The organism is Marinobacter sp. MBR-99, from assembly GCF_040547575.1.
Lineage (GTDB): Bacteria > Pseudomonadota > Gammaproteobacteria > Pseudomonadales > Oleiphilaceae > Marinobacter.
The window spans coordinates 56,674-172,016 of the sequence record NZ_JBEPPY010000001.1 but is presented as its reverse complement, the minus strand read 5'-3'; the positions used below and the strand labels follow the sequence as shown (position 1 = coordinate 172,016).

108 protein-coding genes, 3 tRNA genes and 1 other RNA gene (2 of these 112 only partly in view) are annotated in these 115,343 nt (G+C 55.6%); 27 read left to right on the top strand and 85 right to left on the bottom strand.

Translation table 11 applies throughout. The annotated features are described in order from the left end of the window. From recR to ABIE59_RS00820, 5 genes are all read right to left on the bottom strand, one after another. A protein-coding gene (gene recR, locus ABIE59_RS00840; protein ID WP_072677420.1) for a recombination mediator RecR crosses the window boundary here: on the bottom strand, positions 1–453 show its 5' portion. 150 nt of this gene lie to the left of the window's left edge; only the first 453 of its 603 coding nucleotides appear in the window; it begins with the start codon at positions 451–453; its stop codon lies off the left edge, out of view. Between the two features lie 38 nt (positions 454–491). Further along, positions 492–815, bottom strand: a complete 324-nt coding sequence (locus ABIE59_RS00835) for a YbaB/EbfC family nucleoid-associated protein (protein ID WP_152438051.1) — start codon at positions 813–815, stop codon at positions 492–494. A gap of 4 nt (positions 816–819) precedes the next feature. Beyond that, on the bottom strand, positions 820–2,724 hold the full coding sequence (gene dnaX / locus ABIE59_RS00830; RefSeq protein WP_342632387.1) for a DNA polymerase III subunit gamma/tau: 1,905 nt from the start codon (positions 2,722–2,724) through the stop codon (positions 820–822). A gap of 119 nt (positions 2,725–2,843) precedes the next feature. Continuing rightward, an RNA gene (ffs, locus tag ABIE59_RS00825) (signal recognition particle sRNA small type) lies at positions 2,844–2,940 on the bottom strand. Between the two features lie 81 nt (positions 2,941–3,021). Then, on the bottom strand, positions 3,022–3,783 hold the full coding sequence (locus ABIE59_RS00820; protein ID WP_354443393.1) for a 2OG-Fe(II) oxygenase: 762 nt from the start codon (positions 3,781–3,783) through the stop codon (positions 3,022–3,024). 123 nt (positions 3,784–3,906) lie between these two features. Here ABIE59_RS00820 and ABIE59_RS00815 point away from each other — a divergent pair, with 123 nt between their 5' ends. From ABIE59_RS00815 to ABIE59_RS00775, 9 genes are all read left to right on the top strand, one after another. Continuing rightward, positions 3,907–4,827, top strand: a complete 921-nt coding sequence (locus tag ABIE59_RS00815) for a D-hexose-6-phosphate mutarotase (protein ID WP_152438048.1) — start codon at positions 3,907–3,909, stop codon at positions 4,825–4,827. Between the two features lie 39 nt (positions 4,828–4,866). Beyond that, a complete protein-coding gene (locus tag ABIE59_RS00810; protein WP_354443391.1) occupies positions 4,867–5,682 on the top strand; it encodes a lysophospholipid acyltransferase family protein in 816 nt (271 codons plus the stop codon). Then, the gene (locus ABIE59_RS00805) at positions 5,682–6,629 is read left to right on the top strand and encodes an SDR family oxidoreductase (RefSeq protein WP_354443389.1); all 948 of its coding nucleotides are present in this window, start codon (positions 5,682–5,684) and stop codon (positions 6,627–6,629) included. The genes ABIE59_RS00810 and ABIE59_RS00805 overlap by 1 nt, the downstream gene beginning before the upstream one ends. 98 nt (positions 6,630–6,727) lie before the next feature. Further along, positions 6,728–8,863 carry an XrtA/PEP-CTERM system histidine kinase PrsK gene (gene prsK, locus ABIE59_RS00800; protein WP_354443387.1) on the top strand — a complete coding sequence of 712 codons (2,136 nt, stop codon included), beginning with the start codon at positions 6,728–6,730 and terminating at the stop codon, positions 8,861–8,863. Positions 8,864–8,998: 135 nt separating this feature from the next. Further along, complete coding sequence (prsR, locus tag ABIE59_RS00795) at positions 8,999–10,369, top strand: PEP-CTERM-box response regulator transcription factor (RefSeq protein ID WP_354443385.1); 1,371 nt, start codon at positions 8,999–9,001, stop codon at positions 10,367–10,369. Between the two features lie 51 nt (positions 10,370–10,420). Beyond that, a complete protein-coding gene (locus tag ABIE59_RS00790) occupies positions 10,421–13,117 on the top strand; it encodes a tetratricopeptide repeat protein (RefSeq protein WP_354443383.1) in 2,697 nt (898 codons plus the stop codon). 120 nt (positions 13,118–13,237) lie between these two features. Next, a complete protein-coding gene (locus ABIE59_RS00785; protein ID WP_354443381.1) occupies positions 13,238–15,202 on the top strand; it encodes a PA14 domain-containing protein in 1,965 nt (654 codons plus the stop codon). A gap of 145 nt (positions 15,203–15,347) precedes the next feature. Further along, positions 15,348–16,016 carry a PEP-CTERM sorting domain-containing protein gene (locus ABIE59_RS00780; RefSeq protein WP_354443379.1) on the top strand — a complete coding sequence of 223 codons (669 nt, stop codon included), beginning with the start codon at positions 15,348–15,350 and terminating at the stop codon, positions 16,014–16,016. 67 nt (positions 16,017–16,083) lie between these two features. Then, positions 16,084–17,178 carry a glycosyltransferase gene (locus tag ABIE59_RS00775; RefSeq protein WP_354443377.1) on the top strand — a complete coding sequence of 365 codons (1,095 nt, stop codon included), beginning with the start codon at positions 16,084–16,086 and terminating at the stop codon, positions 17,176–17,178. Here the strand turns inward: ABIE59_RS00775 and xrt are convergent. The 35 genes from xrt to ABIE59_RS00600 all read right to left on the bottom strand — a co-directional run bounded on the left by xrt (position 17,163) and on the right by ABIE59_RS00600 (position 57,699). Continuing rightward, positions 17,163–18,722, bottom strand: a complete 1,560-nt coding sequence (gene xrt, locus ABIE59_RS00770) for an exosortase (protein ID WP_354443375.1) — start codon at positions 18,720–18,722, stop codon at positions 17,163–17,165. The genes ABIE59_RS00775 and xrt overlap by 16 nt on opposite strands. A gap of 20 nt (positions 18,723–18,742) precedes the next feature. Further along, positions 18,743–19,381: a GNAT family N-acetyltransferase gene (locus ABIE59_RS00765; protein ID WP_354443373.1), complete on the bottom strand. Its 639-nt coding sequence runs from the start codon at positions 19,379–19,381 to the stop codon at positions 18,743–18,745. Between the two features lie 37 nt (positions 19,382–19,418). Next, the gene (locus ABIE59_RS00760) at positions 19,419–19,865 is read right to left on the bottom strand and encodes a GNAT family N-acetyltransferase (RefSeq protein ID WP_354443371.1); all 447 of its coding nucleotides are present in this window, start codon (positions 19,863–19,865) and stop codon (positions 19,419–19,421) included. A gap of 23 nt (positions 19,866–19,888) precedes the next feature. Next, complete coding sequence (locus ABIE59_RS00755) at positions 19,889–20,779, bottom strand: glycosyltransferase (RefSeq protein WP_354443369.1); 891 nt, start codon at positions 20,777–20,779, stop codon at positions 19,889–19,891. 321 nt (positions 20,780–21,100) lie between these two features. Next, positions 21,101–21,241 carry a hypothetical protein gene (locus ABIE59_RS00750; protein WP_354443367.1) on the bottom strand — a complete coding sequence of 47 codons (141 nt, stop codon included), beginning with the start codon at positions 21,239–21,241 and terminating at the stop codon, positions 21,101–21,103. Positions 21,242–21,381: 140 nt separating this feature from the next. Beyond that, positions 21,382–22,641 carry an ATP-binding protein gene (locus tag ABIE59_RS00745; protein WP_354443365.1) on the bottom strand — a complete coding sequence of 420 codons (1,260 nt, stop codon included), beginning with the start codon at positions 22,639–22,641 and terminating at the stop codon, positions 21,382–21,384. 9 nt (positions 22,642–22,650) lie between these two features. Continuing rightward, entirely contained in the window at positions 22,651–24,579 is a 1,929-nt protein-coding gene (gene asnB, locus ABIE59_RS00740; protein WP_354443363.1) for an asparagine synthase (glutamine-hydrolyzing), read from the bottom strand. Positions 24,580–24,582: 3 nt separating this feature from the next. Beyond that, positions 24,583–26,097, bottom strand: a complete 1,515-nt coding sequence (locus ABIE59_RS00735) for an oligosaccharide flippase family protein (RefSeq protein WP_354443361.1) — start codon at positions 26,095–26,097, stop codon at positions 24,583–24,585. Between the two features lies 1 nt (position 26,098). After that, entirely contained in the window at positions 26,099–27,223 is a 1,125-nt protein-coding gene (locus tag ABIE59_RS00730; protein ID WP_354443359.1) for a glycosyltransferase family 4 protein, read from the bottom strand. Then, positions 27,220–28,602 (bottom strand): O-antigen ligase family protein, encoded by a 1,383-nt coding sequence (locus ABIE59_RS00725; protein WP_354443357.1) that lies wholly within the window; start codon positions 28,600–28,602, stop codon positions 27,220–27,222. The genes ABIE59_RS00730 and ABIE59_RS00725 overlap by 4 nt, the downstream gene beginning before the upstream one ends. Continuing rightward, on the bottom strand, positions 28,595–29,626 hold the full coding sequence (locus ABIE59_RS00720) for a polysaccharide deacetylase family protein (RefSeq protein ID WP_354443355.1): 1,032 nt from the start codon (positions 29,624–29,626) through the stop codon (positions 28,595–28,597). The genes ABIE59_RS00725 and ABIE59_RS00720 overlap by 8 nt, the downstream gene beginning before the upstream one ends. Next, entirely contained in the window at positions 29,623–30,756 is a 1,134-nt protein-coding gene (locus ABIE59_RS00715) for a glycosyltransferase (RefSeq protein ID WP_354443353.1), read from the bottom strand. Before ABIE59_RS00715 ends, ABIE59_RS00720 begins: the two co-directional genes overlap by 4 nt. 26 nt (positions 30,757–30,782) lie before the next feature. Then, entirely contained in the window at positions 30,783–31,676 is an 894-nt protein-coding gene (locus tag ABIE59_RS00710; protein ID WP_354443351.1) for a glycosyltransferase, read from the bottom strand. A gap of 26 nt (positions 31,677–31,702) precedes the next feature. After that, positions 31,703–32,698 (bottom strand): acyltransferase family protein, encoded by a 996-nt coding sequence (locus tag ABIE59_RS00705; protein ID WP_354443349.1) that lies wholly within the window; start codon positions 32,696–32,698, stop codon positions 31,703–31,705. Between the two features lie 73 nt (positions 32,699–32,771). Continuing rightward, on the bottom strand, positions 32,772–34,043 hold the full coding sequence (locus ABIE59_RS00700) for a hypothetical protein (protein ID WP_354443347.1): 1,272 nt from the start codon (positions 34,041–34,043) through the stop codon (positions 32,772–32,774). A 166-nt stretch (positions 34,044–34,209) separates the two neighbouring features. Beyond that, complete coding sequence (locus ABIE59_RS00695; RefSeq protein ID WP_354443345.1) at positions 34,210–35,208, bottom strand: glycosyltransferase; 999 nt, start codon at positions 35,206–35,208, stop codon at positions 34,210–34,212. Further along, a complete protein-coding gene (locus ABIE59_RS00690; protein ID WP_354443343.1) occupies positions 35,205–36,296 on the bottom strand; it encodes a glycosyltransferase in 1,092 nt (363 codons plus the stop codon). The genes ABIE59_RS00695 and ABIE59_RS00690 overlap by 4 nt, the downstream gene beginning before the upstream one ends. Then, entirely contained in the window at positions 36,274–37,413 is a 1,140-nt protein-coding gene (locus tag ABIE59_RS00685; protein ID WP_354443341.1) for an acyltransferase family protein, read from the bottom strand. The genes ABIE59_RS00690 and ABIE59_RS00685 overlap by 23 nt, the downstream gene beginning before the upstream one ends. Before the next feature lie 4 nt (positions 37,414–37,417). Next, positions 37,418–38,572 (bottom strand): glycosyltransferase family 2 protein, encoded by a 1,155-nt coding sequence (locus ABIE59_RS00680; RefSeq protein WP_354443689.1) that lies wholly within the window; start codon positions 38,570–38,572, stop codon positions 37,418–37,420. Beyond that, positions 38,572–39,480: an XrtA system polysaccharide deacetylase gene (locus ABIE59_RS00675; protein WP_354443339.1), complete on the bottom strand. Its 909-nt coding sequence runs from the start codon at positions 39,478–39,480 to the stop codon at positions 38,572–38,574. The genes ABIE59_RS00680 and ABIE59_RS00675 overlap by 1 nt, the downstream gene beginning before the upstream one ends. Beyond that, a complete protein-coding gene (locus ABIE59_RS00670) occupies positions 39,477–40,985 on the bottom strand; it encodes a glycosyltransferase family 39 protein (RefSeq protein WP_354443337.1) in 1,509 nt (502 codons plus the stop codon). Before ABIE59_RS00670 ends, ABIE59_RS00675 begins: the two co-directional genes overlap by 4 nt. Then, complete coding sequence (locus ABIE59_RS00665; RefSeq protein ID WP_354443335.1) at positions 40,982–41,965, bottom strand: glycosyltransferase family 2 protein; 984 nt, start codon at positions 41,963–41,965, stop codon at positions 40,982–40,984. The genes ABIE59_RS00670 and ABIE59_RS00665 overlap by 4 nt, the downstream gene beginning before the upstream one ends. A gap of 13 nt (positions 41,966–41,978) precedes the next feature. Then, entirely contained in the window at positions 41,979–42,374 is a 396-nt protein-coding gene (locus ABIE59_RS00660) for a GtrA family protein (RefSeq protein ID WP_354443333.1), read from the bottom strand. 11 nt (positions 42,375–42,385) lie between these two features. Then, a complete protein-coding gene (locus ABIE59_RS00655; RefSeq protein WP_354443331.1) occupies positions 42,386–43,675 on the bottom strand; it encodes an outer membrane beta-barrel protein in 1,290 nt (429 codons plus the stop codon). After that, on the bottom strand, positions 43,668–44,567 hold the full coding sequence (locus tag ABIE59_RS00650; protein WP_354443329.1) for a P-loop NTPase family protein: 900 nt from the start codon (positions 44,565–44,567) through the stop codon (positions 43,668–43,670). Before ABIE59_RS00650 ends, ABIE59_RS00655 begins: the two co-directional genes overlap by 8 nt. After that, positions 44,567–46,084: an XrtA system polysaccharide chain length determinant gene (locus ABIE59_RS00645; protein WP_354443327.1), complete on the bottom strand. Its 1,518-nt coding sequence runs from the start codon at positions 46,082–46,084 to the stop codon at positions 44,567–44,569. The genes ABIE59_RS00650 and ABIE59_RS00645 overlap by 1 nt, the downstream gene beginning before the upstream one ends. 41 nt (positions 46,085–46,125) lie before the next feature. Continuing rightward, positions 46,126–46,770, bottom strand: coding sequence for an XrtA/PEP-CTERM system exopolysaccharide export protein (locus tag ABIE59_RS00640; RefSeq protein ID WP_354443325.1), 645 nt, complete (start codon positions 46,768–46,770; stop codon positions 46,126–46,128). 64 nt (positions 46,771–46,834) lie between these two features. Next, positions 46,835–48,247: a TIGR03013 family XrtA/PEP-CTERM system glycosyltransferase gene (locus ABIE59_RS00635; RefSeq protein ID WP_354443323.1), complete on the bottom strand. Its 1,413-nt coding sequence runs from the start codon at positions 48,245–48,247 to the stop codon at positions 46,835–46,837. Positions 48,248–48,418: 171 nt separating this feature from the next. Next, on the bottom strand, positions 48,419–49,357 hold the full coding sequence (locus ABIE59_RS00630) for a PEP-CTERM sorting domain-containing protein (RefSeq protein WP_354443321.1): 939 nt from the start codon (positions 49,355–49,357) through the stop codon (positions 48,419–48,421). Positions 49,358–49,562: 205 nt separating this feature from the next. Continuing rightward, positions 49,563–50,741: a 2-methylaconitate cis-trans isomerase PrpF gene (gene prpF / locus ABIE59_RS00625; RefSeq protein WP_354443319.1), complete on the bottom strand. Its 1,179-nt coding sequence runs from the start codon at positions 50,739–50,741 to the stop codon at positions 49,563–49,565. Beyond that, positions 50,738–53,362, bottom strand: a complete 2,625-nt coding sequence (acnD, locus tag ABIE59_RS00620; protein WP_354443317.1) for a Fe/S-dependent 2-methylisocitrate dehydratase AcnD — start codon at positions 53,360–53,362, stop codon at positions 50,738–50,740. The genes prpF and acnD overlap by 4 nt, the downstream gene beginning before the upstream one ends. A gap of 5 nt (positions 53,363–53,367) precedes the next feature. Further along, entirely contained in the window at positions 53,368–54,501 is a 1,134-nt protein-coding gene (gene prpC / locus ABIE59_RS00615; RefSeq protein ID WP_152438009.1) for a bifunctional 2-methylcitrate synthase/citrate synthase, read from the bottom strand. A 296-nt stretch (positions 54,502–54,797) separates the two neighbouring features. Continuing rightward, positions 54,798–55,682 carry a methylisocitrate lyase gene (gene prpB, locus ABIE59_RS00610; protein WP_072677459.1) on the bottom strand — a complete coding sequence of 295 codons (885 nt, stop codon included), beginning with the start codon at positions 55,680–55,682 and terminating at the stop codon, positions 54,798–54,800. Positions 55,683–55,700: 18 nt separating this feature from the next. Next, positions 55,701–56,381 carry a GntR family transcriptional regulator gene (locus tag ABIE59_RS00605; RefSeq protein WP_354443314.1) on the bottom strand — a complete coding sequence of 227 codons (681 nt, stop codon included), beginning with the start codon at positions 56,379–56,381 and terminating at the stop codon, positions 55,701–55,703. Between the two features lie 109 nt (positions 56,382–56,490). Beyond that, entirely contained in the window at positions 56,491–57,699 is a 1,209-nt protein-coding gene (locus tag ABIE59_RS00600; protein WP_354443312.1) for a ShlB/FhaC/HecB family hemolysin secretion/activation protein, read from the bottom strand. A 316-nt stretch (positions 57,700–58,015) separates the two neighbouring features. Here ABIE59_RS00600 and galU point away from each other — a divergent pair, with 316 nt between their 5' ends. Next, positions 58,016–58,852, top strand: coding sequence for a UTP--glucose-1-phosphate uridylyltransferase GalU (gene galU / locus ABIE59_RS00595; RefSeq protein WP_072677462.1), 837 nt, complete (start codon positions 58,016–58,018; stop codon positions 58,850–58,852). Positions 58,853–58,870: 18 nt separating this feature from the next. Here the strand turns inward: galU and ABIE59_RS00590 are convergent, their stop codons facing one another. Next, positions 58,871–59,287 carry a helix-turn-helix domain-containing protein gene (locus ABIE59_RS00590; protein WP_354443310.1) on the bottom strand — a complete coding sequence of 139 codons (417 nt, stop codon included), beginning with the start codon at positions 59,285–59,287 and terminating at the stop codon, positions 58,871–58,873. Between the two features lie 119 nt (positions 59,288–59,406). Here ABIE59_RS00590 and ABIE59_RS00585 point away from each other — a divergent pair, with 119 nt between their 5' ends. Beyond that, a complete protein-coding gene (locus tag ABIE59_RS00585) occupies positions 59,407–60,273 on the top strand; it encodes a RibD family protein (RefSeq protein ID WP_354443308.1) in 867 nt (288 codons plus the stop codon). On the opposite strand, the gene ABIE59_RS00580 is transcribed toward ABIE59_RS00585, so the two are convergent. The 4 genes from ABIE59_RS00580 to ABIE59_RS00565 are packed head-to-tail and all read right to left on the bottom strand — an operon-like array spanning position 60,274 to position 64,542. After that, a complete protein-coding gene (locus tag ABIE59_RS00580; RefSeq protein ID WP_354443306.1) occupies positions 60,274–61,236 on the bottom strand; it encodes a lysylphosphatidylglycerol synthase transmembrane domain-containing protein in 963 nt (320 codons plus the stop codon). Further along, positions 61,233–63,164, bottom strand: a complete 1,932-nt coding sequence (locus ABIE59_RS00575) for a glycosyltransferase family 4 protein (RefSeq protein ID WP_354443304.1) — start codon at positions 63,162–63,164, stop codon at positions 61,233–61,235. The genes ABIE59_RS00580 and ABIE59_RS00575 overlap by 4 nt, the downstream gene beginning before the upstream one ends. After that, on the bottom strand, positions 63,151–63,549 hold the full coding sequence (locus tag ABIE59_RS00570) for a 6-pyruvoyl trahydropterin synthase family protein (protein ID WP_354443302.1): 399 nt from the start codon (positions 63,547–63,549) through the stop codon (positions 63,151–63,153). Before ABIE59_RS00570 ends, ABIE59_RS00575 begins: the two co-directional genes overlap by 14 nt. A 9-nt stretch (positions 63,550–63,558) precedes the next feature. Next, a complete protein-coding gene (locus tag ABIE59_RS00565; protein ID WP_354443300.1) occupies positions 63,559–64,542 on the bottom strand; it encodes a zinc-dependent alcohol dehydrogenase in 984 nt (327 codons plus the stop codon). 111 nt (positions 64,543–64,653) lie between these two features. On the opposite strand from ABIE59_RS00565, the gene ABIE59_RS00560 reads away from it, so the two are divergent. From ABIE59_RS00560 to ABIE59_RS00535, 6 genes are all read left to right on the top strand, one after another. Continuing rightward, positions 64,654–65,388, top strand: coding sequence for a CDP-alcohol phosphatidyltransferase family protein (locus ABIE59_RS00560; RefSeq protein WP_354443298.1), 735 nt, complete (start codon positions 64,654–64,656; stop codon positions 65,386–65,388). After that, entirely contained in the window at positions 65,378–65,968 is a 591-nt protein-coding gene (locus tag ABIE59_RS00555) for a YceI family protein (RefSeq protein WP_354443296.1), read from the top strand. Before ABIE59_RS00560 ends, ABIE59_RS00555 begins: the two co-directional genes overlap by 11 nt. A gap of 137 nt (positions 65,969–66,105) precedes the next feature. Next, entirely contained in the window at positions 66,106–67,182 is a 1,077-nt protein-coding gene (locus ABIE59_RS00550; RefSeq protein ID WP_354443294.1) for a hypothetical protein, read from the top strand. A gap of 35 nt (positions 67,183–67,217) precedes the next feature. After that, a complete protein-coding gene (locus ABIE59_RS00545; RefSeq protein ID WP_354443292.1) occupies positions 67,218–68,306 on the top strand; it encodes a hypothetical protein in 1,089 nt (362 codons plus the stop codon). 137 nt (positions 68,307–68,443) lie between these two features. Beyond that, positions 68,444–69,394, top strand: a complete 951-nt coding sequence (locus ABIE59_RS00540; protein ID WP_354443290.1) for a DMT family transporter — start codon at positions 68,444–68,446, stop codon at positions 69,392–69,394. Between the two features lie 55 nt (positions 69,395–69,449). Next, positions 69,450–69,526: transfer RNA gene (locus ABIE59_RS00535), tRNA-Val, on the top strand. 76 nt (positions 69,527–69,602) lie between these two features. Here ABIE59_RS00535 and ABIE59_RS00530 read toward each other — a convergent pair. Next, positions 69,603–69,776, bottom strand: a complete 174-nt coding sequence (locus ABIE59_RS00530; RefSeq protein ID WP_354443288.1) for a DUF2897 family protein — start codon at positions 69,774–69,776, stop codon at positions 69,603–69,605. A 10-nt stretch (positions 69,777–69,786) separates the two neighbouring features. Further along, positions 69,787–70,713 carry an ROK family protein gene (locus ABIE59_RS00525; RefSeq protein ID WP_354443286.1) on the bottom strand — a complete coding sequence of 309 codons (927 nt, stop codon included), beginning with the start codon at positions 70,711–70,713 and terminating at the stop codon, positions 69,787–69,789. A 103-nt stretch (positions 70,714–70,816) separates the two neighbouring features. Between ABIE59_RS00525 and ABIE59_RS00520 the strand changes: the two genes are divergently transcribed. After that, positions 70,817–71,623: an RluA family pseudouridine synthase gene (locus ABIE59_RS00520; protein ID WP_354443284.1), complete on the top strand. Its 807-nt coding sequence runs from the start codon at positions 70,817–70,819 to the stop codon at positions 71,621–71,623. 252 nt (positions 71,624–71,875) lie between these two features. Further along, positions 71,876–72,709, top strand: coding sequence for a vWA domain-containing protein (locus tag ABIE59_RS00515; protein ID WP_354443282.1), 834 nt, complete (start codon positions 71,876–71,878; stop codon positions 72,707–72,709). A gap of 77 nt (positions 72,710–72,786) precedes the next feature. On the opposite strand, the gene ABIE59_RS00510 is transcribed toward ABIE59_RS00515, so the two are convergent. The 5 genes from ABIE59_RS00510 to dapA are packed head-to-tail and all read right to left on the bottom strand — an operon-like array spanning position 72,787 to position 77,355. Beyond that, positions 72,787–73,794, bottom strand: a complete 1,008-nt coding sequence (locus ABIE59_RS00510; protein WP_354443280.1) for an NAD-dependent epimerase — start codon at positions 73,792–73,794, stop codon at positions 72,787–72,789. A 31-nt stretch (positions 73,795–73,825) separates the two neighbouring features. Further along, positions 73,826–74,560 carry a TIGR04219 family outer membrane beta-barrel protein gene (locus tag ABIE59_RS00505; protein ID WP_354443278.1) on the bottom strand — a complete coding sequence of 245 codons (735 nt, stop codon included), beginning with the start codon at positions 74,558–74,560 and terminating at the stop codon, positions 73,826–73,828. A 29-nt stretch (positions 74,561–74,589) separates the two neighbouring features. Next, positions 74,590–75,303, bottom strand: a complete 714-nt coding sequence (gene purC, locus ABIE59_RS00500; RefSeq protein WP_354443276.1) for a phosphoribosylaminoimidazolesuccinocarboxamide synthase — start codon at positions 75,301–75,303, stop codon at positions 74,590–74,592. A gap of 44 nt (positions 75,304–75,347) precedes the next feature. Next, positions 75,348–76,442 (bottom strand): NlpB/DapX family lipoprotein, encoded by a 1,095-nt coding sequence (locus ABIE59_RS00495; RefSeq protein ID WP_354443274.1) that lies wholly within the window; start codon positions 76,440–76,442, stop codon positions 75,348–75,350. A gap of 34 nt (positions 76,443–76,476) precedes the next feature. Continuing rightward, positions 76,477–77,355, bottom strand: coding sequence for a 4-hydroxy-tetrahydrodipicolinate synthase (gene dapA, locus ABIE59_RS00490; protein ID WP_354443272.1), 879 nt, complete (start codon positions 77,353–77,355; stop codon positions 76,477–76,479). A 74-nt stretch (positions 77,356–77,429) separates the two neighbouring features. Between dapA and ABIE59_RS00485 the strand changes: the two genes are divergently transcribed. After that, positions 77,430–77,897, top strand: a complete 468-nt coding sequence (locus ABIE59_RS00485; RefSeq protein WP_354443270.1) for a peroxiredoxin — start codon at positions 77,430–77,432, stop codon at positions 77,895–77,897. Between the two features lies 1 nt (position 77,898). On the opposite strand, the gene ABIE59_RS00480 is transcribed toward ABIE59_RS00485, so the two are convergent. Together ABIE59_RS00480 and ABIE59_RS00475 are read right to left on the bottom strand one after the other, a co-directional pair. Next, positions 77,899–78,975: an AI-2E family transporter gene (locus tag ABIE59_RS00480; protein WP_354443268.1), complete on the bottom strand. Its 1,077-nt coding sequence runs from the start codon at positions 78,973–78,975 to the stop codon at positions 77,899–77,901. 16 nt (positions 78,976–78,991) lie between these two features. Beyond that, a complete protein-coding gene (locus ABIE59_RS00475; RefSeq protein ID WP_354443266.1) occupies positions 78,992–79,219 on the bottom strand; it encodes a sulfurtransferase TusA family protein in 228 nt (75 codons plus the stop codon). A 147-nt stretch (positions 79,220–79,366) separates the two neighbouring features. On the opposite strand from ABIE59_RS00475, the gene ABIE59_RS00470 reads away from it, so the two are divergent. Further along, positions 79,367–80,845, top strand: coding sequence for a M48 family metalloprotease (locus ABIE59_RS00470; protein WP_502915310.1), 1,479 nt, complete (start codon positions 79,367–79,369; stop codon positions 80,843–80,845). 9 nt (positions 80,846–80,854) lie between these two features. On the opposite strand, the gene nadA is transcribed toward ABIE59_RS00470, so the two are convergent. The 14 genes from nadA to aspS all read right to left on the bottom strand — a co-directional run bounded on the left by nadA (position 80,855) and on the right by aspS (position 92,123). Continuing rightward, on the bottom strand, positions 80,855–81,916 hold the full coding sequence (gene nadA, locus ABIE59_RS00465) for a quinolinate synthase NadA (RefSeq protein WP_354443262.1): 1,062 nt from the start codon (positions 81,914–81,916) through the stop codon (positions 80,855–80,857). A gap of 191 nt (positions 81,917–82,107) precedes the next feature. Beyond that, positions 82,108–82,183 (bottom strand) — tRNA-Lys (locus tag ABIE59_RS00460). Positions 82,184–82,244: 61 nt separating this feature from the next. Continuing rightward, a tRNA-Lys gene (locus ABIE59_RS00455) sits at positions 82,245–82,320 on the bottom strand. A 118-nt stretch (positions 82,321–82,438) separates the two neighbouring features. Then, positions 82,439–83,209, bottom strand: coding sequence for a tol-pal system protein YbgF (gene ybgF / locus ABIE59_RS00450; RefSeq protein ID WP_354443260.1), 771 nt, complete (start codon positions 83,207–83,209; stop codon positions 82,439–82,441). Positions 83,210–83,234: 25 nt separating this feature from the next. Then, positions 83,235–83,804 (bottom strand): peptidoglycan-associated lipoprotein Pal, encoded by a 570-nt coding sequence (gene pal, locus ABIE59_RS00445; protein WP_354443258.1) that lies wholly within the window; start codon positions 83,802–83,804, stop codon positions 83,235–83,237. Between the two features lie 45 nt (positions 83,805–83,849). Then, complete coding sequence (gene tolB / locus ABIE59_RS00440) at positions 83,850–85,103, bottom strand: Tol-Pal system beta propeller repeat protein TolB (protein ID WP_354443687.1); 1,254 nt, start codon at positions 85,101–85,103, stop codon at positions 83,850–83,852. Between the two features lie 80 nt (positions 85,104–85,183). After that, positions 85,184–86,164: a cell envelope integrity protein TolA gene (tolA, locus tag ABIE59_RS00435; RefSeq protein ID WP_354443685.1), complete on the bottom strand. Its 981-nt coding sequence runs from the start codon at positions 86,162–86,164 to the stop codon at positions 85,184–85,186. 75 nt (positions 86,165–86,239) lie between these two features. Continuing rightward, the gene (tolR, locus tag ABIE59_RS00430) at positions 86,240–86,686 is read right to left on the bottom strand and encodes a protein TolR (protein WP_354443683.1); all 447 of its coding nucleotides are present in this window, start codon (positions 86,684–86,686) and stop codon (positions 86,240–86,242) included. A gap of 41 nt (positions 86,687–86,727) precedes the next feature. Further along, complete coding sequence (gene tolQ, locus ABIE59_RS00425; protein WP_354443256.1) at positions 86,728–87,414, bottom strand: protein TolQ; 687 nt, start codon at positions 87,412–87,414, stop codon at positions 86,728–86,730. A gap of 38 nt (positions 87,415–87,452) precedes the next feature. Continuing rightward, positions 87,453–87,878 carry a tol-pal system-associated acyl-CoA thioesterase gene (ybgC, locus tag ABIE59_RS00420; RefSeq protein WP_354443254.1) on the bottom strand — a complete coding sequence of 142 codons (426 nt, stop codon included), beginning with the start codon at positions 87,876–87,878 and terminating at the stop codon, positions 87,453–87,455. Continuing rightward, the gene (gene ruvB / locus ABIE59_RS00415) at positions 87,871–88,902 is read right to left on the bottom strand and encodes a Holliday junction branch migration DNA helicase RuvB (protein WP_354443252.1); all 1,032 of its coding nucleotides are present in this window, start codon (positions 88,900–88,902) and stop codon (positions 87,871–87,873) included. The genes ybgC and ruvB overlap by 8 nt, the downstream gene beginning before the upstream one ends. A gap of 158 nt (positions 88,903–89,060) precedes the next feature. Further along, positions 89,061–89,690, bottom strand: a complete 630-nt coding sequence (gene ruvA / locus ABIE59_RS00410) for a Holliday junction branch migration protein RuvA (protein ID WP_354443250.1) — start codon at positions 89,688–89,690, stop codon at positions 89,061–89,063. Between the two features lie 30 nt (positions 89,691–89,720). Beyond that, positions 89,721–90,248 (bottom strand): crossover junction endodeoxyribonuclease RuvC, encoded by a 528-nt coding sequence (ruvC, locus tag ABIE59_RS00405; RefSeq protein WP_354443248.1) that lies wholly within the window; start codon positions 90,246–90,248, stop codon positions 89,721–89,723. A gap of 75 nt (positions 90,249–90,323) precedes the next feature. After that, positions 90,324–92,123 (bottom strand): aspartate--tRNA ligase, encoded by a 1,800-nt coding sequence (gene aspS, locus ABIE59_RS00400; RefSeq protein WP_354443246.1) that lies wholly within the window; start codon positions 92,121–92,123, stop codon positions 90,324–90,326. A 348-nt stretch (positions 92,124–92,471) separates the two neighbouring features. Between aspS and fabR the strand changes: the two genes are divergently transcribed. Further along, positions 92,472–93,098: an HTH-type transcriptional repressor FabR gene (gene fabR / locus ABIE59_RS00395; RefSeq protein WP_354443244.1), complete on the top strand. Its 627-nt coding sequence runs from the start codon at positions 92,472–92,474 to the stop codon at positions 93,096–93,098. Between the two features lie 12 nt (positions 93,099–93,110). On the opposite strand, the gene ABIE59_RS00390 is transcribed toward fabR, so the two are convergent. From ABIE59_RS00390 to guaB, 6 genes are all read right to left on the bottom strand, one after another. Next, positions 93,111–93,521 (bottom strand): HIT domain-containing protein, encoded by a 411-nt coding sequence (locus ABIE59_RS00390; RefSeq protein WP_354443242.1) that lies wholly within the window; start codon positions 93,519–93,521, stop codon positions 93,111–93,113. A gap of 16 nt (positions 93,522–93,537) precedes the next feature. Then, positions 93,538–94,884 carry a UDP-glucose dehydrogenase family protein gene (locus ABIE59_RS00385; protein WP_354443240.1) on the bottom strand — a complete coding sequence of 449 codons (1,347 nt, stop codon included), beginning with the start codon at positions 94,882–94,884 and terminating at the stop codon, positions 93,538–93,540. Between the two features lie 33 nt (positions 94,885–94,917). Next, complete coding sequence (galE, locus tag ABIE59_RS00380; RefSeq protein WP_354443238.1) at positions 94,918–95,907, bottom strand: UDP-glucose 4-epimerase GalE; 990 nt, start codon at positions 95,905–95,907, stop codon at positions 94,918–94,920. Further along, positions 95,904–96,416, bottom strand: coding sequence for a tRNA adenosine(34) deaminase TadA (gene tadA, locus ABIE59_RS00375; protein WP_354443236.1), 513 nt, complete (start codon positions 96,414–96,416; stop codon positions 95,904–95,906). Before tadA ends, galE begins: the two co-directional genes overlap by 4 nt. 34 nt (positions 96,417–96,450) lie before the next feature. Beyond that, positions 96,451–98,028 carry a glutamine-hydrolyzing GMP synthase gene (gene guaA, locus ABIE59_RS00370; protein WP_354443234.1) on the bottom strand — a complete coding sequence of 526 codons (1,578 nt, stop codon included), beginning with the start codon at positions 98,026–98,028 and terminating at the stop codon, positions 96,451–96,453. A 65-nt stretch (positions 98,029–98,093) separates the two neighbouring features. Further along, positions 98,094–99,557, bottom strand: a complete 1,464-nt coding sequence (gene guaB, locus ABIE59_RS00365; protein ID WP_354443232.1) for an IMP dehydrogenase — start codon at positions 99,555–99,557, stop codon at positions 98,094–98,096. Between the two features lie 213 nt (positions 99,558–99,770). Here guaB and xseA point away from each other — a divergent pair, with 213 nt between their 5' ends. From xseA to ABIE59_RS00350, 3 genes are all read left to right on the top strand, one after another. Continuing rightward, positions 99,771–101,126: an exodeoxyribonuclease VII large subunit gene (gene xseA / locus ABIE59_RS00360; protein WP_354443230.1), complete on the top strand. Its 1,356-nt coding sequence runs from the start codon at positions 99,771–99,773 to the stop codon at positions 101,124–101,126. A gap of 102 nt (positions 101,127–101,228) precedes the next feature. Next, positions 101,229–103,112, top strand: coding sequence for a propionyl-CoA synthetase (locus ABIE59_RS00355; protein ID WP_354443228.1), 1,884 nt, complete (start codon positions 101,229–101,231; stop codon positions 103,110–103,112). A 368-nt stretch (positions 103,113–103,480) separates the two neighbouring features. Then, complete coding sequence (locus tag ABIE59_RS00350) at positions 103,481–103,690, top strand: cold-shock protein (protein ID WP_058089577.1); 210 nt, start codon at positions 103,481–103,483, stop codon at positions 103,688–103,690. A gap of 117 nt (positions 103,691–103,807) precedes the next feature. On the opposite strand, the gene leuA is transcribed toward ABIE59_RS00350, so the two are convergent. Next, positions 103,808–105,502, bottom strand: a complete 1,695-nt coding sequence (gene leuA / locus ABIE59_RS00345) for a 2-isopropylmalate synthase (RefSeq protein ID WP_354443226.1) — start codon at positions 105,500–105,502, stop codon at positions 103,808–103,810. A 133-nt stretch (positions 105,503–105,635) separates the two neighbouring features. Here leuA and ABIE59_RS00340 point away from each other — a divergent pair, with 133 nt between their 5' ends. Beyond that, positions 105,636–106,136, top strand: coding sequence for an Lrp/AsnC family transcriptional regulator (locus ABIE59_RS00340; protein ID WP_502915302.1), 501 nt, complete (start codon positions 105,636–105,638; stop codon positions 106,134–106,136). Here the strand turns inward: ABIE59_RS00340 and ABIE59_RS00335 are convergent. Further along, positions 106,124–106,747, bottom strand: coding sequence for a TetR/AcrR family transcriptional regulator (locus tag ABIE59_RS00335; protein ID WP_354443224.1), 624 nt, complete (start codon positions 106,745–106,747; stop codon positions 106,124–106,126). The genes ABIE59_RS00340 and ABIE59_RS00335 overlap by 13 nt on opposite strands. Positions 106,748–106,872: 125 nt before the next feature. Here ABIE59_RS00335 and ABIE59_RS00330 point away from each other — a divergent pair, with 125 nt between their 5' ends. Then, the gene (locus ABIE59_RS00330; RefSeq protein ID WP_354443222.1) at positions 106,873–108,606 is read left to right on the top strand and encodes a proline--tRNA ligase; all 1,734 of its coding nucleotides are present in this window, start codon (positions 106,873–106,875) and stop codon (positions 108,604–108,606) included. Between the two features lie 63 nt (positions 108,607–108,669). On the opposite strand, the gene murB is transcribed toward ABIE59_RS00330, so the two are convergent. The 9 genes from murB to ABIE59_RS00285 all read right to left on the bottom strand — a co-directional run. Continuing rightward, a complete protein-coding gene (murB, locus tag ABIE59_RS00325; protein WP_354443220.1) occupies positions 108,670–109,701 on the bottom strand; it encodes a UDP-N-acetylmuramate dehydrogenase in 1,032 nt (343 codons plus the stop codon). Then, the gene (locus tag ABIE59_RS00320) at positions 109,698–110,177 is read right to left on the bottom strand and encodes a low molecular weight protein-tyrosine-phosphatase (protein ID WP_354443218.1); all 480 of its coding nucleotides are present in this window, start codon (positions 110,175–110,177) and stop codon (positions 109,698–109,700) included. Before ABIE59_RS00320 ends, murB begins: the two co-directional genes overlap by 4 nt. Next, entirely contained in the window at positions 110,170–110,955 is a 786-nt protein-coding gene (kdsB, locus tag ABIE59_RS00315; RefSeq protein WP_354443216.1) for a 3-deoxy-manno-octulosonate cytidylyltransferase, read from the bottom strand. The genes ABIE59_RS00320 and kdsB overlap by 8 nt, the downstream gene beginning before the upstream one ends. Before the next feature lie 26 nt (positions 110,956–110,981). After that, positions 110,982–111,170 (bottom strand): Trm112 family protein, encoded by a 189-nt coding sequence (locus ABIE59_RS00310; RefSeq protein WP_011785222.1) that lies wholly within the window; start codon positions 111,168–111,170, stop codon positions 110,982–110,984. Continuing rightward, positions 111,163–112,224 (bottom strand): tetraacyldisaccharide 4'-kinase, encoded by a 1,062-nt coding sequence (gene lpxK / locus ABIE59_RS00305; protein WP_354443213.1) that lies wholly within the window; start codon positions 112,222–112,224, stop codon positions 111,163–111,165. Before lpxK ends, ABIE59_RS00310 begins: the two co-directional genes overlap by 8 nt. Further along, positions 112,221–113,993 carry a lipid A export permease/ATP-binding protein MsbA gene (gene msbA / locus ABIE59_RS00300; protein WP_354443211.1) on the bottom strand — a complete coding sequence of 591 codons (1,773 nt, stop codon included), beginning with the start codon at positions 113,991–113,993 and terminating at the stop codon, positions 112,221–112,223. Before msbA ends, lpxK begins: the two co-directional genes overlap by 4 nt. Beyond that, positions 113,990–114,415 carry an ExbD/TolR family protein gene (locus ABIE59_RS00295; RefSeq protein ID WP_058089567.1) on the bottom strand — a complete coding sequence of 142 codons (426 nt, stop codon included), beginning with the start codon at positions 114,413–114,415 and terminating at the stop codon, positions 113,990–113,992. Before ABIE59_RS00295 ends, msbA begins: the two co-directional genes overlap by 4 nt. A gap of 5 nt (positions 114,416–114,420) precedes the next feature. Continuing rightward, positions 114,421–115,047, bottom strand: coding sequence for a flagellar polar localization protein PocA (pocA, locus tag ABIE59_RS00290; protein WP_058089566.1), 627 nt, complete (start codon positions 115,045–115,047; stop codon positions 114,421–114,423). A 72-nt stretch (positions 115,048–115,119) separates the two neighbouring features. Next, a protein-coding gene (locus tag ABIE59_RS00285; RefSeq protein WP_354443208.1) for a DNA internalization-related competence protein ComEC/Rec2 crosses the window boundary here: on the bottom strand, positions 115,120–115,343 show its end. The gene runs 2,233 nt beyond the window's last position; 224 of the gene's 2,457 nt are visible here — the last part of the coding sequence; the start codon falls outside the window, past its right edge; its stop codon occupies positions 115,120–115,122.

Below are 115,343 nucleotides of genomic sequence, written 5' to 3'. Positions count from 1 at the left end.
TGCCTCGCCTTCGACGGTGGGATTGGTCGCCAGGATCAGTTCGGTCACGCCTTCTTCGCGCACCCGCTGTAGCAACCGTTCAATACCTATTTCTTCCGGGCCCACGCCATCAATCGGCGACAAGTGCCCCATCAGCACGAAATAACTGCCCCGATAATCGCCGGCCTGTTCGATGGCAAGCAAGTCAGAAGGACTTTCCACAACGCAAAGGGTGCCGGTGCGCCTTTCAGGCTTCTCGCAGATATGGCAGATTTCGGTGTCGGAGAAATTCTGACAGCTGTTACAACGACGCACACCGTCCATGGCCTGGCTCAGGGCACCGGCTAGCCGGGTGCCGCCGGAGCGGCCCCGCTCCAGCAGATGAAATGCCATGCGCTGTGCTGTTTTCTGACCAACTCCGGGCAAGCACCGGAGAGATTCAACCAATTCATCAACCAGGGGGCTGAATGCCATGAACGCTCCTCAAAGACTATGGCGGGCCGGGGCCAGGTTCAGAACGGCATCTTGAATCCGGGGGGCACACCCATTCCGGACATCATGCCAGACATCTTTTCTTTCTGATTTGCCTCAACACGGCGAACGGCATCGTTAACGGCCGCTGCCAACAGATCTTCAAGAATCTCTTTGTCTTCAGACAGCAGCGACGGATCAATGTCTACCTTGCGAACGTCGTGGCGACCGTTCATGGTCACTTTGACCAGGCCGGCACCGGACTCGCCTGTAACTTCCGCCTTTGCAATCTCTTCCTGGGCCTTCTGCATCTGCTCCTGCATCTGCTGCGCCTTTTTCATCAGGTCGCCCATGTTATTCATCATGTGTTTATCTCCTGCCTGTCTCTATGGGGCGGATACTTTCTTCAACGACCCGCCCTTCAAATCTTTCAACGATACTTTTTACCACCGGGTCCTGACGGATGGCCTGTTCGGCCGCCTTCTGCCTGGCCGCCCGCTGGCGTTCTTCCCAGGCGGCCGGGGTATGAAGCCCCGGTTCGCCCTGCTCTATTTTCAATGAAGTGGCATCACCGAAGCGCGATCTCAAGGCTGCCAGTATTTTTTCTTCGTGGCGCGCATTCAGAAGCCGAGCATGGCCTTCATCCAGAGTTAACACCACGGTTTGCCCATCCATCGCCATGGCGCTGTAACTGGCAAGGTTTCCGGGCATGCCATTAATGTCCAATTGGCGAAAATCCCGTTCCCATACAAATCCGTCAGCGGTTACTGGCTCTTGAGCTTCGACAACCGGCTCAACTTCCGGTTCCACCAGGCCTTGCGGTTGGGTTTGCTCAGGTTCCGGCCGTTGGACGGGCTCAGGTGCAACATCGCCGACCAACGCCGCGGGTTCCTCACGCTCTGCGCTCAGGGCCGGGTCGCCGGGGTCTGGATCCCAGGGCGGAGCGTCCACCATGGGCGGCGCAGTTTCAGGTTCTGCCGTTGTGGACCCGGCATGCATTGGTTCCGGCGCTGATTCAGGTTCCGGCTGAGGTTCTGGCACCGGCTCAGGACTCTGTGCGGGCGCTGGTACCTGCGCAGTTACCGGTGCAGGCTGATGACTCTGGGCTGGGGCAGGGTCGGGGTCCGGTTCGGCTCGCGCCTGGCTTTCATTACCACCGGAGGCTATCGTTGGTGGCTCCCGGCGGTCTGCTCCCGGCCGGAATGCCAACATCCGGAGCAGAGTCATTTCAAACCCCATGCGGGCATCGGGTGTAACCGCCAGATCTTTCCGCCCCATCAACGCCGCCTGATAGAACAGCTGGGCATCTTCGGCGCTCAACTGCTTTGCCAGCGACTGCACCTGGGCAGCATCCCCCAGGGCATTGTCGGCACTGCCCGGCACCACCTGTTCCATGGTAACCCGGTGAAAGAGTGATAGCAGATCAGCCAGAATGACTGCGTAATCGGGTGCAAAATCTGAAATGCGGCTGATCTCTGCCAGCAGACCGGGGCCATCCCGCTCAACCAGCGTTGCGACGATGCGTTCGATGTCGCGCTGGTCAATGGTGCCCAGCATGTTGCTGACATCACTGGCAGCTAGGTTCTGGTTACCGAATGCAATGGCCTGGTCTGTAAGACTCAGAGCATCACGCATACTGCCGTCCGCGGCCCGGGCCAGCAGCCAGAGTGCGGGTTCCTCAAAGGGAATCTGTTCCTCGGTCAACACATGCTTGAGGTGGCCAACAATGTGCTCCGGCGTCATACGCTTGAGGTTAAATTGCAGACAGCGGGACAGCACGGTAACCGGCAGTTTCTGGGGATCGGTCGTAGCCAGAAGGAATTTTACGTGCTCGGGCGGCTCTTCCAGGGTCTTCAGGAAGGCATTGAAGGACTGGTTGGTGAGCATGTGTACCTCATCGATGAGGTATACCTTGTAGCGGCCGCGACTGGGAGCGTACTGAACGTTGTCTGTCAGTTCACGCATATCGTCAACACCGGTGCGGGAGGCCGCATCGATCTCGATCAGGTCAACAAACCGCCCTTCCAGGATTTCCTGGCAACTGCCACACTTACCACACGGATTGGCGGTAATGCCCGTTTCGCAGTTAAGGCAACGGGCCAGCAATCGACCGATGGTGGTTTTACCCACGCCCCGGGTGCCGGTAAACAGGTAGGCGTGATGCAGCCTCTGGTGCTCAAGCGCATGCACCAGTGCCTGAAGCACATGCTCCTGCCCCACCATGTCCTCAAAGGTTCGGGGGCGCCATTTTCGGGCTAAAACCTGATAGCTCATGATCCTTCAACTACTCAGAAAATCGAGCCTAACCTTAGCATGGACCGTGATTCTAAAGAAGAAAAGTTGTTTCAGGGAACGCTGTTTCAAGGACAAAGGGGAGGGAAATCTGGGGGTGACCCCATCAGCAATCCCCCGGCACACACATCCACCGCTTCGGCTGCTCCCTTCCGGGCCTGACCGGGTTCACGGTTTCATGTTGCGGGGGCACCAATGGGGCCACCATAACGGCGTTCCGGGACTTTTACCCCGAAAGCGGCGCGCATATTATCAGAAGGATATAAGGACTACAACGGCCTAGAGCGGCAAGAGCACTTCATCCTGCCGAAACCAGCAAGCAATGCTATAACGGGTTCGCCTTGCCGGCAGCACCTCATGGGGCACTTCCTCGCTCAGGAAGAGTACGGCACGGCCAGCTTCCGGGCGCACAAGGCCAATCGCCCTATCCTCTTCCCGTGGGCTGAACACCTGCAATTCGCCGCCGTCTTCCAGGCCCCAGTCGTCATTCAGGTAAAGCACCAGGCTGATCATCCGGGACGCTCGCCCGCGAAAGCTGTCGAGGTGGCACTTGTAAAAGTCGCCGGCCTGATAGGTCGCATAATGCGCTTCATACCGTTTAAGCCCGAGAAACAGCCTTTGATTGAGGCCAGCCATCAACTGGTCCAGAAACCTGAAAAGACTTGCCTGCGGTTCGGTGAACCCTTCCAGCCAGGCAATACTGTCTCGCCGAACGCTGCGATCCTTCACCAGATCCGCTCCACGCCCGATACCAGCCCGGCTCATCGCTTCGGTGCGTTCGAGAATCTTCACCTCATTGAGCAGGGCCGGCACCAAGCCCTCCGGCAGGCGATCAGCAAGATCCAGCTCAAGCCAGGCGTGCTCGCTCAAGCCATCCGCCAATTGATCCAGCCACCTTGCGTCAACGCGATCAACATCGTGCGCGCCCGCAGTGCCCGCCAGCGAGCCCTCGCCCACTACCTGATCGAAATGCCCCTGGCCATGTTCGAGCCGAGGCTCCGGCAGTGGAACAATAACCGCGCTCTGGCTATCAGAATCCATCAATACACCCCCTGAATTTTAGGCTATTGTATGATCAAACTCGCCGGCGCGGCGGATTTAATTTACTCTCTTGGTAAGCAGATACCCTTAAGGAAGTCATCGCAAAGGAAGTCGTCGCACGCCATGTCTGAAAGCAGTAACAAACCACCGGTCTCGGTTACACCGGGACAATGGTCGTTCACCCGCTGGCAAACCATCGGCCAGCTTGAGGCCCTGGAGGTGCACCATCCTCTGTTTCAGGCCACTATTTTCCTCCAAGGCGCACACCTGACTCACTTTTCCCCACGGGACCAGAACAATTGGCTGTGGCTGAGTGAGCTGGCCAAATTCCAACCGGGCCGGCCAATCCGGGGCGGCATTCCAATTTGCTGGCCCTGGTTTGGCGACCCAGCCAAAAACCCGCCGGAAATCCGTAAGCGGGTTCATGAACCGACTGCTCACGGTTTCGTCCGCACCGCCCTGTGGCGCCTGGAAGATGTGCGCGAGAGTGCCCATGAAGTGGAGATCAGCCTGTCCCTGAATGCCAACGAGGATTTCGCCGAGCAATGGGATGGCCACGCCCTGGTGCTGGCCACGTTCAGTTTCTCGGTCAGGGGTTGCCAGGTTGCACTGACCACCACCAACCTCTCACGCCAGCCACTGGCGTTCAGCCAGGCGCTGCACACCTATTTACCAACCGCTGACATCAGCCGCACCCGCGTGCTTGGCCTGGGCAACAGTCAGTACATAGACACCCTGAAAGACTGGGAGTATTGCACTCAGGAAGGCCCGGTCTATTTCGAGGGTGAAACCGACAGAATCTACGAATCCGGCGAGCCCCTTACAGTGGTGACACCGCTTGGCAAACGCAAGCTGACCTCGGTGGGCAGTGATTCGACCGTGGTGTGGAATCCCGGCCCGGACAAATCTGCCCGGCTTTCGGACTTCCCCGGCAATGGCTGGCAAAAAATGCTGTGTGTCGAAACAGCCAATGCCGCGGGCGATTATCGGGTGTTGAATGAGGGCCAGAGCCACACTCTGGGTGTACTGATCGGCCGCATCTAACGGCGCCGAAAATCCAAATCCATCAGACAGGGAGCAGGCATGGGCCTGGCATCGTTTCTCAAATCCAGGCTGGTACCAGCCGAACTGGACCAGCAGATAGAGCGAATCCGCAAGCCAATCGGCTCCCTCGGCTACGACCCCTGGGGTTATAACAACGAGGCCATCAAGTACGGCTTCTCCCTTACCCGGCAGATCTACGAGAAGTATTTCCGTGTTCAGGCCTCTGGCGTTGACAATGTGCCCGCCGAAGGCCCGGTTCTGATCATTGCCAACCATTCCGGCCAGCTCCCCCTGGATGGCCTCCTTATCGGCTATGCTTTGGCATCACGAAAAGACAACCCCCGCATTCCCCGGGCCATGATCGAGCGGTTCTTTCCCACCGTGCCCTGGCTGGGGAACCTGCTCAATGAGATGGGCGCCGTGCTTGGGGACCCGGTCAATTGCGCCAAGATGCTGGAGAACAATGAAGCGGTGATCGTCTTCCCCGAAGGCGTTCGCGGCTCCGGCAAACTGTACCGTGACCGTTATCAGCTCAAGCGCTTCGGTAACGGCTTCATGCATTTGGCCATGAAATACAACGCGCCGATTGTTCCGGTAGGCGTGGTGGGTTGCGAGGAAACCATCCCTGCCATTGCCAATATAAAGCCACTGGCCAACGCACTGGGCGTGCCCTACGTTCCGGTGGCACTGCCCGTGATTCTTCCGGCTAAGGTACACCTGAACTTCGGCCCACCCATGCATTTCGACAATACCGAAATCCCGGAAGAACAGGTGACCGAGCGGGTGGAAGCCGTCAAGGCTGAAATCAGCCGATTGATCGACAAAGGGCTTAGTGAAAGGAAAAGGCTGTTCTGATGACCACCAAACGAAGACCCCACATCCTCGTGACTGGTGCTGCCGGCGCCCTGGCTCAACAGGTCATCAGCCGCCTCAAGGAAACCTGCGACCTGGTCGCCGTCGATTTCCGTGAGCAGGTGTACCTCGGAGATGACATCCCCAGCTATTGCATCGACTTCAACAAGCGGGTTTTCGAGGACCTGTTCAGGCGATATCAGTTTGACGGCGTGATCCACCTGGGCCGGATACTGTCCAGCCAGCTCACCCGCATGCGCCGCTACAACGCCAACGTGCTGGGCACCCAGAAGTTGCTGGATCTTTCCCAGAAGTACGGTATTCGCCGGGTGATTGTTCTCTCCACTTACCACGTATACGGCGCCGTCGCCTACAACCCGGCCCTGATTGATGAATCCGCCCCCCTCAAAAGCGCGGGCCTGAGCGCGGATCTTGTGGATTCCGTGGAACTGGAGAACCTGGCCAACATTTACCTCTGGCGCTATCCAGAGCTGAACATCACCATTCTTCGGCCATGCAACATCGTGGGCCCCGGTGTGCGAAATTCCATGAGCTCACTGCTGGGCAGCTCCCGGGCTCCGGTGCTGGCCGGCTTCTCGCCGATGATGCAATTCATCCACATAGACGACATGGCAGATGCCATCGTACTGGCCTGGAACAAACCCGTAAAAGGCGTGTTCAACGTCGCCCCCCAGGATTGGGTAGCCTATCAACAGGCCCTGAAACTTTGCGGATGCCAGCGCATTCCACTGCCATCCATTCCACCCGTCGTTCCCAAGGCGATTTCAAGAATTCTGAACATCAGGAGCTTCCCGACTTACCTGATGGCGTTCTTCAAGTACCCAGTGGTGATTGATGGCCGGGCCTTTGCCCGGGAGTTCGGATTTACCCCCAAACGTCAGTTGACAGATATTTTCCGTTACTATCGGGACAACAAACGGCCAGTGTGAACCAGGCCGGGAAAACATCGATACCCATAGACGGAACCGGGAATTCAGAGCTACCCTGTACAGAATAAGTACAGAATCCAGGTTCAAGGAAAGACCGAATGCTCAGGGACATCAGCGTGATCAGCTACGGTGCGGCGGCAGCCTTGTTCGCGGTGCTGTCTGTGTTGATCGCTACACGTTATCTGCGAAGGGATCTTGATCGCGCCCTCTTTCTTGCGGCGTTGGTCACCACCTTGTGGGCAAGCACCCTGGTCTCCCAGAGCCTTTGGGGGCACCCCGGCTTTTTCGTACGTTACCTGCTTGAACTGCTCAGAGATACGGCCTGGATCCTGCTACTGTTCGCCATGCTGCGGGATGCTTTTCGCCAGGGCAAGCTCGCCAGCCAGCTCAAAAAAGTGCTTGGCGCCTCCCTCTTCATTCTGATCGCAACCCTACTGACCCTTGGCAGCCTTGAATTTATCCTTGGCGTCGCCCTGCTGGATGGCAAAACCAAAGTCATCGGGCAGATCGCCCTGGCCCTGCTCGGGCTGTCACTGGTGGAACAGATCTGGCGCAACGCCCCGGGCTTTGGCCGGTCCTCCATGAAGTACCTCTGCATTGGTGTTGCCACCATCTTCACCTTTGACTTCTTCATGTACGCCGATGCCCTGCTGTTCGGCAAAGTCGCCGATTCGTTCTGGAATGCCAGGGGCTTCGTCAACGCTGCGTTAATGCCGCTGTTTGCCGTCAACATTATCAATACCCGCAAACAACCGGTGGATTTCCAGCTTTCGCGGTCCGCGGTCTTCCACGTGGGCACATTCCTGTTCGCCGGCGGATACCTGTTATTCCTTGCTGTTGGGGGCTACTACGTTCGTGCCCTGGGGGGAGCATGGGGTGAGGCCATGCAGGTGTTGTTCATCAGCGTTTCCCTGGCGTTTCTGGTCACCCTGTTATTGTCGAGGCGAATCCGGGCCAAGCTGATGGTGTTCATCAGCCAGAATTTTTTCGACTACAAGTACGATTACCGGAACGAATGGCTGAGAATGACCCGTGAACTGGCCGATTTGAGCAATGCCCCTCCCCTGCCCGAGCGCGTGATCCGAATTCTCGCTGGCCTGGTGGAGAGCAACGCTGGCGCCATCTGGCTTCGCAGCGACCAGGGCGACTACCTGCTGAATGCGAGCGTGAACCTCGCCACACCCAAATACACCATTATCGATAGTGATTCGGAACTGGTCCGTTTTTTCACGGATCGGGAGTGGATTATTGATCTGAACGAATACCGGTCCGACCCGATACGCTACAACCTGCTCGAGATTCCTGACCCCATCACCAACACCCCAGACGCCTGGCTGATTATTCCCCTGTACCTTGGCAACGAGCTTTACGGCGTTGCCATGGTGGGGCGCCCCTATTCGAAGGTTGAGTTGAACTGGGAAAACTTCGACCTGATCAAAGTGGTAGCCCGACAGACCTGTAATCTGCTCGCCCAGATGGATGCCCAGAACCGCCTCTCACGAGCCATGCAGTTCGAGGCCGTGAGCAAGGCCTCAGCATTTATGGTGCACGACCTGAAAACCCTGATTGCGCAGCTGTCGCTGCTGGTTAAAAACGCCCCCAAGCATCGGGACAACCCGGCGTTTATTGACGATATGATCGCGACCACTGACCACGCCGTGCGCAAAATGTCCAATCTGGTGGACCACATTCGCAAGCCTTCCAGCCCGGCAGAGGAAAACCGAAGCCCGATAAACCTGACCGAACTGGTCCAGGAGTTGATCGCCCATCACAGCCATCGGGCTCCTGCACCTTCACTGCAGGGCAGCCCAGACAACATCTTTGTGTCTGCGGATAAAGAACAGCTGCGGAGCGTGCTCGGCCACCTGTTACAGAATGCCCAGGATGCAACCCCGGCAGACGGCGACATATCCATCAACCTTAAAACCGCCAAAGGCAATGTTGTGATCTTCATTCAGGACACCGGCACCGGCATGACCGACGACTTCATCCGCAGCCAGCTGTTCAAGCCGTTCGAGAGCACCAAGGGCCTTACCGGCATGGGAATTGGCGCCTACCAGGCCCGAGAATACATTCAGGAATTAGGCGGCAATATTGATGTCACCAGTGAGCCGGGCGTTGGGTCTTGCTTCTCTGTCAGGATTCCTCTGCTCACGTCTGAAGCCGAAATACGGGCTGCGGCCCCGAGTGCGCCAATTCAGGAAACCGTACAATCACAGAAAACCGTCAACTAATCGTCACCCGAAGGTATTTTTCCGAATCAGCATTGCAAAGTGTCAATGTTCAGTTAAGAATCATAACCATGGAAATGCCGGTTCAGCCAATGGTGGCAGCCGTGCCGTACACAGACCAAAGGATTGAGTGTTGTTGTGAAGCAGCTACTGATTGTAGAAGACGACCCCGGCCTGCAGAGCCAGATGCGCTGGTGTTTCAGCGACGACATTGACGTATCTGTTGCCTCAGATCGTGAGGCCGCGCTCACGGCCCTCCGGCGCCTTGAACCCCAAGTGGTCACCCTGGACCTTGGCCTGCCACCGGACCCAGGCGGAGCCTCCGAAGGCTTTGCCCTGCTGGAAGACATTTTACGCCTGGCACCCATGACCAAAGTGATTGTGGTGACCGGCCGGGAAGACAAAGAAAACGCGGTCAAAGCCATTGGCATGGGCGCGTCTGATTTCTACCAGAAGCCGCTGGACGCCGACATCCTTACGTTCGTGGTCAACCGCGCGTTCCGACTCGCAGAGCTCGAGAAAGAGAACCGTGAACTGGCCGGCCAGGGCAACGGCACCAGTATCAAAGGGATTGTTGCCGCCAGCCCTGAAATGCTCGCTATCTGCCGTACGGTTGAGAAAGTCGCCCCTGCAGACGTTACTACTCTGATTACCGGAGAAACCGGCACTGGCAAGGAACTGCTGGCCAGGGCACTGCACGATCTCAGCCACCGGGCTGACAAACCTTTTGCCGCCATCAACTGCGCCGCCATTCCGGAAAACCTTCTGGAAAGTGAGCTGTTTGGTTTTGAAAAGGGCTCGTTTACCGGCGCGACGCAATCGAAGAAAGGCAAGATTGAAAGTGCCAACGGCGGAACCCTGTTCCTCGATGAGATTGGTGACATGCCCATGGCCCTGCAAGCAAAACTGTTGCGGTTCCTGCAGGAACGAGTAGTAGACCGTGTCGGCTCGGTCAAACCGATACCAGTTGACGTGAGGGTGGTCTGCGCGACCCACAGGAATGTTCAGGACCTGATCAGCCAGGGAGATTTTCGGGAAGACCTTTATTACCGGATCAGTGAAATCACACTGGATGTCCCCGCACTGCGAGAACGTGAAGGTGATGCGCTGGTGATTGCCCAATCATTACTGAAAACCCTGGGCAAACAGCTCGACCGCCCCAACCTGTGCTTCTCCGAAGACGCCGTACAGGCCATCAACACCTACGGCTGGCCGGGGAACGTGCGGGAGATGATCAACAAGGTGAAACGGGCCATCATTATGGCTGACGGCAAACGGATTACCGCAGAAGATCTGGTGCTCCCCGTCGATAACTGTGAGGCGGATTACCAGCTCAACCTTCGCCAGGTTCGTGAAGCGGCGGAACGTAAAGCCATCATGCAGGCACTGACCACCAGCAACTTCAATATGGCGCAGGCGTCGAGACTGCTGGGCGTCACCCGCCCAACGCTCTATAACCTCACAGACAAGTACCGAATTGAAACCTCCACCGCGCCAAGCGGTGTGTGACCAACCCCAACGGATTCAGAACAAGACCCCGATAAAAGGAAGGAACAGGGCATGAATATCAGTTACGTTGTAAAAGTGTCGCTGCTTTCAGCTGCCATCTCGTTGAGCCTAGCTGGCTGCAACAGCGAGCCGGACATGTCACAGGATGACATCCAGTACATCAGCCACCTTGACCAGGCCCGGTTCTTCCAACGCCAGGGGGAGTTAAGAGCGAGCACCATTGAGGCTCGCAGTGCCATTCAGATGCAGCCTGAGCGCATTGATCCCTATTTCGTCATTATCAACAACCTGCTGACCGCAGGAGACGCGGTAAACGCCGAGCGCCAGCTTGACCAGTTCCTGGAGAACCAGCCTGAAGATGCCCTCACTCAGTCCCAGGTAAACCAGGCCGCTCTAATCCGTGCTGAATCCAGAATATTGCAGGGGAAAACCTCAGAGGCTATCCAGGCTCTGGATCAGATCACCTCCCCCTCTCGGGACCAGGAACTGAAGGCGGATAACCTGAGGGGCCAGGCCTGGTTATCGGCCGGGGATTTTGATCGGGCCGAGACAGCCTATATTGACGCCCTTCAACGCAACGATCAGAATGTCACCGCCGCGGTCGGATTATCCAGAATCGCCGCCGCCCGGGGCGACATTGCCAAAGCCCGCGAACTGCTCAGCCAGGCAGAAACCATCGATTCTGACCATGAAGACATCTGGCTATGGAAAGCACAACTCGCCCACTCACAGGAACAATGGGCCGAGGCAGAGCAAAACTATATCCGCGCACTGGAAACGATTGGCCAGTACGACGTGATGACTTACCGAAAGTACCAGACCATCTCAGCTCTGGTAACGGTTCTTCGCCAGCAAGGCAAATCAGCAGAAGCCTTTGTTTATGAAGAAATCCTTGCCAAGTCCGGGCCCGGAACCATCAAGAGCAACCTTGAAGCTGCAGCCGCCGCCTATAACGATGGAGATCTCGATACCGCTGCTCGCTTTTTACAGGAAGTGCTGAACCAGGCGCCCGGGCACCAGCAAAGTGCGCTGATGCTGGGCGTTATCCGTTTCCGGCAGGGCCGCACTGAAGAAGCAGCCAGCCTGCTGGAACCCCTCGCGGAGATGAACGACACCGACGGTGTTCGCAAGCTTCTGGCCGCAACCAGAATCTCCATGCGAGACCCCCAGGGCGCCAAAACACTGCTTGACGACCTCAAGGATCGCGACAGCGACCCGCAAACTCTGGCCCTGGTTGGCATCGCTTCTCTCGCCAGCGGTGACGACCAGAGTGGCCGCCAGCTCATCAACAGGGCCCTCGAACTGCAACCGGACAACCACAATCTTCGGCTGCGCTACGCCACCTACCTTGCCCAACGCGAGGACTATGAGGCCGCCATCAGCCAGGCTCGCCAGATTCCAGCAGAGGCTCCTGAATCGACCCAGGCCACGATACTCGTGAGCCAGGCGCAGATGGCCTCAGGCAATCCCGACGCCGCACATAAGGCCTTGGACGACCTGCTACGAAAAGAGCCGGCAAACGTGGCCGCTTTGATTGCAAAAGGCAACCTGGCCGGCAACACCGGCAACATGGACAACGCCCGGAAATTTTTTGAGATGGCACACAAAGCGGCACCCGACAACCCGACGCCTCTGGTAGGGCTCGGTAACCTGGCCCGGTTGCGCGATGATAATGACACCGCCCGAGAACTCTATACTCAGGCCGTAAGGCTGGCGCCCGACAACCGCGGAGCACTGCAAGCAATTGCCAACCTCCTGCCCAGAGACGACCTAACCGAGTTGATGCGAAGCATACGCGAGGACAACCCGGAAGCGGCAGGGCCGCGCCTGATTCTTCTTGAGACAGCACTCATTGAGAACAACACCTCCGAAGCCGACGAACTCACTGCCCAGCTGATGGAGCGGCAGCAAGCGGATGCGCCAGCTCCCACCGAGCCACTGGTCGCCACAGTGTACGACGGTATCGCAACGCAAATGGTACAGCGTGGACAAACCGAACGGGCGCTAAAGATACTCAACCGGGGCCGCACCTTGTTCCCGGATAACGAAGACATGGCCCTGAAAGTGGCCTCTATCGAATTCCGTAATGGCAATACCGCTGCCGCCAGAGACGCTCTGAGGGACGCAAAACAACACAACCCCGAATCCCCAGGCCCATATCAGCTGGAAGCCAGCTATTACGAGAGCCAAGGTGAACACCAACAAGCCGCTGAGCTCTATCAGCTCGCACTCACCAAACGAAACACCCCAGAGCTGCAAGTTGCCCGAGCCAGAGCACTCAGTAGTGCAGGCCAACCCACCGCGGCACTGGAATCTCTTGAACGCGCCTTGGAGCAGTTCCCGAACAACACCAGAATCATGCTCAGCCTGGCCATGGCACATCAGCAGACGGGCCAACAAGACAAAGCCAAGGCGAGTTACGAACAGCTGGTATCGCTCAGCCCGACCAATGCGGTAGCCCTTAACAACCTGGCATGGTTGTATTACGAAACGGGTGATAATCGGGCCTTGGACACCGCCAGGAAAGCCTACGAATTGGTCCCCGACACCGCAGCGGTGGTGGATACCTATGGCTGGATACTGTTTGAATCCGGTGAGCACCAACAAAGCCTTGTCGTACTTGAGAAAGCGCACGAGCTGGACCCAGGCTCCCGCGAAATTGCCATGCATCTGGTGGAGGCCTACAGGGCAGTCGGCAGGGATGACGACGCCAGGCGGATTCTGACCAAGCTGGATAACGAAGCCTGACAGAGGTTAACGCTATAAGCGCGGTAGGCAGATAGCGAAACGTTCCTAAGACTCGGTGGCAGCCCTAACGCACTGCAACAATACTTTACACAATGTATCGTTGCGCAAGGAAGGTGAGTTATGGCTGCCAAGAAGATTCTCGGCCTCGGCGTGGTGGTGGTTTTTCTCGGTGGTTGCCAGAGTTGGCAGTACCGGGACATTGAAAAGTTACCACCCACTGCTGCCATTCCCGAAGTCAGCGAAGCGGGAAAAGTCGACGCCTGGTACTTTGATGGCATATCAGGCAACAACGTTCAAAGCATGATAGACGCCGAGAAATTCCCGGACTCACCTGACGAAATTACAGAACTCAACCAGTTAAGGCGCGCAGCCAACCGGGCCAATAATTACGGCACCTTGATTCGTGGCTATTTAGAACCCCCCGCAACGGGTGAATACACCTTCTACATTGCAGGTGACGACGAAACTCAACTCTGGCTCTCCCCTTCACAGTCTCCGGAAGATATCGTTCGAATCGCCTCAACCATGGCGACCCCGCTCGATAATTTCACCCGCTACAGCTCGCAAACCTCAGGCATTCATTACCTTGAAGCCGGACAAAAATACTATTTCGAGCTGAGGCACAAAGAAGGCGGCTGGGATGACCACTTTACCGTGGCCTGGTCCGGGCCCGGGCTGAATCAACAGGTGATCGATGGCCCTTTCCTGCACAGTTTTGCGCAGACAACCCCAGGCACCCAACCGGAACTGACCACCGAAGAAGCCTATGAACTCGGCTACCGTATCGGATTTTTCGATGGTGAGAAAGGCTTGTCATATAACGCCCAATATCCACCGCTGGATGAAGATGGTGACGGCCTCTACGACAACTGGGAAATCTATTACGGCCTGGACCCGACAGACCCAACGGATGCAATGTCAGACACCGACGGAGACCTGCTTACAGCACTGGATGAATTCTGGGCGCGCACAGACCCCAACCTTGCAGATACCGACGGAGATGGTATTCCCGACGGATACGAATACGCCTATGGCCTTGATCCCACAGACCCAACCGATGCCTCGCGAGACCTGGATGGAGACGGATACTCCGTACTTGAGGAATACCTTGCGGGCACAAACCCACTGGACCCTGAAGATTTCCCTGCACCTGAGGCAACCTATCAGCCAGGATTCGTTGGCCAGTATTTCACAGGCGTGAACTTTGACAGCTTTGTTTACACTCAGCGAGACACCGCCATTAATTTCAACTGGGGAAGCGGCAGTCCGTCTGCCAATATGCCCAATAATAATTTCAGTATTCGGTGGCAGGGCTGGTTTACTCCGCCGCATGCGGAAGGCACGCGTGAATACACGTTTGCCACAAGAACAGATGACGGTGTTCGCCTTTTCCTTGATGGCAATCTGGTTATCAATCAGTGGAAAAACCAATCCGCCACCACCTATACCAGTACAGCCAGCCTTCCGGCCGAGATACCCGTAGCGGTTACTATGGAATATTTCGAATCAGGATGGGACGCCTCTGCGAGCCTGGTGATATCCGATACAGCCACCGGGCAAAGTCTTAACCCGGAAAACGTGGTACAAACTCTATCTCTTGATAGCCCGACCAGCGACAGTTCACTCAACGACAGCATAGACGACCTATACAAGCTCCGATACGGTTTACCGCTGCTGCAACCTGTCGCCGAACAAGTCTTTAATGACAGCGGTATTACCGTGTTGCAGGCTTACCGGTCAGGACTTCACCCGTACACACTTGAGACCGTATCTGAACCGGATGCGCCGGTAACCAGCGAACCATCGGACAACGGCGCCAGCGCGGGCAGCGTCACGCTATCCTGGACTCCGCCCCTTACACGCGTAGACGGCAGCAGTATCTCACTCAGCGAAATCTCCGGGTATGTGATCAACTACGGCCAAGCGCCAGCAAATATGCCCCAGATCCTGGAGGTTCCAGCGGGCACAACTGAAGCAAGGATAGAAGGGCTCTCCTCGGGAGATTGGTACTTCACTATAAGGGTAATTGACACCAACGGACTGAGTAGCGAACCGTCAGATCCGGTTCAGTACAGTGTGCAGTAAAAGAGAGATCGTCGAATTAATTTACATTGCCCAGACTGAAGAAATAATTAACACTTTAAAATCAATTACTTAAAATTTGGCACGCTATCTGCTTTGGTTAAAGGGTGTTGTAAAAATTCGACCACTCACTGGAGGAGTGACTCAAATGAACAAACTCACACAAGGCATCGCACTGGCAGCCGCCATAGGTGTTTCAGGACTGGCACAGGCGGCTTACATTGATACAGTGGCTAATACTGCCCCCGCTGAAGCCCCTGTTGGCGTTCCAGGAAACAACGATTACGCGAATGGAACAGGCATTCCCGGTGGGCTGTTTACTGGCCCCCAGTATTACGACACTACTGATACTGTATTGCTCTCACACTCACTGGCATCCGTATCAGAAGATCCGTTCAAGCTGACTTTCACCTATTTGGGCAAGGAAGCAGGTTATACTGGTTCATTCCTCTACGAGGGTTCAGAAGTCTTCAATACCGCGACCAGCCCACTTGGAGACACTTTCAGTGTTATCTACAGTGGCGGTCTCGGCAAGCTTGACTTTGGCTTCTCCTCAGACGCCTGGGGATCATTCGCAGGCTCGGTGTCGAACCAAGGTACAGGGAACCTGGCAGGTGGCTACAACTTCTCGATCTTTGAAGTGGGAGAAGATTGGTTCATCCTGAGTCTGGACGACAACAACCAGGTGGATGATAACCACGATGATATGCTGGTTATGGTAAAAGCATCCAAAGTCCCTGAGCCTGGCACCCTGGCTCTGTTGGGCCTCGGCCTTGCCGGTATCGCAGTGCGTATGAAGGGCCGTAAAAAAGCCTGACATGCAACTCTGTGCTACGCTTTAAAGCCCTGCCTTTGCAGGGCTTTTCTCTTTCTGGTGGTGACCCATGGACATCCTCATCGTATACGCTAGTAGTGGGCGCGGGTTAAGAAAAGATGCTCTTATCCTTGAGTCTGCACTTAATTCTCTTGGGCATAATTGCCAAGTAGAGCCATTACCACCAACATCAGAATGGCAAAACCAACTATCACACTATCGGTACCAATTACTTAGTAAATATCTGCCTGAACCCTTTGGGCGCCTTTACTATGCTCTAATGAACGGTATCGCCAGATCGATATCAGGACGATCAAAATCAGACTTGGTGATCCACCTCCAAAACCCTCGAGTATCTCAACTACGCCGAGGTAAGAGGCATTGGCTGATTCCAAATCAGGAGTGGTTTATTGAATCCCTTCTACCATACCTCCCAAGTATTGACCGAATTCTTTGCAAGACGCAACACGCTGCCGAGATCTTTTCGCGCTACCATTCGGACGTGATGTACCTTGGCTTTACTGGCGGATCCGATATATCCAAACCTTGTACTTCCGGCAAAAATTATCGCCTTGCACTGCATGTAGCCGGTAACAGTCAATTCAAGGGAACCTCAGCAGTATTGGCTTGCTGGTCGCGACATCCTGAGTGGCCAAAGCTAGTAGTGGTTTCACAACATATAGATAGTTCTGATTACCCCAACCAGAACATCGAGATCCTGAGCAATCTGACAGACAAGGAAATGAAAGAACTTTGGAGGGAAGCAGGATTTGCAATTCTACCGTCTGAGGTAGAGGGTTACGGACAGGTATTAGCGGAAGCACTCGAAAACGGTTGTGTGACAATCACCACAAACGCACCACCAATGAACGAACTGATTGAGAAAAGCCGAGGCTACCTGGCAGAGCCGAACAACAGTCGAACCTTCCGGCTGGGAACCAGGTATATGGTTTCAGAACAAAGCCTTGATGCAACAATTAACACCGCCATAAACGCAATGCCGGCAACGCTTGAGGAGACGTCAGCCAATGCCGAGCAATGGTATTCCTCAAACCACAAAGCCTTTACTGAAAACCTTCGAGCCGCTATCAGCGAGTTAGTTGCCCCTCTTCCCCATGGGCCAGTCCGCAAGTCTCAGACCTCAACTGGTCAGTGGGGAGCGTAATGTTGATCAATGGATTCGACGATACGACTGAATGTACCCAAGATCAATTCTTCCAGTCGCTCTAATCCGTTACAGTCTTCGCAAGAAACCCCATAGATTATCAAGGAGGCATCCTCTCGCGGATTAACGAATCCCCGAATCTGGGCCAACTTGGCCTTAAGGTCATCAGTTTCCCAAAGCCCTTCGACATAGTATGTATAGGCGAGGTGTAGCCGTTCACCGGAAACTCTGTCGCGTAACGTAACGCCTCGCAAGGATACCGACCCAGGGGCGCCCACTGTAAAGACGTTTTCAGGATGCCACCTCTCACGATCATATAAGCGATTAGAATACTGAACCAACTCCGCTGAGTGCCTTTGGAAATCATAGCTGTAGATACTCACTAAAAGCCGCTCTGCCAAGCCTTGATCCGGCTCAACCCTCCCTCGGTCAAATAGCGTCTGCACGTATAGTCTATCGGGATTGCGAACCTGCGGTCGCCACCCTTCAAGATTACTGGAAAACAACGAACCAAACTGCTCACCATCAAGCCGGAGATTAATTTGGGCTGGCTCAGAGCGTATCTTATGTTCACCGGAGGGCAGTGCGACCCAAAAAATTAACGGAAGCGCTACCATAACGACGGCACCTACAGCCACTCGGGTGCGACCAGACCGATCCGCGACAGGTTGGTCCTCGTCCCGATCGCCCAGGCCCATCATTTGTTCTCTCGAGGATGTCTCCAGCATCCGTCCTATCAGGAATAACGGCACCAGCGTCGCTGCAAATACCCACCAGCCGAAATTGTCGTGGTCATCAATAAGGCTGGTCTCCATGTTCGTTTCGTAACCCATATAGATGATCACGAATACCCGTATCCAGTTAGCGATCAAAGCGAACAGGACGCCACAACAAAACATAATGACCCTGGAGCGTAATCGCCGGAGGTTCAGCTCTCCATAGATAACTGACAATGACTGCCCCACCAGCAGATAACGCAATCCAGAACAGCCGTGAGCCACTTCAAAGGTACCTACCCCAATCAGGTAAACGAACACCCCCTCCACGCGGAACTCTATATCCATAAGCCCCAGCAGTACCCGGTTGATCTCCACCGTTATGACCTGAAGTGTCCAGGAAAGAAAATCCCAAACCGGCACGGTAAATATCAGAAGGCCAACAGGCACAATGAAATGTCTAACCTGGCGCCACCCCATGAAAACTGCAAGCACGCCAAGTAACAAAGGCACCACAACAATCTGTTGGACGGCCTGAATACGCAGTATATCGCCGAGCCCATAACCGATAAGGGCGAGCAGGAACGGAATCAGCCAAAGAGGATAGAAACCGGGCTGGACCCGATATCTCCGGCAGGTCCGGCCTGTCAGAAAGAGGGACACCGCAAGCAGCAGGAGCCCATGGGAATACGATTCATCAAACTTGAACCAGCGGCTAACAATACCCTGCACCGTGGGGAAGATCAGCCAGCCAAGCGCCAGAAGGCTTAGAGCAAATGGAATTGTGCGATGCAACACATGGATTGATTGAGTCCTTTCGTTCGGCATTACTGTCTTCCTTAGAACCTCTACAGCCTGAACACAAGATTAATACGAGAAACCAGCCCTCCAGGCAACCAGGACCGGAGCCGGTAAGCCGTGCGCAACACCGGAGACCGCACAAGGTCAACCGTTGGGAAACTCACCTGTCGACCTTTAAACCTTGCCTTATAGAAAGTATTTTTACCGGAACCTGCCAACAAATCATACTTATTAATTTCAGGATCCTGAAAAGCTTGCTCAATAGCATACCCCAAGTGCAAAGTGCCTAAAGATAACTTGGCATTTAAGTTTTCATCATAACCAGATTGCAAGTTGTAAACTCTGGCTCCCGCCTGTATGTCATAGAGCACCGAGACCACCTGTCCATTGACCACGAGCCTAGACATTAACGCGTGTTGTTTATCAGACAACCTTGAAAGCAGCTTTAAATGAAACTGGCATGCTTTTTCATCAAAACAGGGCTTTTCCCATCGCTTTACGTGAAATCGGTTGAGCTGGTCGAGAAACGCCGTCTGAGAACCTCCATTATTTTCACAGAACTGCCAGTTCCCACCTAATTGCTTCTCGAACAAGCATCGTCGGTTAAACGCTTTACGGCGGGTGTTGGGACCAAGACTGGCCAGCCACGGTTCAATGGGAAAGGCCGTATCAATACACACCCCCATGGATTCACTCCTCACCACCGGGGTCGCTCTGCAAGCTTCAGCCAAAGCGCGCCCCAGCGCTCCCCCCCCCTTCCTCTTGGCTATCGGGAATCACCAACTCATCCCAGGTCAACGTTTTCAGATACGCTGCAACAGCCAAAGCAACGTCAGATTCAAGCTCAGACTTAGCCACCAGCCCTACATACTCGGTACGCACCGTAGGGCTCACCCTCCACGCATTACCCAGAAAATGCACTCGAGTTACTGTCATTCCGACGCTGAGCGGAATCTTGTGTCGATACATCGGTGCAATCCCGACGAGCTGATCATTTGCCTGGTAAACCCCTAACAACATCAGTTCAAGGCCAAGGCTTTCGCCCCAGGTTTCCCACCAGCTATAGAGCCAGGGCCAGCTCATAAACAATGGGTCGGCATTACTCTTTGCCAACAATTCCACCCAGTCAAAGTGCAAAGCTGCGAATGCATGTTCATCCAGCAGTTCCACCCGTAAGGCGGCGCTACCGCAAATCACAGTTTCACCGCCCTTGAAGTAACCTTCGCAGCACCCCGCCATGGCCCTTGCCAGAACGGATCCTGTTTTGCGGCTCTGAGGATATCTTTGTAGGCATTTGCGAATTGCTTTTCTGTCGCAAGCAGTCTGGCCCGCCTCAGGTAAAAGTGGCTCAGGCCACGCCTTCTTTGTTTCGATGTCACACAGCCTGTGTAGGTATCCAGAAAGGAGAGCAGCAGCCTTTCGTTTGCATCCAACCGGCGTACTTTGTCAGAAGAAATCTGATCCTCCATTACACGGTAGTAGCCAAGTACTTCGGGCAAATAATAGAACCGGTAACGGGTGGAAAATCGCAACCACAAACCATAGTCCTCTGCCAGGCGATCAGCGGCGTCGAAGCCGCCCATCTCTGAAAAGCACTGACGGCGAGTCATGGTGGTATTCATGCTGACAAAGTTATCTTTGAGTAGCTCGAAAGTTATGTGGCCGGTATGTCGCTTCATCTTGTTAGTGCCAAGCTCAGCGCCAGTCTCATCAATCTCAACGAAATCCCCATAGATCACGTCAACGTCGGGATGTGCCCGGAACGCATCCAGTGATTTTTGCAGCTTATCCGGCAACCAGGCATTATCCGAGTCAAGAAAACAGATAAACTCACCGCGGGCCTCTTCAAGCCCCCTGTTTCTTGCCACGCTCTGCCCCTGGTTGGGCTGGTAGAAATATCTGACTCTCAAATCCTTGGTATAGCTTTCCATCAGATGCCGTGTGCTGTCGGTAGACCCGTCATCGATAACCAGAAGCTCAAAATCACGGAACGTCTGTGCCAACACGCTTTCAACTGCATAGGGCAAGAAGTCGGCGCGGTTATATGTAGGTGTAATTATGGTTACAAGCGGATTCTCGTCCATGGTTCCATCCTTCGTCATTCTTGAATGTCCTCAGGCATTTCAGTAGTTAAATCTCAAACGCAGCCCAATTACTTCGAAGCACACAAAGATCCTGTCCAGCATAAATCCAGCCTTTCCTAATCCTCGGATAGAGCCAGTGTTGTTCCATCGGCACGCCACATCAACCGGATGTTCCCTGGCAACCTTTGCTAACGACGTCAAGACAACCTGGTAGACTCCCTTGCCACGATGCTCAGCCATCGTGCAACAGTCATAGATATAGAAAATGTCCTGAGACATGCCCAGGCAGGAATCCACATAAGTGAACCCCAATTCACGCTGTCACCGCCCCCAACCAAACCCCGCCATACGCTCTTCATCCACCACGCATATCAGGAAGTTTCCCTGGCGAAGACGATCACGCCAATCCGGGCAATATTCATCCAGCGTAGCCTGATCCTTGGCTTCGGACTCGCAGCGCACCAGCAGGCTCCTCAAAGCATATGGAGCCCCCTAACCTGCCTGGTCTCCCTGTAGACCAACTGGATCTTGAGGACACGCGAGAAAGCCTCTCTTCCGATATGGGAAGTCCACCCAGAATCCCATAACGCAGAATTGGTCGCTCAAGCTTTCCTGGCAAAGTCATGCTTCAACATCCGCCTGCGAATAAAACTGATAGCCTTCTCAATAAATGTCCTGACATTGAACAAAACAAGACCAAACGTGAGCCCAAGATCCTTACGGTTAAAATAGTCAATAACGACCTGATCACGACTGAAAATCGCTCGCCAGTAACTTGAAAGCAACTTGGAAATATCGAGATTTCCACGAACGGCATTCACAACGCCATCAGTCAGGTCGCCCGGATACCGCAAAGACTCAAAATAAACGACGCCGGAATCCTTACCCTGGCTGGCATAATCTACCCCAATCAGATCGGCTACGTAGTACCACCCTTGCTCATGGCCTGTGGCACTGAGCAGATAGGAGTACCCAGGCAGGCGAGGATTCACCTCCGTCAGATAGAACTCCTCATCTCGACTGCAGTATATGAACTCTACATGAGCGAACCCCTTCCAGCGATGCGCTTTCAACAACTGTTCAGTACGCTCAAGGAGCCTTGGCTCCGGACGGAATATGCCACAGTACATGCGGCTAGTCGGTGTCCCCTTTTCATTGAGCGATGTCCTGACCCGTTGAATGGTCACATGATCGACAACCCGACCCTGACTGTCACAAAACACGTCACAACTCCAGTTGTCTGTCATTCCTGAGTCAATCCACTCCTGAATCACAACACCGGATTCATTCAGTCTTACTGATTCCTTTTGGACAATACCGGAAATACAGTCAATTGCCTGCTCCAACTCCCCCGGCCCTTCAACCTTGCGGTAATTGCCTCCGGCAAGAGCTGTAGGTTTAACAATAACCGGCCAGCGCAATCTTTCGATAATCGTGGGATCGTCTTCCAGTTCAGACAAAGACCAGGTCTTCGCGACCGGAATTCCGGCATTTGCACATGCCCGGTTGCAGCTGAGCTTGTCAAACAAGGTTTCGAGATCACCGGTCCTGGGAACACTCAGCATAAAACCAGCATCAGTCAGCTCCCGGAAATAGCGGGCAAGAAATTTCACACTCAAGTCACCAGAAGGCAGGATAACGCCGGCTTCAGGAAGGCTTTTAAGAAACTGGAGATATTCTTCGAACCCTTCACTTAACGTTGGGGAGGAATACCAGGAAGCCAGGTGCCTGGAGAATCGCATCGGGAAGAAAGAGACTGAGGTAAGTCCAATTACCCGGCAGCCATTACGCGCAAGCGAATACAATACGCCCTCGGCGCAACGCTGTTCGCAATCCATCAGATAAACTGGCGGGCTATTCAAAGCAACTCCTCATGATTGGTTGTGGTCAAACCAGGACTGGAACATCAAAATTCCCCAAAGTTCAAAGCTGTAGTCTTCTCTCCCAGAAAGATGCTCTTCCCACAACCAGCGAATTCTCTTTGTGTGCCAGTAACCCTGATCATTTAGCCGGTGTTCCGCCAACAGTTCCTCGGCCCACTCCCGTAGCCCCCCTCTTAACCAGGCGGCAACCGGCACTGCAAATCCCTGTTTTGGTCGGTCGATCAGCTGTCTGGGTACATAACGGTACAGCACAGCACGCAGAACTTGCTTGCCAACACCTCCCTGCAGGTTGAGACCTTCAGGAAGCCCCAATGCAAACGACACAATCGCCGGATCCAGCATCGGGATCCGTGTTTCCAGGCTGCAGGCCATGGCGGCCCGGTCCACTTTGGTGAGGATATCATCCGGCAGGTACCAGTTAAGATCCCGCCACATCAGTGTCTTAAGGCTGTTACCCGGGATTCCCTCGGCGAGCGTCCTGTTCAATCCATAAATGTACTCGCCAGCATCCTTCAGCGCCATTGCAGGATCTGGCCACAGGGAAACAGACCGCCTATAAAAGTCCGAAAGGTCGCGGGCGCCAGCGATCGATTGAATTCTGCGCAACTGATACCGGATTCCCTCCAGGCTTCGGCTCTTCTGGGAAGATACTATTGCACGGATAAACCTGGCGGAAAGCCCGGGCGGTAAACTGCCAGCAATTCGCTTGAGGTGGCTGATAATCGATGAACGTTTGTTCCAGGCGCTCAGCATGCCCGGGTACCGGGTATAGCCACAAAACAGCTCGTCCCCCCCATCTCCCGAAAGTGCCACAGTTACATGCTTTCGCGTCATCTGACTAACCAGATACGTTGGTATCTGCGATGAATCTGCAAAGGGTTCATCGTAAATGCCGGGGATTTCTGGAACCAGGTTCTTTGCTTCTCTTTCCGTCACATAGAGCTCGGTATGCTCCGTGCCCAGATGTTTAGCAACGGCCGCTGCATGCTCCGCTTCATTGAAACCTTTCTCATGAAAACCAATACTGAAGGTACGCACCGGCTGGCTGGCCAGGCTCTGCATAATCCCGACGATTGTAGAAGAGTCGATGCCACCAGACAGGAAGGCACCTAAAGGTACATCAGACACCATTTGGTCACTGATTGACTGCTTCAGGAGCCGTTCGAGCTCATCTGCAGCACTATCTAACGTGAACCCAGACCGCTCCTCAAAGCAGGTTTCCAGCTTCCAATAACGCTTGGTCTCGGCCAGCTGACCGGACTGAGGGTGATCCAGATCGAGACACACATAGGAGGCCGGCGGTAGCTTGCATATACTCTGGTGTATCGTGCGAGGTGCCGGAATCACATTGTGGCGCAGAAGTGCAGGCAGGACGGATGTATCAATTGCCCCCTGCCAATCGGGGTGTTGGCGTAATGCCCGAAGCTCTGAACCAAAAAGCAGGCTTTCACCCTGCCAGCCATAGTACAGGGGCTTCTCCCCCATTCGGTCCCTTGCCAGATAAAGCTTACGGAACCGCTTGTCCACTAACGCAAAAGCGAACATCCCTGAAAGTCGCTGGAGGGCCGCTTCGACCCCCCAGGCCTCGAATGCTGCAAGCATGACTTCAGTATCTGAATGCCCTCGAAATATCGCACCTTTGGATTCCAACTCTTTGCGCAGCAGGCGAAAGTTATATATTTCACCATTGAATGCAATAACAAAACGGCCAGACTCCGACGCCATCGGCTGGGCGCCAAACTCCGAAAGATCAATAATCGACAGGCGACGATGACTCAGACCGAGGGACAAACTGTGGTCAAACCATATCCCCGCACCATCGGGGCCCCTATGCTCGATAGCACGACCCATCTGCTCTAGAACATGTTCCGCGTCAGAAAACGGTTTTGTACTAACAAATCCGGCAAAACCACACATCCCTTATTTCCTTCCCGCCATACGAGCAATACGGTCACCCAGATACTTTCGCTCTTCTCTGTTTAATACCAGCAACCAAAACGCCACAAGCCAGGCAAGACTGCTCAGAAGTGCGCCGGCTACAATATCAGCGTAGGAGTCGTAGACCAGATACTCCCCCATACCCAACAGAACCAATGCCATGACGCCTGCAGGTACAAATGCAGGCAGCACAGCCCCACGGAGATAATCCCAAACCGGAAGCTCCAAATGTCTACAGGTATAGCGGAGATACAAAGGTACAAAGATCAGCGCCGGTACCACAGAGGCAAAGGCCACGCCTTCCAAACCAAAAGGGTGCACCAGAACCAAGCTGAGCCCGATGTTTATACTGGCAGCGATGGGTGTAAGCCTGGCAAAAATACCATGCTTGTTAATCGCCGTGAGGTAACGGCTAGCAAACGGATTGATAAACGGAAGAATGGTAAAAATTACCAGAAAAACAATCAGGTATTTGGCCTTCTCACCAAATTCCGGACCCAGCCAAACATTGATAAAAGGAACGCCCAATAGCAATGCGCCTGTACCCATTGCCATCAAAATACTGACCACATAGCGCGATGACACCAGGAATACCCGCCGGATCATCGCATCCTCCGCTTTGGCACTTAACCCACTGAACAGAGGCATAAAGGCATGAGTCAACGTCCAGCCCAGTCCGCGAATATGTTGCGTCAGGTTTGCGGGTATGCTGTAAAACGGCACCATAGCGGGCCCCAAAATCAAGCCAATAACCAGAACGTCTGTAGCATTCTCAACACGGGTCGCGATGCCCTGAACAAACGACTTGAATCCGAATACGATAAGCTCCCGAAGCCTCACTCGGGAAAACATCTCCCGTTGGGCGCGAATGGCACCGTAGGCCGGGCGCGAGAGAATCCACATGAACAGCAGATACTTAACCGTGAGCCCAATCGCATTAATGCCCGCGAGAAGCACCAATCCGTTCTCCGGTGTAATCAGGCTATATAGCAGTACAGATCCCACCACCGAGTTCACAATGGTGATGTTGTTTTTCAGGTAATACTTCTGAAAGCCTTCAAGGTAACTTTCGGCCACATATCCAGGAAAAGAAATCAGAAGATAGGCGCCGATAATAATCAGGAACAACGTGTACTTTTGATGGGGCTCACCCTCCGGGGCTAGTGCACCGCCAAACCAAAATCCCCATGCGAAAAAGAACACAAACAGCAGTAGGCCGACCACCGCCATGAAGGCGAGCGCAGACATATAGACAGACTGAAGTGCGGTTTCATCCTTCTCTGCCAGATGCCTGGCGGCATAACGGCTTATAGCGGGGCGAAGGCCAAGATCGAGTATGCCCATGTAGCCGATAACCGCACCAATCATCTCCCACAGGCCGTAATCGTATTTGCCAAGGTTATGAATAAAAACCGGCGTCATGAAAAAAGTGATCACCAGCTTTACGAACATCACCAGCACATTAGAGCCAGTGTTTACCATTAGCATGCGAACCATATCAGAATGCCCGAGTGCCTAGTTGCCGGTAAAGATCCGCAAGCGCCCGTGCCGGACGATCAATAGCGAACCGTTCCACGGCTTCGGACTGATATGCCTGAAAGGCATCCCGCCTTTGTTCCAGATTGTTTATTTCGTCCAAAAGCGCATCAGCCAGGGCCCGGGCGTTGCCAACGGGTACCTGTCGGGCTGGCGAACCATCCAGCACCTCCCTCAGGCCTGCGCAATCACTGCCAACGATAGGCACGCCCGCAGCGAGCGCCTCCATGGCAAGCAATCCACAGGCTTCCCAGCGTGAAGGCATGGCCACCACGTCCACACCTTTCAATGCACCGGCCATATTATTGGTCTGGGGCATCTGGTGGAAATAGTCTTTAAGCCCGAGCTCTTCCAGGTAAGCGTAATCTTCCCGAATAAAACCACCCCAGCCAAAGGTGGCAACATGTGGAGTCTGCTCGGTTATTAAATTCCGGTTAATATGATCGATAGCATCTACAAGCACCTTAAAACCTTTTGGGCTCATAAACCGCCCGAAGAATCCGACCAATGGTACATCTGGCGAAAGCCCAATATCCGCCCTCACATCATGAGCAAGACCTGCTTGAAACTTTTCAGTTTCAATACCATGTAGAATGTCATGCACACGCCTCTCGGGAATAGAAGGAAAAAACTCAAGAATATTATTCTTCGCATCAGCCGTAACGGCATGAATAGCAGTAATTCGCTGTAAAAAAAAACCAATCATTAGTCGTTTTATTTGCCCCTTCAAACCTGAAAATAAGGGGGCAGTAAACATATCGTGCCCCGTCATCAAATGAGGAGTTTTAATTCCAGTCATTGCAATCTGCAACAAGATTCCTGCAGAAAACCCATGGGAGTGAACCAGATCAAACGACCCGCCTCTGGCAAATCCTCTTAATTGCTTTATGTATCCACACTTACCGCGACTGGCTGGTACCAGCTCTATTCGACCAGGAGGAAGAAATTCAGATAAGTAATCACCTAAACCTTGGTCCGGTGCCACAAGAGTAAAAACACAATCATTAAACGCTGGGTGACCATATACATAGCGGAAAAAAGTTCGAATACCACCGCCTGGCTGAAGTGCTGTCATCAAAATATTCATCTTTGCGCCATCCCATTGGCAACTTCATTATGTTTTTGCCACACCCGTCCAAACCGTTGCTGGATTAACTTCCCACCTTTATCCACATCTGTTCCGGTAACGGCCAGTTTTCCTGTCAGCAGCTTTGAAAACACAATCAGCATTCCTGCAAAAAGATACCAGTAATATTGGGACAGACCCCAATAGTTGGTGCTGTAAACCACGTACATCCAGAAAACGGCGATCAATGCCTTGTTTAGGTTATTGTAGAAAGGCGGCGACCGACCGGGAATTGAGCTACCTAAATGTCGGTTGTTTTCCCGGAACTTGCCATAAATTTTAAAAAGGAAACGCATGAACAGCACAAAACCAAGAATACCAGTTTCAATCAGAATTTCTGCATAAAAGTTATGGGCGGCCTGGCCTCTTGTCCCTGCAATATTTACCTTTGCCTCAGGCGTTGTGCCCAGACCATGACCAACAACAGGCCGACTAAAGCCAAGAGCGAACTCATTCATCATGCCGCGCATTCTCCCTTCTGCGCTGGCAACGTTCCCCGATTCAGACATGCCTACCAAAGAAAGATACCGGTCTTTCTGATCTGCAGACATCACACTCCAACCAGCAATACCAATCGCAACCGCAATGACAATCAGCATTACTTTCCGGTTGGACTCTCTGAAAATCATCCAGGCCACAACGAGCAGTGCCAGAAACGCGCCTCGAGACTGGGTGAGAATCAGGGCATAAAGTAGCGGAGGCATCGTGGCAAGGTAGAACAGCTTTGCGGTAAATCGCCCGGACCATACAAGGTAATGCAGAAACGGAATCGCCGTTGCGATTACAAACCCCAGTTCGTTAGGGTTAATCACATCCGAAGGTGCACCTGAAAGCCGTTGGGAGAATTCTCCACCACCCAAGTGTGTCCTGCTGCCCCAATACCCTTGGGTAATATTCAGAAACAGCGGTTCAAATACCCGAATCAACTGACAACCCACAAACACCATCAGAAAAATTTTCAGGCGCTTTTCGCTGTCTACAATCAGCACCGTGAAGAAAAGAAACACAATGGCTTTTACAAATTCCGCCAGATTGTTGCGGATAACGCTGCCCGGCCATTCCACGAGTGGCAGTGACAGCACCAGATAGCCCAGAAAAACCAACATGGCCTGCACAACGGGATCTTCTGTCCAGCCTTTGAGCTTTTCCTTCTGTAACACCAACAGCACGGTGATCAGCACTACAAGCAGTAAAGTCGGGCGCAGGGCACCGTAGGCGGGCACGCGGGCAGACAGATGCAGAAAGAAGTCCACCAGAAAATACATGAACAGAAAAAACGTAAACCCGCTGACGGCAATATCCTTCCGGAGACCGGCCAGCCCGGGCCGCGCATTATTCATAGGCTGTACTCCGGCGGGTATTTCTTAGCCTGTAACCAAGGTATTCCACCCCAGATACGGCCTTGTGGAATTGAAACAAGCTGTCTGAGCCTGAATGTCGCCGCATGGCGAAGCGCTGGCACTGGCCCTGGGCATCCGCAAAAGCGACTACGGCCCCGGTAAATCCGGCCTGTTTTATCAGCGGCACCTGCGAGCCAACAAAATCCTCCTGTGTACCATTGGGGTAACAGAAAGACCTTGGCGCATCGCCAAGGTTTGCCACCAGAGCGTCCCGTGTACCCATAATTTCTTCCCGGGCCTGTTCCAGGCTCACCTGGCTCAGACTGGGATGAGTAACGGTGTGCCCCCCCACTTCCAACCCTTCAGCCTGCATTTCCCCAAGCTGGTCCCAGCTTGCAGCCCGGGCCCAGGCTGGTGCTTTTTCAGGGATGGAAAGCTGCCAGTGCCGGGCAAGGGCCTTCAGAAACTCATGCTTTTTGCCATCGGGAATCCGGAGCAGGTAGGCGACAAGGCGTCCAAACAACCTAATTTGATCATCAGGCCCAGAGGGCGGCAACACATTTTCCGTGCCATCGGTAAACGGGGCTGGGGGATGGCCCGGAGCAGGCGCATGCTCCAAAATCCAGGTTAACTGGTCAGGCCAAAGCCAAAGCCGGCCATCCACAAACCCGGTGGTGACATAAAAAGTGGCTGGTACTCTGTAGCGCTTCAGAATTGGCCAGGCGATGTGGTAGAAATCTTCATAACCATCATCCACCGTAACCGCAATGGCGTGTTTTGGTAACGGCTCGCCCTCAAAGCAGCCCCGTACCATGTCACTGACTGTCATTGGATGGTAATAGCGGGCAATGTGGGCAACCTGCTGCTCAAAACTTTCGGAACTTACCCCTGCCACACGTGGGTCGGAATCCGCCATTATAAAACGATGGTACATCAGCATTCTTGGCTGACGGACCGTGAGGTTTCGGGCCAGGCTGTAACCACCCCATTTTCCGAGCAAACGTACCATCGGTGAAAGGTTCATAGGGCCCTCTTTTCACGCTGGCTGATCAGGCGTGCGTACACCCTGGCATGGGCGTTGATCATGGCCTGTAAATCGTGCCTTTGGCGGGCTAGGGCCCTGCCCGCCTGCCCCATATTGCGGGCTGTGTTTCCATCGGCAAGCAGGGTTTCCAGGCGATCGGCCAGGGATCTAACATTCCCGGCCGGGTATCGCCAGCCGGTTTCGCCGTCTACAACGGCTTCACGGTTGCCACCCACATCCGATGCCACCACTGGCAAACCTGCCTGCATATATTCAACCACCGCGTTTGAATAACCCTCTGATTCCGAGCAGGAAAGGCCAACCACGCCATAGGCCAGGCAACGGGTTACATCAGGCCGGCGACCCATAAATAAAACCCGGTCGCCAATGCCAAGTTGACTGGCCTGCTGTTGAAGGGCTTCCGTATCACCCCCACCAATCAACGCCAGCGCCAGATAATGGCCCCGTTCTGCCAGCACCGAAACCGCAGCCAGCGCATCTTCAATGCGCTTTATTGGCCTAATATTCGCCACCAGCAAGGCAACGGGCCCCTTTTCCGACAGTGCTTGAAGCTCAGGTACCGATGCAGGTTCGGACTCTGAAGGTGCCTCTGCATCGTAACCATTGTAAATAACATGGATCTGTTCCGGCCTGTAGCCTTCCATAGCTGCAGTAACCTCGCCCACCGCCTGACTGTTTACCACTACCCCGGACACACAGCGGCCGGTAAACCTGAGTAAGCGCACAATAGCCGGTGTGTACCAGTAGCCCATATCTCGACGGGAAATCAGGGTTTGAATGCCGCAGGCTCTAAAAACAGGGGGGCAAATCAGGGAAGCATCGTTGAAAAAAACGTGGGCCAGCCGAACGCCCTGCCGGCGAAGACGCCGCCCGTAGCGCCACAGCGCCCACCAGGTACGGGGCGAAGACAAGCGATAATGGCCCAGAACATCCACCGGGCACGGCATGGGATTGGTATCTGTATAGGCAGACCCTCTAAACACCAACAACCGGGGCTCAAAACCGACCGAGGATACCCGCTCCAGCAATTTGAAAAACTGGCTTTCGGTTCCGGCATAGGGGTTAAGAAACTGGTCTATAACGAAAACTATTGGTTCCCTGGGCTGCATTCCCTCGCCTCGACCTGCTGGTGGCTCTACCTTATCTGCTCCCTGCACGTTATAACCTTTAACGCCCGTACAGGGTCAAGAAGGCCGGATTTTAACAGATAACCGAGCGCACCAATATATCGATTCTCCTGCCAGCAGACCTGGGCCATGCGAAAGTTAAGCAGTGCATTGCGTTTGCGGATAGTGGATGCTCGGTAGGGGTACCGCGCTTTGGCGCGGCGGACAATTTCAAAGCCATTGGTCCAGCGCCGTCTCAGACCGTTATTACTAATCGAATCACCGTGACGACGATACTGAAACACCTTGATTGGAATAAAACCAAAACGGGTTTTCTCTGCAATGCGAACCAGCATGTCGTGGTCCTGAGCGGCCCGAAAGTCCTCCTCGAAGCAACCTACCTGATCATAAACAGATCGTCGAACAAGCGAATTCTGTGGCAGAAGAACGTAACAATCCAACAAAACAGCATTGGGATCATTAGGTTCAACATGATCGGGCGAATGGATATCGTAAAGCCACTGGCCGCTGCCATCGATCCCCTCACCCATTCCATACACGAGTCCCACGTCCGGGTGCTGGTTCAAATACTCCACTTGGGCGCTGAGTTTGCCGGGCAAAAACAGATCGTCGCTGTCGAGGATAGCGATAAAGTCACCAGATGCCGCCTCCAGCGCGAGGTTCAGAGCCGCAGACTGCCCTTTATTTACCCGGCCCGGATGCGTCTGCAGCTTCAATTTGCCCTGCCCGGCGTATTCAGAGAGAATTTCAAAAGTGCCGTCGGTGGAGCCGTCGTCCACGACAATCAACTCAACGTTCGAGTAGTCCTGAGTCAGGACAGAGTTCACGGTTTCTCTTATGTATTCTGCCCGATTGAAGGATGGGACGAGGACTGAAACGAGGCCTTCTAACCTGTCTTCCATTTAAACTTAATTCCTTTTGGCAATGATCATTTCTTAATGCCCAACAATGCCATTCTAAGGTAGGGTATTCGCTTTCCAATTTTCTCAACTAAAATCCCGAAAATCACTGCTGTGGCGATTAAACCAATAAAGTAAATGTGAGGATTGATTTCTGGAAGAACCGACATTATTCGCCTTCCCAGGGACAGCCCAAACCCCTGATAGAGATAGATAACATATGCGTAACTCCCGACAGTAGCCAAGCCCCAAACCGGAACCCGAAAACGCAGCAACAGGCACCCTGACGAAAGTGCAACCACAAGCCCTGTTAATGACCGCTTTGAAGCCTCACCCGGAGCACCGGCAAACCACAGGTATTGCTGGTAGCTGAAAGTAACCGTAAAAACAACTAACCATATCAAAATCATACGATTGTGCATCAAGCGTTCACCATGCTGGGCAATACCAAAACCTAACACAAAGAACGGCACCAAGTACGTTGTTGCACCCAGGGAAAAAACGCTCAAAGAGAGACCTGTATACCCAAAGCCTAAATATAACAGAAGACTCAATGCAGCAATGACCAACCAATTACGCCAGGACGGCAGAAGGTCTACGGAATGCAGAAAGCCAAAAAGCAGGAACAGGAGAAAAATGACCTGCAAAAACCAATAATGCTCATAAGGAAAAAGAAACGCTTTCCAGATATCACCCAATGATTCCGGATTGTTAACGCCCGGCAAGGTACTTTTCGCAATAAACTCCAGTGAAGCCACTACGATTAACGGAATTAGAATACGACGAACCTTTCCCCCAAGGAATTGACCAAAACAACCCCTACCGACCGGGCGAAGCCCAAAAAGATAACCCGAAAGAATGGTAAATAGCGGAATACGAATATTCTGAAACGAGTAAGCTAGATAATCGTAAAACGCCTGCGCGGGCACAATAGCACCATCATTCGTCGAGTGCAGACCAAGCACCAGTAGAATAGCGAACCCGCGCAACGACTCGACCGATTGATCCTTTCCTTGGTTCAGCAACCATCAAACTCCCTGACCCAATCGGTCGATGCATGAAAAAACACAACCAAACAGCAGCATCGTGCATTAGCTCCTATTTGACATCAATATTGATCGGTGTTGGGCACTCCGGACAAAATCTGTATCCCTTGGAGTTTGCTACACCATCTTTATCAACGACATAAAAGAACAATTCAACAGCGTTGTCGAAAACACCCAGATTGACAACCGCTTCAATACGATCATTCTTCCAAGACACAGGTATCTGAACTTCTTTTTTGGTGCACTTGCTCCATTCGCTTTCAGCACAAATAGCGATATGATGCCATGACTCATCAATGTATAAAGAGTCATAATATACCCATGATCCTGATTGGGCGCCATTTGAAACCTCGCTCTGTGCAATCGTACTATAAGGCGAGGGTCGACTGGAATCTCTTGTCATGATCGGCAGATCGTGGTGAATTCGTCCATTTACCGCAGTTTGCCAAACGCCGTTTTGTTCACCTATATCAGATGCTTTATATAAGACCTGCTCGTGCCGCCACTGCCCCTTCTTCTGGGTGTAATCAAACTCCATATCGTCACCCCCTCTCGTTCTGTCTGTGTACTCCGGAGTGACTTTGTATACATTATTATGGCGCCCCTGAGCACCTAGCCAAACATTGTTCTGATCAGCGCCGGCGAATCTTATAATTTTGTAATTAAAAGTCCTCAAAAGGCCTGTTGGAAATTGTTCACTACCCTCAGAATTTTTGGCTGAGCCTGTCGGCGAGGTCATATCTTCACCGAAAATGAAATCTATCGGGTCAGTTTGGCTCACAGTCCCAAAGTCGGACTGGAAAAACAAAGATGGGCGGTCTGAGTCTTCATCAATACTTAAAATTCTTGCTGTAGCACCAGACATCGCACCTTCAACGATCTGCCCTACTTCAAAATTTCCAACTACATCAGTAACACGAGCACGAAGTGCAAAATCCTTGGTTATGTCAAAATCATCCATAACCTTTCTGTGGACGAAAGCGCGATTAGAATCAAATGACTGTTTATCTATCGACGCACCGGCGTTACCATGATCAAAACGATACGACTGAAATGACCCTGGGCTAACATGTTTACGCGATATTTCGCCTTTAAGTGGCTGGTCAAAAGATTTCTTTCGTCCCAAGGCACTAGGCGTCATCCCATCGTCTGCCTTCCACCATAGAAGAGGACGCTCACGCTCCTTATCAGTGAAGCCCTGCCCGTTCAAGACGATCGTTTCGCCGTCGATCAACACTCCCTGGATGGAATCAATAGAGGGTGCCGCCATAACAACCTGCATGACACTAAAGGTTCCAAACAAAAGCCCTGTCAGCCGCCACATAAATATTCTCCCGAAATGTTCAACGTTGCGCCCCTAGAGAGAACGCACCTAGCGGAAATTTAACTGTTTTTCCTAACAAACGCTTCAGTAACTTTGGCGAACACCCCGCCAGTGTCTGTTATCTCCTGCAACGATACTCACTACTTTGCCTGTCTTAAGAATAACTCTAAACCAGTTTTTCAAGAAACTCTCTTATTTTACTATAGTTGGCAATATCGTTGTTCTCACATGCTTTTTTAAGATCTCTGACGCCTGCACGGAGCGAGCGGGCTTGCTCCATCAGCAATTTAATGCATTCTACCAAGTTTTCAGCACTATTATCGGTAAACACGAATCCACTGGCAAAATACCCCCTCAGCGCAGAGGTGTCGCTGAGAATACCGGGTTTAAGCAATGAAACAGCCTCATAGGCGCCGCAATTCAGACAATCCTGCCGGGTTGTCAGGACAAGAACACCATCTGCCTTGGCCAGATGATTCACATAATCCGACTTACTGAGGAATCCGGTGAGATGAACATTGTCGGGAACAGCGAGTGGGTCGATTTTATTCCTGTGATTCCCCGTGATTGTTATTCTCAGAGCATCCTTGGAAAAGCTCTTAGCAGCCTGAAGCACGTTCATATAGGGCTCATCCGGTGCCCAGGTACATATAAACAATAGCTCAAACGGTCTACCGGCACACACCACCATATTTTTCTTAACTTTCTGAGTAATCGCATATTCTTCCTTAAAATCCGGCAGCGGATCTTCCATTACTATTGGCCGTCCTGACCAATCGCTGCAAATTTCAGCAAGCGAATCGTTGGTAACGATAACGGCATCCGCCTTGCGAACAATATAACGGGCGATCCAGTTCAAGAGTTTTTTTTGACCATCAAGGGGAAACAAACCAGCATTGTGCTCATCTACGACGACTGCGTAAGACAGAAAGTTCTTGAAAAGAACACAGAACAAACTCAGAACGATTGAGGGGTTCTGACAGAAAACCACCTGGGGTTTTTCGGAGCGAATCAGGCGAAAAGTTCTCAGCAAGGATTCAGCGTAGCGTCTCAACCCAGTCTTCTCCGAGACAATTTCGTATAGCGGGACTTTCAGGAGCCTGGACAGGCTCCCATTGCGGGTCTGGTACTCCCAGGTCACCCAGATGGCAGACTTTTCATTCATGGTGATAAAACTTCCTGGTAGAGTTCGAGATAACGCTCATTCATCTTTTCGGATGTGTATTCTTCCAAAAACCTGTTACGTGCACGGTCGGCTTTTTCCGATGCCAGGCCCGGATTATTAAAAAGTTGCATCAGTGCTTCGGCAAGGGACTTTTCTGTTGTGTCTGATGACAAATATCCGTATTCCCCGCCACCTAAAACCCTGGAAATTCCTCCAACCGGCGTGCTTACCACTGGTGTCCGCACCCGCATGGCTTCCAACAGCGTTAACGGAAGGCCCTCACTTTCTGAGGAAATTATCAGAGCTTCAGCCCTCTCTATATACGTAACGGCATTATCCTTATATCCAGTAAAAATAATTCGATCCGATTCTCCAGAGTTTTGTGCAAGCCTCTCAAGTTCCTTACGCTCAGGGCCTTCGCCGATAATCAGTAACCTCAAATTTGGATATTTACACGATATACTCGTAAATGCGGAGATTGCCCTTTCAACAGCCTTTTCCCTCGATAGCCTGCCAACTACAACGATGAACTGACTATCAGGGATATCGACAGGAGTGGATGAAAAAACCGGATCATCAGCGTCGATACCATTAGGAATAAAGCGAACATTATTTTTGGACCAAAGCGTTTTCCGTAAACCGTCGTTTACAACGACGACCCTGTCAGGTCTGAAACTTAATGCGCAATCGAGTAATTTATAGATGAACAGCTTGGAAAATATTCTGCTTGCAGTGTAGCCATGTATGGTAGTTACCAAAGCAATCCGACGGTGTTTTTTTCGCAATAGCCCCATCAGGATATTAAACTTGTATCCGTGTGAATGCAGCACGGTATAGCCGTTTGCTGTTGCCCAATCGGCTATTTCAACAGCTGCCTTGAAATTAAACCCCGTCTTCATGCGCCATGGGATGCACCTCAGCGACTCCTGTTCGCAAACTAACTCTATGGCTTTGGCAGCATCATCTGGGGTCCCGGCACTTAAAATCGAGACATCAATTCCGCTATCGACCTGTCTACGAGCAAGAGTCATCAACATCTTCTCCGCACCATAGAAGCCGCTGCTATCAATCAGGTGTAGAACTTTCATTAAATATATTACTTTTAACAAATGAACTTTTTAGACTAAAAATAAAATCTTGAATATTTTTAACAATTAATTTACATGCTCGCGTTATCGGAGCAGAAATCAGACAGCTTACAAAAACCACAATTATAATCTTAGCAATCGCAAAAATTGGCCGACCAGCAACATCCACTAAATTCAGATATTTTTCAGATAGCATTATTATCAGAGAATGGATCATGAAAATTGCGTAAGCATTATCACTCAGAAATATAACGAATTTGTTTAGCAATGCATTATTATTTAGAATTTTAGTAATGAAAGATTTTAAAGTTACGACCAAAAATATCGAGAAAAACCCACCAGAGACATAATAAAAGGTAGGCGCATAGCTATGTTTCGCCATGTTAATATCGACGTCAATAACAAGAATACTAAAAATAAGCAAAAACAAACAAAAAGAGAGAAACAAAAAATTCACTTTTGCGGTGAAGAATTCTTTTAGGCAGAAAAAAAATGCTCCGAAGAAAAAGAAACTTATGTTACTGAGCGCCTGATAAAAATTGTGATCCAGCAGGTAAAAATAATGACTTACGTCAAAAATCTGATGTACAACCGTTAAGAGCACAGAACAGAAGGTGCCCAAAAGAAGGGGCCAAGGCAGTTTCCGGGAAACGGCAAAAACCGGAAGCGAGACAACCACCATAATAGCCATCGCATGGATGAACCATACTTGTCCCATTGGAAAAGGCATATGATCCCGCTCTGGGTCTATGAACAACCAGTCCAGAATTTCCCTTCCGTGAAATTGAGGAACTCGAAGCTCAATAAGCCAGATAAAGATGAAGGCAGCAATGACAATCACATAGTATGGCATGACAACCGACAGAAGACGCCGCAGGCTGTAGTTACCGAGGCTCGGTGCTCTCTTGAAGCTGTAGAATGACACTGCGCCGGCAACGAAGAACAATAGCGGCAAGAACATATGAACGAATTGGGAATATGGAGTAAAAAACCAGGACAACCCAAGATGAACGAGCATCACCCGAAGAATCGACAGGCCTCTGAGCCGGTCAAGGAATAGAGAATCACTCTGAGAAATTCTGTCTTGGCTACTTACGCGACTTCCCTGACTGGTCAAAATCTCATCCCTTTCTTGGATTCCAAATCACTTTCTTCTCCCCCCTCAAAAACGCAAAAACCGCTTTGTAAGAGGCCAGATTGAGCAACATGAAGTAATAAGGTATCGAATATACCGCTGAGAGCGATTGCCCGCCTCCTTCTTTCTTTCGGCCCAGCCAGGCCAGTGCCAAGAATGCGATGTACCCCAGTGCTGCGAGCAGGTAGATGCCACCTTTGGGTGCCAGCAGGAGTGTGGCGATGGCCAGGGTGATCATCGGGACAAATGCGGCATAGCGAAGCATTTTGTGGGATATAAGCTGCAAGGCGAAGATTGGGTCTCTTGCCGGATTCATCAGGTGCTTCATATCTTTCAGCGCCCATAACGCCCGCAGGCTTACGCGCACCCGCATGCTGAACTCGCTACTTCCATCACTCAGTGCTTCTTCCTTGAGCAGTGCCTCTGGCTCATAGACTACGCGGTAGCCCTGCTCAACAACTTTTAACGGCTGAACAAAGTCCGGTAACTGGTCCGCTCTGAGTGGTTTGTACAGCGCCCTGCGCATTGCATCAATACCGCCGTCTACGCCAACAACAGAGCCAATTTTTGTTTCCTGCTCCCGTAGCCAGTTTTCATACTTCATGTAGGCGCTGCAGCCATCCCCCACGAGGGAGCCATCTTTATTTACATAAACCATTTTTCCGGTGACATAGCCTACGGCCGGGTCCGCAAAGTTGCTACACAGCTGTTTGAGGGCCTGAGTATCCCAATGAGAATTCGCATCAGAGAACAGGATGATCTCACCGTTTGCTTCCGGCACTAGCGTGTTGAGGCCCGAAGTTTTGCCCTGCCGGGGTACTTGCCGGAACAAGCGGACGGGAAAAGCAGCATCTTCCGCCACTTCGTGGACGATATCGTCCGTGCCGTCATCGGATTCGTCAGAAATCACCAAAACTTCAATTTTGTCTGTGGGATAGTCCAGAGCCAGTTTGTTTCTGAGTGTGGCCCCAATATCGTTTGCCTCGTTATAGGCTGCGATGAGGATGGAGACCGTGGGCTCATAGCTCCCGCTTTTTTGTACTTCGCGATCGGCAATCTTCGCAATCACTTTGGCTAGCAGTGGGTAACCAAAATAGATATAAAACAGCAACGCCAGGGATAGCCAGAACAGAAACTGCATCACACAGTTGCTCCTGATACGGCTGTTATTGAGAGCTTGTTGTCGCGTGACGAGTCCAACACGCCCTGACTGCGCAGCACATCACTCATAGTCGTGAAGTTGAAATGGCGTAACAGCCTGGTTAAGCGTTGTTCGCAAACATCCAGATTGTTGTAATGACGGAAGCGGGAGAACCATTTTACCTCTAGCCTGGGTTGCCCCGGGTCGATTTCCCAGGGGTGCAGGTAAAACACAAATGGCTGGCCCTGGCGATTGATGCTGCCCAGGCCCCAGCGACTGAACCAGTAGGGGAACAGTCGGAAGTACCCGCCACCCGCTATGGGTAATGTGTAACCGGGGAACTTCAGGGTACTCAAGGGGAATTCAGCAAGCTCATAGCCTTTATCGGTTGTCAGCTTGTGGGGCCAGCGGGGTGTGCCGGGCATGCCATATCGGTCGTGGTGCACCGGGAATATGGAGGAGTCCCAGGTAAAACCTTCTTCCGCCAGAATATCCAGTGCCCAGCGGGACTGGTTGGTGATGGAATAGCTCGCCGCTCGATAACCAGTAATTGCTTCACCGGTGATATCTTCAAGGGTCTGCTTAGACCTACGAGTTTCTTCTCGAAAAACCTCTGGCGTTTGGTTGTAGATCAACTGGTGGCTGTAACCATGGCTTGCTACTTCATGGCCAGCTCTCTGAATAGCCTTTACCAGGTTTGGTGATTTATCAGCTACCCACCCCAGGGTAAAAAAGGTGGCCTTGCACTGCGCTTCGTCCAGCAAGGTCAGGAGCCGGTTTACATTGGCTTCCACCCGGTATTCCATGGCGTGCCAACGATTACGATCAACGGCCTCTGCCAGAGCGGCTACCTGGAAATAGTCTTCCACGTCGATGGTTAAAGCGTTGGAAATGGGTTGTTTGTTCATGGCGTTTTCGTCACCTCCCGGATGCCAACCTGTGAGCACCTGTGTATTTCTACCGCAACATTACTGTATGCGGGCTCGCACGGGCCTGCAGTAGATTCAACTTGCTCCAGGTAACGATCCAGCTTGTCTCTTTCAGGGTTTGAGAGATGGGTCATTACTAGCCATACCGTCCGGTATTGATTGAGTCCCTCCAGTTGATCTGGATACTCATCCGGCCCCTTAAAATAGTTTTCCGGAACCAATTCAAAAGGCAATGGATCCAGATCACAGCCGGTGGGATCGTGCTTCTCGTAGTAGTTAATGGCAGCCTGCCCCCGTGGGGTCATGTAAAGAACAGCCTGATTATTGCCACAGTGATCAGCCAGAAAACCAAAAGCCTCTGCCCAACGGTTAGGTTCCCGATGGGTGTAGGCGTGGGCAGACAATGCCAGGAGCAGCATGGCCAGCGCCACGGGTGCCATGGCCCAGGTGCGGAACGCCAGCGTCACCCCGATCGCCGCCAGCATCAGATAAAAAGGCATGAACGGTGTAAAAAAGCGTGTGGAGAAAACAGGCTCAAACTGAGAAACCAGAAATACAATCCCAACAGGCACCACAGCGATGACAAGCGCACTAATCCAGAGCTGAAGCAGCCTGTTACCTCGCACCTTGATTCCACCCTCGGAATACAACACCCGCAGCAAGCCAATTACTACCAAGATGCCAACTGCAAACAGCAATCCAAAGCGCACCGGTCTACTGGCTTCAGGAGCGGCTCCGGAATAATCAAAACCGAGATAGATGAGAGATTTTAGGTCAGGCGCAGTCAGCCAGGCCAGTTGTCCACTTTCCTTGAACACCACGAAAGCAAGAATGGGTAGAAAGCTCACACCAATAACCAAATGAGCACCAAGCCATCTGCCGAAGTCTCCACGGCTCTTCAATGCCGGCAACGCCATCAAACCAAGGCAAAAAATTCCAAGCGCAATGTAGAAATGAGTATGCACCGCAAACAAGCCCGCCAATACATACCAAAGCCAGTAACGACGTTCGCCGTCGAGAACAATGCGCGTCCAGCAGAACCACATCAGGGCCATGAATAGCAGCGCAAGGGCATAACCCCGGATTTCCACGCTGTAGCGAGCAAGATAGAAATGACAGAGGGTTAAGATCAGAAAAGTAAACGCAGCTCGTATCCCTAAGTGCTTATTAATCGGTAGGAACATAAACCAGAGTGCGCCAGCATAACAAAGCAAGGAAAACACCCGCAGGGCAAATTCGGAGCCTGCCGCCATGCTCCAGAATTTGAGCACGATGTAATATAACGCCATGTTGGCTTCATACCGGGCAATGAAGTGAAACAGATCGGCCCAGCCCAAGCCGATAAAGTAAGTGGTCAGTGCCTCGTCAAACCAGACCCCTTCACTGAGACTGTACCGAAGCCCGTAAAACAGACATAAGCCAATAGATACAAGCAGGGCAACAAACCATAGATTGCGTTCTGTAGACGATAACTGCAGGGTCATTTGACATCTTCCCTGGCATACTCTGCCGTACTAACCGAGCCCCTGAAATCAGAACCACGCACATGCTCCTGAATCAGATAAAGAGGACGGCGTTTGGTCTCGTCGAACATTCGCCCGAGGTATTCCCCCAGCACACCAAGGAACATGAGTTGGATACCGCCAATGAAAAGAATTACGGTCATCAATGACGGATAACCGGGAACGGGATCCCCCCAGATCAGGGTTTTTACAATAACGTAGGCGCCGTATAAGAAGGAGCCAAAGGCCAGAAAAACCCCGATGTAAGATGCCAGCTTCAGGGGGATTGTGGTGAACGATGTAATACCATCAAGCGCAAAGTTCCACAGCTTCCAGTAATTGAATTTGGTTTCGCCCGCATGGCGGGGATCGCGGGAATACTGGAGCGCGATTTGAGGGTAGCCAATCCAGGAGAATAGCCCTTTCATAAAGCGGTTGGACTCCGGCAGGCACCGCAGCGCATTCACCGCACGCCGGCTTAGCAGGCGAAAATCTCCTGTATCGCGGGGAATCGAGAATCGTCCGACATGGGCCATCAAACGGTAAAAAGCACTGGCAGTTAACTTTTTAACGAAAGACTCACCGTGCCGCTCGGTTCTCTGGCCGTATACTGTGTCGTACCCTTTTTTCCAGAGAGCGAGCATATCCGGGATAAGTTCCGGGGGGTCCTGGAGATCTGCATCGATGATAACGATGGCATCCGCGTCTACATGATCAAGCCCAGCCGTTAGCGCGGCTTCTTTTCCAAAGTTCCTTGAGAGTCGGAGCAATGAAAGGCGCGGATCCTTCGCAATAAGACCACTGATAATGTCGCACGACCCGTCTGAGCTTCCATCATCTACAAAAAGGATCTCGAACTGCGTTCTGTCGAGGCTTTCGCACACAGCAACCGTACGACGATAGAACTCATCGATTACAGCTTCCTCGTTATAGACCGGCACCAGTACCGTCAAAGAATCCATTCGGCCCGCCATCCTATGCCCTGAACGTCCAAGACTTGTTTAAAACGAAAGTAACCAGGAACACCCCGGCTGTCGCTATCAGTTGCGCCAACAAGTAATAGACATGTATCAGCGAATGCAAAAGGTACATCGCCAGCATGTTTATACAAAAACCAAGCACCGCTATGGCAAAAAATCTGACTGCAGTCTCGGCGTATCGCCCACCTGCACCCCTGAACACATAACGCCGGTTAAGTTCGTGGTTGATTATCGCACCAACCACAAACCCAATACCGGTTGCGGCAAGAACGCCAACACCCGCAAATTCCACAAAGCTGTATAGGGTAAGATAGTGAAAAAATGTGCCAACGATGCCTGCCAACCCATAGGCGGCGAGCTTATTCACTATTCCTTCAGCATTCGTCAGCATTTTCCACTCACCTACCTAAACCGGTACTCCACCCCAACCAACACCCAGTTCTCGTCGTACTCCCGGGTAGGCACATCACTTACTTTTCTTTCGTGCCCGACTTTCGCCACCAGGTTGAAGTCCCGGGTTGCCTGGTACTCGGTACCGGCTTCCAGCCTGAGTGTGCGGTCATCTGCCTGGTCGCTCTGGAACTTGGTGTAGTCATAGCCGATGCCGGCGTAACCACTGGCCAATTCCGTCAGAGGTCTTGAATAGCGCGCGTTAAGCCCGGACTTGTCCTCTCGCTCCGGTGACTCCAGATAATCCGCCTGGCTGGCATACACATCAACAGTCAGGGATGACCGGTCTGAATAGCGCTGGTTAATACCGGTAGAGAGCGTGGTAGTTTCAACCGAGATGCTGTCACGCAGGTTGAACTCGAACTCACCAAACCGGATGTCAAAGCTGGAGGTGCGGTCGGTTAGCTCCCGGGCACCGCGCAGGTACCAATCCAGGCTTGGGGTAATGGTGCGTGTGAGGTCCAGCTCGCCGATCAGGCCGTCGCTGCTTTGGGTGGTTGAACCAAAGCGGGTTTCTATTTCGCTCACCCCGATGGCACCAGACAATCTTGTGGTCGCCCATACATTGGAAAACGTCAGTCTGGCGCTCTTTACATCAACCTCTGCATCGGTGTCGTACTCGGTACGGCTGTATGAGGTGCTCACACCTGCAGTCAGTGTCTGGCTTACGATGTGGTTCCACGCCACGGAGCCGATGTAGCGTTCGCTGTCCGATTCTTCCGGCTCACTGAACTCGACGTTTTCATATCGGGCAGACAAGTTCAGCCAGTTGGTGTCGTTCAGGCGTAAAAGGTAGCGGGGGCCGGTGCTGAAAACGTTTTTGCGAGTTCGGTTGTCAGGGGTGTTGCTCTGAGTTGCGTCCTGGTTCACTTCACGCAGGTTGTTGCTGACATCCCAGTAAAAACGGTTCGCCAGTTCGCAATCACCGGTGAAGTCCATCTCTCCAAAGGCTTCGTCATCAAAAGAGTTGTCGTGCCACAAGGAATAGCCCAGGGTACCGGTAAAGTCTGCATTACAGCGGCCGGGGTCAGTGCGATAGCCAGCTCTGATGTAGGCCCGGGTTTCCATATCACTGGTTTCACCGCTACTGGCTTTGCGGGCATTATCGGTGAAGCGGGTGTCCAGGCCCCCGGTGACCTCGGAATTACCTTGGGCAGTGGTTGCAGCACCGGCACACGCCAGCAAGAGCCCGATCGCCAGTATTCTGCTGAGGGGCATCCCTGCGCCCTGCTTGCTATCCATTGATCACCGCTCCCACAAATTTATCCGGGTTGAAAGCGGTGGCAGCATGCTCAGCGGTAGTTGCTGTGATCTTGCCGTGAGGAACCACCAGCATGGCGTAGTCACACAATTCGGTCAGAATCCTAGCATCAGGTGATTCAGAAATGGGCGCAGTATCCAAAACAATGAAGCGATCTGGGTAGCGGCGGCGAACGGCTTGCAGGAACTGCTTCATTCGGAACGATGTAAAGAATTCCGACGGCGTTTCACGGCGGCTGCCAGCCGGGATAAGTCTCAACCGTGGGATACCGGTCGGATACAGGATTCTGGAAATGTCGTAGTCCGGGTCGTCGAGAAAGTCGGTCAGGCCCGTTTCCGGCATCACATCAAGCGTGGTGTGCAGGGATGGTTCCCGGAGGTTGCAGTCGATAATCAGCGCGGTTTTTGCCTGGTCGAAAGCAAAGGCTGCGGCCAGGTTGAGCGCTACGAAGGATGACCCAGCCCCAGAGGAGGCTCCGCTCACCACGAGGGTGAAATTGTTGCCGCCGGAAAGCTCCAGAAGCTTGGTCCGCAGATCCCGAAACCGGTTAACGAGGGTCCGGTTGCGGGATTCAGGATAGATAATGCGGCGTTCGTCCAGATCATCAGGTGTCAGCCGCCTTGGCTCCTGCATCCGTACAATTTGCTTGCTGATGACGTACTTATCGACAGCGCCCGGCCCAAGTTCAAGGGAACTGGGTACCAGCATCCTCGAGTCGTCTTCGTCAAAGTGTCCGAGTTCTTGCTTGAGACGTTCTTTGCGCTTCAACCAGAAAGACTGCTCATCCGCACTGCGAGCGCCTTGCTCCTCTGATTGTCCAGAGCGTTGCTCTGTTGGATCCAGTTCGGGCTGATCATTTCGTTGTTCTGGCATCAGATCACTCCCAGTTGGGCGAGCACAACGATGGTGATATACACCGCTGCAGTTAACACGACAAAAATGCCGACCATCATGGTGACCCGCCGGTCCCGGCGTTTCTCAAAGGGGGTGCGCACTTCCGGAATTTCGATCAGGACCGGTAAACCGATGCCGTCTTCAAGCTGCTTACGGGCACGAATTCGGGGATCTACCTGGAGCAACCCGGCAACCGCCCCAAAAGGCGCTGCCAACCCAAGGAAAATCCCGGCCATGGCGAACATGGAAAACTGGGGGCCAGAGGGGGTTCTGGGGAACTGGGCTGCTTCGTTAATTCGGTAATTCAATCCCTGCCCTTCTATATCTAGATGCATGGACACCCGCGCTTTTTCCCTGCGCTTGAGCAGGTCGTCATAGATTTCGCGGTTTACTTCCATGTCTCGGGTGAGTTCCGAATACTGGGCTTTATTTGCCTGTATGCGCTCCATGCGCTGTGTTTGCTGTTCCATAAGGCGCTGTAACGAGTTGATACGGGTATCAATGGTCGCCATATCCGCTCGGGTTTTGGAGAGTGCAGCGCTGAGTTCCTGGTAAAGCGGGTTCACTGCCTCTTCGCCATCAAGGGAGGTGGTGCCGCCTTGCTGTGCCGCAGCCAGATCCCGTTGGCGTTTGAGCTCGGCCAGCTGTTCCTGGGTGATCACAATATCCGGATAGGTGTCGTGGTATTGGAGCCTCAAGGCATCCAATCGCTCTTCCAGTGTCCGAATCCGCTCCCGGAACGCATCCTCGGTTCTGCCCTGGCGAATGGTTGGCCGGATGTTGTTGAGTTGTCCTTGCAAAGAAGCAATACGTGTTCTCAGCTCTTCCTTTTCTAGCTGAGCCAACTCCAGCTGGTTACGCAGCTGAGCCATTCTGGAGTTTGCCTCCTGCTCCGTGCCGTCGGTGTTTTCGGAGAGAAACTGTTTCAGGCGATTTTCGGCCTGGGTCAGTTGTTGCTCGTAACTTTTCACCTGCTTGTCGATGAAGTCATAGGCGTTGCGGCTTTCTGACCGTTTCCGGTCTTTGGTCTCTTCTATGAACACCTGGCCAAGCTTTTGGGCTACACGGAAGGCTTCCATTTGGGAAGTCGAAGAAAAGCCAATACTGAAGTAGCTGTCGCCCCGGGGGCGCACCGATAGCCCACTTCGGATTTTAGCGATGCGCCCTTCCAAAGCATCCGGGTCCATAGAAGCGTTGCGGTAGATCTCCGGGTCTGAAGCCACCCGCTCAATTAAGGTTCGGCTCATCAGAAGCTCTCGGGCCGCCGATGTTCGATCATTAATCTTGGTGGTAACCGCACGCCCTTCCATCAAGGGCGCAATAATATTCCGGTCATCCACGAAGATAATGGTGTCTGCCTGGTACTTGTAAGGCCATATAAACCCGGCACCCAGCACCGCAAAACTGACAACCACAAACAACAAGAACGCCAGGCCCTTGCGCTGGCGCACTTCGCGAATAATCTCTTGCGGTAACTGCGATAACGGTAATGCCATAGCTACACTCGATTCGAGACCAAAGGTTCAGACAACGTCTGTCAGAAACTGCGTTCCGGGATGGTCAGGATGTCGCCCGGGCGCATGGAGTAATTGGTTTCAACCTGCCCCTTGCGCAGGATGTCGTCCAGTTTCACAGGGATAGCGACTACCTCGTTGCCCACCTTGCGGTAAAGCATGGACCTGTTGAGGGCAGCAAACTCGTTGGCGCCGCCAGCATTGAGAAACATATCCAGTACCGTCATGCCACTGCGATGGGGAATAGACACAGGCTGGCGCACAGCGCCAGTCACACGCACCCGGTCAGTGAACTCATGGCTGCCCATGGAGGTCACCACCACGCTTACCTGCGGTTCGCGTATGTACTCGGCCAGGGATGCCCGGATTGAGCCGGCAAGTTCTTCAGGCGTTCTACCACTGGCCTGAACATCGCCAACCAGCGGTACGGATATCTTGCCGTCCGGGCGTACCGGCACGGAGATGCTCAAGTCCTCGTTGCGCCACACAGATACCCGGACAACGTCTGTCGCACCGAGTATGTACTGGTCCACACTGTCGCGGGTATCCAGTGCGAGTGCTCGCTGAATCTTGTCAGGAGAAGATGCGGACGGCCCTGCACAACCTGTTGCCAAAGCTACCGCCATGAAGGACACAAACAGCCCTTGGGTGAGATACTTCCGTGACATCGTATACCCTCTCTTGTGAGGTCCGTGCTGCATTCCATGTTTCGGGAACAGCTTACTCCCGAAACTACCTTGATCCTTTTTTGAACAATACCACTTCTACTGTCTGAATTATAACCAACAGATCAAGAAGCAAACTCTGATTCTTGATGTAGTAAAGGTCGTAACGAAGCTTTTCCCGCGTGTCTTCTTCGTTGTCTGCGTAGGCAAAGCATAGCTGCGCCCAGCCGGTCAGTCCTGGTTTTACCCGGTGGCGTTCAGAGTAAAACGGGATCTTCTCTGATAACTGCGCCACAAATACCGGGCGTTCCGGCCTTGGCCCTACAAACGCCATGGTGCCGTTAAGAACGTTAAAGATCTGTGGCAACTCATCAATTCTGACTTTCCGGATAAACTCGCCAACCCGAGTTACCCGGGTATCGTTCTTTTTTGCCCAGACCGCTCCGTCCTTTTCGGCATCGGTGATCATCGAGCGGAACTTATGAACTTTGAAGACTTTGTTATTCAGCCCTACCCGCTCCTGGCTATAGATCACCGGCGCTTTGAAGCCGTCTTCCAGTTTGATGGCAAGTGCGGTGAGGATCATGATGGGAAACGTCGCCAGCAGCAGTGTGCCTGCCGCGAGAATATCGAGCGTTCGCTTGCCCGCACCGTAGACAGACGACACGGAGAAACCATCCGAGAACACCAGCCAACCGTGACTGATCATTTCCAGGGCCACTTTCCTCGATTCCCGCTCATAGAAATTGGCACCGTCAATAATACTGACACCTTCCATTTTGCATTCCAGAAGGTCTTCCATCGGCAAGCCGCGCCGGCGGTCGTCTACGGCCACCACGATTTCCCGAACGGGATGGCGCAATACGTAGTCATGTAACGAGGTAGGCAGGTTGATCAGGTGCTGATCGCCCACTTCGATGGGTTCGTCCGGTAGCGGGACAAATCCATCAAGCGTGAAGCCTTTGCGGTTGAATGGGGTGGTGAGATCTTCCAGTAGCTGCCTGGCACGGTGGCCTGCACCAAGAACCAATACCCGGCGTTTGAAAGCCTCTTTGCCAACCAGGGCAAAAAACAGCACGCGCACTATGCCTAACGAAAAAATGGCCAGGACTGTGGCGGAGGTAAGCAGGCCGAAGCTGCCCAGATACCAAAGCCAGTCATCCGCGATGAAGTAAGCGAAACCGTGAACCGGTATGGCGAGAATCATGGCCATGATGGTACGCAGCATCATGCCGGACATGCCCTCTTCCACACGGGACTGATGCACGCCCAGGGCGATCATGACCACCAGGTTAAACAGGGCAAACGCAATGATGGAGGGAAAAACAAAATAGAGGTGTTCAAAGAAGAAACCGACTTCACCAAAAAAACGGAAGAACACCGCCAAACCAAAGGCAAAGCCCATCACGACCAGATCAATCAGGCCTAGGATAACAAAAGGTAAGTGAATATAGTGTCTGAACAACCTGACGTGGGCCACGTCGACTCCTTGTGCGGTTCTCACTGCACTGTACTGCCAGCATCCTTTGCTACACACCGTAACAAACCGTAACAGAATTGTACTTCAATCTCCTGAAACTTCAATGAGTCCTTTAAAAACAAAGAACGGGATCTCAAGAATGAGATCCCGATCGGATGCCATATGGCGAGTTTACAGAGTGCGGCGACGCAGCCCCAGCAACCCTGCTAACCCAAGCCCAAGAAGGCCAAGAGTCCCTGGCTCCGGCACACTGGCCACCGGCTCGTCAGGAATGTCTACGTTGTCGAGGGTTTCGCCCATCACGTAGGAGTAGGTCAGTCTGATCAGATCGCCCTGGAACAGGCTGCCGATATTGAAGGCCAGGCCAATCACGTTATCGCCGTTGCCATCGTTCTGGCCACTCAGATAGACATCCGGATTCTCACTCCACGAGGATGTAATACCGGTGTTATGTTCGATGGTTGAGTTGGTGTAGAGGCCAAGCGTGAGGCCAGTCTGAGCGCCCTGGGAATTCACGAAGTCTTCCTCGGCAATGCCGGCTCCGCCACGCGTGTTAATGGTGTCAAAGCTTCCGTAGGTATTTACGTCCGGGTCGGGATCGATGGCCCGAAGGAACTTGAGGTTCGTCAGGTCCGTCAGGGCTTCAATGGACGTCAATACATCGATACGCTCGTAGTTGTCATTGAAAACGTATTCATGGCTGATATTGAACAGCCCGCCATAGGTGCCGCTCCACAGTACGTGGTTATCGAATGAGGAGGTACCGCTGAGGTCTGTCAGGCTGCTTGTGGCGATGTTGGTCGGCCAACCTGCATTGTTATTGGCCACAGTACCGAACTGATCGGCCTTAACCCCGAACATCTCCCACGGGCTGCCCGGGGTCAGGTAGTCTTCTGCTCCCCAGTTCTGCGTACCACTGGGATCGTGCAACAGGCCGGGTGACATACTGCCGCCGTAACCCAGGGTGCCGTTGTCACTGATAGCAGTACGAACATAATCACCTTCCATGGTGATTGGGGCAGCCACGGAGGCGCCCGAGAACGCCAAGGCCAGAGTGGTGCAACTCGCCAGCACGGCCGGTTTACCGAATGGTTTCAAGATACTTATCACTGTCTAATCTCCCTTTAGAAAAAAATCCGCATTTTTAACCGGCGCTTATAACCACCGGCCGAGCGGATCGAACAGCAATTTTCTGTCCAGTTTCAGGTCAGGGTTTAAATATCAGGGAGATAGAGGAACTTCGGAAAGGAAAAGCCGGAGGTGTATCCAGAATGTGTAAAATCCTTCAACACCTCACAGGCCTGACTGTAACAGATCAGAAACAGTCGCCGGGCACCCTCACCCAGCCTTCCATGATTATCCGCGCGCTGCGGCTCATGATGGCTTTGGTGGCGGTCCACTGGCCGTTTACTTCTTTGGCTTCAGCACCCACGCCCAGGGTTCCGGAGGGGTGACCAAAGGTGACTTCGGTGCGGTCTCCGCCGCCGGCCGCCAGGTTTACCAGGGTTCCCGGAATGGCGGACGCGGTGGCGATGGCCACGGCTGCGGTGCCCATCATGGCGTGGTGCAGTTTGCCCATAGACAAAGCCCGCACCAACACATCAATGTCTGCAGCATTGATCTGCTTGCCACTGGACGACACGTAGTCCACCGGTTTGGCCACAAAGGCCACTTTCGGCGTGTGTTGGCGGTTGGCGGCTTCGGCAACGTCCTTGATCAGGCCCATTTTTACCGCGCCGTGGGCCCGGATGGTCTCGAACATCGCCAACGCTTTGGGATTGCTGTTGATGTCGTTCTGTAGCTCGGTGCCTTTGTAGCCGATGTCTTCCGCGTTAATGAAGATGGTCGGTATACCGGCGTTAATCATGGTGGCTTTCAGGGTGCCGACGCCCGGTACGTCCAGGTCATCCACCAGGTTGCCGGTGGGGAACATGGCACCTTCGCCATCGGCCGGGTCCATGAACTCGATTTTCACTTCCGCGGCCGGGAAGGTTACGCCATCCAGTTCGAAGTCACCGGTTTCCTGCACCTCACCGTTGGTGATGGGCACATGGGCCACGATGGTTTTCCGGATGTTGGCCTGCCAGATGCGCACGGTGCAGATGCCGTTGTCCGGAATGCGGTCTTTAGCGACAAAACCGCCGTTGATGGCGAAGGCGCCAACCGCAGCTGTCAGGTTGCCGCAGTTGCCGCTCCAGTCCACGAAGGGTTTGTCGATGGAGACCTGACCGAACAGGTAATCCACGTCGTGGTCCGGCTGGGTGGGCGCCGCCAGGATGACCGTTTTACTGGTACTGGAAGTGGCGTTGCCCAGGCCGTCGATCTGCTTTTCGTAGGGATCGGGGCTGCCGATCACCCTTTGCAGCAACTTGTCCCGTGCTTCGCCGGGCACCTGGCAGGGCTCCGGCAGGTCTTGGAGGCGGAAGAACACGCCTTTGCTGGTGCCGCCACGCATGTAGGTGGCGGGGACTTTTATTTGTGGGGGGAAGCTCATGCCGCCCCCTCAGAAGCCAGGAAGTCCTGCGCGAAGCGCTGCAGTACGCCGCCGGCGGTGTACACAGTCACTTCTTCCGCAGTATCCAAGCGGCAGATCACCGGGACGCGGTCCACTTCGCCGGTCTTGCGGTGAATCACCAGCTCAAGTTTGGCACCCGGTGCAGCCTTGCCTTCCACATCGTAGGTTTCGGTGCCGTCCAGATGCAGGGTGTGGCGGGTGGTGCCTTCTTCAAACTGCAGGGGCATTACGCCCATGCCGATCAGGTTGGTGCGGTGAATGCGCTCGAAGCCTTCGGCTACAATCGCTTCCACGCCCGCCAGAGCAACGCCCTTCGCCGCCCAGTCACGGGAAGAACCCTGGCCATAGTCGGCGCCGGCCACGATGATCAGCGGCTGCTTGCGCTCCATGTAGGTTTCGATGGCTTCCCACATGCGCATGGTTTTGCCTTCCGGCTCAACCCGGGCCAGGGAGCCCTGCACCACGTCACCGTTTTCATCCCGCACCATTTCGTTGAATAGTTTCGGGTTGGCCAGTGTCGCACGCTGGGCGGTCAGGTGGTCACCACGGTGGGTGGCGTAGGAGTTAAAGTCTTCCTCCGGCAGGCCCATCTTGTGCAGATACTCACCGGCTGCCGAGTCCATCATGATGGCGTTGGACGGCGACAGGTGGTCGGTGGTGATGTTGTCCGGCAAGATAGCCAGCGGGCGCATGCCCTTGAGTTCCCGCTCGGCGGCCATGGTGCCTTCCCAGTACGGCGGGCGGCGGATGTAGGTGGACTGCGGGCGCCAGTCATACAGCGGGCTTTCGGCCTGTTCAGCCGCATCCAGGTTGAACATCGGAATGTACACCTGCTTGAACTGCTCCGGCTTCACGAATTCACCAACGATACGGTCGATTTCTTCGTCCGACGGCCACAGGTCTTTCAGGGTGACCGGCTTGCCATCCTTGTCGTAGCCCAGGGCATCCTGCTCGATGTCGAAACGCACGGTACCGGCGATGGCGTAGGCCACAACCAGCGGTGGGGACGCCAGAAACGCCTGCTTGGCGTACGGGTGAATCCGGCCGTCGAAGTTGCGGTTACCGGAGAGCACAGCTGTGGAGTACAGGTCGCGGTCGATGATTTCCTGCTGGATTTTCGGGTCCAGGGCACCAGACATGCCGTTACAGGTGGTGCAGGCGTAGGCCACGATACCAAAGCCCAACTTTTCCAGCTCCGGCAGCAGACCGGCTTCTTCCAGGTACAGACGGGCAACCTTGGAGCCCGGCGCGAAGGAAGATTTCACCCACGGCTTACGCACCAGCCCCAGCTCGTTGGCTTTCTTGGCCAGCAGGCCGGCCGCCACCACGTTGCGGGGGTTGGAGGTGTTGGTGCAGGAGGTAATGGCTGCGATGATCACTGCGCCATCGGGCATCAGGCCCTTCTTCTCTTCTTCCAGAGCCTTGTCCAGGTTCACGGCAATGCCGCGGTCGTGCAGATCAGAAGTGGCTACACGACGATGCGGGTTGGAAGGGCCAGCCACGTTACGCACCACGGTAGACAAATCAAACTCCAGCACACGCTCGTACTGGGCTTCGGTCATTTCCGTGGCCCACAGGCCGGTTTCCCTGGCGTATTTCTCCACCAGATCCACCTGCTCCGGCTCACGGCCGGTGAGCTTGAGGTAATCGGTGGTCTGCTCATCGATGTAGAACATCGCGGCGGTGGCGCCGTATTCCGGCGTCATGTTGGAAATGGTGGCACGGTCACCGATGGTGAGGCTGGACGCACCTTCCCCGAAGAATTCCAGGTAGGCGCCAACCACGCGCTCCTTACGCAGGAATTCGGTAATGGCCAGCACGATATCGGTGGCGGTAATGCCCGGCTGGCGTTTGCCAGTCAGCTTCACACCCACGATGTCCGGCAGGCGCATCATTGACGGACGGCCCAGCATCACGGTTTCCGCTTCCAGACCACCCACGCCCACCGCGATAACACCCAGGGCATCAATGTGTGGGGTGTGGCTGTCGGTGCCCACGCAGGTGTCCGGGAAGGCGATGGGGTGACCATCTTCGTCCGGGCGGTTCTGGATCACCGGCGACATTTTTTCCAGGTTGATCTGGTGCATGATGCCGTTACCGGCTGGAATCACGTCTACGTTCTTGAACGCGGTGCGGGTCCAGTTGATGAAGTGGAAACGGTCTTCATTGCGGCGATCTTCGATGGCGCGGTTCTTCTCGAACGCATCCGGGTCAAAGCCCGGCGCTTCAACGGCCAGGGAGTGATCCACGATCAGTTGGGTTTGCACCACCGGGTTCACTTTGGCAGGGTCTCCGCCCTTCTCCGCGATGGCATCACGAAGACCGGCCAGGTCTACCAGGGCGGTCTGGCCGAGGATGTCGTGGCACACAACCCTCGCCGGGTACCAGGGGAAGTCCAGGTCGCGGCGGCGTTCAATCAGCTGCTTCAGGGAGTCGGTGAGGGATTCCTTGTCACAGCGGCGCACCAGTTGCTCAGCCAGGATCTTTGAGGTGTACGGCAGCTTGGCGTAGGAGCCGGGCTGGATAGCCTCCACTGCCTGGCGGGTGTCGTAGTATTCCAGGTCGGTGCCCGGAAGGGGTTTTCTGAATTCGGTATTCATAATAATCAGCTCCGCTCTTCAATCGGCAACCAATCCTGATGCTCAGGACCAGTGTAGTCCGCGCTCGGGCGGATGATGCGGTTGTTGGCGCGTTGTTCTTTCACGTGGGCGGTCCAGCCGGATACCCGAGACATCACGAAGATGGGGGTGAACAGTTCGGTGGGGATGCCCATGAAGTGGTAAGCAGACGCATGGAAGAAGTCCGCGTTACAGAACAGCTTCTTTTCACGCCACATGACTTCTTCACAGCGGACGGAAACCGGGTACAGCACGGTGTCGCCCACTTCTTTGGCCAGCTTCTCGGACCACTGCTTGATGATGGCGTTGCGCGGGTCAGACTCTTTGTAGATGGCATGCCCGAAGCCCATGATTTTCTCTTTGCGCTCCAGCATGCCCATCAGGCCGGCTTCGGCTTCTTCCGGCGTCTGGAAGCGCTGGATCAGTTCCATGGCCGCCTCGTTGGCACCGCCATGCAGCGGTCCGCGCAGGGAGCCGATGGCGCCGGTTACGCAGCTGTGGATGTCAGACAGCGTGGAGGCGCAGACGCGGGCAGTAAAGGTTGAGGCGTTGAACTCGTGCTCCGCGTACAGAATCAGGGAAACGTTCATCACCCGCTCGTGCAGCTCGCTGGGCTTCTTGCCATGCAGCAGTTCCAGGAACAGTCCGCCAATGGAGTCGCATTCGCTGTTGGCGGTGTCGATGCGCACGCCTTCATGGGCGAAGCGGTACCAATACGTGATGATGGCCGGGAAGGTAGCCAGCATGCGGTCGATCTTGTCGTCCTGCTCGCTGAAATCGTTCTCGGTTTCCAGGTTGCCCAGCATGGAGCAGCCGGTGCGCATCACGTCCATGGGGTGAGCGTTTTTGGGGATTTGCTCCAGCACCAGCTTCAGGGCGTCTGGCAGGTTGCGCAGGCTTTTGAGCTTGGCTTTGTAGGCGTCCAGCTCGGCCTGGTTCGGCAGTTTACCGCGTAGTAGCAGGTAGGCCACTTCTTCAAACTGGGCATTGGCTGCCAGGTCGGTTACGTCGTAGCCGCGGTAGGTCAGGCCGGTGCCGGTTTTACCGACGGTGCACAGCGCGGTTTCGCCAGCTACCTGGCCTCGCAGGCCCGCGCCACTCAGTTTCTTTGCTTCAGCCATGTTGGTCTCCCGTTGTTTCTGATTTTTCTGTTATCGGGTCTGTCCCCTGGGTCTGACCCCGGATGGGGTCTGACCCACTTTTGCCCGTTGATGCAGGGACTAGAACCCATTGAGTCTATCGGGTCTGACCCCGCATGGGGTCTGACCCACTTTTGCCCGTTGGTGCAGGGACTATAACCCATTGCGCTTGGTGCTGTGATTCTGGTCGGGGCTGTCTCAGCCTCGGTTACTTTTGAGTCCGCTGTTCCAAGATGGGTCAGTCCCCGTTCGGGGACTGACCCCGTAGGACAGACCCCTCACTTCTTCTGAGCAAACAACTGGTCCAGCTTCTGTTCGAAGTCGTGGTAGTTGAGGAAATCGTACAGTTCCATTCGGGTTTGCATCAGGTCTACCACGTCTTTCTGGTCGCCCTTCTCCAGGATGTTCTGGTACACGGCCAGGGCGGCTTTGTTCATGGCGCGGAAGGCGCTCAGGGGGTACAGAACCATGGCGGCACCGGCTTCGGCGAGTTCGGAGCGGTTGTACAGCGGGGTGGCGCCGAATTCGGTAATATTGGCCAGGATCGGGGCGTCGATGGCTTCGGCGAAGGCTTTGTAGTCGCTCAGTTCGTGAACGGCTTCGGCGAAGATGCCGTCGGCACCGGCTTCGATGCAGGCTTTGGCACGATCAATGGCAGCTTCCAGGCCTTCTTTCTGGAAGGCATCGGTGCGGGCCATGATGAAGAAGTCTTTGTCCTGGCGGGCATCGGCAGCGGCCTTGATGCGGTCGACCATCTCTTCTTTGGACACAATCTCTTTGTTCGGACGGTGGCCACAGCGCTTCTGGGCCACCTGGTCTTCAATATGCACAGCCGCAGCGCCGGCACGTTCCATTTCGCGAATGGTGCGGCCGATGTTGAACGCGCCACCCCAGCCGGTGTCGATATCAACCAGCAGCGGCACTTCTGTGGCGGCAGTGATGCGGCGCACGTCTTCCACCACGTCGTTCATGGTGGTCATGCCCAGGTCCGGCAGGCCATAGGAGGCGTTGGCGACGCCACCACCCGACAAATAAATGGCCTGGTGCCCTACCCGCTCCGCCATCATGGCGGTGTAGGCGTTGATGGTACCAACGATCTGCAGTGGTTGGTTTTCTTTCAGGGCCTTGCGGAAACGAGCGCCCGGGGAGAGTTGGTTAGCCATGGGACATTACCTCTTGGATCAGATTGTTAACACGCCTTGCTGAATCTTTTGTTCGATATTCTGGCGTGCGGCATTGATGTGTCTTTTCATAAGGAATTCGGCGAGTTCGCCATCGCGCTGGGCAATGGCTTCGACGATACGGCGGTGTTCACCCAGCGCCATATGCGGGCGCCCGGCGGAGGTGCTCAACCGGTAACGGTACATGCGCACCATGTAATACAGATCGCCCAACAGCATCTGGGCCAGCTTGGTGTTGCGGCTGCCGGTGGCAATCCGGTGGTGGAAATCGTAGTCACCCTCAGCCTGGTAATAGGCCTGGCCCTGGGCTTCTTCAATCATTTTCTCGTGACTATCCAGTGTAGCTTTCAGGTCGCGGATTTCCTCATCGGTCATCCGTTCGGCAGCCTGGCGGGCAGCCAACCCTTCCATAACTTCACGAATCCGGTACAGCTCCAGCAGCTCTTCAGCACTGACAGATACCACTTTCACACCAGCATGGGGCCGGCGCACCAGCAAACCACGGGACTCAAGGCGACCAAGCGCCTCTCTCAGGGGACCACGGGTAAGATTAAAGCGGGAGCAGAGTTCGACTTCGCCAATCTTTTCACCGGGCGCAAGGTCGCCCATCACGATGGCGGTTTGCAGACAATCAAAGGCTTCATCTGCACGGGTATGTATTTGGGCTGGAGCTTGAACCATACTTTGTTAACAATCCACTGGGTGATGTTGGTGAAATTACGCCCAACAAGCCGGATTGTCAACAAAATGAGGTAAGCCAAAAGTATTATTGTTTACAGAAAGGTGCGAATCAGATCTGCAAGCTCATAGAAAGCCGCACATCCGGGTGGTCTGGAACAGCAATGGCTTCAGTGGTTGTTCCCAGTACACGGCCAACACTGACATCAGCGCTGAACTTGCGAGCACTGAGACCGAGGGACAACTCCCCGGAGGTGACGTGGCCGGACTGCTCCTGCTGGAACGATGCGTCGGGCACCCAGCCCCGGAGCACAGACAGCCTGACACTGGACAACATTTGGGGGAAAAATGGCAGGTTAAACGTGGGGCTACGGCTACCGAGGCGCAGCCACCCACCCTCCGCCACGCTCAGGGATTGGCCGCTATAGCCTGTCGACAACGCTGAGCCAGCAACCTGCAGACGGTGAGAGCCCGGGATGTCCGGAGAAGCGATTTGATACTGCCCTTCAAGATCCCATTGCCAGTCCAGCAGTTCACGGTCCAAGGCTGCGGTTACCAGCATTCGCCCGAATTGATCGTCCCGGGCATCCTGGTACCCTCCCGCCGTGCGCTCGGCCTCTGTTTCAATACCAGTGACAGCCCTGAACCCGCTGGAGAGAGTAAAGCCGCCCATCAGGTCATGGCGACCCAGGGCTTCAAAGCCCAACGTGGATACCTCGTAGTGATTCCTGTGGGCTTCGTCGCTCTGCCTGGTCCATGAGCGAGTGACAGAGTTATACCCTGCCCGGCCGCGAATACTGTAACCACTAAGGGAGAGCAGCGGCCTGCTGCCGGTTATCGCCAGGTTTCGAGTTCGGCCGGCTTTCTGGTAGCGGGCGCCCTCAACTCGCGACACTTCATCATAGGCTGTGTTGGTCAGCTCCATGCGCAGCTGGTTACGCCCTACCGGCAAGCCATAGCCAAACCCAAGAACCTTGCGCTCGTTACTGACTCGATAAGCAGTGGAATCGGTGTATCGCAGATCAGCCCGATGACTTTCACCGAACAGGTTCTTCAACCCAACATTGAGCGTGCCATCGAGACGCTCTGAATCGTCGTTGGTACGCCCTGAAAACTCGAATTTCGACCGCAGCCAATGCTCGCGCGCGGCTTTCAGGCGGTCTTCAGCAAACAGGGCCTCCTGAGTGCTAAGTGAATCGCGCTCCGAAAGCGATAGTTCGCTGGCAACCCCCTGCACCGAAAATACCGCCAGGGCGCACAATAACAGTGCATGCAAGCTCAATTGAGGGCCGTGCCGTGTTGCGGCCAGGGGATGTGCCATTCAATACCTGGAAAGTGTCAAGATCGTGTAAATGGGCTTTGGTCTTGTCACTTTAAGATATGGAGCGCACAACAACCACTCTTTTCATCATAAGTTTACAATTTTAATGTTGTATAAATTCATAGATTTAGGGAACTAACCGGAACTATTTTCGAGATATTTCAGTAGCTCAGCAGAAGCAGGAAGCAGGTCACAGAATTACCAACAATCAACATTCAGAAATGAAATCCTCCAACTCGCCAAACAACTTGGTTACACTTGGCACACTTTGTGGGACGGCTCCCAGCATGCAAGATTCAAACTAAGGATGAAGACCATGATCAAAAAGTGCCTTTTCCCGGTAGCTGGCTACGGCACCCGCTTTCTCCCGGCCACCAAGGCCATGCCTAAAGAGATCCTGCCAATCGTTAATAAGCCGCTGGTTCAGTATGGCGTAGAGGAAGCTGCCGAGGCCGGGATCCACGAATTCGGCTTCGTGACGGGCCGTGGCAAACGTGCAATCGAAGACCACTTCGACATCAGCTACGAGCTGGAGCACCAGATTGCAGGCACTGGAAAAGAAGGTCTGCTGACGTCGATACGCGACCTGATCATCAACAACACCTTTGCCTTCACCCGTCAGAATGAGATGAAAGGCCTTGGCCACGCCATCCTGACCGGCCGTAACCTTGTGGGTGACAACCCGTTTGCAGTGGTGCTGGCAGATGACTTCTGCGTGGGGCCGGAGGGAGAAGACGGCGTTCTGGCGCAAATGGTGAAACTGTACAACCAGTTCCGTTGTTCCATTGTGGCCATCGAAGAAGTGCCGCAGGATGAAACCCACAAATACGGCGTTATTGCCGGCGAGTCCATGAAAGACGGCCTGTACCGCATCACCGATATGGTGGAGAAGCCCGCTCCGGAGGACGCACCCAGCAACCTCGCCATCATTGGCCGGTACATACTGACACCAGATATTTTCGACATCATCGAGCGCACGCCTCCCGGCAAGAACGGCGAGGTTCAGATTACCGATGCTCTGTTGGAACAGGCGAAGAATGGTTGTGTGCTGGCGTATCAGTTCAAGGGGCAGCGTTTTGACTGCGGCAGCATCGACGGCTTTGTGGAAGCCACCAACTACGTTTACGAGAATATCTACAAAAAAGGCAAGTAATCTGGCTGACTGGGGCGGTTAACGCCCCAGCAGCTGAAGGACCATGCGCCGGTTTTCCGCGGTTGCCTTGCGGAACCGGCGCAGCAGTTCCACCTCTTCCTCTGATAGCTGCAACCGATTGAGCTCCCGTTCCAGCTCTTTCAACGCTACAGACAAATCATCGCTGTTGCTGAACGCCAATCCCGGTAACTCCAGCTGACCGCTGTCTCCGCCGTCACCCATATCCAGTAACTGGTCCAACGGCGTTTCGGTTTTCAGGCACAGATCCAGCAGTTCACTGACCCCCGGATAGCTCCGTTGCTTGGGATCCGTGGCTTCCCAGTTGCCTACCCTGGCCTCATCGACACCGCACATATTGGCCACGTCAGCCATGGATAGCTGCCCGGCCTGCCGGAGTTGCCGCAAGCGGCGATGAAAGGACTGCAGGTACCGCATAGCTCAGTGTCCCTGAAAAATTGGCTGGAAAAGTGAATCAATCCGGAAATGTATCGTACATATAGCTTTGCACACAATCTGCCTATACTGAAACCACAAAACCAACAAACGGGAACGCCATGGCCACCCTGGATACAGACACTGCCTGGACGCTCATACTGAATGCCAGCAACCGCAGCAATGTCACCCTTCCCCTGCCGGGAACCAGCCAACCAGCGCTGCGGATTAACGGCAAAAGCTGGGAGTTGGTACACCAGGCCACAGACGAAGCCAGGAACCTTATCTCGCTGTTCCTGCCCCTTTGCCAGCCCATCAAACTCCCGGCAGGTAACCATGTGATTGGTCAGCTTGGTCAGAGCCTCGATGGCCGCATTGCCACAGTGACCGGGTGCTCCCGGTTCATCAACGGCGACGACGGAATCACCCATCTCCATCGTATTCGTGCCCTTTGCGATGCGGTAGTGGTCGGTGCAGGCACCGCTGCCACCGACAACCCAAGGCTGACGGTTCGCCGTGCCAACGGGCCCAACCCGGTGCGGGTGGTGATTGATCGCCATAACCGGGTACCCCGCAGCCACCACCTGTTTACCGATAACGCAGCACCCACGCTGCACCTTATTGCCGGGCAATATGACCCCGCCCGAAAACCCGCCAGCATTGGCCAGGTAACAACCATTCCCTGCCTCGGTGCCGACAACGACCCCACACCAGTGCCACCCGAGCGTATTCTCCAGGTATTACAGGACCACGGGCTGCGTAAGATTTTTATTGAAGGTGGCGGCGTAACCGTTTCCTCCTTCCTCAAAGCCGGCCTGTTGGACAGATTGCACGTGATGGTAGCGCCGATGATTATCGGCAGTGGCCGGCCAGCATTCTCGCTGCCGGAGATCGACCAACTGGATGAGGCCCTGCGCCCGCGGGCCCAGCTGGTCAATCTTGGGAGTGACATGTTATTCGACCTGGCCTTCGAGCGCAGCTGGAACTAATCAGGCTCTTTTGAGAAACACCAATGCCCCCGGCCAACTGGCCAGGAATATCAACGCACCGTAGCCAATACTGATGGCCACTCCCTGCTCTGCCGGCAACCCCGCCGCCGGCCAAAGCAGGGCCGCCGCACCTTCACGAACCCCCCAGCCAGACACCGTAATCGGCACCACCATCGCCAGAAGCAGCAACAGGCATAGGGCCGCCGTCAGTAACAGGCTGGTGCCGTCGGTAGCCAACCCCATACCCAGCGCCAACAATACGAATACCGTCAGGTAGGTGCCAAGAACCGCAAGGGAGGTAAGCAATTGCACCGTACCATTTCGCCAACCGGCAAATGCCCGTTGGAGATCGCCCCCCAGTCGCCCAAGGTAGCGCCGCAGTGACGTTAGCCGGCCGCTGACCCACAACAACCAGATTCCAACGCCCGCGAGTAATGGAGGCAACAGCCAGTAAACCGGGCTGAGGGATAATTCGGCCGCCAACGGCTGCCCACTGAAAGCACCGGAGCTCCAAAGCACAACAACGGCGAGCACGACCACCGGAAGCAACACCAACTGCCCGGACAATCGCTCAAGGACAACCGCATGCACCGCCGATAGCTGTTCCGAACGCTCAGCAGCGCCCTGACCTTGTGCACGGCTGTGCCGCCATGCCCGATTCACATCAACCATAACACCACCCGGCAACACCTGATTCAGAAAGGTGGCCAGGTAATACTCCCGAACGGCAAAGGTCATCGGCACCGAAACACCCAACCTGCCGGCGGTGTAACGCCAACGCCAGGCGGACAGCACCACCTGAATAACTGAAACCACGATGGCCAGGACAACCAGAGAGGGCGGGATCGTCCTCAGCCGGGCCAGAATCCCTGACACGTCCACATACCGGATCACCAACGCCAGGATAATAATGGTCGCGGCCCACCGAAGCAGCAGCTTAAACCATGGCCGCTGGCGCATCATCCAGGCAAACCTGATTCGGGCAACCCGAGTATGTCCAGGTGACCAACCATCACCTGCAATTCGTGACGGGCTAACTGTCTCTGCCTGTCTGCCAGCCAGGCCCTGATCTCGGCTTCGGCAGCCGGGCTCTGCTGACAGGCAGCATCGGCCCAGCCGGCCATCAGCATGGTGGTCAATTGTGAGTCATCGCCGTCTTGCCCTCCGCCAAGCTGCCATCGGGTCTGCTTTGCAGTAACGGTGTACCCGGCCTCCTGCAGCAGCTGCTTCAACACCGCCGTTGCTTCCGGGCCCAATGCGGCCCCGCTGCCTTTATCGCCATGCTGATGCTGATTAACCAGTTCCTTTATCAGGGCGTCCGACCCATGCGGTGGCGCCAGTTCAAAGTGCCCGCTGTAACTCAGCACCACAAGAACACCGGCTTGCCGGCGTATAACCGCCTGCGCAAAAGAGCGGAGCCATTCCTGGGAGACCAGGTCAATCAGGGCAGATGCCGTGACCAGGGCAGCATCCTCTGGCAGTGACTCTTCCAGGTTCTGCTGAGTCAATTCCAGCATCACTGGAACCGCAGGTGCATCCAGAGCTTCCACTCGCTGGCAGGCGACATCTAACAGATTTTGATCCGGTTCAATCAAAGTCCAGCGCTGGGGCACCGGCAAACGGGGAATCAGATAACCGGGGTTTGAGCCGCGTCCACTGCCGATGTCCACCAGGTGCAACGGGTCAACGGTCGGCTTGCCAGCGGCTTTTGTGTTGTATTCCGTGGTTAGCCATCCAGCCAGGGCAGCGGTTAACGCCTCGCTTCTGGCAGCGTGATCGGCCGGTTCCCGAAGTTCCAGCCAGTGGCCGGAGAATCTTGCGGGGTCGGTCTCCTCACTGAGCCCAAGACCGCCCAGAAACTCCCTGGCGGTATCTGGCCACTGGCGAATGCCTGCCCGGGCGGCCTGCGCACGTCTTGCCAGCGCCGGGAAATCCGCGCTATCCGTTATAAGCGATCGAAGTTCTGACGTAAGGGCCTTCAAATTGCCTGCTGGAAAGCTTCGGGCTCCAGGTTTACCGGTCGTCAAAGCCAGCGCACCACCATCAGAAGACAACACCGGTAAACCCGCGGCCAGAGCTTCGTCGATGACCATGCCGTAGCCTTCATAAAGCGACGGAAAGACAAACAGATCCGCCTGACGGTAGGCATCTGCCAGCGCGGCCTCGGAGAGTTCACCAAGAAGCTGAATGCGATCAGTCAGGCCGTAGCGGACTATGGCATCGTGAACAGCCCCCGCGTAATCCGGGTCGCGGTCTTCCGCCCCCACCAGGGCGCACTGCCATGGCAAATGCTGCATCGTAGCGAGGGCATCCACCAATTGGTGCTGTGCCTTGCGGCGCGACAAGTGCCCCACACACAGTAGATTCAGTGGCTTGCCCGCATCATGTCGTTCAATCGCGAAAAATAGATCGTCTACCGCCGGCTGTGCCGTCACCAGCTTTCCGGGCGGCACACCATAGTCCTGCGCTACCCGGTTTGCGGTATAACCACTGGTGGTTACAACCCTACCCACGCAAGCCAGGGAGCGTTTTTCGGCTTCCCGAAACCAGGCCTTTTGCCCGGGAGACAGGCCGGTTTCATCCGCCAGCGGGTGGTGCACCAACCCGACCAGTCGTAAACGGTTGCAATGACGCTCCAAAACCTCTGGCATGCCCCCCATGGCAAGACCGTCGAGCACCACCCAGGTATTGTCGGCTAACGATGACAGGAAGCCGTGCATGGCGCTGGTCGCGGTTTGATCCGGCTTTGGAAAGTGCCCGGCCAGCCCCTGAACCCGAGCGTTTACCCCGGCATCCCGCAATGCCGACACCAGGCGCTGCACATAGCGATAACCACCGGTGTTCTGATCAGGGTTACCGGGAACCGCAAACCACAGATCAGATACCGGCATGGTAACTGGCCCAGGCCAGGTGCGACTCGCCCAAGGTGACTTTGATGCCGGCAATCCCCTTGCCTTCTGCACCCAAGCGGCCAGTATGTATGGCATCAGCCATTCGATCGAATACCACTTTTGCCATGAACTCCGTCGTGGTATTCCGGCCATGGAATTCCGGCAGGTCATCCAGATTTTTCATGTTGAACTCCGAAAGTACGTCTTTCAGCACATCCGAAGCCAGGCCAATATCTACAATCAGGTCGTTTTCATCCAGCTCATGCCGTTCAAACGTCACGTCCACCACATAGGTGGCGCCGTGAAGACCCTGGGCTGGCCCAAAAATGTCTCCGTTAAAGCTGTGAGCAATCATCATGTGGTCGCGAACGGTCAAACTGAACATGGTATTTCCTCAGGAATAGGCAATTCGATGGCAGAGGGCATCCCCTGCTGGCGATAGTAATGTGCTAGCGATGGTGGGAAGCTCCTCAAACCGGGATTCGCCGCTGATCAGGTTGTCCAGCTCAGGCGCTCTGAGCAACTGCAGAGCAAGCTCAAGCCGCCGTGCATAGCTCCACCGGGGCTGCCTGCGCGGTGGAATCTGCCCCACCTGGCTGGACTTCAGCTCAAGCCGGTTTGGGTGGAAAGCATGGCCAAGGGGAACCGTTACCGGCTTGTCGCCATACCAGCTGAGCTCCACGATCCGCGCTTCTGGCCCGGCCATGGAAAGCGCAGATGCCAAACCCTCACTGCGCCCGGATGCGTGAATCACCAGGTCGCAATCCCGGGCTGAGGCCCGGGTTGTGAATGGAAGCCCCAACGCCTCGGCAATCTCAGCGCGGGACTCATTGGTATCCACCGCCAGCAACTGGGTTCCGGGAATCTGTTTGACCAGCCAGGCAACCAGTAACCCGACCACACCCAGGCCGACCACCGCAACCCGGTCGCCCACGGCGGGCTGGGCATCCCAAAGACCGTTAATGGCCGTTTCCATATTGGCGGCGAGAACCGCTCGCCCCGGTGGCAGGCCCTCCGGCAGCACAGTGACGGCACTGGCTGGCACGCGATAGTGTTGCTGGTGTGGGTAAAGGCAGAACACGGGCTTGCCCAGAAGGTGCCCCGGCCCGTCTTGCACTTCGCCCACATTGGCGTAGCCATACTTCACCGGGTACGGGAACTGGCCCTCCTGATAGGGCGCGCGCATTCGTTGATACTCTGCCGCTGGCACCTGGTTATTAAAAACCAGGGATTCGGTGCCCCGGCTGACTCCGGAAAACAGCGTGCGTACGGTCACGACGCTTTCACGAGCACTGCCCGGGCAATCCAGCGTCGCTGGCCGAAGCTCTCCTTCACCAGGTCCAGTCACCCAGAACGCCTGATTGCCTGCTTGCGTCATAAACAGTCCATTCCCGTGTTATCTCCGTAAGCAAAAAACACTACCCCAAACTATAGTCATAGAACGGGGCCTAACACACGCACCAGTCAGGCTATACGGAAACGCTCGGATATGGATTCGATTCGCCCGGCATCATTTCAGATTCCCGTCCCCGCCAGGGAGCTTGGCTGGGCAACGGTGCTGTTGTTCTGCGTGATTCTGTCTCTGCACCAATGGTTCAACCCTGTCGGCTGGTTCGGCCTGCTGGCGATACTGATCTTTACTGTTCAGGGTGCCTTGATCTTCGCCTATTGGCCCGCCGGGAAAGGCTTTGGCTGGGCCAATCGAACAACGATGCTGCGGTCGGTTTTGGTGATTCCCCTGGTGGCCTGGTCACCCTTCCTGGCCGAAGCCGATTCCACCGCGTTATGGTTCTACGGTGCGGCTTGCCTCGTGGCGCTGATCCTGGACGGCGCGGATGGCAAAGTAGCCCGGGCCACCAACAGCGATAGTGAGTTCGGGGCCCGCTTCGATATGGAACTGGATGCGCTTTTCATCCTGGGCTTGTGCACTGCCGCGATGGCCACCGGCAAAGCGGGGCTATGGGTTCTGGCACTTGGCCTGATGCGCTATGCCTTTGTCGCCGCCAGCTACCCTCTTCCCTGGCTCAATCAATCATTGCCGGACAGTCTCCGGCGCAAAACGGTATGCGTATGGCAGGTTGTCACACTGATGATCGCCATACTTCCCCTCACCCCAGCCTGGTTCGCTGGCACCACTCTCGCCATAGCCCTGGTTCTGTTGACCTGGTCTTTCGCGCAGGATGTGTGCTGGCTCTACCAAAGGAGACACTATCATGAAAACTGAACTTGCCACCGCCACTCTGGCGGCCTCCCTGCTTGCCACTGCTCCGCTACTGCAGGCCGAACCCACCAGGTTCCAGGTGGACGACGAGCACTTCTCCATGGTCTTTGAGGTCATGCACATCGGCTATGCCCCGGTAATGGGTATGTTTCGCGAAGTAGAGGGCGAATTCGTCTATGACGAACAGACTGGAGAGCTGTCATCCGGTGAACTGGTTTTCAAGGCTAACAGTGTATTCAGTAACCACAAAAAACGTGATGATCACCTGCGCAACAAAGATTTCCTCGATACCAGAAGGCACAAAGACATCACCTTCTCGGTAACGGGCTTTGAGCGTACCGGCGACAACACCGGTATCGTCACCGGCGATCTCACACTTCTGGGCAGGACCAACCCGGTGGATGTGGATGTCACTCTCAACAAGGCGGATGTTTATCCTTTTGGGCACAAAGAATACACCCTTGGCCTCAGTGCAGCAGCCGTGATCAAGCGGAGTGATTGGGGAATGACTTACGGAATCGACGAAGGCATGGTGGGCGACGAAGTCGTACTGCGTTTTGCCTTTGAGGCGATCAAGGATTAATCGAAACGTGACAGCAGTCACACTTTAGAGTGAAAGTGGCGCATTGTCGGACAAGTTTTATGCCGGTTATGACAATATCCGGCTATGGTCACTATTTGATCAGAACAAACCCAATAACAATAACAAGGTGAATGTTAATGCCTTACAAGGCACTGATGGCTATCGCCTTAGTGGTGGCCGGCATTTCAGGCACAGCCTGGTTGTTATCCGCGGACAACGACGGTGAATTCGGCTGGCTGCCCTCTGGCGGTCAGCCAAACCTGCAGGAAACAAGCGCCATTACTGGAGCAGACCGTGGATCGGCAGCAGGCAAAGCGGTAACTCAGCGCCCCACCGAACCCTCGGACAACGCTCTGGGGTTCATGCTTGCCAGTGTCGCAGCCGACTACCAGCGAAGCGCCCGCTATCCTGACTACTCTATTCCTTTGACGGCTGACCAGGCCGAAGCCTATCAAGGCAACCAGTATCATCCGGTCGCCTTGCCCCTCGAAGGCGATGGCCGCTTTATCGTCACCCTCGACAAATTCCGCTTTACCCGGGGTGAGCCCATTCTTGTGGTGGCGTCCCTGAGTGGCCGGCAGGTGTTCGGCGACACCCTGTCTGCGACTCTGGAATCCGCCACCGAACGCGACAAGGCCGATTCGGCAGACCTGCACGCCACCGAAGACAGTGGCTATTACCAGGGTTCCATCAGCTCCGATCACGAGCCAGGCGAATACCGCCTGATTGTGGAGGCCAGGGTTGACGGAAGACCGGTCCGGCATGTGTCTTCTCTCTCCATTGAACCTGATCTCGGCAACTTCGGTGGTATCGACTCACCCTATGTGTCCGGCAATGACCTGGTAATCCCGGTAAGGTTTGATCCAGACCATGCCGGCTACTACGCGCTTTCCGCTCAGTTGTTCAACGGCCAGCGTGCGCTGGCCCAGCTCAGCGCCGAAGATTCTATGGGAACCGGCAGCGGCACGCTTGTTCTCAAGGCCCACGGCAGTGTTTTGGCAAACCAGGACATTCAGGGCCAACTGCAACTCCGGAACCTGCAGCTACGCCAGATGCCGGAACGCCCTGGCGACCGCACTCACTATGCCTTCGGCCCGGACGATGGCTATGAATTTTCACCGCCGGATCTCGGCGACCTGCGTGATGAACCGGCGGTGAACACAGAATCAGAGCAACGGGCAGCGTTGTTGAGGCAACTGGCCGACAAGTTCTGATACACAACAATAAAACCGGAAGAACGGAGCAAGCAATGATCAACAAAAACAAAAGATGCCTGAGTAAAACCGCACTATCGATAGCGTTGGCAGGCGGCTTGTTTGCCACAACAGCGCAGGCCCAACTCGCTGGCCACAATGTGATTCTGGTGCACGGTTTTATGATGGAAAACCTGTCCCAGGCCCCTGCGAACATGCAGGAGGTAAAACAGGCCGGAGAGGACTACTGGAGGGACTACTGGCTGAACAGGGCCGAGGCCCGCATTGACTGGGCCAGTAACGGCCGTGTAGAGGGCACGATCGCGCAACAGGCCTACCAGCAACTGCGGCAAATCAGCCAGCAGGGGTTGTGTAACAACTACTGCATTGTCGTTACTCATTCCACCGGCGATCTGGTGACCCGTCACCTCCTTGAAAACCAGGCCCGCTGGCTGCAATCCGAAGGCCTCCAACCGCTGAAGATCCTTGCGGTGATGGACCTTGCCGGTGCCGGCGGCGGAACTGAACTGGCAAACCTGGCAGTCAGCGTTGCCTATAATGACAGCTGGTATAACTGGCCGGTAAAACAAGCGGTACGGGCATTCACCGGCATTGATCCACAACCGGATAATCTGGGCGTGGTCAACGACCTGCAAACCAATACCGCCCGCAACCTGTCGGTAGGCCCCACGGGTATTCCTCGGCTGCGCTTTGTCGGCGGCGGCTCGTCCTACGGTGGCATTACCAAGCCCTTCATTGCCGGCACCGACGATGGCGTGGTACCCACCCATTCTGCCTGCGGCGCCACCACCGCCAGTGGCATAGACTCCTGCTCCAACAGTATCAGCCTGGCGGGCAAGGTAACCGGCCAGAATGGCCCCTCCGGCCTCTATTACAATCACTACCCGATTCTGATGAGCGAAGGCGCCAACCACAGTGCCGTGAAGGACACCCAGACCGGCAACATCTCCGTGCCGGTGGTGAACAACACTGTGCTCAATGGCTTACAGATCGACTTTGCCAGCCGCACTTACAACCAGCGGGCCTGGTGGCAGCTTTGGGGCTCCGGTGACCAGTATGTCGAGGTACCCAACTCCAACCAGACCAGTATGTCCAACCTGCTGTATACCACGCTCAACAACTGACACCACGGTTGTTGGCAGGGCTCAGGGATGAGCCACCTTCCTTCCCCCCTCGGTTTTCGCTGCTTTCTTTTTTAATTCGCAAACTATAGATTTACCGTCCTAGCACTTCACTCTGCCTGACCGGAGCCAGTTCCTTGATGTCTGACGCTCACAAATCCGATCTGTTGCTGGTCGTAGTTACCCTGCTGGCCGCAATCAGCTGGATGTTTTCCAAAGAAGCGGTACTGATGATGCCACCGCTGATGTTCATGGCGGCCCGGTTTCTGATTGCCGGTAGCGTATTGGCGCTGATTGCTCTGCCGGCCCTGCGCCGATTGAACGCTGACCAGGTGAAACGGAGCATGGGTGTTGGGCTGGTATTCGGCATTGCCATGAGCTGCTGGATACTGGGCCTGTTCCACGGTGACAGCATGGGTGAAGGCGCATTTCTCACCAGTCTTGGGGTCGTGATTGTGCCAATCATTGCCCGTGTTGTGTTCGGGGAATCTCAACCTCTGAGTACCTGGCTTGCCATACCAATTGCGGTGGCAGGCCTGGCGTTACTGTCTCTTGAGAACGGCTTTCGGCCGGAGCCCGGACAGTTATATTTTGTGGTGGCCGCGTTTATCTTCGCCCTCTACTTCACGCTTAATACCCGGGCCGCCAATCAGCGCACTGTGACCAACAAACAGGGCGAGACCATCGAGAAGCGCAAGGTGCCGGCGCTGCCCCTCACCGCCCTGGCCCTGCTCACAGTGGGCCTGGTAACCCTGGTGGAGTCTGCCATCAGCGAGCCCTGGGCGCCGACCCTGAACAACCCGCCGCCCATTCTGTTGGTGTGGGTTGTGGCCAGTGCCATCGTTGGCACAGCCGGGCGGTTTCTTCTGCAGACCTATGCACAGAGCCTCTCCGTGAATAGCCATGGTGTGGTGATTCTGGTGCTGGAACCGGTGTGGGTGGCCCTGTTCGCTGCAGCCTGGTTTGGCGAGACGATGTCAGCCCTGCAACTGGCGGGCTGCGGCCTGATTTTCACGGCACTGCTGGTAAACCGCTGGAGCGCCCTGCGCCGCGCCATCAAAGGCTTTCTGAAACCGGCAAAAACTGCCTGAAAGAGGTTGACCACGAGGAACGAAATCCGTATATTTCCACCCCGTTGCAGGACACAGGACCATAGCTCAGTTGGTTAGAGCGCTACCTTGACATGGTAGAGGTCCCCAGTTCGAATCTGGGTGGTCCTACCAATTCTGCAAAGAAAGTCAGTTACTTACGGGCAGCGTGAGAACTGGCTTTTTTTATGCCTGCGCAAACCACCTCCGATTACCAGTCGTCCTTTTCCTCTTTTTCCTTCTCATCCAGCTCTGCTTTGCGTTTACGGATCTTTTCGAGTTTGTGTTCGGGAATCTTCATGTTGCTGCTGTCTCTTAACAGCAGAAGACTGCCAATAACCAGGCCAAAGGCGAGCAGAATAAATATCCAACCTATTGCGGGCATCGTGTTCTCCTTATGCCGGTTCTGTTTTCTGGGCCGCCAACCAGGCGGCTCCGCGCACGCCACTGGAATCTCCATGCACCGCTGGCCGGACCGGAGTTGAGCATTCACCGCCAAACACATACTCCGGCAGCCGGCCAGGTAACGATTGGTAGAGTTCCGGCACTTTACTCATACCACCGCCTAGCACGATCATGTCTGGATCCAGAACATTGATAACCGCTGCCAAGCCCTTGGCCAGATGCTCAATATAGAGGCCCAGCGTTATACCGCACTCGCGATCTCCGTTCCGTGCGCCGGCAACTATTTCCTGTGCCGAAGCCCCACTGCCCCATGATAGCCGATGGGTCAGGCTGAAGCCGGTACCAGACAGAAAGGTCTCATTACAGCCGCGCTGGCCACAAAAGCAGGGCCTGTCATCCAGTTCTACCTGTGGTGTCCAGGGCAACGGGTTATGGCCCCACTCGCCGGCCACCCCATTGGGGCCAGTCAACAGTCGCCTATCCACACTGATACCGGCGCCGCAACCGGTTCCCAGAATGGCAGCAAACACAACACCGGCACCCTTCCCTGCACCGTCGGTCGCTTCTGATAATGCCAGACAGTTGGCATCGTTGGTCAGTGCAACCGGTCGGCCGAGTAGCTGGCTAAGGTCTTCCGCCATGGGCTTGCCATTGAGCCAGGTGGAATTGGCGTTCTTGATGCGACCGGTCACACCCGACACCGTTCCTGGAATACCAATGCCTACCGGTAAGCCGCGTTGGCTGGCATGTTGTTCGGCTCGTTCGATCAGCGATCTGATGGTGACCAGGGTGGCCTGGTAGTCGCCGGCAGGCGTCGGCACCCGGTGCCGAAAGTGTTCCTGGTGGTTCTCGTCCAGCAGGATCACTTCCGTTTTGGTGCCTCCCAGATCAATACCGGTTAACCAGCGTTTGGACATTCGTAAAGATCGCCTTTGGTATCGGATTGCTGCATAAACTGACTGCGCTTTTGGCTATAATCCCAGACTTTACCCATCCTAACCAGAGCGACCATCCCCGGCCATGAGACGTACCCTGGACCTGACCGTTTCGGAATCACAACTTGCCGTCGATGCGCTAGCCGAGTCGTCAGGGCTCCCCAAGCAGCGAATCAAGGATGCCATGGCCAAAGGTGCCTGCTGGTGGACCCAGAAGGGCAAGCAGGTTCGGCTGCGAAAAGCCAAACGGGAGTTAAAGCCAGGCACCCGCATTCAACTGTTCTACGATGACCAGGTACTGGGCCTCAAACCGGAACAACCTGATCTGCTAGAAGACCTGGGGCGCTACAGCCTCTGGTACAAACCCCACGGTTTGTTAGCCCAGGGCTCGCAATGGGGCGACCACTGCAGCCTGCTGCGATTGGCAGAGGTTGCCCTGAACCGGCCCTGTTTTCTGGTACACCGGCTGGACGCCGATGCAGCCGGGCTGATGCTGGTAGCCCACGACAGCAAAGCGGCGGGCGCCCTGTCGCAACTGTTCTCCGGCCGTACGGTCAGCAAAACTTACCAGGCTACAGTGACCGGTCAACTGACCGCAGATGACCTGATCATCGACGCGCCTCTCGAAGGCAAGGAATCTGTGAGCCGGGTCACGACCCTGGCAACTCATCCTGAAGAGAACACTACCGAGGTGAAGGTGCTTATAGAAACCGGGCGCAAGCATCAGATTCGCCGGCATCTTGCAGGTATTGACCACGCCATCGTCGGTGACAGGCTCTATGGCAGCCCGCACCCCTCCGGGCTTTGCCTGAGGGCCATCGAGCTTGAGTTTGTTTGCCCGCTTACCGGGGCAACAAGAAAGTTCAGCGCACCGCCCCAGGAGAATCGCTAAATCGACCCGTTACAGCTTCCGAAAAACAATGTCAGGTTTCTATACATACCGATTGCGTCTTAGCTGACAGTATCCTCCTAGTTTCGGTTTATAGCCATATAATACAGCACGTTAGATTTTCTCGGGGCCTGCTGGCACATCCTATGCTGTTTTTACTGATGCCTGCATAGGTGAGCCACTCGGGGGTCAGCCGATAAAGCAGTACGGTATGGATGCCCGTCCACAATACTCAATCTGGATGAGGTAACGATAATGAAACTCAAGCGATTTTTATCAGGTTTGATACTTTCGACGGCAGCGGCGATCGCTCCGGTTCATGCCGCACCAATACTCAGCGACATCGTCTTTGTTGTTGACGAATCTGGTTCAATGGGAACTGTCCAGGCAAATCTGCGGGACAACATCGGGCTGTTTGCCAGCATCCTCACCGGCACCGGGCAAGTAGACGCCCGTTATGGTCTGGTGGGTTACGGTGATAGAGCTATTGTTCCGAGGATGGTGACGGACTTGACCGACCCAACCTCGTTTGCCACAGCCGCCCAGGGGTTGAAAATTAATGGAGGCACAGAACCCGGCTATACCGCCACCGCCTTTGCATTGAACGCACTGGATGGCCAGAGTGATCTGTTTTCCTTCCGGAGCAATGCCGTCAAGAACATCATCATTCTGACAGATGAGCCATCCAACGGAGATGCCGTGTCTCGCGGTTCTGTCGGTGGTTCAGCGGTTAGCAGTTCTGTGCTTGATGGTGTCCTGACATCCAATAACGCGTTGTATAACGGTGTGCTCAGGGGTAGCTCCACTGACAATTCTTACAGGTCTTTGATCGAAAGCCACGGCGGAACCGTGTTCGACCTGAACCAGTTCAACACTTCGGATCAAACGATCGTTCAGCAGTTCGTGACCGAGTTTGCGAACAAGAAACTTCAGGAAACCCTGGACTTCTGCCAATTGAACCCCACTAACCCGGCCTGTCAGCCGTCCGCATCAGTACCGGAGCCATCTTCCCTGGCGCTGATTGGTCTGGGACTGTTGGGAATTTTTACACGTTATCGCAGGCGCCCCGTGGCGTCAGTGGCGGTGTAAGTGCCTGAATAGCCGTGTACCAACGAGAAAAGCCAGCGTATTGCGCTGGCTTTTTTGTTCTGACGCTAACCCGGCTTTTACACCTTGTAGAAATCCCGATACCAGTCCACAAAGTTGGCAATGCCCTCTTCTACTGTGGTGTCGGGTTTGTAGCCCACGTCTGTGATCAGGTCATCTACATTGGCGTAGGTTGCCGGCACATCACCCGGCTGCAGTGGCAGCAGGTTCTTCTCCGCTTTTTTGCCAACCCGCTCTTCGATGATTTCGATAAAGCGGGACAGCTCCACCGGGTTATTACTGCCAATGTTGTAAATGCGATACGGGCCTTTGCCGGTGCCTGGGTCCGGCTTCTCACCAGACCACTTCGGGTTAGGTTCGGCCACATGGTCCAGCGTGCGAATAACACCCTCAACGATGTCGTCGATGTAGGTGAAATCGCGCCGGTGATGGCCATGGTTGAACACATCAATGGGCTCACCAGCCAGGATCTTTTTGGTGAAGATAAACAGCGCCATGTCTGGCCGGCCCCACGGGCCGTAAACGGTGAAGAACCGCAGGCCGGTGGTGGGCAGGTTGTACAGGTGGCTGTAGGTATGGGCCATCAGCTCGTTAGCTTTCTTGGAAGCCGCGTACAGGCTGAGCGGGTGGTCCACGTTGTCATGCACGGAGAACGGCATGGTTTCGTTGGCGCCGTATACCGAACTGCTGGACGCATACACCAGGTGTTTTACAGCGTTGTGGCGACAGCCTTCGAGAATGTTCATAAAGCCAACCAGGTTGGCGTCCACGTAGGCGTGGGGATTTTCAAGGGAGTAACGGACGCCGGCCTGGGCCGCCAGGTGCACTACCCTCTCGGGCTTGTGCTCTCGGAACAAGGCTTCCATGGCGGCACGGTCGGCCACATCCTGGCGAATTTCCGTGAAACCGGGCTTGTTCACCAGCCGGGCCAGGCGCGCCTCTTTGAGGTTTACATCGTAGTAGTCGTTGACGTTGTCGACACCAATGACTTCGTCACCACGATCCAGCAAGCGATGCGCCAGGTGTGAGCCAATGAAACCGGCGGTGCCGGTAACCAGGATTTTCAAGAGTCCATCTCCCTGATCGGTTGGTTATTACTCAGAACCTCAGACCGGCACTGATAAACGGGCCGCTAAGTTCGATGTCCAGGTTGTCGTCGCCGTCATCGTAATCGAGAGAAATCTGGCGATAGCCTGCTCGCAACTGCAGCAGCGACATTTCATACTGACCGTACACGTTGAAGTCGTAGACCGAGTCGCCATCATAAGAAATGGCGTTGGCGTCACCACCAACAGAAACGCCGGTGAATGGCAGGTCAAAACGGGCGGCGGCGTATACCAGGGGTAACACGGCGTCGGCCTTGGTTTCAGAGGACTGGCTGGGAATATCGCGATTCTGAACAAGCAGTTCACCAGAGAAATCGCGAACAGTCAGGCCAAGATCCAGATTCACCCAGTTATCCAGGATTTCGTAATACAGGGTGACGTCCAGCTGTTCCAGCTCGAGCTCAGAGCGAACATTCGCGCCGGCAGTAATACCATCATAAGTTACATCCAGCTGGCCATTACCGCTCTGCTTCGTACGGGTATAAGCCAGCCGTACGTTTGGCAGCACCGGAACCGGGTGTTCGAAATACGCGGTGAGATTGGCATTGGAATCGCTGCTGAGGTTGAGGTCCCGCTCCAGATCTACCCGGTCGTTGCCCTTGGACGCCTCGCCGGAATAGTCGGCATCCCAGTAGCCAACCGTGGCGCCTACGCCCAGAATATCCGCGGAGACCACCGGAGCGGCAGCCAGCATGCTCGCGCCCATTACCATCATCAATTTACGCATATCACACCCGTTGTTGTCGGTTTTTATATTCAGTCGAACTGGATACCCAGACGACGCCCTACTTCTTCGTAGGTTTCGATCACTTCACCCAGGCCCTGGCGGAAGCGGTCTTTATCCATCTTTTTACGGGTTTCCTTATCCCAGATACGACAGCCATCCGGGCTGAATTCGTCACCCAGAACGATCTGGCCTTCGCTGCGGCCAAACTCGAGCTTGTAGTCCACCAGCAGCATGCCGGCGTCATCAAACAGGGCTTTGAGTACGTCATTTACCTTGTAGGTGAGTTCTTTCATCCGCGCCAGTTCTTCAGCACTGGCCCAGCCAAAGCTTACCGCCAGCGACTCATTCACCATGGGATCGTGCAGCGCGTCGTTCTTCAGGAACAGCTCGAAAGTGGGAGGGTTCAGCTCCTGCCCCTCTTCCACGCCCAGTCGGCGGCACAGACTGCCGGCGGAGATATTACGAACCACGCACTCTACCGGAATCATATCCAGCTTTTTCACCAGGGATTCGGTACCTGACAGCAGGCCTTCAAAGTGGGTGGGAATACCCGCCGCTTCCAGCTTTTCCATAATGAAGGCATTGAACTTGTTGTTCACCATGCCCTTGCGGTTGAGCTGTTCTTTCTTCTCGCCATCAAAGGCTGAGGTGTCGTCCCGGAACACCAGTACAAAAAGGTTCGGGTCATCAGTGCGGTATACCGATTTGGCTTTGCCCGCGTATAACTCTTCGCGTTTTTCCATTTAGATCTCCAAAAACCGGCAGCGGCCTTACCGGCCGCCCCGAATCAATACAGGTATTCGAATAGTTGTGTAAGCAGGTCTGAAGCGCTGTACTCACCAGTATAGCTTTCCAGCCGCTGCGCCGTGACAAACAGGGCATCTTCGCGCTGTTCAATGTTCACGGTATGGGTGTGGCGGGGTTCAGCCTTATTGCTGAACCAGGAGAACCAGCCCGGGGTGCGTTCGTCTTCGGTACGGAAGTCCACATGGAACCAACGCTCACTCCGGTTCAGGTCCTGAATGTCCGCGCCGATTTCTTCCAGGGAGCGGTTCACTTCCGCCCAGGTGCGGCCGAAATCAAGCTCTACCCGCACGGCAACCGCCTGGTCATCTTCAGACAGTAGCCTCACCAATGGCTGGGCGACCATACCGGATGCCGCCCGAGAGAACGATTTGCTGTCTTCGCGCTGCTTCATGAATTCGCCGAGTTCGGACAACAGAGACTCTTTCCTGCTCTGGGCACGGGCGTCAGTTTCCTGATCCGGTTGCCAGGCCACAAGCCCTTCCGGCGCCTCTTCAAGCTCCAGGATCCGTAGCCGGATTTCGGTGGTCTTTCGCCGAATGCCCGGGGCCAGTCGCATCTGCAGGAACACACGCGGCTCCTGAGCGACCGGGGCATCGTCAAGGCCCAGCATGTCTCGGCTGCGCTTGCTAAAGTTCGCCAGCTCGCTCTGGAGTATACCCAACTGGGGATTATCGTAGGCCACGCCAAGGCCAACGTCATTCATCCAGGCACTGGCGACCGGCCACAGCCGGCCCGGTACTTCATTAACCAGCAGCCAGACACGACCATCCAGCTCTTCAATCACGTAGTTCTGATCCAGAATTTCGGAAGTCATGTCGGGCGGGCGCGGGATGGAAGACGGAAACAACCGGCGTGAATCATCCGTTCTGATGCTCCTGACCGGCATGATCTGGCTCAACCGGGAGTCATCTGCACCTTCAGGCACTCTTATCTGCTCGCCTTCCGGCGCGTGAACGTACCGCTGGGAGCGGTCTTCCAGGATGCCGCACCCAACCAGGGTACTGGCCAACAGGAGCCCGGCTATCGGCCGGAACAGGCATATCTTGGTGTTACGGGCTCTTCCAGGAACCTGCATCGGGTTACTCCGGTAAAACGGGAATCGGTTGGCCTCAGAGAACACCTGAGGCCTTGAGTGCGTCTTCCACCTCGGCGTGGAACTTCTCGCTCAGCGGTGTCAGCGGCAGGCGAATGCCTTCCCCGATCATCCCCATGCGATGCAGTGCCCATTTAACCGGAATCGGATTGGCTTCCAGGAACAGCTTGCGGTTCAGAGGCATCAACAGGTCATTCAAACGACGCGTCTCATCTTCATCACCTTTGATCGCCGCCTCGCACAACTGCGACATGGCTTTGGGCGCCACGTTGGCGGTGACAGACACGTTGCCCTTGGCACCAGCCAGCATCAGGTCTGCTGCGGTGGCGTCGTCCCCGGAGTATACCGCCAGGCGGCCGTCCAGAGCTTCGATCAGTTCGGCACCGCGAGGGATGTTGCCGGTAGCGTCTTTGATGGCCACGATATTGGGGATGTCCGCCAGGCGCAGTACGGTTTCATTCAGCATGTCGCACGCCGTGCGGCCAGGCACGTTGTAAAGCATCTGACTCATGCCCGGCACGGCTTCGGCGATGGCCTTGAAGTGCTGGTACAGGCCTTCCTGGGTCGGCTTGTTGTAGTATGGAACTACCAGCAGACAGGCATCAGCACCAAGTTTGTGGGCTTCGGACGTCAGTTCAATGGCTTCCCGAGTACTGTTACCACCGGTGCCGGCGATCACAGGAATCCGGCCATCAACCCGTTTTATGATATGACCGATAACCCGACAATGCTCCTCCGGGTCCAGCGTTGCGGATTCGCCGGTGGTACCCACAGCCACGATGCCGTGCGTGCCGTTTTCGATATGAAAGTCCACCAGTTTGTCCAGATCCTCCCAGTGAATGTCACCGTTTGGATGCATGGGCGTGACCAGTGCGACGAGGCTACCCGTAATCATAAAAACTCCGTCCGAATAAAAGCGATATGGTAATGTTGGGCTCGAACTGACACAAGGGAATTAAAGGAGATGTCATGTCATCCGTATCATTGAACCATCCCGTGCCCGATTTTGAAGCTGAGGCGACAGGCAACCAGATTATCAGACTGGCCGACCTCCGGGGTAAAAACGTCGTCATCTACTTCTATCCGAAGGACAACACGCCCGGTTGTACCACCGAAGGCCAGGATTTTCGGGACAGGATGCCGCAGTTCAGCGAACTTGATACCGAAATCTTTGGTGTATCCAGAGACGGGCTCAAGGCTCACGATAATTTCAGAAGCAAGCATCAGTTTCCGTTCCATCTGATCTCAGATAAAGACGAGGCCCTTTGCAAACTGTTTGATGTGATCAAACTGAAAAAACTGTACGGCAAGGAGCACCTCGGTATCGAACGCAGTACGTTCCTTATCGACAAGGAGGGTACCCTGAAACGAGAATGGCGTGGCGTTAAAGTAAGTGGCCACGCCGACGAGGTTCTGGAAGCCGTCAAGGCACTCTGACCTACTCTGATACCGCCGGTGAGGGTTCGGATTCCTTCACCGGCCAGGCGGCAAACACCGCCTTGAGCATGGTGGCCAGCGGAATGGCAAAAAACACGCCCCACAAGCCCCATATACCACCGAAGAACAGAACCGCCACAATAATCGCGACCGGGTGCAGGTTGTTCACCTCCGAGAACAGAATGGGCACCAACACGTTGCCGTCCAACGCCTGGATAATGCCATACGCCACCATCACCCAGATGAAATGGGTACCCCAACCGAACGCAAACAGGGCGATTACTGCGACCGGAATGGTGACCACCGCCGCGCCGATGTAGGGAATCACCACACTCAAGCCCACCAGCAACGACAGCAAAGCGGCATAGGGCATGCCCAGGAGTTTAAAAGCAGCATAGGTGACCACGCCAACGATCAGGATCTCAACCGCCTTGCCCCGAACGTAATTCGCGCACTGAAGGTTCACTTCCTGCCAGATGCGGACCATCATCGGGCGCTGAGGTGGCAGCATCCGACCAATAGAGGCCACCAGTACCCTGCGATCTTTGAGAAAAAAGAACACAAGGATCGGCACCAGCACCATGTAGATCAACAAGGCCACGAGGTCGGGAATGCTCGATAGGGAAAACGACACCAGCCACTGAGTAAGATGGGCCACCTCCGCCGACACTTGACGGTAAACTGTGTCTACCGCCTCCATGGAAATCAGGTGTGGATATTCCTCCGGCAGGAGCTCCAGATAAGACTGCAGTTCGCGAATGATACGGGGCGCTTCTCCGGCAAGATTACTGACCTGCGTCCAGATCAGTGGCAACAGCCCGAAAATGAAACCGACCAAAACCCCGAGAAACACAACAAACACGCCGATGATCGCCACCAGTTCCGGCACACCCATCTTGTGGAGTTTGGCAACCAGGCCCTGAAGGATAAACGCGATAATCAACGACGCGATCGCCGGTGCCAGCATGGCGCCGAAAAGGATGACAAAAACCGTACCGGTGACCAGAAGCAGAAACAGAATCACTGCTTCTTCATCAGAAAAATACTTGTGGGCTAGACCGCGCAGAATTCTGACCATGAACAACTCCGGAAGATTAACCGCCGCACTTTATCACGAAACGGAATTCGCCGTGATGCTCTGACTGGCTGACCAAAGTATGAGAAGACATTCCCAGCCAGGCCGGGATATCCCTGGCAGAACCCGAATCCGTTGCAATTACTTCAAGCTCTTGCCCGGCAGTCATGGTATTGAGTTCCAGCTTGGTTTTGAGAAGTGGCATCGGGCAACGCAGCCCTGAGGCATTCAGAATTCGATCAGCCATATTAAGCGAACACCATTACCATTTATCCAATAATCGAGCAGGCATTATGCCGGGGGTGTTAACCTATTGCATCTCAAGTCTTCGTAATACAGACAAGAACTTTCCGGGCTATGCTGATGTCAAAGTGGCAAATCCCCACGGGTGTGACTGATATACATGAATCGAACTGACCGCCAGAACCCTCTTTGCCGTTTCCTGACCCTGTTCGCTTTGGCGGTTTGCCTGCTGGTCACGGCCGGCTTGAGCCATGCCCAGGAGTCAAGTCTACCCAGCATAGGGGGTAGCGCTGGCCTCATTTCCGGCCAGCAGGAAGCGGAGATCGGCCAGCAGGTGATGGCATCTATCCGGCGTTCCGCGCCCCAGATACAAGACCCGCTGGTATACGACTACCTTCAGGCTATTACTTATAAACTGGTGCCCTCTGCCCCACTGGATAACCGGGAGCTGAAGCTGGTACTCATCGACAGCCCAGCCCTCAACGCTTTTGCCGTGCCAGGCGGTATCGTGGGGGTGAACGGCGGGCTGTTCCTGAACGCAGCGACGGAACAGCAGTTTGCCTCAGTCATGGCCCACGAACTCGCGCATTTGAGCCAGCGGCACTTTGCCCGCCGCATGGAACAACAGGAAACCAGCGCGCCACTGACCCTGGCCGGGATGATCGCCGGTATCGTGCTCTCAGCGGTGACCCAATCTGATATTGGCATCGCCGCCATCGCTGGCACACAGGCCCTGTCCATCCAGAATATGCTGGCCTACAGCCGCGCCCACGAGCAGGAAGCCGACCGGGTAGGCATGGAGATTCTGGCCAATGCCGGCCTCGACCCGCGCGGCATGCCAGAAATGTTCGAAATCATGATGAGACAGAACCGATTGCAGGGCAGCCAGATGCCCGAATACCTCTCGACCCACCCTCTAACCCAGAACCGGGTAGCCGACAGCCGAAACCGAGCGGAACAGTATCCCGACGAGCGCATTCGGGATGGCCAGGAATATCACCTGGTACGCAGCCGACTGCAGGTGCGCTACGCCTCGTCAGCGGAACTGGCGGTCGAGACTTTTGAAGATTATCTGGCACGGGATGACGCCAAACGCAACGATGCCATTCGCTACGGCCTTGCCGTGGCCTATCAGCGCAACCAGCAATACGACAAGGCCGAGCGCATATTGCGCGAACTTCTGGATAGCAGCCCGGGGAGGATCACCTTTCAGGTGACTCTGGCAGAGGTTATGCTGGACCAGAAACGCTACGAGGAAGGCCGGACGTTGCTGAAGCAGGCGCTGTCGAGAAACCCGCGCAACTACCCCATCACCTGGACACTCGCCGAAATTGAGATTGCTGATGGCAATGGGGATACAGCCGCCGGATTGTTGCGGGACCTGGCCCGGCGCTTGCCGGAACGGGAACAGATCTGGCTGAGGCTGGCCGAAGCAGAAGGTATGGCCAGAAACATTGTGGGCGTGCACCGCGCCCGGGCAGAGTACTACGCTTTGGCGGGAGACCTGCAATCAGCGCAGCGCCAGCTGCGCCAGGCCCAGGAAAAGCTGCCCGCCGGGTCTGCCGAGCGGCAGGTAGTCAACGAACGCCTGAATGACATTGCTGACAGGCTGCAGGCTCGCCGAGGCTGACAGAGATGCTCAGGCGTTGCCAGCCGCCTTCAGGTTCATATTGGCCGTGAAATCCAGCATTCGGCGCAATGGGCGCAACGCGTCTTCGCGCAGGGTCGAATCGACCAGCACTTCCTGATCGCCCCGCTCCAGCACGGCAAGCAGGTTCTCCAGACCGTTCATGGCCATCCAGGGGCAATGCGCGCAACTGCGACAGGTAGCACCGTTACCCGCCGTGGGAGCTTCAATCAGCGTCTTGTTCGGCGCCAGTTGCTGCATCTTGTAGAAAATACCGTTATCCGTGGCCACGATAAATTCTTCATTGGGCAGCGTCTGCACCGCATGAATCAACTGGGACGTTGAACCAACCACGTCGGCCATCTCCACCACAGCATCGGGAGATTCCGGATGCACCAGTACGGCCGCCTCAGGATAAAGCGCCTTGAGATCCTCAAGCCCCCGATGCTTGAACTCTTCATGCACGATGCAGGATCCATCCCACAACAATACATCAGCCCCCGTTGTCTTCTGCACGTAATGGCCCAGATGTTTGTCCGGGGCCCACAGGATTTTCTCGCCCCTGGCATCCAGGTGTTCAACAATGGCCTGGGCGCAGCTTGAAGTCACCACCCAGTCCGCCCTGGCTTTTACGGCAGCCGAGGTATTGGCGTAAACCACTACGGTTCGGTCCGGATGCTGATCACAGAATTGCGAGAACTCATCCGCGGGACAACCGATGTCGAGAGAGCAGGTCGCCTCCAGCGTGGGCATCAGCACCCGTTTCTCGGGGTTCAGGATCTTGGCAGTTTCACCCATAAAGCGAACCCCAGCCACCACCACCGTTGACGCAGGATGCTGGTTGCCAAAGCGGGCCATTTCCAGCGAGTCGGCAACACAACCCCCGGTTTCCTCGGCAAGACGCTGGATGTCTGGATCTGTGTAGTAATGGGCTACGAGCACAGCGTCCTTCTCTTTGAGGGCTGCCTTGATGCGTGCCTCAAGCTCAGCTTTCTCACTGGCACTCAGGGCCTTCGGCTCTGCTTCATGTGCCAGATGTTCCTGAACAAGGATACGGTCTTGCGCTCGTGTCATTTCTGGATCTCTGAGTTACTGTTACCGCGAGAGTATATCACTTCCGGGCGTGATTTCATGGGGCTGTAACATAGCCTCCGAGACACTCGAAAAATGAGTACGCCCATAGTCACTAGATGGGTTCCTGAAGCCAAAAAAAAAGAGCCCGAGGGCTCTTTTCTCTACAAAACCCGATGCTGGGCCTTGTTATTTGGTGGGTCGTGAAGGATTCGAACCTTCGACCAATTGGTTAAAAGCCAACTGCTCTACCAACTGAGCTAACGACCCATAACTGGTTGCCGGCCATGCTTCCGGCGAGTAACGGCGCTCAGGACCACTACTCTGAATTTGGTGGGTCGTGAAGGATTCGAACCTTCGACCAATTGGTTAAAAGCCAACTGCTCTACCAACTGAGCTAACGACCCAAACGAGGCGCACATATTACTGATATTTTTTTGCTGATCAACCCCTTTTTACGGGAATTCCCAACTTTTTTCCGAGACAGATCAACAAGCAGACAACCGGTTCAATCTGTGATCAGAGTCACGCCTTCTCGAGGTATTTCCGGGCCAGATCCGCTGCCCCCGTATTCGGATAATTCTCCAAAACACTCTGCATGCGGCGTTTTGCTTCGTCTTTTTCACCCATCCGGTCGAGTGTAACACCGAGCTTGTAGACCGCGTCTGGCGCTTTACGGTGGTCACTGAAACGGGTAGCAACAATCGTGAAGGCTTGCTTGGCCTGCTCAAGGCGGGGTTCCGCCAGGTACACCTCACCCAGCCAATAATAGGCATTAACGGTCAGATCCCCTTCCGGATACTCGTCGATAAACTCGTACAGCCGGCTGATAGCGGCATCAAAGTCTTTCTTGTTCCGGATCAGATCAATGATTCCGCTATAGGTTTTCTGCTCATCCGCACCGGGGGATCGATAAACCCTGGCTGGCGATAGCTGCCCACCCTGCCCGGCACTGGCCGAGCTGCCTGTGCCACCGGGCTCTTCAGCCTTGCGCTCAACCGCCTTGGACAGGTCCAGTATCCGCTGGTCCAGATCCACATAGCGATCCCGGCTTTGCTGTTGCAGGCGGCTGATCTGATGTTTCTGTTCTTCCACCTGCCCCTGCAGCCTGCGCACATCGCTCTGGAGCTGCTGGATCATGTAGAACAGTTCAGCCGTAGCCTGGTTGTTACCCGACTGACGCTGAGCCTCAGAGGCGTTGTTCTGGAATGCGGGTGCAGACGACTGTGCCTGACTGACCCCCGCCAGGCCGAGGCCCAGCGGGAGCAGCACTGTCGCCATGAGCAATTTTCTCATGGGACCTTCCGATCATTGACGTCGATTACTTGAACACCAGCTCAACGCGACGGTTCTGTGCCCAGGCACTTTCGGACGAACCGCGAACAGCCGGCTTTTCTTCACCATAGCTTACGGTTTCAATCTGGCCACGGGAAGCACCGTTAACGATCAGGAAACGCTGAACCGCGTTGGCACGGCGCTCACCCAGAGCCAGGTTATATTCCTTTGTACCGCGCTCATCAGCGTGACCTTCAAGGCGCACGTTCTGGCGCGGGTTGTTGGCGAGGAACTGGGCATGGGCAACCAGAACATCGCGGGCTTCCTGCTTGATCTCGGAAGTATCAAAATCAAAGTAGAAGGTCGTGATGTTGCGCAGCGCTTGCTGCTCAGCCTGCTGGCGGGCAGCCTGACGCTCTTCTTCGCTCAGCCGCGAGGACGAAACGCCATCGCCATCGGCACCGCCATAAACAGTGGAGCCGCCGTCCTGATCAATAGCGGCGACATCGGAGCCATAGGTTCCGTCTTCCATGGTGTCACCGGTGGAGCTACAACCGGCCACCAGGCCCACGGACAACAGCATCGCAAACGCTTTGGTCTGTACTGACAGTTTCATTTATGCACTTCCTTATCGTGATGGGTTTATTGGACAACAACGTGTTCAGCGAACGATAGGGCCCCAGGCGGGCTCACGGACATCGCCGTCTGACGCCGGCAGGCTGTATGCCGCGCCGCCGTTAGCCGAGACCACCGTAAGCACGCTGGTACCGTTTTGCTGTGTGGCATAAATCAGCAAGCGCCCGTTTGGCGAAACGCTCGGCGATTCATCCGATTCGGTTCGGGTAATGACTGATTCCTCTCCGTTTTTCAGATTCGTGCGGGCTATGTGGAACGCCCTGTCTCTTTGATGCACGTAATACACATACTCGCCTTTTCCATCAGGCCGTGGCCGGGCGTTATATCGGCTGCCAAAGGTAATACGCCTTGGTTCAGCTCCCGCTCGTTCCATGTGGTAAATCTGAGGGCCGCCAGAACGGTCTGACGTGAAATAGATTCCCCTGCCGGTGTGATCCCAGGCACCCTCGGTGTCGATGGCCCAGTGGTTGGTCATTCGGGTAAGGTTGCCGGAGGCGATATCAAGCCGGTAGATCTCTGCGTTACCGTCTTTGGACAGGGTCAGCAGCATGGATTTGCCGTCAGGCGACCAGGCCGGCGCCGAGTTCAGGCCCGGGAAATCCGCCACTTTTTTGCGCTCTCCGCTTGCGAGCTCATGGGTAAACACCACTGGCTTGCCGGTTTCAAACGAGACATAGGCCAGTTGCTTACCGTCCGGTGACCAGGCAGGAGACAGAATGGGCTCACGGCTTTCGAGGCGAATTCTGGAGCGCTTCCCGTCTACATCGCTGACATGCAGGCGATACCGGGCGTTATCGCCGTCCCCGGTCACCGTGACATAGGCCAGTTTGGTAGAGAACACGCCGGGATCACCGGTGATCGCCTCGTAAACCCGGTCACTGATGTGATGGGCAAGGGTCCGAACGTTGCTGGCCGGGGCACCAGCGGTTTCGCCGAGGATGCGCTCCTCCCGGTTAACATCAAACAATTCGTACCTTGCTTCGATACGATCACCTGAACGGGTCAACTGCCCCACCAGAACATAGCGCTGCCCGAGCAGACGCCAGTCCCGGAAATACACCTCCGAGCGCTGTGACGGCAGGCTCAGCATTCGGGAGGGCTCAAGCGGACGAAACTCGCCGCTCATGGTCAGGTCTGCCTGCACAATACTGCTTACTCGGTCGCCAGCAGGCATGGCACCGCTCTCAGCAAATGGCACCACCGCGATGGGGATGGCGGAATCAGCACCTTCGGTGATGCGGATCAGCAGCTCTGCCCTCGCCTGACTGGCAAGCAGCATGAGAACAACCAATGCTGCCAGCGCCGTGGTAAAGGAAAATCCCTGACGATGTGAGTCATGTGCGTTCAATGTCATAGGCCTCACCGCAACCGTTGCGGATTGAATTCAATAGTAAACTGACGGAAATAGCGTTCAAACGTATCCCGATCTGACGGAATCGGGTATCGGCTCAAAGACCGTACTGCGCCCAAAGCCGAGTTATCAAACGCCGTGTTCCCGCTACTGCTGACCAGACGAGCGTTAACCAGTTCCCCGGTTGGCAACAGGGTTATCTGAACCCTGGCCGACATATCTTCCGTCGCGGACGACGGCGGGTACCAGGCTTGGCTCAAACGCTCTCGTATAAGCGCCTGGTACTTCTCACTTTCCGACAGCATCTGGGCTTCGCGGGCGCGGGCCGCGGCCGCTTCCTGCTGACGTCGGGCTTCCGCTTCCCGCTCACGACGGGATTCTTCGGCCAGGGCCTCAAGCTGCTGCTCTCTCAATCGGCGCTCGGCTTCCTGGCGCTTACGCTCCGCCTCCTGGCGGGCAGCCTCTTCCTGACGTTTACGCTCCGCTTCTTCCTGCCGGCGACGCTCTTCCTGGCGACGCTTCTCTTCCTCGGCTTTGCGCTTTGCCTCTTCCTGGCGCCTGCGTTCCTCTTCAGCACGCTGGCGCTCACGCTCCTTGGCCTCCGCCTCGGCTCTCTGCCGGGCAGCCTCCTGTTCCCTTGCCTGCTGCTCGGCCCGCTCACGGGCCTGAGCTTCCTGGCGCTTGCGCTCTTCTTCCCGCTGCCGCGCCTGTTCCTGAGCCTGCCGTTCGGCTTCCCGCCGGGCCTGCTCTTCCTGCTGACGACGGCGTTCTGCCTCCTGCTGCTGATGCTCACGCTCCTGCTGTTGGCGGCGCTCCTGTTCACGATCCCGCTGATCCTGCTCATCCACCACCGGGCTTGGCCGGGGTTCCGGGCTGACCAGCCGTGCCGAAATGGTTCTGGGCTCCGGCTCAGATATCGGCGATGTCCAGGACCAGCCCGCCAGCGCAATCCCGACAATCAACAGGTGTAATGCCACAGACATGACCACTGGTGATTTCAAGGGAGCCGTATCGGTGCTGATGGTTTCCCGCTCATGACCCTTCACAACAATATTGCCACCCTGTTAGCGCCGTTCCTGAGGTGCGTCGGTTATCAAGCCAACACCTGTTGCACCTGCGGCCTGCAGCTCTGCCATCAGCCGCACGACCACGCCGTATTCCACGAACTCGTCGCCGCGCACCAGCACTTCACCATTGGATCGCTGCGACAGGATATTAGCCACCTGTTGTCGCACCTCGGCCAGCGTCATCGGATCGCTGCTGCGGTCGCCAATATCCATGTAGTAGGCGCCGTTGGCGTCTACCGAAACGGTAATGGACTCAACGTCCTTGTCCTGATGGATCGGATCAGATGTGGTTTGGGGCAAATCAACCTTTACACCCTGGGTCAACATCGGAGCCGTCACCATGAAAATGATCAGCAGCACCAGCATCACGTCGATGTAGGGCACTACGTTGATTTCCGACATCGGCTTGCGCTTTTGCTGGGGCATCAAGCCCATACCTTTCATGCCGCTCATGCCAGTCTCCTCCCTTATATCGACGAGTGCCATCAGGCTGCCTGGTCACTGTTGTGGACACGACGATGCAGAATGCTGGAAAACTCCTCGGCAAACGTTTCATAGTTCTTCAGCAGCGCGTCCGACATGGCAGAGAACCGGTTATAAGCAATAACCGCCGGGATCGCTGCAAACAACCCCATGGCGGTTGCTATCAATGCTTCCGAGATACCCGGAGCCACCGTGGCAAGCGTTGCCTGCTGCACCTGAGCCAGCCCCCGGAAGGAGTTCATGATGCCCCACACTGTCCCGAACAAACCCACATAGGGGCTGGTTGAGCCCACGGTCGCCAGGAACGGAAGGTGGGTTTCGAGACGCTCCTGTTCCCGGGAAAAGGCCACCCGCATGGCGCGCTGGGTGCCTTCCATAACGGCGTCCGCATCGCGACTTTGCTGGCGCAGACGAGAAAATTCCTTGAAGCCGGCCCGAAATACGGACTCCATACCGGAGAATGGAGTCGGGTCCGCATTTACCTCTTTGTAGAGCTGCCCCAGGTCCATGCCGGACCAAAACCGCTCCTCAAAGGCCAATTGCGCCTGCTTCGCTTTCCGGAACACCTGAATGCGTTGAAAAATCAAAGCCCAGGACACCACCGATGCCAACACCAGCAACAGCATGACCAACTGCACCAGAATCCCGGCATTGGCAATCAGATACCAGACTGAAAGTTCCGCTTCCACTGTGTACTCCCAACTAAGTTTGTATGCTTTTCAATAAATTAAATGGAATTCTTCAGAATCTCTTGCATATTCTCAGGCAGCCTCTTGGGCTTGCCGGTGTCCAGGGCGATACAGGCAACCCGTACTTCGGCCTCGCACAATAACTGCCGGTCTTCGGCTCGCAGCACCTGCTGCCGAAAGTTCATCCAAACCCGGGATGAAGCCGTTGGCTCCGCCGTGACCAGCAGTTGGTCGTCCAGTTTGGCGGGTACCTGATAGTGCAGGTTCATGCGCTGAACAACGTAACTTGTGTTGTCTTCCAGCCCCGCTCTCAAGCCAACGCCGTGACTACGCACCCACTCGGTTCTGGCCCGCTCCATGTAGTGAAGATATTTGGCATGGAAGACAATGCCACCGGCGTCTGTATCTTCTATATACACCCGGACGGGTAGTTCAAAGCGTTCTTTCGTAGCGTTGTTACTCAAAAAGGTCGTCCTCAGCGCCGGATTTCGGAGCCACCACACCAAAATGACGGTAGGCACTGGAGGTTACCATCCGCCCCCGGGGCGTTCGTACCATAAAGCCCTGCTGAATAAGAAACGGCTCCAGCACATCCTCAATGGTACCCCGCTCTTCACTGATGGCCGCAGCCAGACTTTCCACACCCACCGGGCCTCCATCGAACTTTTCGATCATGGCCAGCAACAGGCGGCGGTCCATGTGGTCAAAACCCTGGTCGTCCACTTTCAGCATGTTCAGAGCCTGGTCGGCAATGTCGGCAGTGATGTGGCCGTCTGAGCGAACCTCGGCAAAATCCCGCACCCGCCGCAGCAGCCGGTTGGCAATACGTGGCGTGCCCCGGGAACGGCGGGCTATCTCAAACGCCCCCTGCTCATCGATGGTGACCGAAGACAGCCGTGCCGAGCGGAGGATGATGCGAGTGAGATCCTGAGTGTTGTAGAACTCCAGACGCTGAACAATGCCAAAGCGGTCCCGCAGTGGAGATGTCAGCAAACCGGCCCTGGTTGTGGCACCCACCAGGGTGAACGGGGGCAAATCCAGTTTAATGGATCGGGCCGCCGGCCCTTCGCCGATCATGATATCCAGCTGATAATCTTCCATCGCCGGATACAATACTTCTTCAACCGCAGCGCTCAGGCGATGAATCTCATCGATAAAGAGCACATCGCCTTCTTCGAGATTGGTCAGCATGGCGGCCAGGTCGCCGGCTTTTTCCAGTACCGGGCCCGAAGTGGTCTTGATCGACACACCCATTTCATTGGCAATAATGTTTGCCAGCGTGGTTTTACCAAGGCCCGGCGGGCCGAAGATCAGCACATGGTCCAGCGCTTCCTGACGGCCTCGGGCGGCAGAGATAAAGATTTCCATCTGCTCACGAACCGTCGGCTGGCCAACATACTCAGACAGCAACGTCGGGCGAATGGCCCGATCATGTACCTCTTCGTATTCACCGGCCTTCGCCGAGATCAGTCGGTCAGATTCAATCATGGCATTATCCGCTTGCTGGGAATAAACAACGTGCCCAAAGGTTTGGCCTGACGTTCAAGTTGTCCCAATTGTACAAAGGGCATTGTTGGAGTCACGTTACGCTCTATACACATTGGTGTCATGGGGCGACACAAAAAAAAGGCCGGGCAGTGAATCCACTACCCGGCCGGGATCATATTACGCAAGGCCAGACGAATCAGCGCTTCGCTGGTCATGTCTGGCTCGGCCACCTTGCTGATGGCCTTCGCGGCCTCCTGGGGCTTATAGCCCAGGGCAATCAGTGCAGCCTCTGCCTCGCCTCTCGCGTCATGGCTGGCCACCGGCGGCGCCGCCGAACCGCCCGGCGCTGCTGAACCCGCTACCGTCGGCGTGAACTGCCCTTCAAGTTGGCCAATGCGGTCTGCCATTTCAATCAGTAGCCGTTCGGCAGTCTTCTTGCCAACCCCGGGCAGCTTGACCAGTGCATTGATATCCCGGGCCTCAACACAGCGGATAAACTGCTGGGCATCCAGGCCGGACAGTATGCCAACCGCCAGCTTGGGGCCAACGCCATTGACCTTGATGAGCAGCCGGAACAGGTTACGATCCAGCCGGGAGGCGAAGCCATACAGGCTCTGGGCGTCTTCTCTGACCGCAAAATGGGTATGTAGGGTAACTTCCTGCCCGATTTCCGGCAGGTGGAAGAAGGTGGTGTAGGGAATGTCGACTTCGTAACCCAAACCAGAGCACTCCACCAGTGCGTGGCCGGGGGCCTTCTCTAACAATGTGCCTCGGATTCTACCGATCAATGCAGGCCTCCTGTGGCTTGTCTGACCCTGTTATTGTTGCCGAACCCGCCCGCTTCGTGCTTTGCCACCGGTGCCGGCGAGCTTCAGTATGCTCTGATTCATGTGGGCATGGCACAGGGCGATGGCAAGGGCATCGGCGGCATCGGCCTGTGGCTTTCGGGACAAGCCCAGCAGAGCCTGGACCATATGCTGAACCTGGGATTTATCGGCACCGCCCGAGCCAACCACCGCCTGCTTGACCTGGCGTGCGGAGTATTCATGGACTGCCAGGCCGCTGTTGGCGGCACTGACAATCGCCGCCCCCCTGGCCTGCCCCAGCTTGAGGGCAGAATCCGGATTGCGGGCCATGAACACCTGCTCGATAGCGAACTCTTCCGGGCGGTACTCACCAATCAACACAGCAAGGCTGTGGAAAATGGTTTGCAGGCGTTCCGCCATGGGCTTTTCACCCACTCGGATACAACCGCTGTCCAGATACTCGATCTGGCGGCCTTCCACACGAATGATGCCGTAGCCGGTGATTCGTGAGCCGGGGTCTACACCCAGGATGATGGCCATCCGCGCCCCCTCAGAGGTAGCTTGAGCAAAAACACTTGGCGCGGAGGCCGCATGGGCAACCTCCGGGCTTACGCATCACTCTTTGTCTTCGGCTTTGTTGCCTTCAACCGCTTTTGCTGAGCGACGCAGGCGAATGTGCAGTTCTTTCAGCTGCTTTTCGTCTACCGCACCCGGCGCCTGGGTCATCAGACAGGTGGCGCTCTGGGTTTTCGGGAAGGCGATCACATCCCGGATGGACGACGAACCGGTCATCAGCATCACCAGACGGTCCAGACCGAAGGCCAGGCCGCCGTGTGGCGGGCAACCGAACTTCAAAGCGTCCAGCAGGAAGCCAAACTTGGCGCGGGCTTCCTCTTCTTCGATACCCAGGATGCGGAACACGGTTTCCTGCATCTTGCCATCGTGGATACGGATAGACCCGCCGCCCAGCTCGGTGCCGTTCAGCACCATGTCGTAGGCGCGGGACAACGCATTGGCCGGATCGGCCGCCAGCTCGTCAGGGCTGCAGGACGGCGCAGTGAACGGGTGGTGAATAGCGGTGAGGCTACCATCTGGAAGTTCCTCAAACATCGGGAAGTCAACCACCCACATCGGCGCCCACTCACAGGTAAGCATGTCGAGGTCATGGCCAACTTTGATGCGTAGAGCGCCCAGCGCTTCGTTAACCACAGTGGTTTTATCAGCGCCAAAGAACACGATGTCGCCGTCTTCTGCTGCAACGCGCTCCATGATCGCCATGGCCACGTCGTCACCCAGGAACTTGATGATCGGCGACTGCAGGCCTTCGACACCCTTGGCAAGCTCATTGACCTTGATATAGGCCAGGCCCTTGGCACCGTAAATGCCGACAAACTTGGTGTAATCGTCAATCTGCTTACGGGTCAGCGCGCCGCCCTTGGGCACACGCAAGGCTGCAACACGGCCTTTAGGATCTTTCGCGGGGCCGGCAAAGACTTTGAAGTCCACGCCTTCCACCAGGTCGTTCACGTCTTGCAGTTCCAGCGGAATACGCAGATCCGGCTTATCGCTACCGTAACGCTGCATGGCCTCGGAATACGGCATGCGCGGGAATTCCGGCAACTCGACATCCAGCACGTCTTTGAACAGCGCCCGGATCATGTCTTCGTTCAGCTTCATCAGGGTCTCTTCATCAATGAAAGAGGCCTCGATATCAACCTGCGTGAACTCCGGCTGACGGTCCGCCCGCAGGTCTTCGTCGCGGAAGCACTTGGCGATCTGATAGTAGCGGTCAACGCCCGACACCATCAGCATTTGCTTGAACAGCTGCGGCGACTGGGGCAGCGCGAAGAAGGAACCTTCGTGGGTACGGCTGGGCACCAGGTAATCACGGGCGCCTTCCGGGGTGGCGCGGGTCAGGATCGGTGTTTCCACATCCATGAAACCGCGGCTATCCAGGAAGTTGCGGATGTAACTGGTTACCCGGGAACGGAAACGCAGACGGTTGATCATCTCCGGGCGGCGCAAATCGATGAAGCGATAGCGCAGACGAACGTCTTCACCCACATCTACGTGCTCGTCCAGCGGGAACGGCGGCGTGGCAGCGGCGTTCAGGATCACGACTTCCTTACCCAGCAGCTCCACCTGGCCGGTCGGCATGTTGCTGTTCTCGGTGCCCGCCGGACGGCGACGCACGCGGCCGGTGACTTTAACAACAAACTCGCTGCGAACCTTCTCCGCCAAGGCAAAGCTCTCAGGGGTGTCAGGATCGACAACCACCTGGGACATGCCATCCCGATCTCGCAGATCCAGGAAGATAACCCCACCGTGGTCACGGCGGCGGTGTACCCATCCGCAGAGAGTGACTTCCTGATCGATGTGGGATTCGTTGATCCCACCGCAATAATGACTGCGCATATCGGTTCCCGTTGTATCTGAATGTGTTCGCGTTTAATAAAAGCGTCTGGGCAAGCTGATGGGGATGGCTTTCCGAAACCGTGCGGAGCCATGGATGGCGGAGCCGAGCGTACATGGATGTATTCACAGCGTGTTTTGGAAAGCCATCCCCATCAGCTTGCTTGCAGCATTTTTGAGGCCGCCCGCAAATGTCAGCGACCATAGCCGAAAAGCCGCCCATTATAAACACAATGACATTGAAAATCAGGCGTCCCGGAAGAGAATTGGGACAGGATATTGAACGCCGGGATGACTATCAAAAAACCGGGGGCTAGAATGCATGGTTTGACCGGACCATGGAGTAAGACGTTGGCCACCAGAGCAGAACAAAAACTGAAAACCCGACGGGCTTTGATGGATGCCGCCCTGGCACAACTGAGTGCGGACCGGGGCTTTGGCAGCTTGAGTTTGCGCGAGGTTGCCCGGGAAGCCGGCATTGCTCCCACCTCCTTCTACCGGCACTTTTCCGAACTGGATGAACTGGGTCTGGCACTGGTCGATGAAGGCGGTGTTGCACTGCGGCAGTTGATGCGACAGGCGCGTAAGCGAATAGCCCGGGACGGCAGCGCCATCTCGACATCTGTCGACACGTTTATGGAATATCTGGGCAACAACTCCAATCTGTTTCGCCTGATGCTACGGGAACGCACCGGGGTATCGAAGCCATTCCGGACCGCCGTTAAGGCTGAAATTGATCATTTCGTGACAGAACTGGCAGACGACCTTGGGCGATTTGCGGAAGAGCAGAACAAGCCTCTGGCGGATGCCAGGCTGGTGGCCGAGTCCATGGTCACGCTGGTGTTCAATCAAGGTGCGGAAGCGCTGGACGCCACGCCGAAGGAACGGGACGAGCTGAAAGCCAAGCTGAAAACGGAATTGCGCATGATTCTGGTGGGCTCCCAGACCCTGGCGCAGTGGCAGCAGGGCCGGGAATAACCGAGGCCCGATTCAGGCCAGGGATTGCAGCAAGGGCTTCAACCTGGCGTGAATGTCTGCCAGCTCGTCATCCGTGTACGGCACATGAGCCTGCTTGCCCCACACAGGACCCGGCCACGCCGGGTCACCTTCGAAGCGCACGATGTGGTGCAAATGAAGCTGCGGCACCATGTTACCCAGTGCCGCCACATTCATCTTGTCGCCGCTGAAAAGCTCCATCATGCCTTGGCTAAGCGTAGACGACTCTTCCAGCAACCGCACCTGCTGCTTATGGTCCAGCTGGTAGATCTCCCGGATGTCCGGCACCGCCGGTACCAGAATAAGCCAGGGCCAGGTGCTGTCGTTCATCAGCAGGATTTCGCAGAGACGGCTGTAGCCCAGGTGGTGGGTATCTGCCGCCAGTCGCTCGTGAAGCTGAAACATCACCCACCTCTCTCGATCAGACCGCAGAATGGAACTGATTACGCCCACGACCGATGGCGTAGTAAACCAGGCCATAGCGTTCTAGCATTTCAGGTTCGTACAGGTTACGACCATCGAAGACCGCCGGCTGTTTCAGGGCACCGGCAATCAGCTCGAAATCCGGAGAGCGGAATTCTTTCCACTCGGTACAGATGGCCAGCACATCGGCACCTTTGAGGGCCTGCTCCTTGGTGCCACATAGCGTCAGGCCTTCGTGGTCGCCGTAGATGCGCTGGGTTTCTTCCATGGCTTCCGGATCAAAGGCCTGCACCGTAGCGCCCGCCTTCCAGAGATCCTCCATCAACGTCCGCGAAGAGGCTTCGCGCATGTCGTCGGTGTTCGGCTTGAATGCCAGGCCCCAGACCGCAACCACCTTGCCTTTCAGGTCCCCCTGGAAGAAATGGCTGATCTTGTCGAACAGCACATGTTTCTGAGCGTAGTTAACGGCTTCCACGGCGTTCAGCAGTTTGGCTTCGTAATCGCAAGCGCCAGCAGTCCGAGCAAGCGCCTGGACGTCTTTCGGGAAGCAGGAGCCACCGTAGCCGCAGCCAGGATAGATAAAGTGGTAACCGATACGCGGATCAGAGCCAATTCCCCGACGCACCGCTTCGATGTCGGCTCCCAGGCGCTCGGCCAGGTTGGACATTTCGTTCATGAAGCTGATCTTGGTGGCCAGCATGGAGTTGGCGGCGTACTTGGTCAGTTCTGCCGAGCGGATATCCATGAAGATCATCCGGTCGTGGTTGCGGTTGAACGGGTAGTAAACTTCCCGCAACAGCTCGGCTGCCTGCTCGCTGTCGGTGCCCACCACAATGCGGTCCGGCTTCATGAAGTCGTTGATCGCAGCGCCTTCTTTCAGGAATTCAGGGTTGGACACCACATCGAAATCCAGCTCCAGACCACGCTTGTCGAGCTGTGCGCGGACCGCTGCCTTTACTTTGTCGCCGGTACCCACGGGTACGGTGGACTTGTCGACGACCACTTTGTAATCGTCCATGTACTGGCCGATGGATTTGGCCACCGCGAGCACGTATTGCAGATCGGCAGAGCCGTCTTCATCCGGCGGTGTGCCTACCGCAATAAACTGCAGAGTACCGTGTTTGACAGCCTGTTCGGTGTCGGTGGTGAACGACAAACGGCCGGCTTCTACGGTGTGTTTGACGATGCCATCCAGACCTGGCTCGTAAATCGGGATCTGGCCATTCTTCAATTTCTCAATCTTGCCCTGGTCCACATCCATGCACAGCACGTCATGGCCTACATCCGCCAGGCAGGCGCCTGTCACCAGGCCCACGTATCCGGTTCCGAAAATCGTAATCTTCATTGAACAGTTCCTGAAAATCGTTGTTTGAGAGTGTTACCGAGAGGCTTTTTTCTTCTGCCAGACCGCTTCCCAGGCCAGAGCGGTACGCACGATGGTATTGAGGTCATCGTAATCCGGCTGCCAGCCCAGAACATTCTTGATTCGCGTGTTATCGGCCATCAGCGCTGCCGGGTCGCCGGCACGGCGCCCAGTTTCGGTTACCGGGAAGTCGACACCGGATTCGGCCTTTACCACATCAATCACTTCACGCACCGTAAAACCGCGCCCATAACCACAGTTGAGCACCTGGGACTCCCCGCCGCCAGCCATGTAATCCAGCGCCATCACGTGGGCTTTTGCCAGGTCTTCTACATGGATGTAGTCGCGAATACAGGTGCCATCACGTGTTTCATAGTCGGTACCGAATACGCTCATGCCCTCACGCTGACCAGTTACACATTCGCAGGCCACTTTGATCAGATGCGTCGCCTCCGGTGTCGCCTGCCCTAGCAAGCCTTCCGGATTGGCGCCGGCCACGTTGAAGTAGCGCAGGATAACGTAGTTAAGGCTACTGGCCGCTGCCAGGTCCATCATCATCCGCTCGCTCATCATCTTGGAGGCGCCGTAGGGATTGATCGGTGCCAGCGGAAGATCTTCGGTGAGGACTGTTTCTTCCGGCATACCGTAAACTGCGGCGGTGGATGAGAACACCATGTACGGCACCTGATGACGCTCAACCGCCTTAAGCAGGTTCAGAGTATTACGGGTGTTATTACTGTAGTATTTTAGGGGGTTGGCAACAGACTCCGGCACCACGATGTTCGCCGCAAAGTGCAGGACCGCCTCGAACTTATGGGCGGAAAATACCTGTTCAATGGCCTCTTCATCCGCAAGGTCAGCCACCACCAGTTCCCCGGCGGTCACCGCCCAACGATAGCCGGTGGAGAGATTGTCAAACACCACAATGTCGTGGCCCGCCGCCGCCAACTGGCGAACAACGTGGCTGCCGATATAACCGGCACCGCCGGTAACGAGAACTTTCATGCGCTTGCGCTTCCCTTCCCTGAGTGTTGTTGTCGGCGCTGCCGGATTTCCCGACGGCGCCGGCTGAAAAATTCGGAGATCACCTGACCACACTGCATGGCCATCACACCCCCACAAACCTCTACCCGCCAGTTCAGGTGCGGCTCTTCCAGAGTTCTTCTGGCCGACTCAACGGCACCAGCCTTGGGTTCCACGGCACCATACACTAACCGGCTGACGCGACTGTGAACAATAGCACCGACACACATGGTGCAGGGTTCCAGAGTCACATAAAGCGTGGCACCAGCCAACCGGTAGTTGCCCACACGGGCCGCTGCGTCCCTTAGCGCCCTGATTTCTGCGTGAGCAGTCGGGTCGCAGTGGGAAATCGGAGCGTTAAAGCCCGCCCCGATTTCCTTGCCATCCAGAACAACGACAGCACCCACTGGCACTTCCCCGGCCGCCCCGGCCTGGGCAGCGAGTTCCAGCGCCCGAGCCATCCAATGCTGATCTTCCGGCGTGTCGCTCACTGTCACTTATCCCCGATCTATCCAGGCCCTGGACTCACTCCCACTCGATCGTCGCGGGTGGTTTGGAGGAGATATCATAGGTAACACGCGATACGCCGGAAATCTCGTTAATAATCCGGTTGGAGACGGTTTCCAGCAGATCGTATGGCAGGCGCGCCCAGCGTGCGGTCATGAAGTCGACAGTTTCCACAGCCCGGATGGCTATCACGTATTCGTAGCGGCGGGCATCACCCACCACACCGACGGATTTCACTGGCAGGAATACTGCGAAGGCCTGACTCGTCTTGTGATACAGGTCGGCCCGGTGCAGCTCTTCCAGGAAGATGGCGTCTGCGCGGCGCAGGATCTCTGCGTATTCCTTCTTGACCTCGCCAAGAATGCGCACGCCCAGACCCGGCCCCGGGAACGGGTGACGGTAAACCATGTCGTAAGGCAGGCCGAGTTCCAGGCCAATCTTGCGAACTTCGTCTTTGAACAACTCCCGCAGCGGCTCAACCAGTTTCATTTTCATGGTTTCCGGCAGCCCACCCACATTATGGTGGGATTTGATGACATGGGCTTTACCGGTTTTGGAAGCGGCAGATTCGATCACATCCGGGTAGATGGTGCCCTGGGCCAGCCAGTTCACGTCTTGAATCTTGGCGGCCTCGGCATCGAACACATCAATAAATGTGTTACCGATGATCTTGCGCTTCTGCTCCGGGTCGTTAACACCCTTGAGCTTGGACAGGAACAGGTCTTCGGAATCCGCACGGATGACTTTCACACCCATGTTGCTGGCGAACATGTCCATCACCTGATCGCCTTCGTGCAGGCGTAGCAGGCCGTTATCCACAAATACGCAGGTCAGTTGATCGCCGATGGCCTTGTGCAGCAGGGCCGCAGTTACCGAGGAATCGACACCGCCGGACAACCCCAGCAGTACCTTTTCAGAGCCTACCTGTTCACGAATCTGGCGAACGGCATCATCAACAATCTTGGCCGGTGTCCACAGGGCCTCACAGCCGCTGATATTGAGGACAAAATGTTCAAGAATCCGCTTGCCCTGGAGTGTGTGTGTCACTTCCGGATGGAACTGGACACCGTACAGGTTGCGGCTGAGGTCCTGCATGGCGGCAATCGGAGCGCTCTCGGTAGAGGCAAGCAGCTCAAAGCCTTCTGGCATGGCGACCACTTTGTCACCATGGCTCATCCACACGTCGAGCAGGGACTCACCCGCTGGCGTCAGGTGATCGGTAATGTCCTGCAGCAGGGGGCCCTTGGCCCGGACTTTCACCTGGGCGTAGCCGAATTCGCGCTTCTCGGAGCTGGCAACACGGCCGCCCAGTTGCTCTGCCATGGTCTGCATGCCGTAGCAGATACCCAGAATCGGAATGCCTTTGTCGAACAAGCCTTCCGGCGCACGGGGGCCACCCAGCTGGGTTACCGATTCCGGACCACCCGCAAGGATGATGCCCTTCGGATTGAACTCGTTGAGTTCTTCGTCTGTTACGTCAAAGGCTTTGATTTCACAGTACACGCCAATCTCGCGCACTCGGCGGGCAATCAACTGGGTGTACTGGGAACCGAAATCGAGAATCAGGATACGGTGGTCGTGAATGTTCTGAGCCATGGAGTCCTCGGGCTGTAAAGAAACAGCGCGGCCCGGAAACCGGGCCGCGTCAAATCAGGCAGTCGTTAACCGATTCGGTAGTTGGGGGCTTCTTTGGTGATGGTCACGTCATGCACGTGGCTCTCACGCATCCCGGCGTTGGTGATGCGCACGAATTCGGGCTTGGTGCGCATTTCATCCATGGTGGCACTGCCTGTGTAACCCATGGATGCACGCAAACCGCCCACCAGCTGGTGCACGATGTTGCGCATGGGGCCTTTGCAGGCCACACGGCCTTCAATGCCCTCCGGCACCAGTTTTTCAATACCTTTGCTGGCATCCTGGAAATAGCGGTCGCTGGAACCCTGCCCCATGGCACCGATAGATCCCATGCCACGGTATGCCTTGTAGCTGCGGCCCTGGAACAACTCAACCTCGCCCGGCGCTTCATCGGTACCTGCCAGCAGACTACCAATCATGACGCTGTGAGCACCTGCTGCGATGGCTTTCGCGATATCACCGGAGAACCGGATACCACCATCGGCAATCACTGGCACACCGCGTTCTTTCAGCGCCGTTGCCACGTTAGACACCGCCGAGATCTGCGGCACACCGATACCGGCGACAATGCGGGTAGTGCAGATAGAGCCAGGGCCGATACCCACCTTGACTGCGTCCGCGCCGGCATCAGCCAGAGCAATCGCCGCATCCGAGGTAGCGATGTTGCCGCCGATCACCTGAACATCGGGGTAGTTCTGTTTTACCCAGCGCACGCGGTCAATCACGCCCTTGGAGTGGCCGTGGGCGGTGTCCACCACAATGACATCCACACCCGCTTCGGCAAGCGCTGCAATACGGGCATCGGTGTCACCACCGGTGCTTACCGCCGCACCCACACGCAGACGGCCCTGCTCGTCTTTGCAGGCCAGCGGGTAGTCTTTGGCTTTCTGGATATCCTTGACGGTGACCAGGCCCCGCAGTTCGAAGTCGTCGTTCACCACCAGAACTTTTTCAATGCGGTGACGATGCAGCAGTTCCTTGATCTCTTCCAGGCTGGCACCCTCTTTGACAGTGACCAGTTTTTCCTTCGGCGTCATGATGTCACGCACCAGCGTGTCCATCCGGCTTTCGAAACGGATATCACGCCCGGTGACGATGCCGACCAGATCACTGCCGTCAACAACCGGGAGGCCGGAAATGCTGTTGGCCATCGTGATATCGACCAGTTCACGTACAGTGGTTTCAGGCGTGACGGTAATCGGATCTTTAACAACACCGCTTTCGTATTTCTTGACCTTGCGTACGGCAGCTGCCTGCTGTTCCACTGACATGTTCTTGTGCATGATGCCGATGCCGCCTTCCTGAGCCATGGCGATAGCCAGCTCGGCTTCAGTGACCGTATCCATGGCCGATGACACCAGCGGAATGTTCAGGGTGATGCCTTTGGTCAGTTGAGTCTTCAGCTCCACCTGGTGAGGCAGAACTTCGGAATATCCGGGCACGAGGAGAACGTCGTCAAACGTGAGGGCTTCTTCGGCAATACGCAGCATTTGGGTCCGCCTTTTGAACATGCTAAGTTTGGAAATTCCATGCTGTGCCCGCGGCGGCACAACAAAGCAAAATCCTTAATCGATCTATTATAAAGTGGTGCTAACGGACAGTAAACCGCGAGGTTTTTGCCCTTTGGTTGCATCTTTTTGAATTTCCGTTATTTTTACCCTTCTCTTTCGGCTATTGCGTATGAACAATCACGGAGCGCACCTTTGATACCCCCTTATCCGGATTCCCGGCCCCGAGCCCTGTCGGTCAGTGAACTCAACCATCAGGCACGACATCTGCTGGAAACCAGCTTCATGCAGGTGTGGGTGGAGGGCGAACTGTCCGGGTTTTCCAGGCCTTCCTCCGGGCACTGGTATTTCTCCCTGAAAGACCAGAAGTGCCAGGTGCGCTGCGCCATGTTCAGGGGCGCCAACCAACGCCTGCGCACCCTGCCCCGCGAAGGCGACCAGATCCGTATTCGCGGCAAGGTCACACTTTATGAGAACCGGGGCGATTACCAGATTGTCGTTGAACACCTGGAGCCAGCGGGGCTGGGCGAATTGCAACAGGCCTTTGAGGCCCTGAAGCTGAAACTGCAATCAGAAGGCCTGTTTGATCCGGCCAGAAAAAAGCCACTTCCAGCCACACCACGCCACATTGGCGTTGTGACCTCGCCCACGGGCGCCGCCATCCATGACATATTGACCGTGCTTGCCCGCCGTTGCCCGGCTATCCCCGTCACCCTCTACCCCACTGCAGTTCAGGGTAAGGCCGCCACGGCCGACATCGTCAACGCTATCCAGCGGGCCCAGCAACACGGCGTTGCCGATGTGCTGATCATCGGGCGTGGCGGCGGCTCACTGGAGGATCTGTGGTGTTTCAATGAAGAAGCAGTGGCGCGGGCCATCGCCAGCTGTTCCATTCCCACCGTGAGCGCAGTGGGCCATGAGGTTGACGTAACCATTGCCGATTTCGTGGCAGATCTTCGCGCCCCGACACCCTCGGCGGCCGCTGAAAAGATATCTCCGGACCAGAACCACTGGCTGCGCCGACTGAACGAGCAGGAACTGAGGCTGAGCCAGGCGGCGCGCCGACTAACCCAGCGCCTGCATACCCAACTGGGCCACCTGTCTGCGCGGCTGAGAGACCCTCGCAGGCAATTGCAGGAAAAAGCACAACGCATGGATGAGCTGGACGTACGGCTGAACAAGGCGATCGCCCAGCGACTGACCCAAACCCGGGTAAAAACCGATCACCTGACCCAGCGCCTTGCCACCCAATCCCCACGCCGGACACTGATCGCCGCCCGGGACCAGGTGACCCGGCTCCATGAACGCCTGGAGATGGCCACCCGCCATTACCTGAAGCAGCAACAGGAACGCTACCAATACAATGCCCAGGCACTCCATGTTGTTAGTCCACTGGCCACCCTGGGGCGGGGTTACGCAATTGTCAGGGATGAGCAGAACCAGATTGTTCGTGACGCCAGCCAGCTCGGCGAGGGCTCAGCCATCACCGCCCGCCTTGGCAGGGGCAGTGTTTCCGCGAAGGTGACAGAGATCAATTCCAGCGGGGATTGAACGGACAAAAACGACCGACTACGCCTATGGTCTAGTAGCTCCTGTTTCTAAAGGTCCTACAGTTGTGCATAACAGCCATACAACAATAACAGCACAACTGAGGTGGAAAGTATGACCTACCACTCCGAGTTCCGCCGGTCCGTCGACCAACGGGATGATTTCTGGCGCGAGCAGGCCCAGAACATTGACTGGATCGAATCACCGAAAACCATCTGGCAAGCACTCGATAACGGTCACGGCCAGTGGTTCCCTGATGGCGTCCTGAATACCAGCGACGTAGCGCTTGACGCCAATATTCGCGCGGGCCGGGGCCAGCAGACGGCCCTGATTTACGATTCACCGGTCACCAACAGCCAGCAAAGCTACACCTATGAAGAGCTGCGGGATGAAGTAGCCTTGTTCGCCGGCGCCCTGCGGGCGCGTGGCGTAGAAAAAGGTGACCGGGTCATCATCTACATGCCCATGATTCCGCAGGCGGCCATTGCCATGCTGGCCTGTGCCCGCCTTGGCGCCATCCATTCGGTGGTGTTCGGAGGGTTTGCGGCACACGAACTGGCGGTGCGGATTGAAGACGCCAAACCCAAGGCACTGATCACGGCGTCTTGCGGCATTGAAGTCACCAAGATCATTGAATACAAACCCCTGGTTGATAAAGCCATTGATCAGTCCAGCTACAAACCTGAACTGTGCGTGGTGTACCAGCGGCCACAGGTCGCGGCCACCATGCAAGACGGCCGGGATTATGACTGGAACGACATTACCGCCAATGCAGAACCCGCAGACCCGGTGCCGGTCAAGGCTACCGACCCGCTGTACGTGCTCTACACGTCCGGCACCACCGGCAAGCCCAAAGGCGTGGTTCGGGATAACGGTGGCCATGCGGTGGCGCTCAAATACAGTATGAGCCTGGTCTACGACGCCAAACCCGGCGATGTCTTCTGGGCGGCGTCAGACGTGGGCTGGGTGGTAGGCCATAGCTACATTGTCTACGCGCCGCTGTTCGCCGGCTGCACCACTATTCTGTATGAAGGCAAACCAGTCAAAACCCCCGATGCCGGCGCGTTCTGGCGGGTTGTCGAGGATCACAAGGTGAATATGCTGTTCACCGCGCCCACCGCTTTCCGAGCCGTGCGTAAGGAAGACCCTGAGGCTGATCAGCTAAGCCGCTACGATGTCTCGTCGCTCAAGCGCATCTTCCTGGCGGGCGAGCGACTGGACCCGCCAACTTACGAATGGCTCAAGGAACACACCGGTCTGCCAATTCTGGACCACTGGTGGCAGACCGAGACCGGCTGGGCCATCTGCTGCAACCCGGTAGGCATTGAAATGATGACCACCAAACCAGGCTCCGCGACCGTACCGTCACCCGGTTTCAATGTGCAGGTTGTCGACCTGGAAGGCAGCCAGGTACCGGCCGGCGAACAAGGCCAGGTCGCCGTTAAACTGCCTTTGCCACCAGGATGCCTGATGACCGTTTGGGGCGACGACAAACGCTTCCAGAGCAGCTACCTGAACCCAATTCCGGGCTTCTACAGTTCAGGCGATGGCGGCTTCATTGACGATGACGGCTATGTCTTCATCATGGGCCGAACCGACGACGTGATCAACGTAGCGGGACACCGCCTGTCCACCGGGGAAATGGAGGAAGTTGTCGCCTCCCATCCAGCCGTGGCGGAGTGCTGTGTAGTGGGCGCCCATGACGACATGAAAGGCCAGATTCCGGTCGGCCTGGTACTGATCAAAGATGGTGCGACCATAGACCAGGACGAACTGGAAGAAGAATTGGTGGAAATGGTTCGGGACAAGATTGGCGCGATCGCCTGCTTCCGCCGGGCCATGGTGGTGGAGCGCCTGCCGAAAACCCGTTCCGGCAAGATTCTGCGACGGGTTATCCGCCAGATTGCAGACGGTGAAGAGTACAGCGTTCCCAGCACCATTGATGACCCAGCGATCCTGGCAGAGATCAGCGAGAAATTTGTGCGCTGATCCACTCACTCCTCACGCACGGCATTGAAACACAACTCTGCCCCAACAACTGGCAGAGTTGTGTTTCATGGTTATGACAACCCATTGTTTTTTATCAACTAAAATCCCGTAACTGATCACCAAAAAAACAATTGACGCCCCCCAAAGTCGGTCTATACTGAAAATTGCTGTGCTCTTCTGCAGCGGTATTTGACGAATGCGCTACAACGTCCTGCCCAGGCTTCGCGTTGCCCCTTCCTCAGTACGCTCCGGACGACTCAGCATCGACGGCTTCCGCTCCGGCGGAAACCGCGTTTGTATGGATCCAGAGTCTGTGCGAAACAAGAAGGTCCCGTGAGGGCAAATTTTCAGAAAGACAGGAAAGATCGATGTCCGATACCAAAACTGGCCACGTGAAGTGGTTCAACGAATCCAAGGGCTTTGGCTTTATTGCCCAGGAAGGCGGCAGTGACGTTTTCGTTCACTACAGTGCAATCAACTCCAACGGTTTCCGTACCCTGACAGAAGGTCAGCAGGTGCAGTTTACCGTTACTCAGGGACCCAAAGGCCCCCAGGCGGAAAACGTAACCCCTCTGTAAGGGCGACGGTTTACCGCCGGATGCCCCTCACGGGCAGACGGAAAACAGAACGGCCGGCAACTTTGCCGGCCGTTCTGTTTTCTGCGTGGAAAGGCCCTGAACGGAAAGACCTGGCGATCAGGCAGTTTCAGCCGCTTCCGAAGCCGTCGCAGCCGGCATGTCAGCACCCACCGCCTGGGCCACTGCAGAGAAAAGAGCCTGCAAGGTAGCCGAGGTAGTGTCTTCCGCCAGGGCCGCCGCACTGCAATGCTGACCATTCGCGGTCAACCGTATGCAGGCCAATGCATTGGCGTTTGTGCCTTCGCCCAGAGCGAACTCATCGTAGGCCTCTACGCTGACAGTTACCCCGAAGCGCTTGGCCAGCCCGTCAGATACCGCCTCAACCGCGCCAAGGCCACGGCCTTCGAGGGCGACTGGCGATACATCGCTGCCAACGACCACTTCCGCGCGAACGCCATCCTCGTCCCGATGCAGGTCATAGGAGCGCAATGACCAGTCTCCAGGTACCTTCAGGTAACGGTCCTCAAACAAGCGGTGGATGGTGTGAGAGTCAATCTCGCCGCCATTGGTCTCGGCTTCTTTCTGAACCACTTTACTGAATTCGATCTGCAACCAACGCGGCAGAGTAATGTTGTAATCCCGTTCAAGCACGTAGGCAACACCGCCCTTGCCTGACTGACTGTTAATCCGCACCACTTCCTCATAACGACGCCCCACATCGAACGGATCGATGGGCAGATAGGCTACATTCCAGACTTCACCTTCCTCGCGACGGGCCAGGCACTTGCGAATGGCATCCTGATGACTGCCAGAAAAGGCGGTGAACACCAGCTCACCGGCGTAAGGATGGCGTGGATGGGTGGAAATTTCTGTGCAGGCTTCCACCACCTCGGTAATTTCCGCCATTCCCGAAAGGTCCAATGTCGGGTCAATACCCTGCGAATACAGGTTCATGGCCATGGTCACCAGATCCATGTTGCCGGTGCGCTCACCATTACCCATCAGGGTACCTTCAACCCGGTCAGCGCCGGCCATCACTCCCAGCTCGGCCGCAGCCACCGCACAACCCCGATCATTATGGGTGTGCAGGCTGATACTGATGTGCTCGCGATAGCGGATGGTCTCGCAAATCCATTCCACCTGATCGGCAAATACATTAGGCGTGGACATCTCTACCGTCGCCGGCAGGTTAATAATCACCGCCTGCCCCTGATCCGGACGCCACACGTCGTTAACGGCATCAATGACGTCTGCAGCGAAGTCCAGCTCGGTGCCGGTGAAGCTTTCCGGAGAATACTGGAAGGTCCAGTCAGTATCGGGGTAACGGGCAGCAATCTGCTTTACCACTTTCGCGCCGTTAACTGCGATCTCGCGGATGCCGGCACGGTCCAGGCCGAAGACTTGCTCGCGCTGCACCGTCGAAGTGGAGTTATAAACGTGCACAATAGCCTGTTTGGCACCCTTCAACGCATCGTAGGTACGCTCAATCAGTTCCGGGCGGGCCTGGGTCAGCACCTGGATTTTTACATCCTCTGGAATCCGGTTTTCTTCAATCAGCTTGCGGCAGAAATCGAAGTCCGGCTGACTGGCAGCCGGGAAACCGATCTCAATCTCCTTGAAACCCAGCTTGACCAGCAAATCGAACAGGCGCTGCTTCTGGGCGACGGACATGGGCTTGATCAGCGACTGGTTACCATCGCGCAGGTCAACGGCACACCAGGTGGGCGCTTTCTCGATAACCTGGTCCGGCCAGCGGCGATCTTTCTTGGCAACCGGTTTAAAGGCGACGTATTTACGATGATCAAAGGCCATAACGGAACATTCCTTTCGCTGTTCGTATCAATGGGAAGAGTGTAACGCCCAAACGGCGCTATTTGGTTGCTATTTTAGCCCAAAACCGCTATCCATAAGTCAAATATTGCCAATACCGAAGGATTAACGACATATGATTGCGGATAACAGCAAGACATTGGTCAGGATCGACAAAACGGACCGGAAAATCCTGGAACATTTGCAGAAAGACGGCTCGCTGACCAATCAGCAACTGGCGGAAAAGGTAGGGCTTTCACCCTCCCCTTGCCTGCGCCGGGTACGGGCACTTGAAGAAGCGGGCATCATTGTGCGCACTGTGACCATTCTGGACCACAAGAGGCTGGGATTGTCGCTGACCGCCATCATCCTGATTGGTATGGACCGCCATACGCCGGAGCGGTTTGCCACCTTCGAGGAACAGGTGGCAGCATTCCCAGAGGTTCAGGAGTGCTACCTGATCACCGGCCAGAGCGCCGATTACATGCTGAAAGTGGTGGTGCCAGACATGGACCATTACCACCAATTCCTGCTGAACCGCATTACCCGCATCCAGGGTGTCAGTGGTGTGCACTCCAGCTTTGTATTGCGGAGGGTTATAGACAGCACCGCCCTGCCCCTAGGCTATCTCTCCTGACGGTTCAGCTCCGCCAGGTAAGCCTTGGCCATACACTTCAACTCCACCAACAACTGCTGGCCCTGGTCATCCGGCAGAGTAGCCGCAAGCCTGAGGATGGTTCCGGCGGAGCGGGGTAACAGCAGACTGGCTGTCCAGCTACGCTCCTTCGGCAGCGTCGGATATTCCTGCTGGAGCCTGGAATCCAGGTCACGGGCATTACTGTAAAGTTCCCGCAGGTCCAGTTCCCGCAGCTCGGGCATGGACTCCACCCCACTCCAGATTGCCGAATAGGCGGGTTCGGTGCGGTAGAAGTCGTAAAACTGATCAATCAGCACGTCCACGGCGTCGTGCAGGCTTAGCTCGGGCAGTTTCTCCCGCAGCGCGGTTTCCATCTTTTCAACATGCCCTTCGGCGATGGCATGAACGATGGCCGCCTTGTTCGGAAAGTAACGGTAAAGGGAAGCCAGTGACATACCCGATTGCCGGGCAATGGCCGACATACTGGTACCGTCCACTCCGTTGTCATGGAAGATAGCGGCTGCATGGCTGAGGATATTATTCACCCGCTCCCGACTGCGCGCCTGAACCGGTCGCCGGCGAGGTGTTACGTCGATAGATTCGTCAGTCATCATCTGTACCTTGTGAAGCAGGCTCCGTACAATAACGTCCACTTCACGACAAAGAAAGGCAGACGCAGGCCAGATGCCCTGCCAATTAGTCTTAAACCCCACTTTTCAAAAAAGCGGAAGACACGATGCGAGCAAGCCGTTACCTGATTGCCACCCAGAAAGAGACACCTTCAGATGCAGAGATTATCAGCCATCAGCTGATGCTGCGCGCCGGAATGATCCGAAAGCTGGCCGCCGGCCTCTACACCTGGCTCCCCATGGGCCTGCGCACCCTGCGCAAGGTGGAACGAATTGTTCGCGAAGAGATGGATAAGAGCGGCGCCCAGGAAGTTCTGATGCCAGCAGTACAGCCGGCCGAACTCTGGCAGGAATCCGGTCGCTGGGAGCAGTACGGCGGCGAACTGTTGCGCATGAATGACCGGCACGGCCGGGACTTCTGCTTTGGCCCGACCCACGAAGAAGTGATCACCGATCTGATCCGCAACGAGCTGAAAAGCTACAAGGAACTGCCGGCCAACTTTTACCAGATCCAGACCAAGTTCCGTGACGAGCGCCGCCCCCGTTTCGGCGTTATGCGTGCCCGTGAGTTCATCATGAAGGATGCGTATTCCTTCCACCTGAACGCGGCGTCCCTGGATGACACCTACCAGGTCATGCACCAGACCTACTGCAACATCTTCGATCGACTGGGCCTGGATTACCGTCCGGTGCAGGCAGATTCTGGCGCTATCGGCGGCAGCGCATCCCACGAATTCCATGTACTGGCCTCCTCTGGCGAAGACGCCATCGTGTTCAGTACCGAAAGCGATTACGCCGCCAACATCGAGAAAGCCGAAGCGATTGCCCCGGCGGGCGAACGCCCGGCCCCTGGCGAAGCTATGGCCGAAGTGCACACGCCTGGCCAGAAAACCATCGAAGCCGTGTCGCAGTTCCTCGGCTTTCCTGCCGAGCGCAGCGTGAAGACCCTGCTGGTAAAAGGTGAAGCAGACGAGAATGGCGAATCCGGCCTGGTTGCACTGATTCTGCGGGGCGATCACACCCTGAACGAAATCAAGGCAGAGAACCTGAACGGCATTGCCGAGCCGCTGACCATGGCCACCGATGAAGAAATCGAAAAGGCCATTGGCTGCAAGCCCGGCTCTATCGGCCCCGTCAACCTGCCTGTACCCGTCATCGTAGACCGCAGCGCAGCCCACCTTGCAGACTTCGTGTGTGGTGCCAACAAGGACGACTACCACCTGACCGGCGTTAACTGGGAACGCGACGTACCCCTTGGCCGGGTAGAAGACCTGCGCAACGTGGAGGAAGGTGATCCCAGCCCGGATGGCAAGGGTACCCTGGAGATCCGCCGTGGTATCGAGGTGGGCCACATCTTCAAACTGGGTAACAAGTACAGCTCTGCCATGAACGCCACCGTTCTGGATGAAAACGGCAAGACGGTGATCATGGAAATGGGCTGCTACGGCATTGGCGTTTCCCGCATTGTTGCCGCGTCAATCGAACAGAACCATGACGAGAAGGGCATCATCTGGCCAGACGCCATCGCTCCGTTCCAGGTGGCCATTGTTACCCTCAATGCCCACAAGAATGCCGTAGTGGCCGAAGCCGGCGAGAAACTCTACGGCCAGTTGCGCCAGGCAGGTTACGACGTGCTGCTGGATGACCGTAACGAACGCCCGGGCGTCAAGTTCGCGGATATGGAATTGATGGGCATTCCCCACCGGTTCGTGATTTCGGAGCGCGGGCTGAGCGCTGGCACCCTGGAATACAAGGGTCGCCGCGATGAAGAAAAACAGGATATCCCGGTGGAAGAAGCGCTGGCGTTCCTGGTGAAAGCCTCTCCGAAGGGCGGTCTCTAAGGCCGCTCGATCATCCCTTGGGCTGCCTTGAAGGGCAGCCCGGCGGGTTTCTGACCAGCCACGCTAACGAGCGCCAACGACACCCGGTTCCATTTCAAGCTCAACCCCGAAGGTTTCCAGCACAGACCGGCGCACCTCGTCAGCCAACGCCAGCACCTCGGCACCAGAGCCCCCCGAGTGGTTGATCAGCACCAGAGCCTGGCGGTTATGTATGCCAACCCGGGCGTTACGAAAGCCCTTCCAGCCAGCCTGGTCAATCAACCAGGCCGCCGCCAGCTTGACACCCTGCTCCACCGGGTAGAACACCACGTCGGGACAACGCTCCTGCAGCCGCTCAAAGGCCGCCCCAGTAATGACCGGGTTCTTGAAAAAGCTCCCGGCATTGGGTAAGACCGCAGGGTCAGGGAGCTTGCGGTGGCGCACTGCCATCACCGCCTCGGCCACCTCCAATGGCGTGAGGGAGCTCCTATCTGTGTCCCCGAGATATTCCCCAAGGTCCCGGTAATCCAGCTTTAATGGCCGGGATCGGGAAAGTTTTACTCTCACCTCAAGAATGATGTATCGCCCAGGTTGCCGTTTGAACAGGCTGTCACGGTATCCGAACTGGCAATCGCCGGCGGCCAGGGTAACCACGGCCTGGGTGTTACGATCCAACACTGTCACGCTTAGCAGAGTATCTCCAAGCTCAACGCCATAGGCACCGATGTTCTGCACCGGGGCAGCGCCGGCAGTGCCGGGAATCAGGGCCAGATTTTCTATGCCCCGGTAACCGGAACGGGCGGCGTATAAAACCGCCTCATGCCAGTTCTCACCTGCGCCCAGAACCAGCACGGCCTCGTCGCCGCTCACCTTTTCCCAATGCCGCCCTCGGATCTGCATGTGCAGGACGACACCGTCGAAGTCCCCGGCAAATACGAGGTTACTGCCACCACCGAGAAGCAGGGTGTCGAGCTTGCGGGCCTCAGCCCAGGCCAGTGCTTCGGTCAGATCATCTACATCGGTAATCCGGACCAAATAACGTGCCTTTGCCGCAACCGCGAGCGTATTGTGTTCGCGGAGATCAGCATGCTCGATGATCGCAGGCGTTCCACTCAAGCCAATCGCCCCCGAACATCCTCCAGCAGGCCCTGACTGGCATCGTGAATCAGGTCGAGTACTCGCTCGAATCCGTCTTCACCGCCGAAGTATGGATCGGGCACCTCGGCTTGGCCGGACTCACCGAACTCAAGAAACAGACGAGGTTCGGTGCCACCGTTCTGGCGCCAGATGTCCCTGACATCGGCCAGGTTTTGCCGATCCATCACCAACACGTAATCAAACCGGTCGAGGTCTTCAGCCTTGATCTGCCGGGCCCTCAGGTCGCTGATATCAATGCCGCGACGCTCTGCCGCCTCCATGGCCCGGGCATCCGGCGATTTACCGATGTGCCAGTTGCCAGTGCCACAGGAATCGATATGCAGGTGGGCTGTCATTCCCTGCTCAGTTACAAGTTGCCGGAACACCCCTTCCGCCGTTGGCGAACGACAGATGTTACCCAGGCAAACAAACAACACACTGACCTGATCAGGCATAACGTCCTCCTGCTTCTATCAGGGCCCGTACCCGGGCCAGATCCTCTTCAGTATCAACCCCCGGTGCCGGTGGCCGATCAGCAATGTCCACGTGGATGAGAGCGCCGTTATAAAGGGCCCGAAGCTGCTCCAGTGCCTCTATCTGTTCTGTCGGTGCCGGTGGCCAACTGACAAACTGGCTGAGCACGCTGGCACGGTAGCCGTAAATGCCGATATGCCGGAAGTAGCCAATGCCCTCGGGCAGGTCTACATCTGCCACGGATGCATTGGCCGGCCAGAAGTCCCGCGCCCAGGGAATGGGTGCCCGGCTGAAGTAATGTGCCATGCCCCGGCTATCGAACACTACCTTAACCACATTCGGGTTGAACACCTGCCGGGCATCGTGAATACGCTCGCACAGGGTGGCAATGCTGGCTTCAGGGTAGTAATCGAGATTATCGGCCACCTGGTTGATCAACGCCGGCGGAATCAGGGGTTCGTCGCCCTGGACGTTAACCACCCGGTGGTCCGGTGCTAGCCCCAGTGTTCGGGCAACCTCTTCAAGCCGGTCAGTACCACTGGCGTGGTTTGGTGACGTCATCACCGTCTCGGCGCCAAACCCCAGGCATGCCTCTTCAATTCGCGGGTCGTCCGTAGCAACCACAACCTTGCTCGCGCGGCTTTCCCAGGCACGCTCACATACATGCTGGATCATCGGTTTACCGACGATCATGGCCAGGGGTTTGCCGGGTAAGCGGCTTGAGGCGTAGCGGGCGGGAATGACAACGGTAAATGACATGCTGGTGCGTCCTGCTGGCGGGTGTGTCAGTGCTTATCAAGCCGTTCGTCGGTACTCAGGGTGCGGGCCTCAACGGCGAGCATGACGGGAATACCCTCACGAATCGGAAACGCCATGGCGTCCTGGTAGCAGATCAGCTCGGTGCGGGCGTCGTTCAGTTTAAGCTCGCCCTTGCACACCGGGCAGGCCAACATGGCCAACAGTTTCTTATCCATGGTTGGTTCTCTCAGTATTTTGTTGATGCAACTGCCCAGAGCATGCCCTGAGCCGTTCCAGAAAGCGATGTTCAAAAGGTTCCGACAGACAGGCATCCACCGTCAATACCCAGGCGTTGTCGGGGGCAAAACCCCGGCATTTAACGGCATCTTTTGCGGTCATAACCAGCCATTCGCCGGCATTGGAGCCAAGGTCTTCCGGGCGGAAACGGTGATGATCAGGAAACGCTGCTTCTGTTACCAGCGCACCCAGGTTCCTCAGCGTTTCAAAGAATCGCCCCGGGTTGCCTATCCCGGCGACCGCACGCACTGAACGGCCACTGAGATCAGACGGCGCCAGCGTTTGCCCGGAGTTGAGATTTACCAGACAAGCCGGCTGCAAGGACATGGCATGGATCTCGGGATGCGCAACGCCGGCAAACTCGGCGATCTGCTGACCCGGCGGAGGGAACGCTTGACCGTTGAGAATCACAAAATCCACACTGGAGAGCCGTGTTACCGGTTCACGCAGGGGGCCCACCGGAATCAGGGCACCGTTACCAATGCCCCGGCCGGCATCAAACACCGCCAGTTCAATATCTCTGGGCAAGCGGTAATGCTGCAAGCCGTCATCACAGATCAGGACATCGCCGAGTTCCTGCTCCAGGGCCCAGTGCCCACCGCGACAACGGTCGGGATCGACCACCACCGGGCAGCCCGTAGCCAGGGCAAGCATCAGCGGTTCATCCCCACAGACCGAAGCCGGCGTGGTGTCTTTCACTAACAAGGGATAGCGATCACTTTTGCCGCCGTATCCACGGCTCAGAATGACCGGATGCCAGCCATCCTGCTTCATGCGCTGCACCAGCCGTGCGGTCAGTGGCGATTTACCGGTACCGCCAGCAGTAATGTTACCCACCACAACCACTGGTACCGGAAGGGCCTCATTCCTGGCCTGCCAGGCTTTACGGCGCTTCGATTCAGAAATCAACCGGTACAGCCAGGCCAATGGACCAAGGATAGCCAGGGGTTTGCCCTGGCCATACCACAAGCGGTCAATCCGGCTGCTGCTCATGCATGCTCGCTGAACTGGATCTGGTGTAACTGGGCATAGGCGCCGTCTGCCGCCAGCAATTCCTCATGCGTGCCGGATTCGACAATATGGCCTTTATCCATAACCAGTATACGGTCAGCCTTTTCGATGGTGGAAAGACGGTGGGCAATGACCAGCGTCGTCCGGCCTTGCATCACCGTCTCAAGGGCTTCCTGAATGTGCCGTTCCGACTCTGTATCCAGTGCCGAAGTGGCCTCATCAAGGATCAGGATTGGGGCGTTCTTCAACAGAGCCCGGGCAATGGCGAGGCGCTGGCGCTGGCCGCCAGACAACATCACACCGTTATCCCCGATCATGGTATCCAGGCCTTGCGGCATCCGGTCGATAAATTCCAGGGCGTGGGCCTTGGCGGCCGCTTCCCGGATTTCTTCACGGCTGCAGTTGCGCAAGGCACCGTAGGCGATGTTGGCGGCAATGGTATCGTTAAACAACACCACGTTCTGATTCACCAAAGCAATCTGGGAGCGTAACCCTTTGAGCGAAAACTCTTTGAGGGAGCGACCATCAATGCGGATCTCGCCTCCGGTGTATTCATAGAAACGGGGTAGCAGGCTCACCATGGACGATTTACCGCTGCCCGAGCGCCCCACCAGTGCCACACTCTGCCCGGCCGGCACCTTCACGGAAATGCCATCGAGAACATTATCCAGTTGATCACGATAGCGGAAGCAGACCTTATCAAACTCAATATGGCCTTCCACACGCTCCGGGGTGTATTCGCCGCGATCTTCCTCTGGCTGTTCGTCCATGGTTTCGAACACGTCATAGGCCGCTGCCACGCCCTTCTGAATCTTGGCGTGCACAGAGGTTACCTGGCGGATAGGCTTAGCCATGGTGGTGGCCGCAGTGATAAAGGCAATTAACTGACCGGTACTCATCTCACCACGGATTTCCGGAGACAGCATGGTCCAGACCAACGCGGCAATAGCGATAGCCACCAACACCTGAATGACCGGTACGCTGATGGCCTGGGTCGAGGCCATTTTCAGGCTTTGTTTGAGGTTCTGGTCGCTGACTTCGCGAAAACGCTCACGCTCGTAATCCTCACCCCCAAAGGTGCGCACTACCCTGTAGCCGGAGATGGATTCTGACGCCACGTGGGTGATATCACCCATAGAGCCCTGAATGCGCTGACTGATTCGGCGAAAGCGCTTGCTGGCGTAATTCACGACCAACCCGATCACCGGCCCTACGGTCAGGAACACCAGGGTCAATTTCCAGTTGGTGTACAGCATAAAGCCCAGCAAGCCCACGATGGTGAGGCCTTCGCGGAGGGTGATAGTGATGGCATTGGTTGAGGCCTCGGCCACCTGCTCCACATTGAAGGTAAGCTTGGATACCAACCTGCCCGAGGCGTTGTCGTCGAAATAGCGGGACGGCAGCGTCATCAGGCGATCGAACACATCGTTACGGAGGGCATTGATCACCTGCCGCCCGACGTAGCTGATGAAGTATTGACTGAAGAAAGTGCCCACACCCCGCAATGCGAAAATGCCGACAATCAGGCCCGTCAACAGCAACCGGTTCTGATCCGTTGGATTCTCAATGGCGGTGATCACATACTCCATGGCCGCCGCCATGCCTGTAGAGGCCGCGGCATAGATAATATTCCCCAGCACGGCCAGGGAGAACGCGAACCAGAAGGGTTTCACATAGGCGACCAACCGCTTATAGGTTCCCCAGCTTCCGGTTGGCGGCACCTTCAGAGGTTCCGGCCTTGCATCGATCACGGATTCTCAGCCTCCCGCTCTGTGGTTATGCTCAGTTTCGCAAACCCCAGGCGGCCGGCCACATCCATGGCACGCACAACGTATTCATGGGGAGTTCTGGCATCTGCCGTGATGATAAACGGCAAGCTGTTGTCTCCCTCAGCCAATTCCCTGACACCCCGCTCAAGGGTCTCTCGCCGATTATTGACCAGTGTCCGCTCATTCAGGATGTACTGGCCTTCGGCGTTGATCACCACATCGATCTGCCTCACCTCAGAGGGCGAAACCGGTTCGCCGCTGGCCTCGGGCAAATCCACCTGCAGATGGCTTTCCCGGGTAAAGGTGGTGGACACCATAAAGAAAATCAGCAACAGGAACACCACATCGATCAGTGGCGTCAGGTCAACCCCGACCTCCTGGCTTCTCTGGCGCTTGAACTTCACGGTGTTCAGGCTCCTTCCACGTCGATTTCACGGTCGCCATGAACCACTTCCACCAGCTTGATGGCTTCCTGCTCCATGTTAACGACCAACTCATCAACGCGACGAATGAAGTAGCGGTGACAAATCAGGGCGGGAATTGCGACGCTCAGGCCGGCGGCCGTGGTAATCAACGCTTCGGAAATACCGCCAGCGAGATTACCGGCGTTACCCACGCCCGCCAGCTGAATTTCCGCAAACACTTTGATCATACCGATGACCGTGCCCAGCAAGCCCAGCAGCGGTGTAATAGTCGCAATGGTACCGAGAGGGTTCAGGAAGCGCTCCAGATCATGGATAACCTGGCTGGCTTCGTGCTCAATACTCTCTTTCATGATCTCCCGACCGTGCTTGGCATTGATCAGCCCGCCAGCGAGTATACGGCCCAGGGGCGAGGAGCCCTGAAGCGCCTTGAGCTTGCGCCCGTTCAGTTCTTTTTTCTTGATCCAGCGCCAGAGTTCGTTAATCGATTGTGGGGGCGCTACCCTGGAGGCCCGCAGGGTCCAGAATCGCTCCAGAACAATGGCAAGCGCCAGGATGGAACAGGCAACAATGGGCACCATCAGGATGCCACCGGCTTTCAACAGCTCGAACACGCTTGATCTCCCTGATTAGTTACAAGCCGCGCTACTTTAGCATAGCTGCCCGTTCAGGCCACACCCGGATTGTCACGGTATTTTACATTGGTCACGAGTCAGCCCCGGACCCTGGATCCAAAACGGCGCAGTGTGGCGTAGCTCACTGATTTGGGGGCCATGCTCGCTGAGGGTAATGACGATCTCTCCGGAGCAGGCTGTGTTGAGTGGGCGAGCCCCAGCCAGCCGGTAGCGGGCCACCACATCAGGATGAGGGTGGCCGTATCGATGCCGATAACCCGCTGTGTAGATTACCC

Coding starts and splice junctions, on each gene's coding strand:
- ABIE59_RS00475 (WP_354443266.1), bottom strand. CDS start 79,219: ATGGCTGATCGAATTCTGAATGCCTCAGGGCTGCGTTGCCCGATGCCA.
- ABIE59_RS00755 (WP_354443369.1), bottom strand. CDS start 20,779: ATGGACGAGAATCCGCTTGTAACCATAATTACACCTACATATAACCGC.
- ABIE59_RS00670 (WP_354443337.1), bottom strand. CDS start 40,985: ATGACCCTGCAGTTATCGTCTACAGAACGCAATCTATGGTTTGTTGCC.
- ABIE59_RS00585 (WP_354443308.1), top strand. CDS start 59,407: ATGGCCACCCTGGATACAGACACTGCCTGGACGCTCATACTGAATGCC.
- prsK (WP_354443387.1), top strand. CDS start 6,728: ATGCTCAGGGACATCAGCGTGATCAGCTACGGTGCGGCGGCAGCCTTG.
- ABIE59_RS00545 (WP_354443292.1), top strand. CDS start 67,218: ATGATCAACAAAAACAAAAGATGCCTGAGTAAAACCGCACTATCGATA.
- acnD (WP_354443317.1), bottom strand. CDS start 53,362: ATGAATACCGAATTCAGAAAACCCCTTCCGGGCACCGACCTGGAATAC.
- galU (WP_072677462.1), top strand. CDS start 58,016: ATGATCAAAAAGTGCCTTTTCCCGGTAGCTGGCTACGGCACCCGCTTT.
- ABIE59_RS00710 (WP_354443351.1), bottom strand. CDS start 31,676: ATGGAAGACAGGTTAGAAGGCCTCGTTTCAGTCCTCGTCCCATCCTTC.
- ABIE59_RS00775 (WP_354443377.1), top strand. CDS start 16,084: ATGGACATCCTCATCGTATACGCTAGTAGTGGGCGCGGGTTAAGAAAA.
- guaA (WP_354443234.1), bottom strand. CDS start 98,028: ATGGCTCAGAACATTCACGACCACCGTATCCTGATTCTCGATTTCGGT.
- ABIE59_RS00790 (WP_354443383.1), top strand. CDS start 10,421: ATGAATATCAGTTACGTTGTAAAAGTGTCGCTGCTTTCAGCTGCCATC.
- ABIE59_RS00525 (WP_354443286.1), bottom strand. CDS start 70,713: ATGTCCAAACGCTGGTTAACCGGTATTGATCTGGGAGGCACCAAAACG.
- prpF (WP_354443319.1), bottom strand. CDS start 50,741: ATGAGCTTCCCCCCACAAATAAAAGTCCCCGCCACCTACATGCGTGGC.
- dapA (WP_354443272.1), bottom strand. CDS start 77,355: ATGATTACGGGTAGCCTCGTCGCACTGGTCACGCCCATGCATCCAAAC.
- prpB (WP_072677459.1), bottom strand. CDS start 55,682: ATGGCTAACCAACTCTCCCCGGGCGCTCGTTTCCGCAAGGCCCTGAAA.
- ABIE59_RS00310 (WP_011785222.1), bottom strand. CDS start 111,170: ATGGATAAGAAACTGTTGGCCATGTTGGCCTGCCCGGTGTGCAAGGGC.
- ABIE59_RS00650 (WP_354443329.1), bottom strand. CDS start 44,567: ATGCCAGAACAACGAAATGATCAGCCCGAACTGGATCCAACAGAGCAA.
- ABIE59_RS00805 (WP_354443389.1), top strand. CDS start 5,682: ATGACCACCAAACGAAGACCCCACATCCTCGTGACTGGTGCTGCCGGC.
- ABIE59_RS00320 (WP_354443218.1), bottom strand. CDS start 110,177: ATGCCTGATCAGGTCAGTGTGTTGTTTGTTTGCCTGGGTAACATCTGT.
- ABIE59_RS00495 (WP_354443274.1), bottom strand. CDS start 76,442: ATGCAGGTTCCTGGAAGAGCCCGTAACACCAAGATATGCCTGTTCCGG.
- ABIE59_RS00680 (WP_354443689.1), bottom strand. CDS start 38,572: ATGCAGTTTCTGTTCTGGCTATCCCTGGCGTTGCTGTTTTATATCTAT.
- pal (WP_354443258.1), bottom strand. CDS start 83,804: ATGAAACTGTCAGTACAGACCAAAGCGTTTGCGATGCTGTTGTCCGTG.
- ruvC (WP_354443248.1), bottom strand. CDS start 90,248: ATGGCCATCATCCTGGGTGTAGACCCCGGCTCACGAATCACCGGCTAC.
- ABIE59_RS00715 (WP_354443353.1), bottom strand. CDS start 30,756: ATGCAGCCCAGGGAACCAATAGTTTTCGTTATAGACCAGTTTCTTAAC.
- tolR (WP_354443683.1), bottom strand. CDS start 86,686: ATGAAAGGTATGGGCTTGATGCCCCAGCAAAAGCGCAAGCCGATGTCG.
- kdsB (WP_354443216.1), bottom strand. CDS start 110,955: ATGTCATTTACCGTTGTCATTCCCGCCCGCTACGCCTCAAGCCGCTTA.
- purC (WP_354443276.1), bottom strand. CDS start 75,303: ATGGAAAAACGCGAAGAGTTATACGCGGGCAAAGCCAAATCGGTATAC.
- ABIE59_RS00575 (WP_354443304.1), bottom strand. CDS start 63,164: ATGCCGGTATCTGATCTGTGGTTTGCGGTTCCCGGTAACCCTGATCAG.
- ABIE59_RS00565 (WP_354443300.1), bottom strand. CDS start 64,542: ATGACGCAAGCAGGCAATCAGGCGTTCTGGGTGACTGGACCTGGTGAA.
- xrt (WP_354443375.1), bottom strand. CDS start 18,722: ATGCCGAACGAAAGGACTCAATCAATCCATGTGTTGCATCGCACAATT.
- ABIE59_RS00675 (WP_354443339.1), bottom strand. CDS start 39,480: ATGAACAAACAACCCATTTCCAACGCTTTAACCATCGACGTGGAAGAC.
- ABIE59_RS00580 (WP_354443306.1), bottom strand. CDS start 61,236: ATGATGCGCCAGCGGCCATGGTTTAAGCTGCTGCTTCGGTGGGCCGCG.
- guaB (WP_354443232.1), bottom strand. CDS start 99,557: ATGCTGCGTATTGCCGAAGAAGCCCTCACGTTTGACGACGTTCTCCTC.
- ABIE59_RS00550 (WP_354443294.1), top strand. CDS start 66,106: ATGCCTTACAAGGCACTGATGGCTATCGCCTTAGTGGTGGCCGGCATT.
- ABIE59_RS00590 (WP_354443310.1), bottom strand. CDS start 59,287: ATGCGGTACCTGCAGTCCTTTCATCGCCGCTTGCGGCAACTCCGGCAG.
- aspS (WP_354443246.1), bottom strand. CDS start 92,123: ATGCGCAGTCATTATTGCGGTGGGATCAACGAATCCCACATCGATCAG.
- ABIE59_RS00695 (WP_354443345.1), bottom strand. CDS start 35,208: ATGAATGAAAAGTCTGCCATCTGGGTGACCTGGGAGTACCAGACCCGC.
- ABIE59_RS00570 (WP_354443302.1), bottom strand. CDS start 63,549: ATGTTCAGTTTGACCGTTCGCGACCACATGATGATTGCTCACAGCTTT.
- ABIE59_RS00640 (WP_354443325.1), bottom strand. CDS start 46,770: ATGTCACGGAAGTATCTCACCCAAGGGCTGTTTGTGTCCTTCATGGCG.
- prpC (WP_152438009.1), bottom strand. CDS start 54,501: ATGGCTGAAGCAAAGAAACTGAGTGGCGCGGGCCTGCGAGGCCAGGTA.
- nadA (WP_354443262.1), bottom strand. CDS start 81,916: ATGACACGAGCGCAAGACCGTATCCTTGTTCAGGAACATCTGGCACAT.
- ABIE59_RS00700 (WP_354443347.1), bottom strand. CDS start 34,043: ATGTGGCGGCTGACAGGGCTTTTGTTTGGAACCTTTAGTGTCATGCAG.
- ybgF (WP_354443260.1), bottom strand. CDS start 83,209: ATGAGAAAATTGCTCATGGCGACAGTGCTGCTCCCGCTGGGCCTCGGC.
- ABIE59_RS00765 (WP_354443373.1), bottom strand. CDS start 19,381: ATGGGGGTGTGTATTGATACGGCCTTTCCCATTGAACCGTGGCTGGCC.
- ABIE59_RS00520 (WP_354443284.1), top strand. CDS start 70,817: ATGAGACGTACCCTGGACCTGACCGTTTCGGAATCACAACTTGCCGTC.
- ABIE59_RS00820 (WP_354443393.1), bottom strand. CDS start 3,783: ATGGATTCTGATAGCCAGAGCGCGGTTATTGTTCCACTGCCGGAGCCT.
- ABIE59_RS00555 (WP_354443296.1), top strand. CDS start 65,378: ATGAAAACTGAACTTGCCACCGCCACTCTGGCGGCCTCCCTGCTTGCC.
- ABIE59_RS00600 (WP_354443312.1), bottom strand. CDS start 57,699: ATGGCACATCCCCTGGCCGCAACACGGCACGGCCCTCAATTGAGCTTG.
- ABIE59_RS00665 (WP_354443335.1), bottom strand. CDS start 41,965: ATGGATTCTTTGACGGTACTGGTGCCGGTCTATAACGAGGAAGCTGTA.
- ABIE59_RS00330 (WP_354443222.1), top strand. CDS start 106,873: ATGCGAGCAAGCCGTTACCTGATTGCCACCCAGAAAGAGACACCTTCA.
- ABIE59_RS00350 (WP_058089577.1), top strand. CDS start 103,481: ATGTCCGATACCAAAACTGGCCACGTGAAGTGGTTCAACGAATCCAAG.
- ruvB (WP_354443252.1), bottom strand. CDS start 88,902: ATGATTGAATCTGACCGACTGATCTCGGCGAAGGCCGGTGAATACGAA.
- ABIE59_RS00605 (WP_354443314.1), bottom strand. CDS start 56,381: ATGGTTCAAGCTCCAGCCCAAATACATACCCGTGCAGATGAAGCCTTT.
- ABIE59_RS00780 (WP_354443379.1), top strand. CDS start 15,348: ATGAACAAACTCACACAAGGCATCGCACTGGCAGCCGCCATAGGTGTT.
- ABIE59_RS00530 (WP_354443288.1), bottom strand. CDS start 69,776: ATGCCCGCAATAGGTTGGATATTTATTCTGCTCGCCTTTGGCCTGGTT.
- ABIE59_RS00390 (WP_354443242.1), bottom strand. CDS start 93,521: ATGTTTCAGCTTCACGAGCGACTGGCGGCAGATACCCACCACCTGGGC.
- ABIE59_RS00385 (WP_354443240.1), bottom strand. CDS start 94,884: ATGAAGATTACGATTTTCGGAACCGGATACGTGGGCCTGGTGACAGGC.
- ABIE59_RS00485 (WP_354443270.1), top strand. CDS start 77,430: ATGTCATCCGTATCATTGAACCATCCCGTGCCCGATTTTGAAGCTGAG.
- asnB (WP_354443363.1), bottom strand. CDS start 24,579: ATGTGTGGTTTTGCCGGATTTGTTAGTACAAAACCGTTTTCTGACGCG.
- ABIE59_RS00480 (WP_354443268.1), bottom strand. CDS start 78,975: ATGGTCAGAATTCTGCGCGGTCTAGCCCACAAGTATTTTTCTGATGAA.
- ABIE59_RS00560 (WP_354443298.1), top strand. CDS start 64,654: ATGGATTCGATTCGCCCGGCATCATTTCAGATTCCCGTCCCCGCCAGG.
- ABIE59_RS00690 (WP_354443343.1), bottom strand. CDS start 36,296: ATGAAAGTTCTACACCTGATTGATAGCAGCGGCTTCTATGGTGCGGAG.
- ABIE59_RS00505 (WP_354443278.1), bottom strand. CDS start 74,560: ATGCGTAAATTGATGATGGTAATGGGCGCGAGCATGCTGGCTGCCGCT.
- ABIE59_RS00730 (WP_354443359.1), bottom strand. CDS start 27,223: ATGAATATTTTGATGACAGCACTTCAGCCAGGCGGTGGTATTCGAACT.
- ABIE59_RS00655 (WP_354443331.1), bottom strand. CDS start 43,675: ATGGATAGCAAGCAGGGCGCAGGGATGCCCCTCAGCAGAATACTGGCG.
- ABIE59_RS00540 (WP_354443290.1), top strand. CDS start 68,444: ATGTCTGACGCTCACAAATCCGATCTGTTGCTGGTCGTAGTTACCCTG.
- ABIE59_RS00335 (WP_354443224.1), bottom strand. CDS start 106,747: ATGACTGACGAATCTATCGACGTAACACCTCGCCGGCGACCGGTTCAG.
- lpxK (WP_354443213.1), bottom strand. CDS start 112,224: ATGAGCAGCAGCCGGATTGACCGCTTGTGGTATGGCCAGGGCAAACCC.
- ABIE59_RS00645 (WP_354443327.1), bottom strand. CDS start 46,084: ATGGCATTACCGTTATCGCAGTTACCGCAAGAGATTATTCGCGAAGTG.
- ABIE59_RS00660 (WP_354443333.1), bottom strand. CDS start 42,374: ATGCTGACGAATGCTGAAGGAATAGTGAATAAGCTCGCCGCCTATGGG.
- leuA (WP_354443226.1), bottom strand. CDS start 105,502: ATGGCCTTTGATCATCGTAAATACGTCGCCTTTAAACCGGTTGCCAAG.
- ABIE59_RS00725 (WP_354443357.1), bottom strand. CDS start 28,602: ATGAATAATGCGCGGCCCGGGCTGGCCGGTCTCCGGAAGGATATTGCC.
- ABIE59_RS00810 (WP_354443391.1), top strand. CDS start 4,867: ATGGGCCTGGCATCGTTTCTCAAATCCAGGCTGGTACCAGCCGAACTG.
- ABIE59_RS00815 (WP_152438048.1), top strand. CDS start 3,907: ATGTCTGAAAGCAGTAACAAACCACCGGTCTCGGTTACACCGGGACAA.
- tolB (WP_354443687.1), bottom strand. CDS start 85,103: ATGCTGCTTGCCAGTCAGGCGAGGGCAGAGCTGCTGATCCGCATCACC.
- ABIE59_RS00720 (WP_354443355.1), bottom strand. CDS start 29,626: ATGAACCTTTCACCGATGGTACGTTTGCTCGGAAAATGGGGTGGTTAC.
- dnaX (WP_342632387.1), bottom strand. CDS start 2,724: ATGAGCTATCAGGTTTTAGCCCGAAAATGGCGCCCCCGAACCTTTGAG.
- ABIE59_RS00735 (WP_354443361.1), bottom strand. CDS start 26,097: ATGGTTCGCATGCTAATGGTAAACACTGGCTCTAATGTGCTGGTGATG.
- ABIE59_RS00515 (WP_354443282.1), top strand. CDS start 71,876: ATGAAACTCAAGCGATTTTTATCAGGTTTGATACTTTCGACGGCAGCG.
- ABIE59_RS00785 (WP_354443381.1), top strand. CDS start 13,238: ATGGCTGCCAAGAAGATTCTCGGCCTCGGCGTGGTGGTGGTTTTTCTC.
- ABIE59_RS00835 (WP_152438051.1), bottom strand. CDS start 815: ATGATGAATAACATGGGCGACCTGATGAAAAAGGCGCAGCAGATGCAG.
- galE (WP_354443238.1), bottom strand. CDS start 95,907: ATGAAAGTTCTCGTTACCGGCGGTGCCGGTTATATCGGCAGCCACGTT.
- ABIE59_RS00340 (WP_502915302.1), top strand. CDS start 105,636: ATGATTGCGGATAACAGCAAGACATTGGTCAGGATCGACAAAACGGAC.